The sequence below is a fragment of the Allobosea sp. P4_H5 genome (assembly GCF_056400825.1).
The window spans coordinates 216025-326506 of the sequence record NZ_JBFUKM010000006.1; the positions used below are offsets into that span (position 1 = coordinate 216025).

General features: G+C 65.6%; 114 protein-coding genes (1 of these 114 cut by a window edge). 60 read left to right on the forward strand and 54 right to left on the reverse strand.

Going from position 1 to position 110482, the window contains the following annotated elements; translation table 11 throughout:
• The first annotated feature begins 268 nt into the window (after window positions 1–268).
• From AC1DS0_RS14605 to AC1DS0_RS14615, 3 genes are all read left to right on the forward strand, one after another.
• Window positions 269–1585, forward strand: coding sequence for a flavin monoamine oxidase family protein (locus AC1DS0_RS14605; RefSeq protein ID WP_476815023.1), 1317 nt, complete (start codon window positions 269–271; stop codon window positions 1583–1585).
• Window positions 1586–1688: 103 nt separating this feature from the next.
• A complete protein-coding gene (locus AC1DS0_RS14610; protein WP_476815024.1) occupies window positions 1689–2699 on the forward strand; it encodes a hypothetical protein in 1011 nt (336 codons plus the stop codon).
• A 10-nt stretch (window positions 2700–2709) separates the two neighbouring features.
• The gene (locus tag AC1DS0_RS14615) at window positions 2710–3207 is read left to right on the forward strand and encodes a DUF805 domain-containing protein (protein ID WP_476815025.1); all 498 of its coding nucleotides are present in this window, start codon (window positions 2710–2712) and stop codon (window positions 3205–3207) included.
• Here the strand turns inward: AC1DS0_RS14615 and AC1DS0_RS14620 are convergent.
• Window positions 3131–4057, reverse strand: coding sequence for a bifunctional helix-turn-helix transcriptional regulator/GNAT family N-acetyltransferase (locus AC1DS0_RS14620; protein ID WP_476815026.1), 927 nt, complete (start codon window positions 4055–4057; stop codon window positions 3131–3133). The two genes, AC1DS0_RS14615 and AC1DS0_RS14620, sit on opposite strands and share 77 nt — an antisense overlap.
• Window positions 4058–4205: 148 nt before the next feature.
• Here AC1DS0_RS14620 and murI point away from each other — a divergent pair, with 148 nt between their 5' ends.
• From murI to rpsD, 5 genes are all read left to right on the forward strand, one after another.
• On the forward strand, window positions 4206–5069 hold the full coding sequence (gene murI / locus AC1DS0_RS14625; protein WP_476815174.1) for a glutamate racemase: 864 nt from the start codon (window positions 4206–4208) through the stop codon (window positions 5067–5069).
• 67 nt (window positions 5070–5136) lie between these two features.
• Window positions 5137–5358, forward strand: coding sequence for a hypothetical protein (locus AC1DS0_RS14630; RefSeq protein WP_476815027.1), 222 nt, complete (start codon window positions 5137–5139; stop codon window positions 5356–5358).
• Window positions 5359–5533: 175 nt separating this feature from the next.
• Window positions 5534–6523: an alpha/beta hydrolase gene (locus tag AC1DS0_RS14635; RefSeq protein WP_476815028.1), complete on the forward strand. Its 990-nt coding sequence runs from the start codon at window positions 5534–5536 to the stop codon at window positions 6521–6523.
• A 16-nt stretch (window positions 6524–6539) separates the two neighbouring features.
• Window positions 6540–7205, forward strand: coding sequence for an antibiotic biosynthesis monooxygenase family protein (locus AC1DS0_RS14640; RefSeq protein ID WP_476815029.1), 666 nt, complete (start codon window positions 6540–6542; stop codon window positions 7203–7205).
• A 208-nt stretch (window positions 7206–7413) separates the two neighbouring features.
• Entirely contained in the window at window positions 7414–8031 is a 618-nt protein-coding gene (rpsD, locus tag AC1DS0_RS14645) for a 30S ribosomal protein S4 (protein ID WP_152012763.1), read from the forward strand.
• 72 nt (window positions 8032–8103) lie between these two features.
• On the opposite strand, the gene AC1DS0_RS14650 is transcribed toward rpsD, so the two are convergent.
• The 3 genes from AC1DS0_RS14650 to AC1DS0_RS14660 all read right to left on the reverse strand — a co-directional run bounded on the left by AC1DS0_RS14650 (window position 8104) and on the right by AC1DS0_RS14660 (window position 10365).
• Window positions 8104–9015, reverse strand: a complete 912-nt coding sequence (locus AC1DS0_RS14650; protein WP_476815030.1) for a heparin lyase I family protein — start codon at window positions 9013–9015, stop codon at window positions 8104–8106.
• A 195-nt stretch (window positions 9016–9210) separates the two neighbouring features.
• Window positions 9211–9528, reverse strand: coding sequence for a hypothetical protein (locus AC1DS0_RS14655; protein WP_476815031.1), 318 nt, complete (start codon window positions 9526–9528; stop codon window positions 9211–9213).
• Window positions 9529–9648: 120 nt separating this feature from the next.
• Complete coding sequence (locus AC1DS0_RS14660) at window positions 9649–10365, reverse strand: MgtC/SapB family protein (protein WP_476815032.1); 717 nt, start codon at window positions 10363–10365, stop codon at window positions 9649–9651.
• 283 nt (window positions 10366–10648) lie between these two features.
• Here AC1DS0_RS14660 and AC1DS0_RS14665 point away from each other — a divergent pair, with 283 nt between their 5' ends.
• Complete coding sequence (locus tag AC1DS0_RS14665) at window positions 10649–10894, forward strand: hypothetical protein (protein ID WP_476815033.1); 246 nt, start codon at window positions 10649–10651, stop codon at window positions 10892–10894.
• Between the two features lie 98 nt (window positions 10895–10992).
• On the opposite strand, the gene AC1DS0_RS14670 is transcribed toward AC1DS0_RS14665, so the two are convergent.
• A complete protein-coding gene (locus AC1DS0_RS14670) occupies window positions 10993–11649 on the reverse strand; it encodes a Spy/CpxP family protein refolding chaperone (protein WP_476815034.1) in 657 nt (218 codons plus the stop codon).
• A 239-nt stretch (window positions 11650–11888) separates the two neighbouring features.
• Here AC1DS0_RS14670 and AC1DS0_RS14675 point away from each other — a divergent pair, with 239 nt between their 5' ends.
• Together AC1DS0_RS14675 and AC1DS0_RS14680 are read left to right on the forward strand one after the other, a co-directional pair.
• Complete coding sequence (locus AC1DS0_RS14675; RefSeq protein WP_476815035.1) at window positions 11889–12887, forward strand: P1 family peptidase; 999 nt, start codon at window positions 11889–11891, stop codon at window positions 12885–12887.
• 35 nt (window positions 12888–12922) lie between these two features.
• Window positions 12923–13288, forward strand: a complete 366-nt coding sequence (locus AC1DS0_RS14680; protein WP_476815036.1) for a VOC family protein — start codon at window positions 12923–12925, stop codon at window positions 13286–13288.
• A gap of 57 nt (window positions 13289–13345) precedes the next feature.
• Here the strand turns inward: AC1DS0_RS14680 and AC1DS0_RS14685 are convergent, their stop codons facing one another.
• The gene (locus tag AC1DS0_RS14685; RefSeq protein ID WP_476815037.1) at window positions 13346–13603 is read right to left on the reverse strand and encodes a YjhX family toxin; all 258 of its coding nucleotides are present in this window, start codon (window positions 13601–13603) and stop codon (window positions 13346–13348) included.
• 269 nt (window positions 13604–13872) lie between these two features.
• Between AC1DS0_RS14685 and AC1DS0_RS14690 the strand changes: the two genes are divergently transcribed.
• Window positions 13873–14661 carry an ATP12 family chaperone protein gene (locus AC1DS0_RS14690; protein ID WP_476815038.1) on the forward strand — a complete coding sequence of 263 codons (789 nt, stop codon included), beginning with the start codon at window positions 13873–13875 and terminating at the stop codon, window positions 14659–14661.
• Between the two features lie 5 nt (window positions 14662–14666).
• Entirely contained in the window at window positions 14667–15056 is a 390-nt protein-coding gene (locus AC1DS0_RS14695; protein ID WP_476815039.1) for a DUF1801 domain-containing protein, read from the forward strand.
• On the opposite strand, the gene AC1DS0_RS14700 is transcribed toward AC1DS0_RS14695, so the two are convergent.
• From AC1DS0_RS14700 to AC1DS0_RS14715, 4 genes are read right to left on the reverse strand one after another with little or no spacing between them, the layout of a single operon-like run.
• Window positions 15057–15662, reverse strand: a complete 606-nt coding sequence (locus tag AC1DS0_RS14700; protein ID WP_476815040.1) for an ATP-dependent Clp protease proteolytic subunit — start codon at window positions 15660–15662, stop codon at window positions 15057–15059.
• 50 nt (window positions 15663–15712) lie between these two features.
• Complete coding sequence (locus tag AC1DS0_RS14705; RefSeq protein WP_476815041.1) at window positions 15713–16054, reverse strand: SRPBCC family protein; 342 nt, start codon at window positions 16052–16054, stop codon at window positions 15713–15715.
• Window positions 16051–16362 (reverse strand): ArsR/SmtB family transcription factor, encoded by a 312-nt coding sequence (locus tag AC1DS0_RS14710; RefSeq protein WP_476815042.1) that lies wholly within the window; start codon window positions 16360–16362, stop codon window positions 16051–16053. The genes AC1DS0_RS14705 and AC1DS0_RS14710 overlap by 4 nt, the downstream gene beginning before the upstream one ends.
• Before the next feature lie 56 nt (window positions 16363–16418).
• Window positions 16419–17015, reverse strand: coding sequence for a LysE family translocator (locus tag AC1DS0_RS14715; protein WP_476815043.1), 597 nt, complete (start codon window positions 17013–17015; stop codon window positions 16419–16421).
• 97 nt (window positions 17016–17112) lie between these two features.
• Between AC1DS0_RS14715 and AC1DS0_RS14720 the strand changes: the two genes are divergently transcribed.
• Window positions 17113–18492: an aminotransferase-like domain-containing protein gene (locus AC1DS0_RS14720; RefSeq protein ID WP_476815044.1), complete on the forward strand. Its 1380-nt coding sequence runs from the start codon at window positions 17113–17115 to the stop codon at window positions 18490–18492.
• Window positions 18493–18611: 119 nt separating this feature from the next.
• Window positions 18612–20141 (forward strand): acyl-CoA carboxylase subunit beta, encoded by a 1530-nt coding sequence (locus AC1DS0_RS14725; RefSeq protein WP_476815045.1) that lies wholly within the window; start codon window positions 18612–18614, stop codon window positions 20139–20141.
• Window positions 20142–20202: 61 nt separating this feature from the next.
• Here AC1DS0_RS14725 and AC1DS0_RS14730 read toward each other — a convergent pair whose 3' ends face one another.
• From AC1DS0_RS14730 to AC1DS0_RS14740, 3 genes are all read right to left on the reverse strand, one after another.
• Window positions 20203–20610, reverse strand: a complete 408-nt coding sequence (locus AC1DS0_RS14730) for a PIN domain-containing protein (RefSeq protein WP_476815046.1) — start codon at window positions 20608–20610, stop codon at window positions 20203–20205.
• A gap of 3 nt (window positions 20611–20613) precedes the next feature.
• Window positions 20614–20871 carry a type II toxin-antitoxin system Phd/YefM family antitoxin gene (locus tag AC1DS0_RS14735; RefSeq protein WP_476815047.1) on the reverse strand — a complete coding sequence of 86 codons (258 nt, stop codon included), beginning with the start codon at window positions 20869–20871 and terminating at the stop codon, window positions 20614–20616.
• Between the two features lie 66 nt (window positions 20872–20937).
• Window positions 20938–21834 (reverse strand): LysR family transcriptional regulator, encoded by an 897-nt coding sequence (locus AC1DS0_RS14740; protein WP_476815048.1) that lies wholly within the window; start codon window positions 21832–21834, stop codon window positions 20938–20940.
• A gap of 103 nt (window positions 21835–21937) precedes the next feature.
• Here AC1DS0_RS14740 and AC1DS0_RS14745 point away from each other — a divergent pair, with 103 nt between their 5' ends.
• Window positions 21938–22927: a zinc-dependent alcohol dehydrogenase family protein gene (locus AC1DS0_RS14745; RefSeq protein WP_476815049.1), complete on the forward strand. Its 990-nt coding sequence runs from the start codon at window positions 21938–21940 to the stop codon at window positions 22925–22927.
• 7 nt (window positions 22928–22934) lie between these two features.
• On the opposite strand, the gene fabF is transcribed toward AC1DS0_RS14745, so the two are convergent.
• The 10 genes from fabF to AC1DS0_RS14795 all read right to left on the reverse strand — a co-directional run bounded on the left by fabF (window position 22935) and on the right by AC1DS0_RS14795 (window position 32531).
• Window positions 22935–24200, reverse strand: coding sequence for a beta-ketoacyl-ACP synthase II (gene fabF / locus AC1DS0_RS14750; RefSeq protein WP_476815050.1), 1266 nt, complete (start codon window positions 24198–24200; stop codon window positions 22935–22937).
• 14 nt (window positions 24201–24214) lie between these two features.
• Window positions 24215–24715: a winged helix-turn-helix transcriptional regulator gene (locus AC1DS0_RS14755; RefSeq protein WP_476815051.1), complete on the reverse strand. Its 501-nt coding sequence runs from the start codon at window positions 24713–24715 to the stop codon at window positions 24215–24217.
• Window positions 24716–24776: 61 nt separating this feature from the next.
• The gene (locus tag AC1DS0_RS14760) at window positions 24777–26576 is read right to left on the reverse strand and encodes an SPFH domain-containing protein (protein ID WP_476815052.1); all 1800 of its coding nucleotides are present in this window, start codon (window positions 26574–26576) and stop codon (window positions 24777–24779) included.
• A 113-nt stretch (window positions 26577–26689) separates the two neighbouring features.
• The gene (locus tag AC1DS0_RS14765) at window positions 26690–27832 is read right to left on the reverse strand and encodes an ABC transporter permease (RefSeq protein WP_476815053.1); all 1143 of its coding nucleotides are present in this window, start codon (window positions 27830–27832) and stop codon (window positions 26690–26692) included.
• A complete protein-coding gene (locus AC1DS0_RS14770; protein WP_476815054.1) occupies window positions 27829–28761 on the reverse strand; it encodes an ABC transporter ATP-binding protein in 933 nt (310 codons plus the stop codon). Before AC1DS0_RS14770 ends, AC1DS0_RS14765 begins: the two co-directional genes overlap by 4 nt.
• On the reverse strand, window positions 28758–29714 hold the full coding sequence (locus AC1DS0_RS14775; RefSeq protein WP_476815055.1) for an HlyD family secretion protein: 957 nt from the start codon (window positions 29712–29714) through the stop codon (window positions 28758–28760). The genes AC1DS0_RS14770 and AC1DS0_RS14775 overlap by 4 nt, the downstream gene beginning before the upstream one ends.
• The gene (locus tag AC1DS0_RS14780) at window positions 29711–30382 is read right to left on the reverse strand and encodes a CerR family C-terminal domain-containing protein (RefSeq protein ID WP_476815056.1); all 672 of its coding nucleotides are present in this window, start codon (window positions 30380–30382) and stop codon (window positions 29711–29713) included. The genes AC1DS0_RS14775 and AC1DS0_RS14780 overlap by 4 nt, the downstream gene beginning before the upstream one ends.
• Window positions 30383–30617: 235 nt before the next feature.
• Window positions 30618–31025, reverse strand: coding sequence for a VOC family protein (locus AC1DS0_RS14785; RefSeq protein WP_476815057.1), 408 nt, complete (start codon window positions 31023–31025; stop codon window positions 30618–30620).
• A gap of 139 nt (window positions 31026–31164) precedes the next feature.
• Entirely contained in the window at window positions 31165–31764 is a 600-nt protein-coding gene (locus tag AC1DS0_RS14790; RefSeq protein WP_476815058.1) for a Crp/Fnr family transcriptional regulator, read from the reverse strand.
• 59 nt (window positions 31765–31823) lie between these two features.
• Complete coding sequence (locus AC1DS0_RS14795; RefSeq protein ID WP_476815059.1) at window positions 31824–32531, reverse strand: GntR family transcriptional regulator; 708 nt, start codon at window positions 32529–32531, stop codon at window positions 31824–31826.
• Between the two features lie 170 nt (window positions 32532–32701).
• Between AC1DS0_RS14795 and AC1DS0_RS14800 the strand changes: the two genes are divergently transcribed.
• The 5 genes from AC1DS0_RS14800 to dksA all read left to right on the forward strand — a co-directional run bounded on the left by AC1DS0_RS14800 (window position 32702) and on the right by dksA (window position 37073).
• Window positions 32702–33676 carry a tripartite tricarboxylate transporter substrate-binding protein gene (locus tag AC1DS0_RS14800; protein ID WP_476815060.1) on the forward strand — a complete coding sequence of 325 codons (975 nt, stop codon included), beginning with the start codon at window positions 32702–32704 and terminating at the stop codon, window positions 33674–33676.
• A gap of 69 nt (window positions 33677–33745) precedes the next feature.
• Entirely contained in the window at window positions 33746–34822 is a 1077-nt protein-coding gene (locus tag AC1DS0_RS14805) for a tartrate dehydrogenase (RefSeq protein WP_476815061.1), read from the forward strand.
• 97 nt (window positions 34823–34919) lie between these two features.
• Window positions 34920–36293 (forward strand): MBOAT family O-acyltransferase, encoded by a 1374-nt coding sequence (locus AC1DS0_RS14810; protein WP_476815062.1) that lies wholly within the window; start codon window positions 34920–34922, stop codon window positions 36291–36293.
• A 73-nt stretch (window positions 36294–36366) separates the two neighbouring features.
• Window positions 36367–36507: a hypothetical protein gene (locus AC1DS0_RS14815; RefSeq protein WP_476815063.1), complete on the forward strand. Its 141-nt coding sequence runs from the start codon at window positions 36367–36369 to the stop codon at window positions 36505–36507.
• Between the two features lie 143 nt (window positions 36508–36650).
• Window positions 36651–37073, forward strand: a complete 423-nt coding sequence (dksA, locus tag AC1DS0_RS14820; RefSeq protein ID WP_476815064.1) for an RNA polymerase-binding protein DksA — start codon at window positions 36651–36653, stop codon at window positions 37071–37073.
• A gap of 100 nt (window positions 37074–37173) precedes the next feature.
• On the opposite strand, the gene AC1DS0_RS14825 is transcribed toward dksA, so the two are convergent.
• The 5 genes from AC1DS0_RS14825 to AC1DS0_RS14845 form a co-directional block, all read right to left on the reverse strand.
• Complete coding sequence (locus AC1DS0_RS14825; RefSeq protein ID WP_476815065.1) at window positions 37174–37935, reverse strand: HpcH/HpaI aldolase family protein; 762 nt, start codon at window positions 37933–37935, stop codon at window positions 37174–37176.
• A gap of 11 nt (window positions 37936–37946) precedes the next feature.
• Complete coding sequence (gene hpaH / locus AC1DS0_RS14830) at window positions 37947–38729, reverse strand: 2-oxo-hept-4-ene-1,7-dioate hydratase (protein WP_476815066.1); 783 nt, start codon at window positions 38727–38729, stop codon at window positions 37947–37949.
• Window positions 38730–38821: 92 nt separating this feature from the next.
• The gene (locus AC1DS0_RS14835; RefSeq protein WP_476815067.1) at window positions 38822–40327 is read right to left on the reverse strand and encodes a 2-hydroxymuconic semialdehyde dehydrogenase; all 1506 of its coding nucleotides are present in this window, start codon (window positions 40325–40327) and stop codon (window positions 38822–38824) included.
• A 27-nt stretch (window positions 40328–40354) separates the two neighbouring features.
• Window positions 40355–41095 (reverse strand): SDR family NAD(P)-dependent oxidoreductase, encoded by a 741-nt coding sequence (locus AC1DS0_RS14840; RefSeq protein ID WP_476815068.1) that lies wholly within the window; start codon window positions 41093–41095, stop codon window positions 40355–40357.
• The gene (locus AC1DS0_RS14845) at window positions 41092–41808 is read right to left on the reverse strand and encodes a GntR family transcriptional regulator (protein WP_476815069.1); all 717 of its coding nucleotides are present in this window, start codon (window positions 41806–41808) and stop codon (window positions 41092–41094) included. Before AC1DS0_RS14845 ends, AC1DS0_RS14840 begins: the two co-directional genes overlap by 4 nt.
• 255 nt (window positions 41809–42063) lie before the next feature.
• On the opposite strand from AC1DS0_RS14845, the gene AC1DS0_RS14850 reads away from it, so the two are divergent.
• Genes AC1DS0_RS14850 through AC1DS0_RS14885 form a run of 8 tightly spaced genes read left to right on the forward strand, consistent with a single transcriptional unit; the run spans window position 42064 to window position 49121 of the window.
• Window positions 42064–43266, forward strand: coding sequence for an ABC transporter substrate-binding protein (locus AC1DS0_RS14850; RefSeq protein WP_476815070.1), 1203 nt, complete (start codon window positions 42064–42066; stop codon window positions 43264–43266).
• 21 nt (window positions 43267–43287) lie between these two features.
• Entirely contained in the window at window positions 43288–44157 is an 870-nt protein-coding gene (locus AC1DS0_RS14855) for a branched-chain amino acid ABC transporter permease (RefSeq protein WP_476815071.1), read from the forward strand.
• Complete coding sequence (locus tag AC1DS0_RS14860; RefSeq protein ID WP_476815072.1) at window positions 44154–45173, forward strand: branched-chain amino acid ABC transporter permease; 1020 nt, start codon at window positions 44154–44156, stop codon at window positions 45171–45173. Before AC1DS0_RS14855 ends, AC1DS0_RS14860 begins: the two co-directional genes overlap by 4 nt.
• Entirely contained in the window at window positions 45170–45940 is a 771-nt protein-coding gene (locus AC1DS0_RS14865; RefSeq protein WP_476815073.1) for an ABC transporter ATP-binding protein, read from the forward strand. Before AC1DS0_RS14860 ends, AC1DS0_RS14865 begins: the two co-directional genes overlap by 4 nt.
• Window positions 45940–46686 (forward strand): ABC transporter ATP-binding protein, encoded by a 747-nt coding sequence (locus tag AC1DS0_RS14870; protein WP_476815074.1) that lies wholly within the window; start codon window positions 45940–45942, stop codon window positions 46684–46686. Before AC1DS0_RS14865 ends, AC1DS0_RS14870 begins: the two co-directional genes overlap by 1 nt.
• The gene (locus AC1DS0_RS14875) at window positions 46683–47540 is read left to right on the forward strand and encodes a VOC family protein (RefSeq protein WP_476815075.1); all 858 of its coding nucleotides are present in this window, start codon (window positions 46683–46685) and stop codon (window positions 47538–47540) included. The genes AC1DS0_RS14870 and AC1DS0_RS14875 overlap by 4 nt, the downstream gene beginning before the upstream one ends.
• Before the next feature lie 40 nt (window positions 47541–47580).
• Window positions 47581–48438, forward strand: a complete 858-nt coding sequence (locus tag AC1DS0_RS14880; protein ID WP_476815076.1) for a VOC family protein — start codon at window positions 47581–47583, stop codon at window positions 48436–48438.
• A complete protein-coding gene (locus AC1DS0_RS14885) occupies window positions 48435–49121 on the forward strand; it encodes a class II aldolase/adducin family protein (RefSeq protein ID WP_476815077.1) in 687 nt (228 codons plus the stop codon). The genes AC1DS0_RS14880 and AC1DS0_RS14885 overlap by 4 nt, the downstream gene beginning before the upstream one ends.
• A gap of 260 nt (window positions 49122–49381) precedes the next feature.
• Here AC1DS0_RS14885 and flgH read toward each other — a convergent pair whose 3' ends face one another.
• The 4 genes from flgH to flgF are packed head-to-tail and all read right to left on the reverse strand — an operon-like array spanning window position 49382 to window position 52751.
• Complete coding sequence (gene flgH, locus AC1DS0_RS14890; protein WP_476815078.1) at window positions 49382–50122, reverse strand: flagellar basal body L-ring protein FlgH; 741 nt, start codon at window positions 50120–50122, stop codon at window positions 49382–49384.
• Between the two features lie 30 nt (window positions 50123–50152).
• Window positions 50153–51184 carry a flagellar basal body P-ring formation chaperone FlgA gene (flgA, locus tag AC1DS0_RS14895; protein ID WP_476815079.1) on the reverse strand — a complete coding sequence of 344 codons (1032 nt, stop codon included), beginning with the start codon at window positions 51182–51184 and terminating at the stop codon, window positions 50153–50155.
• A 15-nt stretch (window positions 51185–51199) separates the two neighbouring features.
• A complete protein-coding gene (gene flgG, locus AC1DS0_RS14900) occupies window positions 51200–51988 on the reverse strand; it encodes a flagellar basal-body rod protein FlgG (RefSeq protein ID WP_152012811.1) in 789 nt (262 codons plus the stop codon).
• 19 nt (window positions 51989–52007) lie between these two features.
• Window positions 52008–52751: a flagellar basal-body rod protein FlgF gene (flgF, locus tag AC1DS0_RS14905; protein WP_476815080.1), complete on the reverse strand. Its 744-nt coding sequence runs from the start codon at window positions 52749–52751 to the stop codon at window positions 52008–52010.
• A gap of 289 nt (window positions 52752–53040) precedes the next feature.
• Between flgF and fliL the strand changes: the two genes are divergently transcribed.
• The 4 genes from fliL to AC1DS0_RS14925 are packed head-to-tail and all read left to right on the forward strand — an operon-like array spanning window position 53041 to window position 55973.
• On the forward strand, window positions 53041–53556 hold the full coding sequence (fliL, locus tag AC1DS0_RS14910) for a flagellar basal body-associated protein FliL (protein ID WP_476815081.1): 516 nt from the start codon (window positions 53041–53043) through the stop codon (window positions 53554–53556).
• A gap of 30 nt (window positions 53557–53586) precedes the next feature.
• Window positions 53587–54717 (forward strand): flagellar motor switch protein FliM, encoded by a 1131-nt coding sequence (fliM, locus tag AC1DS0_RS14915; protein WP_476815082.1) that lies wholly within the window; start codon window positions 53587–53589, stop codon window positions 54715–54717.
• Window positions 54718–54732: 15 nt separating this feature from the next.
• Window positions 54733–55179 (forward strand): DUF6468 domain-containing protein, encoded by a 447-nt coding sequence (locus AC1DS0_RS14920; RefSeq protein WP_476815083.1) that lies wholly within the window; start codon window positions 54733–54735, stop codon window positions 55177–55179.
• Window positions 55176–55973, forward strand: coding sequence for a MotE family protein (locus AC1DS0_RS14925; RefSeq protein WP_476815084.1), 798 nt, complete (start codon window positions 55176–55178; stop codon window positions 55971–55973). Before AC1DS0_RS14920 ends, AC1DS0_RS14925 begins: the two co-directional genes overlap by 4 nt.
• A 9-nt stretch (window positions 55974–55982) precedes the next feature.
• Here the strand turns inward: AC1DS0_RS14925 and AC1DS0_RS14930 are convergent, their stop codons facing one another.
• Window positions 55983–56948 carry a Bug family tripartite tricarboxylate transporter substrate binding protein gene (locus AC1DS0_RS14930; protein WP_476815085.1) on the reverse strand — a complete coding sequence of 322 codons (966 nt, stop codon included), beginning with the start codon at window positions 56946–56948 and terminating at the stop codon, window positions 55983–55985.
• Between the two features lie 59 nt (window positions 56949–57007).
• Window positions 57008–57769, reverse strand: a complete 762-nt coding sequence (cnbZ, locus tag AC1DS0_RS14935; protein ID WP_476815086.1) for a 2-amino-5-chloromuconate deaminase CnbZ — start codon at window positions 57767–57769, stop codon at window positions 57008–57010.
• Window positions 57770–57910: 141 nt separating this feature from the next.
• Here cnbZ and AC1DS0_RS14940 point away from each other — a divergent pair, with 141 nt between their 5' ends.
• Complete coding sequence (locus AC1DS0_RS14940; protein WP_476815087.1) at window positions 57911–58819, forward strand: LysR family transcriptional regulator; 909 nt, start codon at window positions 57911–57913, stop codon at window positions 58817–58819.
• Window positions 58820–58941: 122 nt separating this feature from the next.
• Window positions 58942–62340, forward strand: a complete 3399-nt coding sequence (locus AC1DS0_RS14945; RefSeq protein ID WP_476815088.1) for a hypothetical protein — start codon at window positions 58942–58944, stop codon at window positions 62338–62340.
• 9 nt (window positions 62341–62349) lie between these two features.
• On the opposite strand, the gene fliP is transcribed toward AC1DS0_RS14945, so the two are convergent.
• Both fliP and AC1DS0_RS14955 read right to left on the reverse strand, forming a co-directional pair.
• Entirely contained in the window at window positions 62350–63108 is a 759-nt protein-coding gene (gene fliP, locus AC1DS0_RS14950; RefSeq protein ID WP_476815089.1) for a flagellar type III secretion system pore protein FliP, read from the reverse strand.
• Between the two features lie 118 nt (window positions 63109–63226).
• Window positions 63227–64600 (reverse strand): hypothetical protein, encoded by a 1374-nt coding sequence (locus tag AC1DS0_RS14955; protein ID WP_476815090.1) that lies wholly within the window; start codon window positions 64598–64600, stop codon window positions 63227–63229.
• A 219-nt stretch (window positions 64601–64819) separates the two neighbouring features.
• On the opposite strand from AC1DS0_RS14955, the gene flgB reads away from it, so the two are divergent.
• The 7 genes from flgB to cckA all read left to right on the forward strand — a co-directional run bounded on the left by flgB (window position 64820) and on the right by cckA (window position 70852).
• Window positions 64820–65206 (forward strand): flagellar basal body rod protein FlgB, encoded by a 387-nt coding sequence (gene flgB, locus AC1DS0_RS14960; protein ID WP_091840864.1) that lies wholly within the window; start codon window positions 64820–64822, stop codon window positions 65204–65206.
• An 11-nt stretch (window positions 65207–65217) separates the two neighbouring features.
• Entirely contained in the window at window positions 65218–65628 is a 411-nt protein-coding gene (gene flgC, locus AC1DS0_RS14965) for a flagellar basal body rod protein FlgC (protein WP_091840862.1), read from the forward strand.
• 79 nt (window positions 65629–65707) lie between these two features.
• On the forward strand, window positions 65708–66040 hold the full coding sequence (gene fliE, locus AC1DS0_RS14970) for a flagellar hook-basal body complex protein FliE (protein WP_152012823.1): 333 nt from the start codon (window positions 65708–65710) through the stop codon (window positions 66038–66040).
• Window positions 66041–66080: 40 nt separating this feature from the next.
• Window positions 66081–66347 carry a flagellar biosynthesis protein FliQ gene (gene fliQ, locus AC1DS0_RS14975; RefSeq protein ID WP_091840857.1) on the forward strand — a complete coding sequence of 89 codons (267 nt, stop codon included), beginning with the start codon at window positions 66081–66083 and terminating at the stop codon, window positions 66345–66347.
• A gap of 77 nt (window positions 66348–66424) precedes the next feature.
• Window positions 66425–67183, forward strand: a complete 759-nt coding sequence (gene fliR / locus AC1DS0_RS14980; RefSeq protein WP_476815091.1) for a flagellar biosynthetic protein FliR — start codon at window positions 66425–66427, stop codon at window positions 67181–67183.
• A 12-nt stretch (window positions 67184–67195) separates the two neighbouring features.
• Window positions 67196–68263, forward strand: a complete 1068-nt coding sequence (gene flhB, locus AC1DS0_RS14985; protein ID WP_476815092.1) for a flagellar biosynthesis protein FlhB — start codon at window positions 67196–67198, stop codon at window positions 68261–68263.
• Window positions 68264–68347: 84 nt separating this feature from the next.
• Entirely contained in the window at window positions 68348–70852 is a 2505-nt protein-coding gene (gene cckA, locus AC1DS0_RS14990; protein ID WP_476815093.1) for a cell cycle histidine kinase CckA, read from the forward strand.
• Window positions 70853–71045: 193 nt separating this feature from the next.
• Here the strand turns inward: cckA and AC1DS0_RS14995 are convergent, their stop codons facing one another.
• Window positions 71046–71783: a methyltransferase domain-containing protein gene (locus AC1DS0_RS14995; RefSeq protein WP_152012827.1), complete on the reverse strand. Its 738-nt coding sequence runs from the start codon at window positions 71781–71783 to the stop codon at window positions 71046–71048.
• Window positions 71784–72024: 241 nt separating this feature from the next.
• Between AC1DS0_RS14995 and AC1DS0_RS15000 the strand changes: the two genes are divergently transcribed.
• The 3 genes from AC1DS0_RS15000 to AC1DS0_RS15010 all read left to right on the forward strand — a co-directional run bounded on the left by AC1DS0_RS15000 (window position 72025) and on the right by AC1DS0_RS15010 (window position 76905).
• A complete protein-coding gene (locus tag AC1DS0_RS15000; protein WP_476815094.1) occupies window positions 72025–73170 on the forward strand; it encodes an efflux RND transporter periplasmic adaptor subunit in 1146 nt (381 codons plus the stop codon).
• A gap of 9 nt (window positions 73171–73179) precedes the next feature.
• Window positions 73180–76302, forward strand: a complete 3123-nt coding sequence (locus AC1DS0_RS15005; RefSeq protein WP_476815095.1) for an efflux RND transporter permease subunit — start codon at window positions 73180–73182, stop codon at window positions 76300–76302.
• Window positions 76303–76431: 129 nt separating this feature from the next.
• Window positions 76432–76905, forward strand: coding sequence for an ester cyclase (locus AC1DS0_RS15010; protein ID WP_476815096.1), 474 nt, complete (start codon window positions 76432–76434; stop codon window positions 76903–76905).
• Window positions 76906–76915: 10 nt separating this feature from the next.
• Here the strand turns inward: AC1DS0_RS15010 and AC1DS0_RS15015 are convergent, their stop codons facing one another.
• Window positions 76916–77335 (reverse strand): DUF1330 domain-containing protein, encoded by a 420-nt coding sequence (locus AC1DS0_RS15015; RefSeq protein ID WP_476815097.1) that lies wholly within the window; start codon window positions 77333–77335, stop codon window positions 76916–76918.
• Window positions 77336–77345: 10 nt separating this feature from the next.
• Window positions 77346–78167 carry a crotonase/enoyl-CoA hydratase family protein gene (locus AC1DS0_RS15020; RefSeq protein ID WP_476815098.1) on the reverse strand — a complete coding sequence of 274 codons (822 nt, stop codon included), beginning with the start codon at window positions 78165–78167 and terminating at the stop codon, window positions 77346–77348.
• 85 nt (window positions 78168–78252) lie between these two features.
• Between AC1DS0_RS15020 and AC1DS0_RS15025 the strand changes: the two genes are divergently transcribed.
• Together AC1DS0_RS15025 and AC1DS0_RS15030 are read left to right on the forward strand one after the other, a co-directional pair.
• The gene (locus tag AC1DS0_RS15025; RefSeq protein WP_476815099.1) at window positions 78253–78837 is read left to right on the forward strand and encodes a TetR/AcrR family transcriptional regulator; all 585 of its coding nucleotides are present in this window, start codon (window positions 78253–78255) and stop codon (window positions 78835–78837) included.
• A 32-nt stretch (window positions 78838–78869) separates the two neighbouring features.
• Window positions 78870–79334 carry a hypothetical protein gene (locus AC1DS0_RS15030; RefSeq protein ID WP_476815100.1) on the forward strand — a complete coding sequence of 155 codons (465 nt, stop codon included), beginning with the start codon at window positions 78870–78872 and terminating at the stop codon, window positions 79332–79334.
• A gap of 5 nt (window positions 79335–79339) precedes the next feature.
• Here AC1DS0_RS15030 and AC1DS0_RS15035 read toward each other — a convergent pair whose 3' ends face one another.
• Window positions 79340–79858, reverse strand: coding sequence for a hypothetical protein (locus AC1DS0_RS15035; RefSeq protein ID WP_476815101.1), 519 nt, complete (start codon window positions 79856–79858; stop codon window positions 79340–79342).
• Between the two features lie 198 nt (window positions 79859–80056).
• On the opposite strand from AC1DS0_RS15035, the gene AC1DS0_RS15040 reads away from it, so the two are divergent.
• Window positions 80057–81706, forward strand: a complete 1650-nt coding sequence (locus tag AC1DS0_RS15040; RefSeq protein ID WP_476815102.1) for a VPA1262 family N-terminal domain-containing protein — start codon at window positions 80057–80059, stop codon at window positions 81704–81706.
• 43 nt (window positions 81707–81749) lie between these two features.
• Complete coding sequence (locus AC1DS0_RS15045) at window positions 81750–83750, forward strand: hypothetical protein (RefSeq protein WP_476815103.1); 2001 nt, start codon at window positions 81750–81752, stop codon at window positions 83748–83750.
• A 91-nt stretch (window positions 83751–83841) separates the two neighbouring features.
• On the opposite strand, the gene AC1DS0_RS15050 is transcribed toward AC1DS0_RS15045, so the two are convergent.
• The 5 genes from AC1DS0_RS15050 to AC1DS0_RS15070 form a co-directional block, all read right to left on the reverse strand.
• On the reverse strand, window positions 83842–84114 hold the full coding sequence (locus AC1DS0_RS15050) for a helix-turn-helix domain-containing protein (protein ID WP_476815104.1): 273 nt from the start codon (window positions 84112–84114) through the stop codon (window positions 83842–83844).
• Window positions 84115–85121: 1007 nt separating this feature from the next.
• Window positions 85122–88244: a helix-turn-helix domain-containing protein gene (locus AC1DS0_RS15055; RefSeq protein ID WP_476815105.1), complete on the reverse strand. Its 3123-nt coding sequence runs from the start codon at window positions 88242–88244 to the stop codon at window positions 85122–85124.
• On the reverse strand, window positions 88241–88627 hold the full coding sequence (locus AC1DS0_RS15060) for a hypothetical protein (RefSeq protein ID WP_476815106.1): 387 nt from the start codon (window positions 88625–88627) through the stop codon (window positions 88241–88243). The genes AC1DS0_RS15055 and AC1DS0_RS15060 overlap by 4 nt, the downstream gene beginning before the upstream one ends.
• Window positions 88628–88638: 11 nt before the next feature.
• Entirely contained in the window at window positions 88639–89214 is a 576-nt protein-coding gene (locus AC1DS0_RS15065; RefSeq protein ID WP_476815107.1) for a hypothetical protein, read from the reverse strand.
• A 113-nt stretch (window positions 89215–89327) separates the two neighbouring features.
• Window positions 89328–90074: a hypothetical protein gene (locus tag AC1DS0_RS15070; RefSeq protein ID WP_476815108.1), complete on the reverse strand. Its 747-nt coding sequence runs from the start codon at window positions 90072–90074 to the stop codon at window positions 89328–89330.
• Between the two features lie 88 nt (window positions 90075–90162).
• Between AC1DS0_RS15070 and cas1 the strand changes: the two genes are divergently transcribed.
• Window positions 90163–91227, forward strand: a complete 1065-nt coding sequence (gene cas1 / locus AC1DS0_RS15075; protein WP_476815109.1) for a CRISPR-associated endonuclease Cas1 — start codon at window positions 90163–90165, stop codon at window positions 91225–91227.
• A gap of 184 nt (window positions 91228–91411) precedes the next feature.
• On the opposite strand, the gene AC1DS0_RS15080 is transcribed toward cas1, so the two are convergent.
• From AC1DS0_RS15080 to AC1DS0_RS15095, 4 genes are read right to left on the reverse strand one after another with little or no spacing between them, the layout of a single operon-like run.
• Window positions 91412–91621 (reverse strand): KTSC domain-containing protein, encoded by a 210-nt coding sequence (locus tag AC1DS0_RS15080; RefSeq protein ID WP_476815110.1) that lies wholly within the window; start codon window positions 91619–91621, stop codon window positions 91412–91414.
• Window positions 91621–93534, reverse strand: a complete 1914-nt coding sequence (locus AC1DS0_RS15085) for an ATP-binding protein (protein WP_476815111.1) — start codon at window positions 93532–93534, stop codon at window positions 91621–91623. Before AC1DS0_RS15085 ends, AC1DS0_RS15080 begins: the two co-directional genes overlap by 1 nt.
• The gene (locus AC1DS0_RS15090) at window positions 93531–94754 is read right to left on the reverse strand and encodes an SIR2 family protein (RefSeq protein WP_476815112.1); all 1224 of its coding nucleotides are present in this window, start codon (window positions 94752–94754) and stop codon (window positions 93531–93533) included. Before AC1DS0_RS15090 ends, AC1DS0_RS15085 begins: the two co-directional genes overlap by 4 nt.
• Before the next feature lie 8 nt (window positions 94755–94762).
• Window positions 94763–96037, reverse strand: a complete 1275-nt coding sequence (locus AC1DS0_RS15095; protein ID WP_476815113.1) for a DUF2130 domain-containing protein — start codon at window positions 96035–96037, stop codon at window positions 94763–94765.
• A gap of 308 nt (window positions 96038–96345) precedes the next feature.
• Here AC1DS0_RS15095 and recA point away from each other — a divergent pair, with 308 nt between their 5' ends.
• The 4 genes from recA (at window position 96346) to AC1DS0_RS15115 (ending at window position 102063) form a co-directional block, all read left to right on the forward strand.
• On the forward strand, window positions 96346–97431 hold the full coding sequence (recA, locus tag AC1DS0_RS15100; RefSeq protein WP_280179022.1) for a recombinase RecA: 1086 nt from the start codon (window positions 96346–96348) through the stop codon (window positions 97429–97431).
• 186 nt (window positions 97432–97617) lie between these two features.
• Window positions 97618–100269, forward strand: a complete 2652-nt coding sequence (gene alaS, locus AC1DS0_RS15105; protein WP_476815114.1) for an alanine--tRNA ligase — start codon at window positions 97618–97620, stop codon at window positions 100267–100269.
• A 1-nt stretch (window position 100270) separates the two neighbouring features.
• Window positions 100271–101434, forward strand: a complete 1164-nt coding sequence (locus AC1DS0_RS15110) for a cyclic nucleotide-gated ion channel (protein WP_476815115.1) — start codon at window positions 100271–100273, stop codon at window positions 101432–101434.
• Between the two features lie 53 nt (window positions 101435–101487).
• Window positions 101488–102063, forward strand: a complete 576-nt coding sequence (locus AC1DS0_RS15115) for a hypothetical protein (RefSeq protein WP_476815116.1) — start codon at window positions 101488–101490, stop codon at window positions 102061–102063.
• Between the two features lie 3 nt (window positions 102064–102066).
• On the opposite strand, the gene AC1DS0_RS15120 is transcribed toward AC1DS0_RS15115, so the two are convergent.
• Together AC1DS0_RS15120 and AC1DS0_RS15125 are read right to left on the reverse strand one after the other, a co-directional pair.
• Complete coding sequence (locus tag AC1DS0_RS15120; protein ID WP_476815117.1) at window positions 102067–102528, reverse strand: GFA family protein; 462 nt, start codon at window positions 102526–102528, stop codon at window positions 102067–102069.
• A gap of 105 nt (window positions 102529–102633) precedes the next feature.
• On the reverse strand, window positions 102634–103290 hold the full coding sequence (locus tag AC1DS0_RS15125) for an O-methyltransferase (protein ID WP_476815118.1): 657 nt from the start codon (window positions 103288–103290) through the stop codon (window positions 102634–102636).
• 94 nt (window positions 103291–103384) lie between these two features.
• Between AC1DS0_RS15125 and AC1DS0_RS15130 the strand changes: the two genes are divergently transcribed.
• On the forward strand, window positions 103385–104023 hold the full coding sequence (locus tag AC1DS0_RS15130) for a TetR/AcrR family transcriptional regulator (RefSeq protein WP_476815119.1): 639 nt from the start codon (window positions 103385–103387) through the stop codon (window positions 104021–104023).
• 146 nt (window positions 104024–104169) lie between these two features.
• Here AC1DS0_RS15130 and AC1DS0_RS15135 read toward each other — a convergent pair whose 3' ends face one another.
• On the reverse strand, window positions 104170–105384 hold the full coding sequence (locus AC1DS0_RS15135) for an NADP-dependent isocitrate dehydrogenase (protein ID WP_476815120.1): 1215 nt from the start codon (window positions 105382–105384) through the stop codon (window positions 104170–104172).
• A gap of 217 nt (window positions 105385–105601) precedes the next feature.
• Here AC1DS0_RS15135 and AC1DS0_RS15140 point away from each other — a divergent pair, with 217 nt between their 5' ends.
• Both AC1DS0_RS15140 and AC1DS0_RS15145 read left to right on the forward strand, forming a co-directional pair.
• Entirely contained in the window at window positions 105602–106321 is a 720-nt protein-coding gene (locus AC1DS0_RS15140; RefSeq protein ID WP_476815121.1) for an SDR family NAD(P)-dependent oxidoreductase, read from the forward strand.
• Window positions 106322–106408: 87 nt separating this feature from the next.
• Window positions 106409–106954 (forward strand): 2,4'-dihydroxyacetophenone dioxygenase family protein, encoded by a 546-nt coding sequence (locus tag AC1DS0_RS15145; RefSeq protein ID WP_137882296.1) that lies wholly within the window; start codon window positions 106409–106411, stop codon window positions 106952–106954.
• A 22-nt stretch (window positions 106955–106976) separates the two neighbouring features.
• Here AC1DS0_RS15145 and AC1DS0_RS15150 read toward each other — a convergent pair whose 3' ends face one another.
• Complete coding sequence (locus AC1DS0_RS15150; protein WP_476815122.1) at window positions 106977–107888, reverse strand: hypothetical protein; 912 nt, start codon at window positions 107886–107888, stop codon at window positions 106977–106979.
• A 90-nt stretch (window positions 107889–107978) separates the two neighbouring features.
• Window positions 107979–108386: a flagellar assembly protein FliX gene (locus AC1DS0_RS15155; protein WP_476815123.1), complete on the reverse strand. Its 408-nt coding sequence runs from the start codon at window positions 108384–108386 to the stop codon at window positions 107979–107981.
• A gap of 454 nt (window positions 108387–108840) precedes the next feature.
• Here AC1DS0_RS15155 and AC1DS0_RS15160 point away from each other — a divergent pair, with 454 nt between their 5' ends.
• The 3 genes in view from AC1DS0_RS15160 to AC1DS0_RS15170 are tightly spaced (each overlapping or abutting the next) and all read left to right on the forward strand, a layout consistent with a single transcriptional unit that may run on beyond the window.
• Entirely contained in the window at window positions 108841–109893 is a 1053-nt protein-coding gene (locus AC1DS0_RS15160) for a flagellar basal body P-ring protein FlgI (protein WP_476815175.1), read from the forward strand.
• Entirely contained in the window at window positions 109893–110264 is a 372-nt protein-coding gene (locus AC1DS0_RS15165; protein ID WP_476815124.1) for a rod-binding protein, read from the forward strand. The genes AC1DS0_RS15160 and AC1DS0_RS15165 overlap by 1 nt, the downstream gene beginning before the upstream one ends.
• A protein-coding gene (locus tag AC1DS0_RS15170) for a hypothetical protein (RefSeq protein WP_476815125.1) crosses the window boundary here: on the forward strand, window positions 110257–110482 show its start. The gene runs 263 nt beyond the window's last position; 226 of the gene's 489 nt are visible here — the first part of the coding sequence; its start codon is at window positions 110257–110259; its stop codon lies off the right edge, out of view. The genes AC1DS0_RS15165 and AC1DS0_RS15170 overlap by 8 nt, the downstream gene beginning before the upstream one ends.

The window sequence follows — 110482 nt, forward strand, 5'->3', positions numbered from 1 at the left end:
TTTGCGCCTTATTTTCATCATCAGCGGTTATTAAAACTCAATTTAACTGTCAATAGACTCACGATTGCGTGATAGATTACTTACTTATTGGAATTCTAAGCTGAGTTTATCATTCGTCTAAACTGAAAGACGGGCAACGGCCGAGACGGACATGCGATCGGCCTCGCAAAGCTGTGATGGCCCTGCTCCCGCCACACGCGTGCTCGTGTATTGCAGCGCGAAAAGCGGCTGGCATCATCAGCCCGCCGCAGACATAGGGCCTTTCTTCATGCTCGACCGCCGGACATTGCTGACAGGCGCTGGTGCGCTGGCGATGAGCGCCGCCAGCGGCCACTCGCCCGCCCGCGCCGCCGAGCCGGACGCGGTGGTGATCGGCGCCGGAGCGGCCGGCATCGCCGCGGCGAGGCAGCTCCAGGCCGCCGGGCGCTCCGTGGTCGTGCTCGAAGCCCGCGACCGCCTCGGCGGCCGGACCTTCACCGATTCGTCGCTCGGCCCGGCCTATGACGCCGGCGCGATGTTCATCCATTGGGCCGAGCGCAATCCCTGGACCGAGATCGCCCGCGAGCTCGGCGTGCAGACCCCGAACGAGAGCCGGGGCGGCGGCTTCCAGCTCTTCCAAAGCGGCAAGCCCATGCCCGCCGGCGACCGTGCCCGCCGCCGCGGCGCCTTCGGTGAGATCGACCGGCGGCTCGACAATGCCGACCTGGACGATCGCGACCTCTCGGTCGCCGAAGTGCTGGGCGATCTCAGCCCCGATCTCGCACCGGTCGCGGCCTCCGGCATGCTGCTCTCGATCGGCGAGGAATCGGCACGCATCTCGGCCCGCGACTATCAGCGGCTCTGGGCCGGCGAGGACTATGTCGTGCCGAGCGGCTACGGCAATCTCGTCACCCGCTACGCTGAAGGCTTGGACATCCGCCTCAGCCAACCGGTCACCGCGATCGACTGGAGCGGCCCGCGCGTCGCCATCACCACCGCCGCGGGAACGCTCAAAGCTCGGGCTTGCATCGTCACCGTGCCGGTCGGCGTGCTGAAATCGGGCGCGATCCGCTTCACGCCCCAGCTTCCCGCCCGCACCCGCGACGCGCTCGCCGGCATCGGTATGGGCGCGCTCACCAAGATCGCCCTCAAGGTCGCAGGCGATCGTTTCGGCATCGCGCCAGGCACGACCTATTTCGAGGCCGGCTCAGCGGAGCGGCTGATCAGCTTCGATCTCTTTCCCGACGATCGCGACTTGGTCATCGGCTATTGCGGCGGCGATTTCGCGCGCGACCTCTCGAGCGCAGGTCCCGCTGCCGCCCGCGAGCAGATCGTCGACCTGCTCGCCGCAATGGTCGGGACCGAATTCCGCAAGGCGGCCGGCCCAGTCTCCTTCCCGGCCTGGTGGACCGACCCGTTCTCTCACGGCTCCTATTCCGTCTGCCGGCCGGGCCATGCCGATGCGCGCGAGATCCTGGCCGAGCCGATCGGCGGCAAGCTCTGGCTCGCCGGCGAGGCGACTGCCGGCGGCGGCGCCATGACTGCGGGCGGCGCGACCCTGGCCGGCCGCACGGCTGCCGCGGCGGCGGCTCACCTCAAGGTCTGAGACCACCGGGCTGCCGAGACCGGCCCAGGCGCACGCAAGGCTTGCCCAACCCGGCAGGTCTTTGCCACCATGGCCGAGCTGGGGATCGATGCGGAGCCTGATGATGCGCCTGTCGCTCGTTCTCGCCAGTGTCTTGCTGGCCTCGCCTGTACTGGCTGCCGGGCCTTATGCAAAATTCTCGGTCGGCAACTGGGCCGGCGGCGCCTTCACCAACAACCAGACCGGCGACTTCTCGCATTGCGCCGTCTCGGCGAGCTACAAGAGCGGCGTCACCATGCACGCCTCGCTCAACAGCAGCTATGGCTGGAACCTCGGCTTCTCCAACCGGGCCTGGGGGTTGAAGCCCGGCACCGACGTGCCGATGGAGATGGCCTTCGACCGCAACGACATCGTCCGCATCAACGCCAAGGCGGTGCAGCCGCAGCTCGTCGTGGTGACCATGCCGGCGAACTCCAACATCGTCCGCGCCTTCCGCGGCGCCGAGTTCCTCGAAGCCAACATGCTGGGCGCGCGCTACACCTTCCGCCTGACTGCGACCGCCGAGATCATGCCGGCGCTCCTCGACTGCGTGAAGGCCAACGCCTACCTGAAGGTCGCGCCCGGCACACCGGCGCCCGCGCAGGGCGGCGGCACCACGACCGCCGCGGCAACCGACCCGGCAATCCAGCTCGAGGCGGTGACGCTCGCGACCAATTTCCTGCTCAAGGCGCAATTGCCCGAGCCGAAGGTGCTGAGCGGCGCGGAGACGCCGTCCGGCATCGGCGGCAACGGCGCCGGCTGGCAGGCCAAGGGCGCGACCGGCCTGGTGCGCGTCCTGACCAATCCGAACCAGAAGGATGTCGACGTCGCCGCTGCGGTCTCCGCCGCCGATGCGCGCGGCTGCCAGGGCAGATTCGCGTCGGGCCGCACCGCCGACAGCGTCGAAGGGACCAGCGTGCTGCGCGGCTTCTCGTCCTGCGAGAATGGCGGCGATGCCCGCTATTCCGAGTTCTATGTGCTGCCGCGCAAGCAGGGCGGCTTTGTGATGTTCTCGGTCGTGACCACGGGAGACGGCACGCTGCACCAGCAGCGCCGCGCCGACTTCCAGCGGGCGGCGCTGACCTCGGTGCAGTGACGGCGAACGGATGCTCTCCGGCTTCTCCCGCCTGTGGCGGCTCGACGGCAGGCTCGGGCGGGGCGCATTCGCGGGCTATCTGCTGCTGGCCTGCGCGCTGCTGCTCGTCGTCGCCGTCATCGCCGAGCGGATGCTCGGCCTGACCTGGGCGGAGGACGCCGACCCACGCCTCTTCGTCGAGCCCATCCCCAACGCCGCCATCCAGATCCTACTCTATTGGACGCTGCTGGCGCTCGCGGTCCAGCGCATCCGCGACACCGGCTTTCCGGTCCTGCCTGTCATCGCCGTGATGGCTGCGATCGAGCTGCTCGAATATGCCGTGCTGCCTGTGCTGATGCAGGCACGCCTGCCGGCGCCGCTCGAGACGATGACGCCGCTCGGCGGCGCACTCTCGTTCGCCTCGCTGCTGCTCTTGCTCGCTTGGCCGAGCGCTAGAGATCCCGCTCCCAGTTCTGCCCGACCAGATCCTTCCCGAAGGAATGGTGCTGCTCCTCAGCCACCAGCCTGAAGCCCTCGGCGATGTAGATGGCGCGGGCGGCGTGCAGGATGTCGTTGGTCCACAGGACCATGCGGCGATAGCCGGCAGCGCGGGCGAAAGTAATAGCCTCCTGCACCAGCCGCTTGCCGAGCCCGAGCCCCTGCGCCCGCGCCTCGACCAGCACGAGCCGCAGCTTCGCCACCTCGTCGCTCTCATGCACCACGAAAGCCGAGCCCGCCGGCTCGCCATCGAGTTCGGCGATGAAGCAGCGCTCCTGGCCCGGTTTGAACTCGCGCAGGAATTTCGCCGCGATCTCGGCGACCAGCGCCTCGAAGCTGATGTCCCAGCCATAGACCTCGGAATAGAGCGTGGCGTGCGCCGAGATCACCCAACCGATATCGCCGGGACGATGCTCCCGGATCGCAACCGCCGGCGGCGGGCTGGCGGCGCCCGACAGCAGCCTCTGCGCCCGCTCCAGCGCGGAGACGAGGCTCGCCTGTTCGCCCGTGCTCAGGCCGGACAGGATCGTGTCGGCCTGCCGGCGCGAGGCCTCGTCGAGCGGCGCGAAGGCATCGCGCCCTGCGGCCGTCAGCTTCAGCTCATAGGCGCGCCCATCACCATCCGCCCTCGCCCGCTCCAGCCAGCCCAGTTCGGTGAAGCGCTTCAGCAGTCGCGAGAGATAGGCCGGGTCGAGCCCGAGCTCGCGCGCCAGTTCTCCAGCCCGCCAGCCATCGCGCTGCGCCAACTCATAGAGCACGCGCCCTTCCGTCAGCCCGAAGCCGGAGCCGTGCAGATCGCCGCCCAGCGCTCCGATGAAGCGGGTGTGGAAACGGCCGAAACGGCGGATCGCCGCGATGGCAGGCGTGTCGACGGCAGGCATGGCTGACCTCTTCATCTCGCGATGAGAAATGCCATTTAATGGACAGAGTCAACTAAATTATCGAGCCGCCCGAAATGGAGTGTTCACCGGTCCTTAACTCGCCAGGCGTCCAATCGAGAGCTTACCGGACGCGACGGGTATGAGTGCGATGCGGGTCGATCTTCTGGCCGGAGCCGGCTATGCCGCGCCGGTGCTCTGCTTGCGAACCCCGACCATCCTCGTCTTCGATTCCGGTCTCGGCGGCCTCACCGTGCTGCGCGAGGTCATGCGTCAGCGCCCGGATGCCGACATCGTCTACGCCGCCGACGATGCCGCCTTCCCCTATGGCCGCCTCGACGAGCCGGCGCTGGTCGATCGCGTGCTCGCGGTGATGGAGCACCTGGTCGATCGTTTCCATCCCGATCTCGTCGTCATCGCCTGCAACACCGCCTCGACCCTGGTGCTGCCTGCACTGAGGGCCCGCTTCGCCATCCCCTTCATCGGCACCGTCCCGGCAGTGAAGTCCGCGGCGGAGCGGACGCGCAGCGGGCTGATCTCGGTGCTCGCCACGCCCGGCACCGTCGCCCGCGACTACACGCATGATTTGATCGAGCGCTATGCCGCCGGCTGCGCGGTCACCTTGGTCGGCGCCCGCAACCTCGCCGCCCTGGCGGAAGCAGCGCTGAAGGGCGAGCCCGTCGACGATGCCGCGATCGCCGCCGAGATCGCGCCCTGCTTCGTCGCGCGCGACGGCCGGCGCACCGATGTGGTGACGCTGGCCTGCACGCATTACCCGCTTTTGCTGCCGCGCCTGCAGCGTCTTGCGCCCTGGCCGGTCGAGTGGATCGACCCCGCCCCTGCGATCGCGCGGCGCACGGTGCAATTGCTCGGACCGGCACAGCCGCGCTCGGAGGCTGCTTCGACGGTCGCCGTCTTCACCAACGGTACCAGCCTCTCCGGCCCGGCCCATATCGCGCTCGCCGGCTTCGGCCTGGCGCGGATCGAGACCGAGCCGCTGCCGCTCGCGCTCTGACCACAATTTGGAACTGTTCTGATCTGGAGGCGTTATCGACGCAACCGTCTCCATGAGGGAGGACAGGATGAGAAAGCTGATCTTCGCCATCGCCCTGGCCTGCGGCGCGCTGCTGCTCGGCCCCGGCCTGACAGGTGATGCCCAAGCCAAACCGAAAGGCTGGCATGGGCACAAGGGCCATCATTACGGCCACAGCTATGGCCCGCGCCGCCACCATGGCTGGAATCGCGGCCGGCATCTCGGCTGGTACAAGCATCCGCATCATCGCCGCGCCTATTGGCGCTACTAGAAGCCGCGCAACACGGCCGGCTGTCGCAAACCCTACGGCGATGACCGAAGCGATCGCGCAGAACAGCGCGGCGCTGCTCGGGTTACTCTCTGACGATCACCAGGAGCCGCAAGCCTAGCCGAAGACGGCTTTCCGTCTTCGGCGCCTGTGCGCGCTCGCATCGCCGGAGGCTGCCTTGAATACGGACGACATCGCCCCGCTCGACCCGCGGGAAGAGCACTTTCTGATTCCTGGCCCGCTCGACGGGCTGCCGCTGTTCCTGCGCCATCTGCCGGCAGCGGCGACGACGTTCTCGCCGCGCCGTGCGGTGCTCTATATCCATGGCGCCACGTTCCCGTCGGCGCTCTCGATCGCCCATCGCTTCGACGGTCGCTCCTGGCGCGACCCGCTCTGCGAGGCCGGTTTCGACGTCTGGGGCCTGGACTTCTATGGCTACGGCCATTCCGGGCGCTATCCGGCGATGAAGGAAGCCGCGACGGCCAATCCGCCGCTCGGCACGACCGAGGACGCCATCAGGCAAATCGAGGCGGCTGCGCGCTTCATCCTTGGCCGCTCCGGTCTCAACCGGCTGTCGCTGATCGCCCATTCCTGGGGCTCGATGCCGGCCGGCCACTTCGCCGGCACGCATCCTGACCTGGTCAATCGCCTCGTCCTGTTCGGGCCGATCGCGCAACGCGAGCCTTCAGGCAACGCAGCGCCCGCCGGCTTGCCAGCCTGGCGGCTGATCACGCTCGACGATCAGTGGCGACGCTTCATCGAGGACGTTCCGACCGGTGCCGAGCCGGTTCTGTCGCGCCGGCATTTCGAAGACTGGGGCGAGCGCTATCTCGATAGCGATCCGCAAGCGCGCTCGCACGAACCCGCCGGCGTCAGGACGCCTGCTGGCCCGACCGCCGATATCGGCAAGGCCTGGCAGGGTGCGCTGCCTTACGATCCGGCCGCGGTCCGCGCGCCCATCGCGATCATCCGCGGCGAATGGGACAGCCTGACCGCCGATGCCGATGCGCGCTGGCTGTTCGACGCCTTCACCGCCTCGCCGTTGAAGCGCGACATCAAGCTCAGCCGCGGCACGCATCTGATGCATCTGGAGACGATGCGCCTTGCCCTCTGGCAGGAGAGCATCGCCTTCCTCACCGGCGCCGACGCGGTCGCCCTTGCGGCCTGAACCAACGGAGAAACCGATGTTTTCCGTGATCTTCGAAGTCCACCCTCACGCCGACCGCAAGGACGAGTACCTCGCCTTGGCCAAGCATCTGAAGCCGATCCTCGAAGGCATCGACGGCTTCATCGATAATGAGCGCTTCGAGAGCCTGATGCGGCCGGGCTGGGTGCTGTCGCATTCGTCATGGCGCGACGAGAAATCGCTGGTCCGCTGGCGCGCGCAGGGCGAGCATCACGCCGTACAGCGAAAAGGACGCGACGAGGTGTTCGAGGATTATCACCTGCGCATCGGCGAGGTGATCCACGACAGCGTTCCTCAGGAACAGTCGTCGGAGGGCCAGCGCCTCGACGAGACCGAGACCGGTGCCGCCAAGGTCGCCAGCTTCACCGAGATCACGCCGGAGGACGGCATCGATCTCCGCGAGCGACCGGACAAATTCCTCGCTGAGATCGGCCTGACCGGCTCGCCCGGCCTGGTCGAGCACGATCTCTTCGCCAGCATCTACACCCCCGGCAAGCTCGCTCTGCTCGCCTCCTGGCGCGATGCCGAGGCGGCCGGGGCCTTCGCGCCGAAGCCGGTCGCAGGCGTGGCAGCGCTGCGGCACCGGACGGTGCGGATCATCCGCGACTATGGCCGCTTCGACAGGCGCGAGGCGCCACAATATTACCCGCCGGTGCAGCGCTGAGCGGTCCCAGGCAGCAGAAATCCGCGCTTCGGGTTTGACAAATCACGCCGGCAGTGCTTGTAAGCCGGCGTCGCGCGGCTCCTCACGGGGCCGCGTGGCTTTTTCCGCACCCGTGATCCGCTCGTCTTCTCGAGCCGGATCTGTCGCCCCGGAGACGGGGAGGAGGAGGGCGCGGTCCTCAACTCGCGAACCATAGAGGACACGCGACATGTCGAAGCGCCATGAGGCGAAGTACAAGATTGACCGCCGTCTCGGTCAGAACATCTGGGGCCGTCCGAAGTCCCCGGTCAACCGCCGCGAATACGGCCCCGGCCAGCACGGCCAGCGCCGCAAGGGCAAGCCGTCCGACTTCGGCACCCAGCTGCGCGCCAAGCAGAAGCTGAAGGGCTATTACGGCTCGATCTCCGAGAAGCAGTTCCGCCGCTACTACGCCGAGGCGATCCGCCTGAAGGGCGATTCGGGCGAGAACCTGGTCGGCCTGCTCGAGCGCCGTCTCGACGCGGTGATCTACCGCGCCAAGTTCGTCCCGACCGTCTTCGCCGCCCGCCAGTTCATCAATCACGGCCACATCACCGTGAACGGCAAGCGCGTCAACATCGCTTCGTACCAGGTCAAGCCGGGCGACGTGATCGCGATCAAGGAGAGCTCGCGCCAGCTCGCCATCGTCATCGAGTCGGCCGCTCTCGCCGAGCGCGACGTGCCTGACTACATCGACGCCGACCACACCAAGTCGACCGCCACCTACACCCGCACCCCGACGCTGACGGACGTGCCCTACGCGGTGCAGATGGAGCCGAACCTGGTCATCGAGTTCTACTCGCGCTGATCACGGCCTGCGGGGTGGTCTCCACTCCGCTTCCGGTCCGTTTCAGGAGAGGGCTTCCCGCCCTCTCCTTTTTTATTGCCCGGCGCCGGCGAGCTTGTCCCAGGCCGGATGACCGGCCGGGTCCTGCGTCCAGAAGGCGATGTCGTCGAACAGGATCGTCTGGCTGACCTCGGGCAGCGCGTCGCGATAGATGCCGAAGCGCGGCTGCGTGTCGATGAAGGGCTTGCCGTCCTTCACCGTGCCATAGCGCGGATAGCCGAGCACGCCGCGAAACTCCGGGCAGGCGCGCCCGTCGAGCCAGAGCCTGAGCCGGCTCTCGCCGGCCTGCTGGCTCGGCCGGATCATGACGTTGACGCGGTGCCAGCGATCCGGCTCGATGTGCCAGTCGCCGCAGAACTGCGCCTGACCGACGCTGTCGCCGCAGCTCTCGGTCCCGGCCGTCTTGGCCCGGAAGACCGGCTTGCCGTTGTCGGAATCGACCTCGATCTTGAACAGCGGGTTGCCGGCGTCGCAGATCTCCTCGCCGCCCCTGCCCTTCTCATAGCGCAGGTCGATGTTCTGCTTGATCTGCTGGATCACCGTGCGGTTGCGCCGCGGCGCCCATGGGCTCTCGACCCGGAAGCGGAAGCTGTACCAGCTCGTCGCGTCGAAGCGGATCAGCTCCGCCGTCATCTGGACCTCCGACCGCTCGGTCGGCGTCGAGCCGGGATTGGGGTCGTAGGCGTCGCCGGGTTTAACCGTGATCGCGAGCGCGGGCCTCTCCTGCCCGGCGCGTTCGCCGTCGACGCAGCGGATGCGATCGGCCCGCACCGCCTTGTCGAGCTGGCCCGAGACCTTCCAGTCCTTGGGATTGAGGCAGCCGGCGGTAAAGCTCGTCTGGAAGGCGGGGGCCGGCACCTCGGCAAGACCGGCGCCCGGAGCGAAAACCAGGCCGAAGAGAAACGCCGCAGCGACGAGACTGCGGTCCTGCGCGATAGGCTTCATCCAGTCTCCCCCTAGCCTGGGGAGACCTTATCGCTGTTCGCACGCCGATCAATCACCGGACATCGAGACATTCGGCGTGGCGAGAAGCGCATTGGACTGGATAGCGCGCGCAAAGGTCAGGGCGGCGAGCGCTCCAGCGTCGAGAACCGCATCGTCAAACGCTGACAACGGTCCTCGATCGCCTTGAAGGCAGCGTCAGTTGCAGACGCGAACCGGACGGTAGCCGGCGAAATCGCCCCAGTCGTCATAGACCGCCTGGCGCTCGCGCCAGCAGCGCCGGCGCACCACGACCGGCTCGTCGTCATCGACATAGACCGGAGCCGGTGCGGCATAGGCCCGGCTGCCGGCGCCGGCGGCAAGGGCGCCGCCGAGGATCGCGCCGGCGGCGAGCCCGCCGAAGATCGCCGCCTTGCGGCCATCGCGCGCTTCGGCCACCGTCGGGGCCGCGACCAGAGTGGTGGCTGCCATGCAGCCCGCGATCAAGAGACCGCAGATCGATTTCGTGTCACGCATGCAAGCGTCTCCGTCCTAGAAAGGTGCGCCCCGCTTCACCCAAGAATAGGTCACGAATACGGCGGCCACCTTTACAAAGCCTTCACCAACCCATTGCCTGCTTCGGCGCGGCCATGACGCTCAATCGCTCGTACTGCTCTCCCAGGTCGCGTGCGTGACGCCAGGCAGGTGCTCGATCCGTTCGACGACGGCGTCGAGCTCCTTGCGCTCGACCGCCGTGCTGATCAGCGTCGCGACGATCTCGATCGCCTCCTCGCCGCGCTCCACGGTCTTGACGTCGCCGACCGGATAGCTCGCCTGCTCGAGCAGCTCGACCATCGTCTCGCGCACCGAGGGCAGTGCCTCCGGATTGGTGGTGACGACGACCTCATAGGTCGCCTCCGAGGCCTTCTCGTTGATCGGGATGCGGTTGATCGCGTTGACCAGCGGCCGCAGCAAGGTGTTGCCGGCGATGACGAAGACCGTGACCAGCGCCCCCTCCGCCACCATGTCGGCGCCGGTGCAGGCGCCGACCGCGGCCGCGCACCAGAGCGTCGCCGCCGTATTGAGGCCGCGGACGTTCATTCCCTCCTTCATGATCACGCCGGCGCCCAGGAAGCCGATGCCGGAGACGACATAGGAGATGACCCGGACGGCCTCGCCCGAGCCGGCGAGCCGCATCGCGAGATCGACGAAGGCTGCCGCGCCGACCGCGACCAGCACGGTGGTGCGCAGGCCCGCCGTGCGCTGGCGATATTGCCGCTCGGCCCCGATCAGCACGCCGAGCACGAAGGCCGCGAGCAGGCTGACGACCGAGTCGAGGAAGGGGTAGAGATCGAAGGTCTGGATGAAGCGCATGCGCCTGCTTCCCGGTGACGGCGGCGCGCTTCCGACCGTCGCGACCTCGCCGCCTATAGCGGGCGGGATGTGACGGTTCAATGAAGGGAAGCCGATCTGGCCGGCAGGCGTGGTCCCTTGCGCCTCGGGCATTGATTCAACCTCTCAGCCGAGCGTAGCAACGCTCTGGCCCGATTCGCGAAATCGGCCCGCCGGATCGACGCTCCGCGCACTCTGCCTGCGCGATGACGTTGTGTCGCGACTCAGGCTAGCATCTTTGTCCCGCCACAGGGATCATCCCACCATGAAGACCCTCATCCTCGCTGCCCTCGCCGTCGGCCTGTCGAGCGCCGCCTTCGCCCAGAGCCCGAGCTGCAGTTCTCAGGCCGCAGAGAAGAAGCTCGCCGGCGCGGCCAAGACCAGCTTCGTCACCAAATGCGAGAAGGACGCCGGCGCGGCCTGCGACAAGCAGGCAGCCGACAAGAAGCTGGCGGGCGCCGCCAAGACCAGCTTCACCACGAAATGCGTCAAGGACGCGGTCGGAACCTGAGAAACGCGAGCGGTCGCCGCCCTCATCTCGAGGGGCCGAGCAACCGAAAAAGGGCGGCCCAGCCGGACCGCCCTCTATCTCTTCCAGAATCTTGAAAATCAGCCGCGATCGTCGTCGTCATGGCCGCGGTCGCGCCAGCGGCGCGGGCCACGGTCGTCGTCGCGATCACGGTCGCCGTCGCGGCTGTGCCAGCTACGCCCGCGCATTTCATGCATGCGCTCACGCCCCTCCGACATGGCCTGGCGCACAGCCCGGCGCGCCACGGTCTTCTGCTCATCCGAGAGCGTCGACCAGAGCGGGCGCACCGTATCCGCCATCTCCTTGCTGCGGGCCGCGCGCTCGCCCTGGCGGTTCGCCATCATGTCGAGGCGCTCCATGATGTCGGCGTCGCGGAAGGTCTCGCGCTGATCGCGCATCTTGGCGAAGCTCTCGCGGCGCTGCTCGGCATTGCGCTTGATCAGCGCCTCCAACTTCTCGAAGGCGGACACCTGCTCGGGCTTGAGCTTGAGGTCGGTGCGCAGCTGGGCGAGACGCTCATTCATCCGGGCGGTCGCCTGCTCGGCACGGCGCTGGCGCCATTCCTCACGCCGATCGGTACGGTCGCCGCGATCCGCGCGGTCGCCGCGCGTCTCGCTCTGCTGCTGCCCTGGTGGATTGCTGCCCGGAGCGGGCGGGATCGGCTGCGGCTGCGCGATCGCCAGGGTCGCAGCGACAGCCGCAGCGCTGGAGGCGACGATGAGGGCGATACGTTTCATGCGAGGTCTCCGATTGTGGTCTTTACAACAACGGGGCGCTTTGCGGGTCTCGAAGCCGGGTCGCGATCTCGCCACGATGCCTCGGACGGCCTGACCCGGCCATGGCGCGCGCATGACAAGATCGTAATGTCGGCACGACGCACCGGCGAGCGGTAAGTTCCATGGGTCGCCGTGCTACGCCGAATCGGCGCAGCATGCCGGCAGTGATCAACGCGCCGAATCCGCAACGAGCTTCAGCCATGCGCAATCTCATCACCGATGTTCGTGGCGTTCTCGTGGGCAATGCCGAGGATTCCGTTGCCGCGACCGGCGTGACGGTCGCCCTGTTCGAGCGGCCGAGCATCGCCTCCGTCGCCGTCCTCGGCGGCGCGCCGGGCACGCGCGACACCGCCCTGCTCGAGCCGGGCATGACGGTCGAGCATGTCGACGGCATCGTCCTCTCCGGCGGCTCCGCCTGGGGATTGTCGGCCGCCGACGGCGTGATGGCTCGGCTGGCGGAAGAAGGACGAGGCTTCCCGGTCGGCAGCTATCGCGTGCCGATCGTGCCGCAGGCGATCCTGTTCGACCTCGCCAATGGCGGCGACAAGCCCTTCGCCCGCGGCGAAGGCGAGGCGCCCTATCGCCAGCTCGGCCGGCTCGCCGCCATGCAGGCCGGCAAGGAGTTCGCGCTCGGAACCGCCGGCTCCGGCTTCGGCGCGACGACGAAGACGCTGAAGGGCGGCCTCGGCTCGGCCAGCGCAATCGCCGCGACCGGCCAGGTCGTCGGCGCGCTGGTCGCCGTCAACGCCGTCGGCTCGGCGACGATCGGCGACGGCCCGCATTTCTGGGCCGCGCCTTATGAGCAAGGCGCCGAATTCGGCGGCCGCGGCTGGCCGGCAGCGATCGCGCCCGATGATCTGACCTTGCGCTTCAAGGGCGGGCCCGGCGCCAACACCACCATCGCCCTGGTCGCAACCGATGCGGTCCTGACCAAGGCGCAGGCCAAGCGCATGGCGCTTTGCGCCCATGACGGGCTGGCGCGGGCGCTGCGGCCCGTCCACGCCCCGCTCGACGGCGACGTCGTCTTCGCCGCCGCGACCGGCCATAGCGGCGCTCCGTCCGACGCCTATGCCCTCACCGAACTCTGCGCCACCGCCGCCGACGTGCTGGCGCGCGCCGTGGCTCGAGCAGTATATTGTGCCACCGCCCTGCCCTTTGCGAACGCCAAGCCGGCCTGGCGCGACAGGTTCGGCGCATAGGCAGCGATACAGCCGCTCAGCGAGGGAGCGAAGCAATGGCTACCGTCCGTTATTTCGTGGTCGACGTCGACGAGGCGGCAAGGTTCTACGTCGATAGGCTCGGCTTCACCCTGAAGCAGCAATTCGGGCCGGCCATGGCGATCCTCGAGCGCGGCGACCTGACACTCTGGCTCGCGGGCCCCGGCGCCTCGGCATCGCGGGCGATGCCGAGCGGAGGCAAGCCTATCCCCGGCGGCTGGAACCGCTTCGTCATCGAGGTCGAGAATCTGCCTGAGCTCGTCGAGACGCTGCGCCGCAAGAGCGTGCCCTTCCGCAACGAGATCGTGGTCGGGCCGGGCGGCAAGCAGATCCTCTGCGAGGATCCGTCGGGCAATGTGGTCGAGCTGTTCGAACCGGCCTGAGAACCCGCACTTTCCCTAGCCCGGGAAACGGGAGGGCTTTCGCCCTCCCGCCTGTGATCACCGGTTGTCGGCCTGCGAACGGACGGCGAGCCGTCCCTGTTGCGAGATCCGATAAGGGCCGCCCTGGCGCGACTCGATCAACCGTTTCCGCCGGAGCCCGGCGAAGATGGCGAGCGTGCAATCGCTCAGGACGTAGCCTTCATGGGTGAAGCAGTCGATGTGATGGATGCGGCCGTCCTCGCCGCGAAGATGGCGGATCTGTCCGCCACGGGCCAGCACGTGCAGCACGCGCTGCTCGCCCCGCGAAATGTTCATGTTGGTAGAGCCTGTGCATGGAACCATGACAAGCGCCTTGGCGAAAGCCGACCTTATGGTCTGGATCTTTCACCCGGCGCTGGATCAGGTCTCGCCGAAGCGAAACCTCACCGGGTTCCCACAGTCTCCAACATAAAACCCTCTTGCAGATCGCGCGGACGCCTCGCGTCCGGGGAGGAGGCGTTTAAGCAAGCGCCTGCCCCGCGTCAATGCAGCGTCGTCGTTGAAGCCGGTTTCGCGCCCACCCCCGGATGCGCTATGACGCCGGCATGTCGACCGATGACTTCCTCGCCCGCTTCGGCGCCGCCGGCCAACGCCAGCCCGATCCCGTCGCTGCCGCCCAGCAGGCGATGCGCAACCCGCTGCCCAAGCGCTTCTACGAGAAGGCGGACGTGCTGGAGCGCGACGGCCTGCTCCATGTCGCTCTCGACGGCCGCACCGCCCGCACCCCGGCGCGCAAGCCGCTCGCCGTTGCGTCGCGCACCGTCGCCGAGACGCTGGCAGCAGAATGGGAGGCTCAGACCGGGGAGATCGACCCGGCCCGCATGCCGCTGACCCGGCTGGTCAATTCGGCGCTCGACGGCGTTGCCGACCAGCATGAGGCTGTGCGCGCCGAGATCGTCCGCTATGCCGGCAGCGATGCGCTCTGCTACCGCGCCGGCGAGCCCGAAGCGCTGGTCGAGCGGCAGGACCAGGTCTGGAATCCGCTGATCGCAGCGCTCGAAGAGCAGATTGGGGGCCGCTTCGTCATGGCCCAGGGTGTCATCTTCGCCCAGCAGCCGCAAACGGTGCTCGACGCTGTGGCCAAACGCGTCGCGATGATCCCCGCCCCGGTCGCGCTCGCCGGCGCCCACAACGTCATGACCCTGACCGGCTCGACCATCCTGATGCTGGCGCTGGCCGAGGGTCTGATCGACGCCGAGGCGGCCTGGGCCGCCGCCCATCTCGACGAGGACTACCAGATCGAGATCTGGGGGCAGGACGAGGAAGCAGCTGAGCGCCGCGCCATCCGGCGCAAGGAATACGACGCCGCCGTGCTGCTGCTGACGAAAGGCTAGAGGCGATGATCCCGGGCGCGCCCAAGGCCGACAACCCGGAAGACTACGTAGCCCAGCTCGATGGCTGGCGGCTGGCGACGGTCGAGGCCCTGCGCGCCGCGGTGAAAGCGGCTGCCCCGCTCGACGAGCGGATCAAGTGGACGCATCTGGTCTATTTCTCGAACGGGCCGGTGTTGCTGATCCGGGCCGAGGCGGCGCGTGTGCTCTTCGGATTCTGGCGCGGCAAGCGCCTGCGCCATATCGAGCCGCGGCTGAAGCCGGGCGGCAAGTTCGAGCTCGCCACCATGGTTCTGCGCGAGGGCGATGCGGTCGATGCCGCCGTCGCGACCCAGCTGGCACGCGCCGCGGTCGCGCTCAACCGCGAGATCGGCGACCCCAGCAAGGCGAGCGCCTGATCAGTCCGCCGCAGGCGCCTCGGTCAGCACCCGGTCGATCAGCCCCCATTCCTTGCCTTCCTCAGCGGTCATGAAGCGGTCGCGGTCGAGCGTGCGCTCGACCTCCTCCTCGCTGCGCCCGCAATGCTCGGCGTAGAGCCGGATCATCCGGCGCTTGGTCTTCTGGATCTCCTCGGCATGGATCAGGATGTCCGAGGCCTGCCCCTGCGCGCCGCCGAGCGGCTGGTGGACATGGAGGCTGGCATTGGGCAGCGCCGCGCGCTCGCCCGGCTCGCCCGCCATCAGGAGGAAGGAGCCCATCGAGCGGGCCGTTCCCATGCAGAGCGTATGCACCGGCGAGCGGATGTATTGCATCGTGTCGTAGATCGCGAGGCCGCTGGTGACCACGCCGCCCGGCGAGTTGATGTAGAAATGCACCGGCCGCTTCGGGTTCTCGGCCTCCAGGAACAGCAATTGCGCGCAGACCAGCGCGGCGCTGCCATCGTTGACCTCGCCGTTCAGGAAGACGATCCGCTCGCGCAGCAGGCGCGAATAGATGTCGAAGGACCGTTCCCCGCGCGTCGACTGTTCGACGACCATAGGGACGAGCTGCATCGTGCCGTGCATCGACGACCTCCTCAGGTTCGGATTGGTGATGGACTGGCTTGCGAGCCGCGTCAGGCAGCGCGCAGCATCAGCGGCTGGTTGTTGTTCGCAGGCGCTGGCGGCTGGCTCAGCCTCGCATCGGTCAGGCTATGGATGATCCGCAGCTCGGTTCCGCCCTCGTTCGGCGCGAGCTGGAAGGTCACGACGCTTTCGAGAAAGGGCGGCTCCTCCTCTCTCAGCCGGTAGCGCACCTCCTCGCCCGGCACGACGGAGAGCGCCTCGACCTCGGCAGGCAGCCAGCGCTCGCGGAAGGCCGGAATGCTGAGCGCCCGCCAGACCTTCTCGGCCGGGGCATCGAGCTGATATGCGAACACCAGCTGCTTCGTCCGATCCTGGGTGTCGCTCTCGCTCATTGGTCCATGTCCCGCAGCAGATCCTTGAGAACATCGATGCGCGCCGGCCAGTAGGCTCGGTATTTCGCCAGCCATTGCGCGATCAGGGCAAGCCCGTCCGGGTCGACCTCGTAATTGACGAAGCGACCCTGCCGTTCCTCGCGCACCAGCCCGGCGGTACGCAGCACGGCCAGGTGCTGCGACATCGCCGGCTGGCTGATCGCCATACCCTCGCGCAATGCGCTGGCGTTCATGCCGCCGGCCGCGAGCTTCTCGAAGATCGTACGGCGGGTCGGGTCGGCCAGCGCCTTGAAGATGTCCTGCTCCATTTCAGACACATAAGCATACACTTATTTAATTCGCAAGCGGCCGGCGAAAGCGTGTGTCAGCTCACCAGAATGGGATAGAGCGAAGCGGCAAGCAGCAGCGCCATCACAATGTTGAACACACGCTGCCGCGCCGGGTCGGCCAGCAGGCCGCGCAACAGCGTGCCGCCAACGGCCCAGACGGCGATGCAGGGCCCGTTGACCAGGGCGTAGACGACCACGACGATCGCGAGATTGAGAAAATAGCCCTCCGTTGGCGTGTAGGCCGCGACGGCTCCGACCGCCATGATCCAGGCCTTCGGGTTGACCCATTGGAACGCCGCAGCCGCCGGAAAGCTGAGCGGCGCCGCCGCCTCTGCTCCGGCCTCCATTGGGGCCGAACGCGCGATCTTCCAGGCGAGATAGAGAAGATAGGCGCTGCCGGCATAGCGCAGGACGTCATGCAGGACAGGGATCGCGCTGAACAGGCCCCCTAACCCGAGGCCGACCGCAAGGACGAGTCCGGAGAAGCCGAGATTGATCCCCAGCAGCAGCGGCAGGCTGGCGCGGAAGCCGTGATTGGCGCCAGAGGCCAGTAGCAGCGTGTTGTTCGGCCCGGGCGTGATCGAGGTCACGAAGGCATAGCCGACGAAGGCAAGGAGGAGTTGCGGCGTCATGTCCGGTCCAGGATTGGGAAACGTCGCGTCGGTGATTGTGCATGTGACACTTCTTGCATAGACTAAAAAGTGTCCCGTGACGCAATTTCGAGGTGACATGCTCCTTGCTTCGCCCTGGCAGCCCCGCCTCGTGGACGGCAGCGGCTCGGCCAGTGAGCGGCTGGTCGAAGCCCTCGCTCGCGATATCGCCGACGGCTCGCTGCCATCGGGCGCGCGCCTGCCGGCCCACCGTCCCCTCGCCTGGCAGCTCGATATCGGCATCGGCACGGTGACCAAGGCCTATGCCCAGCTCGAACGCCGCGGCCTCGTGCGCAGCGTCCGCGGCCGCGGCATGTTCGTCGCCGGCTTACCCCAAGCGGCCAGTCGCACGATCGATCTCAGCATCAATGTGCCGCCGCAGCAGCTGAGCGACCGCCTGCTCGCCGCCAGCCTGTCCGACCTCGCAAGACGGCTCGACGCCGACAGCTTCGGCGCCTATGCCGCACCAGCCGGCCGGCTCGAACATCGCGCGCTGCTGGCCCGCTGGCTCGCGCCGACAGGCCTTGCCGCTGCCCCCGAGCGGCTGTTGATCTGCAACGGCGCCCAGCATGCGCTCGCGATCGCATTCGCGATCACCTGCGCCCCGGACACCGAGCTCCTGACCGAGGCGCTGAGCTATCCCGGAGCGATCGCCCTCGCCCGCCGGCGCGGCTTGCGCCTGACCGGCCTCGCCATCGACGAAGAGGGCCTCGTCCCGCAGGCGCTCGACAAGGCCTTGCATGAGGCGAACACGGCCGGGCGGCGCGCCGTGCTCTACACCACGCCGACCCTGCATAATCCGACGACGGCAACGATGAGCGAAGCGCGGCGCCAGGAAATCGCGAAGGTCTGCCGCGCCCATGATGTGCTCATTATCGAGGACGATATCCATGCTGCTTTGGCCGAACCGGGCACGACGGCGATCGCAGCGATCGCGCCCGAACGGACGCTGCATGTCTCCGGCCTGTCGAAGGTCCTGAGCCCGGGCCTGCGCATCGGCTCGCTGCTCGTCCCCGAGCCCTGGCTGGAGCCTGCCCTCGCCGAGCTCGCGGCCACCTGCACCATGGCATCCCCGCTCTCCTGCCTGATCATGGAGCGATGGCTCAGCGAGGACACCGTCGCTTCGGTTGCGCGCTCGATCCGCGAGGAGGCCGGCCGCCGCGTCGCCATGGCGCGTGCGCTCCTCCCGCCGGGGATCGCCATGAGCTCGGGCAATGGCTTCCATGTCTGGCTGCCGATGGCGCCGGAGCGGGCCAAGGCGCTGCCGGCTCGCGCCGCCGCCTCGGGCATCCTCCTGCCGGCTCCCCAGATTTTCCTGGCCGATGCGCAGGCACCGTCATGGGGCGTGCGGCTCAGTCTCGGCGGCCCGAAGCTCGACAGGCTGCAGGATGCACTCGCAGGCCTGCGTGCCTTGCTTCTCGACAGCGGCAGTGGCTTGCAGGCTCCGGCCATGCCGTGACCGGCACCGCGGTGCACAAAACTCCAGCCGCATGCTGCGAAGGCCGCAATGGACTTCGCCCGCAGCGCCGCTTAAGCGGGAAACAAGACCTTTAAAGACCGCGCCCCGGGAGGCTCTTCATGAAGGACATTCTCGAACAGCTCGAAGACCGGCGCGCGGGCGCTCGTCTGGGCGGCGGCGAAAAGCGCATCGCGGCGCAACACAAGCGCGGCAAGCTCACTGCCCGCGAGCGCATCGAGCTCCTGCTCGACAAGGACTCCTTCGAGGAGTTCGACATGTTCGTGCAGCATCGCGCCGTCGATTTCGGCATGGACAAGGCCGAGAAGATCCCCGGCGACGGCGTCGTCACCGGCTGGGGCACGGTCAATGGCCGCACCGTCTTCGTCTTCTCCAAGGATTTCACCGTCTTCGGCGGCTCGCTCTCCGAGACCCACGCCCAGAAGATCATCAAGATCCAGGACATGGCGCTGAAGATGCGCGCCCCGATCGTCGGCCTGTTCGACGCCGGCGGCGCCCGCATCCAGGAGGGCGTCGCGGCGCTCGGCGGCTATGGCGAGGTCTTCAAGCGCAACGTTCAAGCTTCGGGGGTCATCCCCCAAATATCTGTGATCATGGGCCCCTGCGCCGGCGGCGACGTCTATTCGCCGGCGATGACCGATTTCATCTTCATGGTCCGTGACACCAGCTACATGTTCGTCACCGGCCCCGAGGTGGTGAAGACCGTCACCAATGAGACCGTGACCTCCGAAGAGCTCGGCGGCGCCAAGGTCCACACCTCCAAATCCTCGGTCGCCGACGGCTCGTTCGAGAACGATGTCGAGGCGCTGCTGCAGGTCCGCCGCCTGATCGATTTCCTGCCGGCCAACAATACTGTCGGCGTGCCGGAATGGCCGAGCTTTGACGTGCCCGATCGCGTCGACATGAGCCTCGACACGCTGGTCCCCGACAATCCGAACAAGCCCTACGACATCAAGGAATTGATCCTGAAGGTCGTCGACGAGGGCGATTTCTTCGAGATCCAGCAGGCTTATGCCGGCAATATCGTCACCGGCTTTGCCCGCATCGAGGGCCGCACCGTCGGCATCGTCGCCAACCAGCCGATGGTGCTGGCCGGCGTGCTCGACTCAGACGCCAGCCGCAAGGGCGCCCGCTTCGTGCGCTACTGCGACGCCTTCGAGATCCCGATCGTCACCCTGGTCGACGTTCCCGGCTTCCTGCCCGGCACGGCGCAGGAATATGGCGGCCTGATCAAGCATGGCGCCAAGCTGCTCTTCGCCTATTCGGAATGCACCGTGCCGCTGGTCACGATCATCACGCGCAAGGCCTATGGCGGCGCCTATGACGTGATGGCGTCGAAGCATATCGGCGCCGACGTCAACTATGCCTGGCCGACGGCGCAGATCGCGGTGATGGGCGCCAAGGGCGCGGTCGAGATCATCTTCCGCGGCGGCGACGCCGAGACCATCGCGCGCCAGACCAAGGAATACGAGGACCGCTTCATGTCCCCCTTCGTCGCGGCCGAGCGCGGCTATATCGACGAAGTCGTCATGCCGCATTCGACCCGCCGCCGGGTCGCCCGCGCGCTCGCCATGCTACGGACCAAGAGCGTCGAGCGTCCCTGGCGCAAGCACGACAACATCCCGCTCTGAGCGGGGCCTAGACGCCGGGGCGGCCTCACATCAGCCCCGGCCGCATCAATCTGTTCACCGCTCAAGCGGCTGAAAACGGGTTGAGGAGAGGAACATTCAATCCCTCGAAATCGCGGATGTTGCGCGTGACCACCGTCAAGCCGTGAACAGAGGCAGTAGCTGCGATCATCGCGTCTTCAATGATCTCACCCGACTTTCGGTGCATCAGCTTGGCCCAAGCGCGAAAGGCGTCGGCATTCATGCCGAGGATATTGTAGGTCTGCGCGACCTGCTCCAGCCAAGCCTCGATCTCCGCCGCCTTGGCGACGTCCTGCTCGCGCGTCATCTCGATACCGGCCTGTATCTCTCCGATGGTGACCGCGGAGAGATGTAGATCGGAATCGGCCACGCCCTCCAGCCAAGCCAATACGGCGCCATGTGGCCGCGGCCGCCGCAATTCAGAGACGATATTCGTATCGAGAAGATACATGCCTCACACGATCTCCCCCGGCTCACGCCGGCGGAGTTTGCCGCGCTGGGGCAAATCCAGATCGACGCGAGCCTCATTTGCGAGCAGCAATTCCTTCAATGTGGGCTTCGCGCTGCGCTGAAGCCGCTCCCAATCCTTTAGCGGGACCAGAATAGCCGTGTCGGCACCGCGCTTGCTGACGATCTGGGGACCCTCTTTGAGACAGGTCTCGAGCAACTCACTGAAGCGCGCCTTAGCATCCTGTACCGGCCAGCTTTTCATTCGGCCCTCCAAGGTTGAATTCGCCTAGTCAGATAACTAGTCTTTTTGTTGGAGTGTGCAAGCGCCTCACATCAGCCCCGGCAGCTCCGCTGCCAGTGCGTCGATCGCGACGCGCACCTTCGGCGGCAGATGCGGCGTCTGCAGCCAGAGCGCGTGGACGTCATAGGGCAGCCGCCCCTCGCCCGGCAGCAATTCGACGAGCGCGCCGGCCTTCAGGCGTTCGCGCACCAGCCAGGACGGCAGCCATGCGAGGCCCATGCCGAGCACGGCCGCATCCGCGATCGCCTCGAGATTGTCGAACCGCAAACGGTGCCGCAGCATGACCTCCGTCGGCGGTCCCTCCTCGCGCGGGAACAGCCAGGGACGCACGCCGCCGGAGCGGCGATAGATCAGCGCGGCATGATCGACGAGATCGGCGAGCTCCGCCGGTGCTCCATGGGCTGCGAGATAGGACGGCGCGGCGCAGACGATCATGCGCTGACGGGCGACCCGGCGCGTCACGAGATTGGCCGCATCGTGCAATTCACCGGTGCGGATGGCGAGGTCGTGCCCACCTTCGGCCAGATCGACGAAGCCGTCGCCGAAGGCAAGGTCAAGCTCCAGTCGCGGGTGTCGGCGCGCGAGATCGAGCAGGATCGGCATGACGCAGCACCGGCCGAACAGCACCGGCAGCGCCACCCGCAGCTTGCCACGCGGCTCGCCGAATTGGTCGGCAGCAAGCGCATCGGCCGCCTCGGCCTCGGCGAGAACCGTCCGGCAGCGCTCATAATAGGCGCGGCCGAACTCGGTCAGGCTCTGCCTGCGCGTCGTGCGATTGAGCAGGCGAACGCCGAGCCGCTCCTCGAGGAAGCGGACATGCTTGCCGACCATCGGCGCGGATAGGCCTAGCGCCGCGGCAGCCGCGGCGAAGGAGCCGAGATCGACCGCCCTGACGAACACGGCCATGCTGGTGAGACGATCCATCATCCGAAATCACCAGTTCTGATTATCGATCATGGAGCGCAATTTATCGCAGGATAGCGCGCTGCCATAGCTCATTCATTCGCTCTGTTTTGGAGTCATGAGCATGGCCCGCACGATCCGCTTTCATCGCCATGGCAGCCCCGAGGTCCTGACCATCGAGGACATCGACGTTCCACCGCCCGGTCCCGGCGAGGTCCGGATCCGGACCAGGGCGCTCGGCCTCAACCGGGCCGAGGCGCTGTTCCGGTCTGGCACCTATATCGAGCAGGCGCGCTTTCCGTCCGGCATCGGCTTCGAAGCCGCCGGCCTGATCGAGAGCGTGGGGGAAGGCGTCGAAGGCTTCTCGCCGGGCGATGCCGTCAGCCTGGTGCCACCGCGTTCGATGGTGAGCTCGCCAGTGCATGGCGAGCTCGTCACCGTCCCCGCCAACTTGGTGGTGAAGCATCCGCCGGCGCTGGGCTGGGAGGCGGCCGCGGCCAGCTGGATGCAATACCTCACGGCGTATGGCGCGCTGATCGATATCGCTCGGCTCAAGCACGGCGAGCATGTGGTGATCACCGCTGCGTCGAGCAGCGTCGGCCTCGCCGCGATCCAGATCGCCAACCGGATCAGCGCGATCCCGATCGCGGTGACGCGGACTTCGCGCAAGGCGCAGGCGCTGCGCGAAGCCGGCGCCGCCCATGTCATCGCCTCGGCCGAAGAAGATCTCGAAGCCGGGCTGAAGGAGATCGCCGGTGAGGACGGTGTCAGGGTGGTGTTCGACGCGGTCGGCGGCCCGGCCTTCCTGCCGCTGACCGCAGCGATGGCACGCGGCGGCATGCTGATCGAGTATGGCGGCCTCAGCCCAGAGACGACGCCCTTCCCGCTCTTCAACGTGCTGAGCAAGAGCCTGACGCTGCGCGGCTATCTCGTCCATGAGATCAACGGCGATCCCGCGCGCCTCGCCGCAGCCAAGGCCTTTATCCTCGACGGGTTGAGCGACGGCTCACTGAAGCCAATCATCGCGCGCAGCTTCCCGTTCAAGCAGATCGTCGAAGCGCATCGCTACCTCGAATCGAACGAGCAGTTCGGCAAGGTCGTGGTGACGCTCTAAGGGTCGCTCAGGCCCAGCGCCTGAACACCACGCTGGCATTGACGCCGCCGAAGCCGAAGCCGTTCGAGATGGCGTGCTCAATCGGAAGTGGCCGCGCCGCCTTCGCCACCAAATCGAGCCCGGCGGCGTCCTCGTCCGGGTTCTCGAGGTTGAGCGTCGGCGGTGCGATCTGGTCGCGCAAGGCGAGGATGGTGAAGACCGCCTCCAGCCCGCCGGCCGCGCCGAGCAGATGGCCGGTCGCCGACTTCGTCGCACTGATCGCGATGCCGCCCTCACTGCCGAATACGGCCTTGATCGCGGCGAGCTCGCCGCGATCGCCGACCGGCGTCGAGGTCGAATGGGCGTTGAGATGGCCGACATCGCCGGGCTCCAGGCCCGCCTGCTTCAGCGCCGTCTCCATCGCCCGGCGCGCGCCGGAGCCATCCTCGGGACCGGAGGTGATGTGATAGGCATCGGCGCTGGTGCCGTAACCGGTGAGTTCGGCAAGGATCGTCGCGCCGCGCGCCTGCGCATGCTCCAGCGCCTCGATCACCAGGATCCCGGCGCCCTCGCCCATGACGAAGCCGTCGCGGTCGCGGTCGAAGGGGCGCGAGGCCTTCTCCGGCTCGTCGTTGAAGCCGGTCGACAGCGCCCGCGCCGCAGCGAAGCCGCCGAGCGCGACGAGATCGACGCAAGCCTCGCTGCCGCCGCAGAGGGCGATGTCGACTTCGCCGGCCCGGATCATGCGGGCCGCATCGCCGATCGCCTGCACGCCGGCGGCACAAGCGGTCACCGGCGCGCCGATCGGCCCCTTGAAACCATGGTCGATCGAGACATGGCCGGCGGCGAGATTGACCAGGAAGGACGGCACGGTGAAGGGCGAGAGCCGGCGCACGCCGCGCTGGTCGGTGGTCCGCACCGCCTCGGCGATCGCCGGAAAGCCGCCAATGCCCGAGGCGATCACCGTCGCGGTGCGCTCGCGCTGCGCCTCGCTCTGCGGCTGCCAGCCGGCCTGGGCCAGCGCCTCCTTGGCCGCAACCAGCGCAAACTGGATGAACCGGTCCATCTTGCGCTGGTCCTTCGGCGCGATCGCGACGTCGGGATCGAAGCCACCCTCATTGTCCTCGGCCTTCCCTGGCACGAGGCCGGCAACCTTGGCCGGCAGGGTCTCGGCGACCGCATCGGGCAGGCGGCGCAGGCCCGAGCGGCCGGCGAGCAGGCGCTGCCAGGCGAGCTCGCTGCCGCAGCCCAGAGGCGAGACGACGCCCAGTCCGGTGACGACGATACGGCGCATGAAAGGCTCCTGGTTCATCTGGCTTGTGTGGCGGCCTGACGCGCCGCGAGGCGTTCGCGCAGATCGTTGCTGGCGCGGGGCCCGGCGATGACGGTGGCGCTGTCTGCGGTGACTGGCTGTAAGGTCGCGGCATCGACGACGATCGGTGTGATCGGCCGCCCGGTCCCCCGCTCGGCCAGCAGCAGCGATGCGCCCTCGGGCGCAAGATGCCGGTTGGCGAAGCCGATCAGCGCCACGACCACCGGGAAGACGTCCCGGCCCTTCTCGGTCAGGACGTATTCGTAGCGCTTCGGCCGCTCGCTATAGAGCCGTCGCTCGAACAGCCCGCTCTCAGTCAGATGCTTCAGCCGGCGCGTCAGCATGTTCGGGGCGATGCCGAGGCTGCGCTCGAACTCGTCGAAACGAGTCAGCCCCTGCAGCGCATCGCGCAGGATCAGGATGCTCCACCACTCGCCGACGGTCTCGACCGCAAGAGCGCAGGGGCATTCGGCGAGCGGAGCGAGCTTGGGCTGCATGGCCCGGGCTCGCTAGCCCAGTCACTATCATTTTGCAAGCTACAATCGGCAGCGACTTGGCTCAGCGTGCGCCGCTGGCATTCCTTGCAGGCGCCCCCGCACCGGTCAGAGCCCCCGACAACAGGGCCGCAGCGCCAGCGAGCCCGTCGCCCCCGCCCGTGACGATCGTGTTCGGCACGAGACGACCAACGAGGTTCACCAACTCCGGCTTCTTCTCCAGCGTCGCCAAGACCTTCTCCAGCGCCTGCAGATAGGCGACGCGGTCCTGGCCGAGGACATTGGCCTGGGCGTTCTGGCCCTTGGCGAGTTCCTCGAGATAGCCGCGCTCGGCCTGGCCGAGGAGTTGGCGCTCCTTCTGGCGCTGCTCGGCAACCTGGACGCCAATTTGCGCAGCAACGAATTCGCGTTGCTGGTCGGCGCGGGCGCGGGCCGCCTCGGTGTCGAGGCGGACTTTCTGAGCCTCGGTCTCGCGGGAGTAGGCACGCGAAAGCTGCTCGGCGAGCTGCTCGCGCAGACGCGAGACCAACAGCTCCGGCGGAATCGACGGCTCGCCCATGCGCACTTCCTTGATCTCGATGCCGGCCTTGCGCCCTTCGATCCGGATCTGCTGCTCGATCGTGCTTTCGAGCGCGTCGCGATTATCGATCAGGTCGAGCACGCGGGTCGGCCTGGTCTGGAATTGCCCCGGCGCGAGCTCACCAGAGGCATTGCGGACCGGCACCCGGATCGAGGACCCCGCGACATTGCGGACGATCGATCGGATCGTCGGCGTCAGGATGCGATCCTCGATCTGCTCGAGACCACCGACGCCACCGACCACGACCGGCGCGTTCTCCGGCGGCACCTGGACGACGACGCGTAGCTCGACCGGGATGTCCCAGCCTTCGATCTTGACGAAGATGGCCTGGTCGGCTGCCTCCTTCGGCGTCGGCTGCTCGACGAAACGCTCGACCTGCCGGATGCGGCCCTGATCGTCCACTGTGAGGTCGATAATGCGCTTGCGGAAGCCGCCGCGATATTCCCAGGTCTGCACGCGGGTATCGACCTGCGTCATCTCATAGGCTTGGTGGTTGAGGTAATAGGCGCCCGGCAGCAAAACGGTCCGCCAGATGCCGACGCAGCCCGAGGGCACGACCGGCACGACGATCGCGTCAGATGTGTCGGCGGTCTGAACCTTCTCCTCACGGCAGGCGACGCCGGGCGCGGCGACGTTCGACTTGATCACCCCGACGAAGCCGGCCGGCACGATGCTGGCGATGGTGCGGTTGTTGATCTCGACATCGAAGAGATAGCGGTTGAGCCGGTAGACGCCGGGCTTCAACACCGTCTCCTGCGCGCCACGCAGGCCACCGGAGGTCAGGAAGGTACGCGCGTCGAGCATACCGGCGACCTTGTCGTCGGGAATTGCTGGCGCCATGAACACGCCTGACGGCAGGGCGACGCCATCCTTGGCGACGAGCCGGCCATAGCTGCCGTTTGGCACCGTCACGAGTTCGAGCTGCTCGACCTGGTTGAGCACGTTGACGAAGGGGATGAAGTGGAAGCCCGGCCCAAGCACGTCGGCCTGCGGCCCCTTCTGCCCGTCGATCGCGATGATCTTGCCGGTCGGCAGATCCGAGCCGCCATAGATGCGCCGGAGATGGCCGGTCTCGTTCGGGCCGACCACGACGTAGGAGGTCGAGGCGAACAGGAAGACCGCGATCAGCACGGAGATGATTGCGGCCATGTTGAAGCTGGTTCCGCGCTTCAGCGCGGCGCCTTCCCGCTCGGCGATGACGGTGTTCGGGTCGCCGCGGCGGGCGAGCAGAGCGAAGACCACTGCAAGCAATACGGCCAGAAGCGTGAGGATCAGGATCAGCATGGACGCGATCGACTTCCTAGCGACGGGATCGGCAAGGGATCGCCACCTTGACGCATAGTCAAGTGGATTCGCGTACTTAGCCGGCGCCCCCAGAGACGCCGGATCCGGTGCGGTTAATCCAGCGTGCTCCTGAACCGCATCAGCGCGATGCCGGCATAGAGCGGCACGAAGACGGAGAGATAAAATACCTCCGTGCCGATATCGTTGAGACCGGCGCCCTTCAGCATGATCGCGCGGACGACCCGCAGGAAATGCGTCAGCGGGAAGATCTCGCCGAGCCACTGCGCCCAGAGCGGCATGCCGGCATAGGGAAACATGAAGCCCGAGAGCAGCAGCGAGGGCAGGAAGAAGAAGAAGGTCAGCTGCATTGCCTGGAGCTGCGTGCGCGCCATGGTCGAGATCGTGTAGCCGAGCAGCACCAGCGCCAGCACGAAGATGGTGACGCAGGTCAGCAGCAGGCCGAGGCTACCGAGGAAGGGCACGCCGAAGAGTAGCTTGGCGGCGGACAGCACCACCGCGACCTGGACACTGCCGACGGCGAGATAGGGCAGCACCTTGCCGAGCATGATCTCGCCCGGCGTCGCCGGCATGGCGAGCAGGTTCTCCATGGTGCCGCGCTCGATCTCACGGGTCAGCGCCATCGCCGTCATCATCACCATAGTCATCTGCAGGATGACGCCGAGCAGCCCTGGCACGATGTTGTACTGGGTGATCCCCTCCGGATTGTAGCGCCGGTGCACCACGAAGGAGAGCGCGCTCTCGCTTTGCTCGCGCTTCACCTCCTCGGTGCCGAGCGCCCGCGTCAGCGCCCGGCTGGCGATGGTCTGCAGCGCGCCGACCGCGTTGCTGGAGGCCGCCGGGTCGGTCGCATCGGCCTCGACCAGGATGCGCGGCTCGTCGCCGCGTTCGACGCGCATGCCGAAATCGCTGGGGATGGTGACGAGGAAGGAGATCGCGCCGCGCGCCATCAGGCTCTCGGCCTCGGCGGCGCTCTCAGGACGCTTGCCGAAGCGGTAATAGCCGGAGACCTCGAGCGCCGCGACGACCGAGCGGGTGTAGCGATCCTGCCCCAGCGCCAGAACCGCCGCCGGCAAGCCTTTGGGATCGTTGTTGATCGCGTAGCCGAACAGCAGCAGCTGGACGATCGGCACCACCAGCATCATCGCGAAAGTGATGCGGTCGCGCCGCATCTGCACGAACTCCTTGGCCAGTACCGCGCCGAGCCGGCCGGGCGAGAACAGGGCAAGCCCGCTCATGCCGCTCTCCCTTCGGCTTGCGCCTTCGCCATGAACTGGATGAAGACGTCCTCCAGGCTGGTGGCATCCGGCTCGACGCTGATGCCGGGGCGATCCTTCAGATGCGCCAGCGCCCGTTCGAGCTTGGCCTTGTCGGTGCCGACGACGTGCAATGTCGTCCCGAAGGGCGCGACCTGTTCGACGCCATCGGCCTTCGCGAGCTCGGCGATCTCGGCCGGCTTCAGCGCGCCATGAACGACAAAGGTCGAGAGCCCCGAACCCTTCACGACCTCGTCGACCGTGCCGGTCGCCAGCATCCGGCCATAGGCGATGTAGCCGATGCGGTGGCAGCGCTCGGCCTCGTCCATGTAATGGGTCGAGACCAACACGGTCAGCCCGTCGCCGGCAAGCCGGTGGATTTCATCCCAGAACTCGCGCCGCGCCTTCGGATCGACGCCGGCGGTCGGCTCGTCGAGTAGCAGCAGCTTCGGCTGGTGCATGATACAGGCGGCGAGCGCGAGGCGCTGCTTCCAGCCGCCCGAGAGCGTGCCGGCGAGCTGGTCCTTGCGCGAGGTCAGGCCGAGATTGTCGAGCGTCCGCGCGACCGCCTCATCCACCGGCTTCAGCGCATAGAGCCGGGCGACGAAGGTCAGGTTCTCCTCGATCGTCAGGTCCTCGTAGAACGAGAACTTCTGCGTCATGTAGCCGACCTGGAGCTTGATCTGCGCACTCTGGGTGCGGACATCGAGCCCCAGCACAGTGCCCTCGCCGGCATCGGGCGTGAGCAGCCCGCAGATCAGCCGGATCGTCGTGGTCTTGCCGGAGCCGTTCGGCCCGAGAAAGCCGACGATCTCGCCTTCCCTGACCGCGAGGTCGACATTGTCGACCACGGTGCGCTTGCCGAAGCGCTTGGTCAGGCCGCGCACGTCGATGACGTTGCGCTCGCTCACCGCCGCCCCCGCAGCATGACGTCGACAATCTGGCCGGGCTGGAGCCGCGTCGCCGACCCGCCCTCGGGCCTGGCCTCGACGAGATAGACCAGCTTCTGCCGGGTCTCGGCCGAATAGATCACCGGCGGGGTGAATTCCGGCTCCTGCGAGACATAGGAGACGGTGGCTGCCATCCCCTGCAGACAGCCCGAGCAGCGCACATCCAGCCGCGTGCCGACGGTGGTGCCCGACAGCAGCGCCTCCGGCACGTAGAGCATCAGCTTGACCGCGCCATCGGGCAGGACGGTAAGCGCCGGCGCCGACGGGCCTGCGAGCTCGCCGGGATGGCGGATCAGGTCGGTGACGATGCCGGCGGCCGGTGCTGTCAGCTTGCGCTGGCCGAGCCGCCACTTGGCCTGGTCGAGCGCGGCCTGCGCCTGCGCCACCTGATTGCGCGCCGCCTTGATCTCCTCCTCGCGCGCCGCCAGCCGGGCGACGTTCAAATTGGCGACGGTCTCGCGCACCCTTGACGTGGCGACATCGCGTGCCGTCTGGGCCTGGTCGAGATCGGCCTGGGTCGACACTCCCCGGCGGAAGAGGTCCTGCCGGCGTTCCAGCGCCCGCTCCGACTCGCGCTCCTGCGCCTTGGCCGAGGCGGCGACCGCCTCGATCACCGCGATCTCCTCGGGGCGCTTGCCGCTGAGCAGGTTGGCGAGCTGCGCCTGCGCCTGCACCAGCCGCGCCTCGCTCTCGGCGACGGCGTTGCGGGCATCGTCCGCCTGCAATTCGGCGAGCAGCGCGCCGGGCGCGACGCGCTCGCCGCGCCGGACCGCGACGCTCTCGATCCGGGCCGTGTCGATCGGCCCGAGCCGGACATACTCGCCCTCGACATAGCCGACGACGCGGGTCGTCGCGGGAGCGCAGATTCCGAGCGACGCAGCGATGGCGAAGGAACAGATGAAATCGAGGATCATGATGCCTCTCCCCTGCAGGCGAGGATGCTGGCGCGAACCGAGCGCCTGACGGTTTGCGCGATGGCGCGCGCCTCCTCCCGGCCGATCCCGTCCCAGCCCAGACGCCGGGTGACGGCCGGGCGCGCAATGCGGAAATAGAAGACCTGGCCGATCGCGGCGAAGACGGCGAGCTTCGTCGCCGGCGCCTCCGGCGCCATGCCTGTCGCCGCCGCCCAGACCTGGCAGACCCTGCGATGCACCGGTTCGAACAGCCCGCCATAGATCGCCTCGAAGGCCGGGCTCGGCGTCAGCATCTCGCGCACGACGAAGCGGGCGACGACCTCGCTCTCCGGCACCGTCGTCAGAAAGGCGACGACCCGGTCGATCAGCGCGAGCAGCTGGTCGGTGGCAACGTCGCGATCCGCCGCATCGATCGTGATCGAGACCGCCGGCGCGCCGCCCACCAGCACGGCCTGCATCCGGGCGATGATCGCCTCGGCGCAAGCCTGCCGCAGCCCGTCCTTGCCACCGAAATGATAGGCGATGCCGGCGCTGTTGACCTTCGCCGCCTGGGCGATCTCGCGCGTCGAGGTCGCATCGAAGCCATTGCGGCCGAACAGATCGAGCCCGGCACGGATCAGCGCCTGCCGCGTGCCCTCGGCGTCCTTGAGGATGGATGTATGTGCCATGGCGGAAGCATAGCGTCGCCTTGCGATTCAATCAATCGATTGATTGAATCGCAAAACCAGCCATCAAAACGCCTCGTCATCGTTTCGCAGAGCAGCGTCCGGCACGGCAACGCGCAACTTGGCACCATGATGCACTTAGCTAGCGTCGCGTTGAAAAAGGCCCGGCGGTTTCCCGCCGGGCTGTTGCGGCCGGTTTGGCCATTGGAAGGCCATTGCAAAGAGCCCAGCCGACGCTTCAGCCTGTCGGAATCGCCGCAGGATCCATCCACACCGCTTCCCAGACATGGCCGTCGGGGTCGGCCAGGCTCCGGTTGAACAGGAAGCCGAGATCCTGTTGCGAATTGACGTCGGCGGTGCCGCCATGGCTCGCCGCCGCCTCGTTCATCCGGTCGACCGCTTCGCGGCTGTCGCAGGAGATCGCCAGCATGACTTCGCTCATGCTCGCCGGCGGGATCGGGCGGCTGGTGAAGCCCTGCCACTTGGCATGGGTCAGCAGCATCACATGGATCGCCTCGCTCCAGACCATGCAGGCCGAGTTGTCGTCGCTGAACTGGGCGTTGTTGATGAACCCGAGCGCCTCGTAGAAGGCCTTGGCGCGCGCCAGGTCCGCCACTGGCAGGTTCACGAAAATCATCCTGGCCATCTTGCATCTCCCGCAATCGTGGCGGGGCGTGCCCCGCTCTGTCCGACAAGCACCGTGATGACCACCATCGCGGCTGCTTGATGGTGAGTGTTAGGGGTGATGCGGCGTCGGCGAATTGATGTTTGGTAAGAAAAACGCCTCAGCCGCGATCCATCCGGCCATAGGCGATGGCACGCCTCAGGCGGCTGAGGCTTTCCGGGGTGATGCCAAGCCAGGCTGCGATGTGGTGCTGCTTCAGCCGCTTGTGCAGCTCCGGTTCGCGGCGGATGAAGTCGCGGTAGCGCTTCATGGCGTCATCATGCCGGAAGGAGATCTCGTCCGGCTCCTTGTCGATGATCCAGTGGCGTTCCATGTAGCGGATGTAGAAGGCGGCGATGTCGGGGAAAGTGGCGGTGAGCGTCCTGAAGGCCGCGAAGTCGTATTCGAGGACGGTACTGTCCTCGATCGCGGTGATGGTGAACAGGCTCGGCTCGCCCAGCAACGTGGCGCTGACCGAGGCGGCGATGCGGTTCTCCGGAAAGAAGTATTTGACGATCAGGTCGCCATCCGGGCCGACATAGTGCTGGTAGAACAGCCCCTCGACGACGAAGGCATAGCTCGTCGGAACGTCCCCTGCCCGGATGAAGATGTCGTCCCTGCGATAGTGCCTGGGTCGCAGAAGCGGGGTCCAGGCGCGCTCGGCCGCCTCCGACAGATCGGCATAGGTCCGGATTTTCGCGAAGAAGGCGTCCGTCGTCATTCATCGCCCCCGCAAGAACCCCCAAGCGTCCGGCATCGTTCGAAGCGGATACCGGCAGCTCAAAGTTGCCGCAGGCCGATATGCTCGATCAAGGGAACGATCTCGTCGCGCGCCGCAACGCGGTGCGCCCGGGCGCAGCGATGCGCCTCCCCGGCTTCGCCGGCCCACATGGCAGCGATGATCGCGCGATGCGCCTGCGCCGAGCCAACCGGTTTCGCCCGCAGCTTCAGTGTCAGCATGCGCGCCCGATGTGCCTGATCGGTCACAGTCTGGGCGATGCGGCGCAGGCGGCCATTGCCGCAGCGCTCGACCAATACACGATGGAACAGTTCGTCGGCCTCGGCCCAGCCCGGCAGGTCGTCGCGCGCCAGCGCCTCGTCCATCGCGGCGGTCGCCGCCTCCAGTTCCTCTGCGGCTGCCGCGCGATCTGCGTCGGGCAAGGCCGCCAGCAGCTCCGCCGCCATCGACTCGACCGCGATCACGACCTCGTAGATCTCGCGGATGTCCTGTGGCGCCAGCGGGCAGATCAGCACCCCGCGCTTGGAGAGGACGCGGACCAGCCCGTCCTCCTGCAAGCGGATAATCGCCTCATGCACCGGCGTGCGGCTCATGCCGAGCCGGACGGCGATCTCCTGCTCAGAGCCCTGATAGCCCGGCGGGAAATCGGTGTTGCGGATCGCCTGCTTCAGCGCCGCATAGGCCTCGTCGACCAGCGAGCCGCGCCTGGCCCCAACTTCGACGATCTCGGGACGCGCAAGCTCGACCATGGTTCCTCCGCGGCCGATTGAGCACATTTGATTATTTCCATGCAAGCAAGAATGGAAGCTTGACAGCGCCTATCCCTGCGATGACGATCAACCATGCAAACTTCCATGGAAGATAAATGGGAGAGCAGATCGAAGCGCTATCGAACAGCGCTCGCACAGGGAGAGAACCGATGAAGCGAATGCTGCTTACGCTGGCGCTCGGGCTGGCGGCGACGTCTCCGGCGATGGCACAGGCGCCCTACCCGACCCGCGCGATCACCTTGGTCGTGCCGTTCGCGGCGGGCGGCACCACCGACATCGTGGCCCGGCTGATGGCCGACCATATGGGCCGCACGCTCGGCCAGTCGGTCGTCGTCGAGAACGTCGCCGGGGCCGGTGGCACCACAGGCGCGACCCGCGTCGCCAAGGCGACGCCCGATGGCTACACGCTGCTGATGGGCAATCTCGGCACGCAGGCGGCGAGCGTCGGGCTCTATCCCAGGCTCGCCTATGATCCCCGCACCGATTTCGAGCCGGTGATGAACTCAGCCTCGACGCCGATGCTGGTGGTCGCCAAGAAGGACCTGCCGGTCAAGGATTTCCGCGAGTTCGTCGCCTATCTCAAGGCCAATGCCGAGAAGCTGAACTACGGCTCGGGCGGCGTCGGCTCGACCTCGCATTTGACCTGCCTCTTCCTCGACTCGCTGCTCGGCACCAAGCCGCAGCACGTCCCCTTCCGCGGCTCCGGCCCGGCGCTGAACGCGCTGCTCGGCGGTCAGGTCGATTATGTCTGCGACCAGACCGTCGCGATCGTCCCGAGTGTGCAGGCCAAGGAGGGCAACGGCCTCGTCGTCGCGGTCAAGAACCGGCTGTCGGTCATTCCCGATGTCCCGACCTCGGCCGAGCAGGGCCTGCCGCAGTTCCAGGCCACCGGCTGGAACGCGATGTTCGCGCCCAAGGGCACGCCGAAGGAGATCGTCGACAAGCTGAACGCCGCAGCCCGCGCCGCGCTCAAGGACGAGCCGACGCGCAAGCGCTTCCTCGATCTCGGCGCCGAATTGCCCGACGAAGCCGGTCAGACTCCGGCGGCGCTCGGCGAGCTCGTCCGCAGCGAGATCGACAAATGGGTGCCGGTCATCCGCAATGCCGGCGTGACGGCGCAATAATCAACACGGCGGCGCCCGGCCCTCCCGGGCGCAATCTCTTCGCAGCAGCAGAAAGCATCGGACAAGAGCATGCGCACGCACAGGATCGCCGCGATCGGCGGAGACGGTATCGGCCCCGAGGTCATCGCCGCCGGGCTCCAGGCCCTGGATGTCTGCGCCGAGCGCGATGGCGGCTTCCGCCTCGATATCGAAGCCTTTGATTGGGGCTCCGACTATTACCGCAGGCACGGCGTGATGATGCCGTCCGACGGGGCGGATCAGCTGCGCGCCTTCGACGCGATCTATTTCGGGGCCGTCGGCGCGCCGGACATTCCCGACCATCTCACGCTCTGGGGCCTCAGGCTCGCCATCTGCCAGCCGCTCGACCAGTACGCCAATGTCCGCCCGACCCGCATCCTGCCCGGCATCGTCAGCCCGCTGCGCCATGTCTCCGGCCCCGAGCTCGACTGGGTGATCGTGCGTGAGAACTCCGAGGGCGAGTATTCCGGCGTCGGCGGGCGCGTCCACAAGGGCCTGCCCGAGGAGGTCGCGACCGACGTCGCCATGTTCACCCGCGCCGGCGTTACCCGGATCATGCGTTATGCCTTCGTGGTCGCCAGTTCGCGGCCACGCAAGCTGCTGACCGTCGTCACCAAGTCGAACGCCCAGCGCCACGGCATGGTGATGTGGGACGAGATCGCGGCCGAGGTGGCGCGCGAATTCCCGGATGTCACCTGGGACAAGATGCTGGTCGACGCCATGACCATGCGCATGACGCTGAAGCCGGAGACGCTCGACACTATTGTCGCGACCAATCTCCACGCCGACATCCTCTCCGATCTCGCCGCTGCGCTGGCCGGCTCGCTCGGCATCGCGCCGACCGCCAATCTCAACCCGGAGCGCAAGACGCCGTCGATGTTCGAGCCGATCCACGGCTCGGCCTTCGACATCACCGGCAAGGGCATCGCCAATCCCGTCGCGACCTTCTGGACCGGGGCGATGATGCTGGAGCATCTCGGCGAGAAGGCCGCGGCCGCCCGCCTGATGCGCGCGGTCGAGCGCGTCACCGCCGACCCTGCCTTGCACACGCCCGATCTCGGCGGCGCCGCGACGACGGCACAGGTGACGGAGGCCGTCTGCGAAGCGCTCAGGGGCGACAACATCTGAGCGACGGGGTGCTGGCGAGAGTGGCGTGCGACGTCCTGACCATGACAGGGCGGCGATAATCGTCTAAGGCGGCGCTCTCCCGCCCCTCGCCCGCTCGATGCTGTTCAACTCCTTCGCCTTCCTGCTCGGCTTCCTGCCGCTCGCCCTCGCCCTGCACTGGCTGGTCGAGCGCTTCGCGCCGACCTGGCGGCTGCCGCTGCTGGCGGTGCTCTCCTTCGCCTTCTATGGCTGGTGGGACTGGCGCTTCGTGCCGCTGCTCGGCTTCTCGATCCTGCTCAACTGGCTGATCGCCGAAACCTTCCAGAAGACCAGGGCCGGCGGCCTGATCACGCTCGCCATCGCGATCAACCTCGCGATCCTGGCGCTGTTCAAATACTTCAACTTCTTTGCCGATCTCGCTGCAATGATTCCGGGATTGCCGACGGCGAAGCTCGAGCTCGCGCTGCCGCTCGGCATCTCCTTCTTCACCTTCCACCATGTGATGTACCTGACCGATCTGCGCCGCGGCGAAGCCCCGCGCTACGATCTCGTCCGCTACGCGCTCTACATCGCCTTCTTCCCGCAGGTGCTGGCGGGGCCGCTGGTGCGCTGGCGCGAGATCATGCACCAGTTCGACGAGCGGCCTTACCTCAGGTCCGATGCGACCGAGCGCATCGCCCGCGGCATCATGCTGCTGACGATCGGCCTGGCGAAGAAGGTGCTGATCGGCGACCCGCTCTCCGACTATGCCAACCCGGTCTTCGCCGCGGCTGCCGCCGGCGAAGTGGTGAGCATGGCGCAGGCCTGGCAGGGGACGCTGGCCTTCACCTTCCAGATCTATTTCGACTTCTCCGGCTATACCGACATGGCGCTGGGCCTGGCCCTGCTCTTCGGCATCGTGCTGCCGCAGAACTTCGATGCGCCCTACCGTGCGACGAGCCTGCAGGATTTCTGGCGGCGCTGGCACATGACGCTCTCGCGCTTCCTGCGCGACTATCTCTACATCCCGCTCGGCGGCTCGCGGCATGGCCTGCCGCTGCAGCTCTGGGCGCTGTTCGCCACCATGGCGCTCGGCGGCCTCTGGCACGGCGCTGGCCTCAACTTCGTCGCCTGGGGCGTGGCGCATGGCATTGTGCTCGCCATCGGCGTGCTCTGGCGGCGCGCCGGCCTGCCGATGCCGAAGCTGCTCGGCTGGGCGCTGACCTTCCTGTTCGTCGCCTTCTGCTGGGTGCTGTTCCGCGCCACCTCCTTCGATGCGGCGCTGGCGATCTACAAGGGGCTCCTCGGGCTTTCGCCCATCGGCTCCGGCTTCAAATGGCGTGCCTTCCTGCCCGCGATCGCGGTCGCGATGATCGGGCCGACTGCCTGGGCAGCGGTGCACAAGGCGACGCCGGCGCGCTGGCTCGCCGTCCTCACCGCCATCCTCTTCGTGCTGGTCCTGTTCAAGATCGGCGACGACGCCAACTACGAGTTCATCTACTTCCAGTTCTGACGCGCCCCGGCAGTGGTGGCTGCCGCCCTCATGCGTCCGGCAGCCGCATTGCGAAGCTGGTCGCGAGCCGGCCATGCAACGTCCCTGGCGACCGGCACGCGCCCGCCCGGAGAATCGAGAGCCGGGCAACGATCTCGGCCAGACCCGGCGATCGCGGCAGGCCGCGACACCGCCCGGCACCGGCATCACCGCTTCGATCGCCGGATTGCGCTGATTTTCCAGCGCTTTGCCAGCCTGTTCACGGCTGCGCGAAAGCGATTGTTCCCAGTGTGACCAATCGCTATAAGGGCGCCAAATCGGCGGCCTCGACACGGCAAAGCCGGCGAGGCCTTCGAGCGCTCATGCAGAAGGCCTGCCATGTCGAAGCAGATTAGTCTTGCCCCTGACTACAAGCCCTCCGAGAGCGAGCCGTTCATGAACGAGCGGCAGCGGGAGTATTTCCGCAGCAAGTTGCTCGCCTGGAAGGAAGAGATCCTCAAGGAGGCCAAGGAGACCCTGGTCACCTTGCAGAGCGAAAGCGAGAATCACCCGGACATCGCCGATCGCGCCTCCTCGGAAACTGATCGTGCCATCGAGCTGCGTGCCCGCGATCGCCAGCGCAAGCTGATCTCGAAGATCGACGCCGCCCTCTCCCGCATCGAGGACGGCTCCTACGGCTTTTGCGAGGAGACCGGCGAGCCGATCTCGCTGAAGCGCCTGGAAGCCCGCCCGATCGCGACGCTTTCGCTCGAGGCGCAGGAGCGCCACGAACGCAATGAGCGGGTGTTCCGGGACGATTGAGGCGCGCTGCGCAACGCTCATGAAAAGAGGCCCCGCAGGCGACTGCGGGGCCTCTTTGCGTAGAAGGCTGAATGGCCGGTCAGGCCGGTGGGGCGCTGCCCTATCGGAACGTCTTCGCCAGCGCGTCAGCGTGTTTGGTCAGCAGGCCGAGATCCGAGCCGACCGCGACGAAGCGATAGCCCCATTCGATATAGCGGCGCGCATCGGCCTCGGACGGCGTCAGGATGCCGGCCGGCTTGCCGAGGGCCGTCAACCGCTCGACCGCATCCTTGATCGCGGCCTGCACCTCAGGATGGCCGGGATTGCCGATATGGCCGAGCGAGGCCGAGAGATCGGCCGGGCCGATGAAGACGCCATCGACGCCGTCGACCGAGGCGATCGCCTCGAGCTGCGCCAGCGCCTCGCCGGTTTCGACCTGGACGAGGACGCAGATCTCGGCATCAGCGCGCTTGAGATAGTCGGGCACGCGGCCATAGCGGCTGCCGCGCCCGCTCACGGTGATGCCGCGAATGCCGGCCGGCGGATAGCGGCAGGCGGCGACGGCCTTGGCGGCCTCCTCGGCATTCTGGACGAAGGGCACCAGTACGGCCTGCGTGCCGATGTCGAGCAGGCGCTTCAGCAGCACCGGGTCGTTCCAGGCCGGACGCACGATCGGGGTCGCGGTGCCGGCCTGCAGCGCCTGGAGCTGGGCGAGCACGGCCGGCGGCTCGTTCGGCGAGTGCTCGGTATCGACCAGGATCCAGTCGAAGCCGCTATGGCCGATGAGCTCGGCGACGATCGGGCTGCACAGGCTGCTCCACAGCCCGATCTGCAGCTCGCCGCGGGCGAGCGCGGCCTTGAAGGCGTTGCGAGGCAGATCCATCGAGAACTCCTTCAGACGAACTGCACGGAGACGCTACCGAGCGGCCCGAAATCGGCGTGCAGCGTATCGCCCTTAGCCGCCCAGACCGGCCGTGTGAAGGAGCCTGACAGCATCAGGTCGCCCGGTTGCAGGGTGATGTCGAACGGAGCGAGCTTGTTGGCGAGCCAGGCGATCGCCATCGCCGGATGGCCGAGCACGCCGGCGGCGAGGCCGGTCTCCTCGATCTCCGAGTTGCGGTAGAAGATCGCGCCGACCCAGCGCAGGTCGACATCCTGCGGCCGCACCGGCCGGCCGCCGAGGACGATGCCGGCGGCAGCACCGTTATCCGCCACCGTGTCGAAGATCTTGCGCGGCTCGGTCACGCGCGCATCGATGATCTCGATCGAAGGCACGACATATTCGGTCGCCCGGAGCACATCGATCAGCCCGATGCCCGGGCCCTTCAGTGGCTCTTTCAGGATGAAGGTCAGCTCCGGCTCGACGCGCGGCACGCAGAAATTCTCGAACTTCACCTTGGCGCCGTCGTTCAGGAGGAGATCGTCGAAGAGATAGCCATAGTCGGGCTCGTCGATCTTCGAGGAGGCCTGCATCGCCTTCGAGGTCAGGCCGATCTTGTGGCCGATGATGCGGGCGCCAGCCTTGACCCGCTCCTGCGCCACCGCCGAGGAGATCGCATAGGAATCGGCGATCTCGATCTCCGGGAACATCTGCGAGGGCCGCTCGCCCTGCTTCTTGGTGCGATGGCTCTCGAGCAAAGAGCGCACCACCTGTGTGCGCTGGGCTTCGGTCAGCATGGACGTTTCCTATGATTTGCGGCGCTGAGCGCACTTGTGGAGACGGCGGTCGTTTGCGACCGCCGGATTTCAAAGGGGCAGGCGAAGAGGTCTCAGAGCTTGACGCAGACGTTGCGCAGCTCGGTGTAGAACTCCATCGAGTGCACGCCGCCCTCGCGGCCGATGCCTGATTGCTTCGAGCCGCCGAAGGGCGTGCGCAAATCGCGCAGGAACCAGGAGTTCACCCAGGTGATGCCGACCTCGACCTGAGCCGCGACGCGATGGGCGCGCGTCAGGTTCTGCGTCCAGATCGAGGTGGCGAGGCCATAGGGGCTGTCGTTCGCGAGCGCGATGACGGCGTCTTCCTCGTCGAAGGGCACGATGTTGCAGCAGGGCCCGAAGATCTCCTCGCGCATCACCGCCGAATCCTCGGAAAGACCGGTCCAGATCGTCGGCTCGACGAAGGAGCCGGCGGAATGTGGCGCCGGAAGCTCGGGCACGCCGCCGCCTGTGACGATCTGCGCACCCTCGGCCTTCGCCTTGGCGTAATAGGACAGCACCTTGTCGCGATGGACCTGGCTGATCAGCGGGCCGAGCGTAGTCGAGGCCTCGAACGGGTTGCCGGGCCTCAGCTTCTCGGCAGCCTGCTTCAGCCGCTGCGTGAACTGATCGAAGATAGGCCGCTCGACATAGACGCGCTCGGTGCCCAGGCAGACCTGGCCGCAATTGGCGAAGACGGCGCGAGTCACGCCCTCGATCGCCTTGTCCATGTCGCAATCGGCGAAGACCAGCGAGGCGTTCTTGCCGCCGAGCTCTAGCGAAACCGGACGGACGCCCCTGGACGCCGCCCGCATGATTGCCTCGCCTGTCCGGGTCTCGCCGGTGAAGGTGATGCCGTCGACATCAGGGTGGCTGGTCAGGTATTCGCCGGCGCTGTCCTCGCCGAAGCCGTGCACGACATTGTAGACGCCGGGTGGCACGCCGGCCTCGTTCATGATCTCGCCGAGCATGGTCGCCGTGGTCGGCGTCTCCTCGGAGGGCTTGACCACGACGGTGTTGCCGCAGGCCAGCGCCGGGGCGACCTTCCAGGTCATCAGCAGCAGCGGCAGGTTCCACGGGCAGACCACGGCGATGACGCCGCGCGGCCCGCGGATCGCATAGTTCAGCGCCCCTGCCCCGTCCGGCGTCGCCATGCGGAAGGTCTCGGTCGAGAGCGTCAGCGCCTGGTCGGCGAAGACGTTGAAGTTCGCGGCGCCGCGCGGAATGTCGATATGCGAGGCGAGGCTCTTCGGCTTGCCGGTGTCGAGCACCTCGGCCGCGAGGAAATCGTCGAAGCGGGCCATGATCCCGTCGGCGACCTTGCGCAGGATCGCTGAGCGCTGCTGCTCGCTCATCCTGCCCCACGGCCCCCTGAGGGCGCGCTTGGCCGCCTTGACCGCATCGTCGATGGCAGCCGAGTCGGCTTCCGGTACGAGGTTGATCAGCTCGCCCGTCGCCGGATGGCGGTTCTCGAAGCTGCTGCGGCCGGCCGGCACGAAGCGCCCGTCGATGAAATGCGACAGGCGGGCGGTCTCGGCGCTGGCGGCAGCGCCCTGGTAGCGCGGAACGGCGCTGTTCATCATCTCACTCCCGATCTGGTTATGTCGTCATGGGCGCATCATCGCGCCGCCATTCACGTCGAGGATGGCGCCGGAGACGAAGCTCGCCGCCGGTGAGCAGAGGAAGGCGATCGGCCAGGCGATCTCCTCCGGCCGGGCAGCCCGGCCGAGCGGATGCTTCGCCAGCGTCGCCGAGAGGTCGTGGACGCCGACCATCGCCGTGTCGGTGATCCCCGGTGCGACGCCGTTGACCAGCACGCCCTGCCCGCCAAAGCGCGCCGCGAGCCAGCGCACCAACGTGTGCAGACCGCCCTTGGAAGCCGCGTAATGCGGACCGACGCCCGGGAAGGAACCGCCGGTCGCGGCGACAATCGAGCCGACGAGGACGACCCGCCCTCCCCCACGCGCCGCCATGGCAGGCACGAGCTCGCGCGCGAGGCGCATCGGCGCCATCAGGTTGAGCGACAGCGTGGTCTCGGCGACCTCTTCCCAGCCATCCGCGTCCCAGTCGAGCGGGCGGTAGATGCCGGCGCCGAGGACGGCGGCATCGATCAGCCCGGCTTTTTCGGACAGGCGCCGCGGCGCCTCGTAGTCGAGCAGGTCGATGACGATCTCGCGGGCCGCGCTTGCCTTCTCGCCGAGCCCGGCGATGGTCGCGGCGCAGGAGACACGGTCGGTGAGGATGAGCTTGGCGCCGAGACCCGCCAGAACCTGCGCGGTAACCGCGCCAATGCCGCCGGCCGCGCCAGTGACCAGAATAGTCCGGCCGCTCAGATCAAAACCGCTCACGCCTTGCCTCCGAAAATCTGGTCGTCGCCCCGCGCCAGCGCGGCCATCGCCTTGCGCACCTCTTCGGCCGTGCGCGACAGGTGCAGTTCGGTCATCCGGCAGGCCCGCAGCGCATTGCGCTGCATGGTCGCGTCGTAGATGGCGCGGTGCTCGTCATGGACGTTGCGCCAGCCGCGCGAGACGTTGAGCGAGACGCGGCGATAGCGCTCGGACTGCTGGTAGAGCAGGTCGCGCAGCTTGATCAGCATCGGCGAGCCGGCGGCCGAGACGAGCGCGGCATGGAAGGCGCGGTTGCGCGCCTCCCAGATCTCGATCTGCCCCGGCGGCAGCGCCTCGCTGGTATGCGGTAGATGCTCCTCGACCGCAGCCAGCGCCTCGAACGCCGCCGTGACTTCGCGCTCCCACGCCGCATCGCCATTGCGGATCGCGGCGTTGAGCGCCTCGGTCTCGATCAGGGCACGGACGCGCGAGACGTCGTCGAGCTCGTCGAGCGAAAGCGGCGCCACCCAGAAGCCGCGCTGCCCTTCCGAGACCACGAGCAGGTCACCCATCAGGCGGGCGAGCGCCTCGCGCAGCGGCGACATGCCGACTTCATAGTCCTGCGCCAGGCCTTCGAGCTTCAGCTTGCTGCCGGCCGCTAGGCGGCCATTGACGATGTCGCCGCGCAATTGGCGGTAGGTCCGGTCGGCCAGAGTCTTGTCGGAAGAGGACATTCCGAAGCACGCAGCTCCTGTTGTCGATAGCCCTCTCTAGCATCAAATTTCGAAATTACAATCCTGACGGCACTGATCGTGGCCGACCAAAATCCCTTTAATTCCTATAATTCAAGGAATTCTCTATAAGAGGCCGCGTGAAGGCGAATTCTGTATGTCGAAAAAATATCGAAATAATATTGACAGGCCAAAGCCGTTCTGATCGGATGCCGGCCAATCGAGTGGCACAAAGATCGCCCCGTTGGAGGACGTCCCATGACCGAGCGCTTTCCGCTGTCCCGCCGCAGCTTCCTCGCGACTGCAGGCGCCACCGCCCTCTCCGGCGCGATCAGCGCGCCTGCTTTGGCGCAGAACGCCAGCAAGCCCCTGAAGATCGGCATGGTGACCTCGCTGTCGGGGCCGTTCACGGCGCTCGGCGAAAGCATGCGCGCCGGCATGCAGATGTTCCTGGCCGAGAATGGCGGCAAGCTCGCCGGCCGCGCTGTCGAGCTGATCGTCGAGGACGATCAGGCCAAGCCCGACGAGGGCGTGCGCAAGTTCCGCAAGCTCCTCGGGCAGGACAATGTCGACATCGTCTCCGGCGTGATCTCCTCGGCCGTGGCGCTCGCCGTCCGCGACGTGGTGACGGAAGCCAAGGCGCTGACCTTCATCTCGGCCGGCTCGGCCAACGATCTCGCCCGCAAGGCGGCGAGCCCCTTCGTCTTCCGCCCGACCAAGACCAACTGGATGCTCGGCCATACTGCCGGCCAGTGGGCTTTCGAAAAGCTCGGCAAGTCCGGCTGCCTGACCATCGCCGCCGACTACGCCGCGGGGCGCGAATCCGTCGGCGACTTCGTCGCGAGCTACCAGCAGCAGGGCGGCAAGGTCGGCAAGCAGCTCTGGGCCCCGCTCGGCACCACCGATTTCGGGCCGTTGCTGACGACGATTGCCGCCGAGAAGCCGGAGTTCATCTTCTCCTTCTTCGCCGGCTCCGACGCCGTCCGCTTCCTGCGCCAGATGCGAGAGTACCGCCTGCACGGCAAGGTCAAGCTGATCGGCAGCGGCGCGCTGTTCGACCAGGAGGACGTGGTCTCGGCCGTCAAGGACGCGGCGCTGGGCGGACTCAATACCTGCAACCAGTCGCCGACGGCGCCGAGCTCGGCTGCCTTCACCAAGGCCTATCAAGCGGCCCGCAACGCCATGCCCGGCGAGATGGGCACGGCCGGCTATGTCACCGGCCAGGTGATCAAGGCCGCAATCGAGCGCGTCCAGGGCGATCTCTCCAACAAGGAGAAGGTCAAGGAAGCGCTGCTCGCCAAGGAGGTCGAGACCGTGTTCGGGCCGATGCCGTTCGATCCCCGCAACAACCAGGCGATCCTCGACATCTACGTCAACGAGATCAAGGAAGGCGCCGGCGGCCCGGTCAACCAGGTGATCCACACCTACAAGGCCGTGCGCGATCCGGGCCCGGTGGCCTAAGGTCTACGAAGGAGCTTTTCCGTGGGCTTCTACGCCGTCCAGAGCCTGAACGCGCTGTCGTTCTCGATGCTCCTGCTGCTGACCGGGCTCGGCCTGTCGGTGGTGCTCAACCTGATGAATTTCGTCAACCTGACCCACGGCTCCTTCTTCCTGCTCGGCGCCTATGTCGGCGTCTACTGGCTGGCCTCAGGCGCGCCCTGGTGGCTCGCCTTCCCGGTCGCATTTCTGGCGGCCGGCCTTGCCGGCTTCCTGCTGGAGCGTTTCCCGTTCCGGCAGTTCTATGCCCGCACCCATCTGATGCAGGTGCTGCTGACCTATGGCCTCTCGGTGATCTTCGCCGACCTGATGCGCTGGGGTTTTGGCGCGCAGATCCTCTCGGCGGAAATCCCGGAGGCGCTGCGCGGCGTCGTCTTCATCATGGACATGCCGTTCCCGATCTACCGGCTCTTCATCATCGGCTTTGGCGCGGTGCTCGCCTTCGCGCTCTGGTTCGTGATCGACCGCACCATCTGGGGCGCGGTGGTCAGGGCCTGCGTCACCGATCGTGGCTTCGTCGAGACGCTCGGCCTCGACACCCGCCGGATCTTCACGGCTGTGCTGGTGATCTCGGCCGGTCTCGGCGGCATTTCCGGCGCGCTCGGCGCCGGCATCCTCTCGGCCTATCCCGGCCTCGACGAGGAGGTGCTGATCCTGGCGCTGATCGTCGTCGTCGCCGGCGGGCTCGGCACCTTCCGCGGCACGGTCCTGAGCGCGCTGCTGCTCGGCTTCGCCATGACCTTCTCCAAGGTCTGGGTGCCGGAATTCTCCAATGTCGTCGCCCTCGCCGTCATGGCTGCGCTCCTGGTCGCGCTGCCGGAAGGCCTGGTCGCCCGGAAGGTGAGGCAGGTATGAGCTCGATCGCCGAGGGGACCGGCCGCGTGAAGGCGTCCCCCGCCAGTGAGCGGCGCAGCCTGCCGATAACCGCGAAGCTCGCGCTGCTCGCCCTCGCGGCGGCCATCCCCCTGCTGTTCGCGGGCGACTATCAGCTGCGCTTCCTCGCCGAGATCCTGATCATCGGAACCGCCGTGCTCAGCCTCGATTTGCTGGTCGGCTTCGGCGGGCTGGTTTCGCTCGGCCATGCCGTCTTCTTCGGCGGCGCGGCCTATGCCGCCGCGATCGCCGCGCAGACGCTCGGCGCCGACATCGCCGTGATGCTCGCGGTCGGCATCGCCACCGGCATGGCGTCGGCGCTGCTGATGGGCGTCGTGGTGATGCGCACCATCGCGCTGTTCTTCCTGATCCTCAGCCTGATCGTCGGCCAGATCGTCTGGGAAGTGGTGTTCCACTGGCGCGAGGTCACCGGCGGCGCCGACGGTCTGCGCGGCTTCCCGGTGTTGACGCTGCATACCGGCTTCGCCACGATCCCGCTCAACAACGGCGTCGCGCTCTATCTAGCCGCGCTCATGCTGGCGCTCGCCGCCTATCTCGCCGCCCGCTCCTTCGTCGATGCGCCGATCGGCCGGGCCCTGCTCGGCACCCGCGAGCGCCAGCTCAGGATGAGCGCGCTCGGTTATTCGATCCCGCGCATCCGCCTGATGGCGCTGCTCGCCTCCGGCGCCATCGCTGGCGCGGCCGGGGCGCTCTATCCCTTCGTCAACCAGTATGTCGGCCCCAACGCCGTGCATTGGACGATGTCGGCGATGATGATCATCATGCTGGTGATCGGCGGCGTCGGCTCGCTCTATGGCGCCTTCATCGGCTCGGCGATCTATCTGGGCATCCAGACCTATGTCTCGTCCTATACCGATCGCTGGCAGCTGGTCGTCGGCCTCGTCTTCGTGCTGACCGTGATGATCATGCCGAAGGGCGTCGTCGCCGGGCTGAAGGCCGCCTTCGGGCGGCGCAAGGATGCGGAGGGCCGCTCATGAGCGCGAACGCCGTCCCTGCCCTCGCGATCGAGGGCGTCGCCAAGTCGTTCGGCGGGCTGAAGGTTCTGAGCGACGTCTCGGTCACGCTCGGCCAGGGGGAATGCCTCGGCCTGATCGGCCCGAACGGCGCCGGCAAGACGACCCTGTTCAACATCGTCACCGGCTTCCTCATCCCTGATCAGGGCCGCGTCGCCTTCGCCGGCGAGGACATCACCAGGGCAAAGCCTGATGTGCGCGTCCGCGCTGGGCTGGTGCGCACCTTCCAGAAGAGCATGGCCTTCCCGGAACTCAGCGTCCGCGAGAATCTTGCTCTGGCAGCACGCTCGCGGGCTGGCGAAGGCTATGGCTGGTTCGCCAGCCGCAAGGCAGTCACGGCAGCGGACGAAGCCGCCGATGAATTGCTGACACGCGCCCAATTGCGCGATCGGGCCGAACTGCCGGTCGCAGGCCTGTCCTATGGCGAGCAGCGCATCGTCGACGTGCTGGTCTCCCTGGCGATGCGCCCGCGCGTGCTCCTGCTCGACGAGCCGACCGCCGGCCTCTCGCGGGCGGAAGGCGAGCACCTGATCGAGGTCGTGCGCACGCTTGGCGAGGACCTCTCGACCATCCTGATCGCGCATGACCTCGATATCGTCTTCGGCGTCTGCGACCGCGTCGCCGTGCTCGATCTCGGCCGATTAATCGCCTGCGACACGCCCGACGCGATCAAGGCGCATGAGGGCGCGCAGGCCGCCTATCTCGGCGCTTCGCTCGGGGAGGCCGCGTGATGTCTGTTCGGCTGCAGCAACAAACGTCCGCCGCCACCTATCTCGAGGTCGCCGGGCTCGATGCCGGCTATGACGGCGTACGCGTCCTGCACGGTGTCGACTTCTCGCTGGCGCAGGGCGAGGCCGTGGCCCTGCTTGGCCGCAACGGCGCCGGCAAGAGCACGCTCTGCTCGGCCCTGTTCGGGCTGGAGCCGCAGGTCACCGGCCGCATCGCGATCAAGGGCCAGGAGGTCGCCGGCTGGCCAGGGCATCGCATCGCCCGGCTCGGCGTCGCGCTCGTGCCGCAAGGGCGCGGCGTCTACGCCAACCTCACCGTCGACGAGAACCTGACCATGGCGGCGCTCTGGTCGCTCAAGCAGCCGAACCGGCGCTGGGTCAAGGAGCGCATCTACGAGGACTTCCCGCGCCTTGCCGAGCGCCGCTCCTTCTCCAGCGGCGCGCTCAGCGGCGGCGAGCGGCAATTGCTGGCGATCGCGCGCGCTCTGCTGACCCAGGCCGACCTGATCGTGCTCGACGAGCCGAGCGAGGGCCTCTCGCCTCGCGCCATCGAAGAGGTCATCATCGGCACAGTCGGGCGTCTGCGCGGCGAAGGCTATACCTTGCTGATCGCCGAGCAGAACCTCGCCATGGCGCTGAACCTCGCCGAACGGGCGCTGGTCCTCGACCATGGCCGCGTCGTCTTCGACGGGCCGTCCGACAGCTTGATGGCCGACAAGGACCTTCAGAAAGAGCATCTCGGGCTATGAGCGACGCGATCACCATCGAGCAATTGCGCTATGTCCGGCTCGGCACCGCCGACCTGAAGGGCGCTGCCGATTTCGCCTCCCGCATCCTCGGCCTCCAGCTCGTCGACCGCACCGACACGGCCGCTTATTTCCGCTCCGACTATCGCGACCACACGCTGGTCTATGTCGACGGCCTCGATGCCGGCCAGGCGATCGGCTTCGAGGTGCGCGATCCCGATGCGCTGGCCCATGCCGAGACGGTGCTGCAGGGCGCCGGGTTCACGGTTGCGCGCGGCGATGCCGAGGCCTGTGCGGCCCGCAAGGTCCGGCAGTTCGTCTCGTTCGGGATGGCCGGCGGCTACGACATCGAGCTGGTCGTCAGGCCACTGGAATCCGGCTGGCGCTATCACGGCCCGCGCGATGCCGGCATCACCGGGCTGGAGGCTATCGCGCTGCGCGGTGCGCCCGACGCTTCCGACCAGCAGGTCTGGACCAAGCTGCTCGGCGGCAAGGTCAGCGACTGGGTCGGCGAGGCCGCCTATATCCGCTTCGACGAGGCGCATCACCGCATCGCCGTGCACCCCTCGCAGGAGAAGGGCATTCTCGCCATCGAGTTCGGCGTCGAGGACGTCGACCTCGTCATGCAGAACGCCTACCATCTGCGCGGTGCCCAGGCCCGTATCGTCGATGGCCCTGGCCGGCGCACCGCCTCGCAGCAGCTCTTCCTGAGCGTCGCCGGTCCCGACGGCGTCAACTTCTCCTATGTCGCCGAGGGCGAGCGGCTCGCCTCCCCTCGCCGCGCACGGCAGTTCCCGCGCAAGCGCGAATCCTTCTGCGCCTGGGGCAGCGACACTCAACTTCCAGAATACCAGTGAAGCGTCTTCGCCGGCGCCGCGCCGGCAGGAGGGAGCGACCATGATCAAGCTAGCCGATGTCTCCTATGTCCGGCTCGGGACCCGTGATCTCGAGGGCGCGACCCATTTCGCCACCGAATATCTCGGCCTCGACGTCGCCGAGCGCGCCAAAGGCTCGGTCTATTTCAAGTCGGACGAGCGTGAGCACACCCTCTGCTATTTCGAGGGCGATCCGGGCGACCAGGTCGTGTGCTTCGAGGTCGAGGAACAGTCCCATCTCGATGAGGCCGCAGCGCAGCTCGAAGCGCTCGGCCACCCGGTCCGGCGCGGCACTGCCTCCGAGGCGGCGCTACGCAAGGTCCACGATTTCATCGCCTTCCGCGATCCGACGGGCAATCCCATCGAGCTCGCTTGGCGGCCGGGCTATAGCGGGCGGCGCTATCACGGCGCACGCGATGCCGGCATCACCGGTTTCAGCCATGTCGGGATCTGCTCCAGCGATCTTGCCCGCGACGAGGCCTTCTGGACCAAGGTCACCAATGCGCAGGTCAGCGACCGGATCGGCGATGCGCCGTTGCTGCGCATCGACGAGGTCCACCACACCATCGCGCTGTTCCCCTCGCCCAAGCCGGGCATCCAGCACATCAACCATCAGGTCGAGACCGGCGACGACATCATGCGCTCGCACCAGTTCCTGAAGGACCGGCAGGTGCGCATGGTCTTCGGCCCCGGCCGGCACCCGACCTCCTCGGCCAAGTTCCTCTATTTCGAGGGGCCAGACGGCATGGTCTTCGAATATTCGAGCGGCGTGCGCGAGATCGCCGACGAGCTGCTCTGGCGCGAACGGCAGTACATGTTCGAGCCGAAGGGCTTCTGCAAATGGGGCGCCAAGCCCAACATCGCCGAATTCAACAAGTGAGCCCGTCATCGCCGCGGCCTAGCGTCGCTCAGGAAGATCTGGTCCGGCAGGCCGGGCGCGCGCTGGCGCGCCATGGTCTCGTCCATGCCTATGGCCATTGCAGCATGCGTCTCGACGAGGGCCATTTCCTGGTCTCGCCGGCCAAGCCGCTCGGATTGGTCGGGGACAAGGATGTCTGCAGCGTCGTCCCGCTCGACGGGCCACTACCGGACGGCGTGCTCGGCGAAGTCCGCATCCATCGCGAGATCTATCGCAGGCGGCCGGAGGTTGGCGGCGTCGTGCGCTCGATGCCGCAGCGGGTGATGACGCTCGGCACGGCGCGGATCACGCCAAAACCACGGCACGGTTTCGGCAGCTATTTCGCCCCGCAGCCGCCGCTCTGGGACGATCCGCAATTGCTGCGCAACGACGAGCAAGCCGCCGCCCTCGCGGAGCAGCTGGGCGCGGCCCGCGCCATCGTCATGCGCGGCAACGGCGCGGTCACCGCCGGCGCGAGCCTGGAAGAGGCCGTGGTGCTGACCTGGTATCTCGAGGACGCGGCGCGCATCGAGTTCGAGGTGCGAGCGGCAGGGATCGCCGAGGCCGGAGTCGTCCTTGGCGAGGCGGAGGTCGTCCAGCGCGCGACCTGGTCCGGCGCCATCCTCGACCGGATGTGGGCCTATCTGACGACGCCGCAGCGCTGAGCACCGGCAGCACCCATCCCAATCTTGGAAAGCAAAGCCCCGCGCGGGAGGGCGCGGGGCTTCTGGCCGCCAGCCTTGTATAGCTTGGGGAGCGTGGCGGGCGGCCGGGAGGAAAGGCGGCTCGGGAGAGACCGCCGGCCCGGCGCGAAGGCTTGGAACGTGGGGAGCGTTGCCGTCGCGCCGGAAGCTTGGGGATCGGGATTTATCTTTCAGGCATGTCCTGTCTCGGAAAACCGGTTTCCACTTTTCCGGGACATGCCTCAGAACGGCAACAGGATATCCATCACCTGCTGGCCGTAGCGCGGCTGCTGCACATCGGTGATCTGGCCGCGGCCGCCATAGGCGATGCGGGCTTGGGCGATCTTGGCCGAGTCGATCGTGTTGTCGGATTCGATGTCCTCCGGACGGATCACGCCGGCGACGATCAGTTCGCGCACCTCGAAATTGACCCTGATCTCCTGCTTGCCCTCGATGACGAGATTGCCGTTCGGCAGCGTCTGGGTGACGACGGCGGCGACATTGGTGGCGAGCTGTTCAGCCCGGCGCACCGAGCCGGTGCCCTCGCTCGACGAATCCGAGTCGAACTTCAGCAGGGAGCCCGGCTTGGCGTTCTTCGCCCATTTGGTCTCGGCACCAAAGGCATTCTCGGCGCCGAAATCCTCGCCGTTCTTGCGGCTGCGCTTGGTGGTGTTGTCGAGCTGGGCCCGATCGGTGACCTTGACCTTGACGGTGACGAGGTCGCCGACGAGCCGGGCACGCTGGTCCTTGAAAAAGGCGCGCGAGCCGGTGCGCCAGAGCGAGTTCGGCGCGTAGGAGGCATGCTCCACCGCCGGCATTGGCATCTGCACCGGCTTGTAGCCCTGCGCTGCGGTCGGGTCCTCGATCGCCGACAGCGCCGGCGCCTGGCCGACATTGGCGAGCCGGTCGACGGTGCCGCAGGCGCCCAGCATCAGGCTGAGGCCAAGCGCGGCAGGGAGGGCAAGAGGGCTGGTCGAGGTCATGGCTACGGTCCGCAACTTGAGCAATGGGAGTCAGCGAGCGGCAGCGATCTGGCCGCCGCCATGCGGGCTGACATTGACGCGCCCGGGACCGGTGACGGTTCCCTGCAGCACGCGCTTCGACTGGATGTTGGTGACCGCGATGCTGTCGCCGACCGCGCCGGCTTCGCTGGCGCGGCCGCGCATGCTGATCGCAATGCCGCGTGCCTCGTAGAGGATGGTGACGATGTCGCCGCGCCCGACGACCTCCTCGCGCTGGACGTCGCCGCTGCGCAGCACCGAGCCGGCCATCAGGGTCCGCTTGGCGACCTTGCCGATCGCCGCCTTCATTTCGCCGAGCACGTCGTTGAACTGCGCATCGCGCGGCCGGCGCTCGACCGTAACGTCGCTGGACTTGAGGGTCTCGCCGCGGGCGATGGTACGCAGCGGCACCACCACCTCGGCGGTCTCCACCAGCTGGCCGGAGACGCGCACCGGCTTCAGCCTGGTCGCGGCGCTTCCCGGCATGGTCAGCCGACCGGTGACGCGGCGCGTGCGCGCATCGTAGTTCAGGTCGAGCGCCGCAAGGTCTCCGGTCAATTCCGGTTCGACCACGACGGAAGGCGCGCCCCCGTCGAGCAGCAGCGCGAAGGCGCGCCCATCGAAGCCGAAACGCTCGAGCAGGGCCGATTTCACCGCGGCTTCGACATCGAGCCCGGTGATCCGGCGCGCCGCCCGGCTCACCACCACCTGGGCGACGCCCTGGCTGTCAAGATCCTGGGCATCGCGCAGGATGCCGTGCTTCACCGCCGCGTCGACGATGCGGGCGACCTGGATGGTGCCGGTGTCGCCGAGCGCAGGTGCCCGGAAGGCCGGCAACGCCGCATCCTGCGGCGACAGTCCGGCGATCAGGTCGCCGAAGCCGACGATATCGCGCGACAGCGTGAGATCGGCCTTCAGCTTGAGCTTGGCGGCTGCAGCGGGCGCCGCCGAGGGTGCACGCTCCTCGGCCGGAGCCGGAGCCTGGGCAAGCGCCATGGCGGGAAACGCCGTCAGGGTCGCGAAGATGAAAGCGGAGCGGATCATCTGGCTCATCCTCCGTCAGCGCATGATTTGGGTGGTGGACTGCATCATCTGGTCGGCGGCCGAGATCACCTTCGAGTTCATCTCGTAGGCGCGCTGGGCCGCGATCAGCGAGGAGAGCTCGGTGACCGCCTGGACGTTGCCTTCTTCCAGGTAGTTCTGCTGCAGCGTGCCGAAGCCTTCCTCGCCGCCGAGCCCGTCGATCGCCGGGCCGGAGCCGGCCGTCTCGACGAACAGGTTGTCGCCGATCGATTCGAGGCCGACCTTGTTGATGAAACGCGAGAGCTGGATCTGGCCGAGCTGCTGCGGCGCGGTCTGGCCGGGCAGGTTCACCTCGACCGTGCCCTGCGCATTGATCGAGACGCTGGTCGCGTTGTTCGGGACGGTGATGCCCGGCTGGACGAGGTAGCCGTCGCGGGTGACCAGCCGGCCCTGGCTGTCGAGATCGAACGAACCGTCGCGCGAATAGGCGGTGCGCCCGTCCGGCATCTGGATGCGGAAGAAGCCCTCGCCGCGGATGGCGACGTCGTATTCCTTCTCCGTCGGGGACAGGTTGCCCTGGCTCATCACCCGCCCGGTCGAGGCGGTCTTGACGCCGGAGCCGACGAAGGTGCCGGCCGGAACTTGCGTGTTCTGGTCCGAGGTCTGCGTGCCGGCGCGGCGGAAGTGCTCGTAGAGCAGGTCCTGGAAATGGATGCGCTGGCGCTTGTAGCCGGTGGTGCGGACGTTCGCGATGTTGTTGGAGATGACCTGGACGTTGAGTTCCTGGGCCATCATGCCGGTGGCGGCGGTGTAGAGTGCGCGCATGGATCTGGCTCCTTCCGCGTCAGGCTTGCTGATCGGCCAGGCGGGAAATCGCCTTGGCGCGTAGTTCGTCGGTCTTGCCCATCATCGCCGAGAGCGTCTGGTAGGCGCGCTGGACCTCGACCAGCCGGGTCATCTCGACCACGGCCTTGACGTTCGAGCGCTCGATCGCTCCGGTCTCGAGCCGCGCCTGCGGCCCGGCGGGCTGGGCGGCGGCGGTCGAGGAGAACAGGTTGGCGCCGTCGCTGGCGAGGGCGCGGGGATTGTCGAAGCGCACGATCCTGAGCTTGCCGCGCTGGCCCTGGTCGGAGGAGACCGTGCCGTCGGTGGCGATGCGGGCATTGCTCTCGGTCGAGCCGAACACGATCGGCCCGCCATCGCCCATGACCGGCTGGCCGGCCTGGGTCACGAGCTGGCCGCGGCCGTTGATCTCGAGCGAGCCGGCGCGGGTGTAGCGCTCGCCTTGCGCGGTCTGGACGACGAGGTAGTTGTCGCCCTGCAGGGCGACGTCGAGCGGGTTGCCGGTGCGCTCGATCATGCCGCCGGACAGGTCGATCGGCGTGCCCTTGTCGACGACATAGGACAGCCGCCGATCCATGGTCGGGAAGGTGTCGGCCCGCGCCGTCGGCGAGATATACTCGGCAAAGCGGGCGGAACGGGCCTTGAAGCCGTTCGTGCCGACATTGGCGACGTTGTTAGCGATGACGTCGAGCTCACGCGCCAGAGCCATCTGGCGCGACAGGCTGACGAGAAGCGCGTTTTCCACGGCTCCTGCTCCCGATCTGTCCCGTGGCCGCCCCGACGCTCCCCAGCGCGGTGGCCACGGCAGACAGGTGGCAAGCCACGTGCCAACATGGTTAATTCCGGCAAATTATTGATATCATTGGAGATAGATTGGAAGGCGGCCTTCACCAACACTGGACGGAAACCGCCCGCGCGGCAGAAACGACCCGGCAAGAATTGCCGTCCTTAACGGGCCGTTAACCGTAATCGAGTGAAGGTTAACGCCAGAGAGACGGGCCGGGGCGGCGCCCGTTCTGGGCGGGCGGACCGAGATGGCGAAGAAGGCGAACAAGGACGACGAAGCCGCCGAGGGCGGCGCCGAACAGGCGCCGAAGTCCGGCAAGAAGAAGCTCGTCATGATCGGTGGCGCCGTGGCGCTCGTTGCCGTGCTCGGTGGCGGCGGCTGGTTCTTCTTCCTCAAGAAGAAGCCCGTCGAAGAGGTGAGCGCCGAGCAGGCTGCCGCAGCCGCCAAGAAGCTGATCACCTTTGTCGAGATGAAGGACATGATGATCGGCATCACCGCCGGCCCGCAGCAGGACCGCCAGCCGATCGTCAAGATCAAGGTCGCGCTCGAGATCGCCGATCCCAAGACCGCCGACCAGGTCAAGCCGCTGCTGCCGCGCGTCGAGGACGCTTTCCAGGTCTTCATGCGCGAATTGCGCCCCTCCGACCTCGACGGCTCGGCCGGCATGTACCGCCTGAAGGAAGAGCTGTTGCGCCGGGTCAACGTCACCGTCTACCCGGCCAAGGTCGACGCCGTCCTCTTCAAGGAATTGCTGCTGCAATAGCGGCAGCCCGATCGCGCAAAGCAGACCGCCATGGCCAACGACGATCTCGAAGCCCAGGACAAGGACAAGGTTCCGCTGACGCCGGAGGGCATGGCGGCCGAGTGGGCCACCATGTCCGACATCGTCGAGGACGACGGTAGCGAGGCAGAGGCCAATATCGATCGCCTGATGAATCAGGAAGAGATCGATACCATGCTCGGCTTCTCCATCGGAGATGACGGCAAGGGCGGCCGCAACGGCATCCAGGCGATCGTCGACTCGGGCTCGGTCACCTATGAACGCCTGCCGATGCTCGAGATCATCTTCGAGCGTCTGGTCCGCCTGCTCTCCACCAGCCTGCGCAACCTGTTCAGCGACAATGTCGAGGTGACGCTGGAAAGTATCCGCTCGGTGCGCTTCGGCGACTATATGAACTCGATTTCGCTGCCGGCGATGCTTGCCGTCTTCAAAGCCGAGGAATGGGACAATTTCGGCCTCATTACCATCGAGTCCGCCCTCACCTATTCGGTGCTCGACACCATGCTCGGCGGCAAGCGCGGCCAGGCGGCGGCGCGCGTCGACGGGCGCCCCTTCACCTCGATCGAGATGAGCCTGCTGCGCCGCGTCATCGGCGTCGTGCTCGGTGATGCCGAGGCCGCCTTCCGGCCGCTCTCGCCGGTGAATTTCAAGGTCGACCGGATCGAGTCCAATCCGCGCTTCGTCTCGATCTCGCGCCCGGCCAATGCCGCGATCCGCGTCGAGCTGCGCTTCGACATGGAAGGGCGCGGCGGCTCGCTCCATCTGCTCCTGCCCTACGCCACCATCGAGCCGATCCGTGAGCTGCTCCTCGAGAGCTTCATGGGTGAGAAGCTCGGGCGCGACCCGATCTGGGAGAACCACCTCGCCACCGAGGTCTGGCAGGCGGACGTCGCCGTGAAGTGCGTCCTCCACGAATGCACCATGCCGCTGAAGCGGGTGATGAAGCTCGAGATCGGCGACACGCTGATGTTCGATGCCCGCCCCGATTCGGTCGCGTCGCTGCGCTGCGGCGAGTTCATCGTCAGCGAAGGCCGGATCGGCCGCGTCGACGACAAGATCGCCGTCCAGGTCGTCAGCCCGCTGCGCCGCTCGAAGACGACCATGGCCGCCTTCGACACCAGCCATCTCAGTCCGACGTCCTGACCAGGAAGACTGCCCATGACCATCACCCTGATCGCCGATGCCCTGGTCGCCTGCCTGCTGGTCGCCACCATCGTCACCTGCTTCGTGCTCTCCAAGCGCATCGAGCGGCTGAAGGCCGATGAGAGCGCGATGCGCCAGACCATCGGCGCCCTGATCTCCGCCACCGACACGGCCGAGCGCGCCATCGCCGGCCTGAAGTTGACGCTGGGCGATTGCGATCGAACCCTCGCCGAGCGGCTGCAGACCGCCGAGCGCTATGCCGCCGACCTTGCCCAGCAGATCGAGGCCGGCCAGACCGTGATGGAGCGCATCGGCCAGATCGTCAGCGCCGCGACCATGGTCGCGCCCGCGCCGGAGCCCGTCGCGGAGAAGCCTGCCCTCTCCCGCATGGCCAGCACCGCCGACGCCGCCGCCGCGATCCGCGCCCGCGCCGCCCGCAGGCTCGAAGGCCAGGCTGCGTGATCCAGACGCCCCGCCTCATCCCGGCCGTCATCCTTGGCGCCATGGGCCTCCTGGCGCTGAAGCTGCTCGCCTGGTCGGGGGAGCCTTATCCGGGCAAAGTGCCCGCCAGCGCCCCGGTGTTCACCGCGAAGCCGGAGAAGGAGGTCTGGGGCCTCGCCAAGATCATCGCCAAGGCTCACCAGCCCGACGTCTTCATGGATCCCGAGACGACCGGCACTATCGACCCGCCGAAACCGAAGGCCTCGCCCGAGGAACAGGCCAAGCGCGACACCAATCCGAACAACAAGGCCGGGCTGATGAACGGCACTGTCCAGCCGGTCTCGCCGGCGGAGAGGGCCCTCCTCGAACGCCTCGGTCAGCGTCGCGACGAAATCGATGCGCGCATGCGCGAGCTCGACATGCGCGAGAAGTTGCTCGATTCGGCCGAGAAGAAGCTCGGCGGCCGCGTCGATGACCTCAAGGCGCTGGAAGAGAAGGTCGAAGGCCCGCGCAAGCAGGAGAGCGAGGCCAATCAGGCGGTCAAGAACCTGGTGATCATGTACGAGACGATGAAGCCGAAGGACGCCGCCCGCGTCTTCGACCGGCTGGCGCTCGACATCCTGGTTCCGGTCGTCCAGCAGATGAGCCCGCGCAAGATGTCGGACGTGCTCGCCGCCATGTCGCCCGAGGCGGCCGAGCGCCTCACGGTCGCTCTCTCAGTGCGCGGTCGCCCCGCAGTCGCCACCGAGCGCGCCCCGGCCTCGACGCCGGCCGGCAACGAGCTGCCTGCGATCGAGCCCGCGCCGAAGCGCTGACCCCGCCGGTCACTGCTGGACGGTGATGCCGCTCTCCTTGATGATCGTCGCATAGGTCGCAACGTACCGGTCGATCACCTTTTCGAACTCGGCGCCCGGCCGTGCCAGCACCGTGAAGCTCAGGCCCTGCAGGCGCTCGCGCACATCCGGGCGCGCCAGGGCCGTGAGCCAGGCGCGCTCCAGCGCCTCGCGGGCAGCCGCCGGCGTATCGCGGCGGACCATGATGCCGAACCAGCTGTCCGACAGCAGGCCCGGCAGGCCGAGCTCGGCGAAGGTCGGGACACCCGGTAATTCCCGCACCCGCTGCTCGGAAGTGACCGCGAGCGCGATGAGCTTGCCCTCCGCGATCGGCTGCACGACATCGGGCAGGTTGCTGAGCGCGAAATCGATCCGGCCGGCGTAGAGGTCGACGAAGAGCTGCGATGTCCCGTTATAGGGCGCATGCACGGCCTTGCCGCCGACGAGACGCAGGAAATGCTCGGCGCCCAGATGCGGCGAGGTGCCGATCCCCGGCGAGCCATAGGTCATAGACCCCCCACCTTCGCGCAAGTGCTTCACGAAGCCGGCCCAGTCCGCCTTCAGCGCCGGCGCGACCGTCAGCACATGCGGCACCACCGTCGCCTGCACCACCGGGACGAAGGCGCGCTGCCAATCCGCGGTTCGTGTCCGCAGCGTGATGTTCGCCGCAAAGCTGTTGGCGATCATCAGCATGGTGTGCCCGTCCGGCGGAGATTTCAGCGTCTCGGCGCCGGCGATGACGGTCGCCGCTCCCGCGATGTTCTCGACCACGACGCTCTGGCCGAGCGTGTCCTTGAGGCTCTCCTGCGCCAGCCGCGCCACCGGGTCCATCGAGGTCCCCGCGGTGAACGGCAGGATGAGACGCACCGGCCGTTCCGGCTTCCAGACAGACTGTGCCTTTGCCAGCGTCGGCAGGGTCAATCCCGCCAGGAGAAGCGCACGTCGATCGAGCAACATCGGGATCTTCTCCACTTGACCGTTCGATTTCTGGCAACGCATCACATCGCCGACAGTGATCAGGCAGACGCCTCGATCACGATTTCCCGCGGCAGGCCACGCACATCCATCTCGTAGTCGAGCACCGCCACCGGCGGCCGCGAGAAGTGCCAGGTCACGGCGCGGCCCAGGCTGGTGATCGGCAGGAGGACATCCGCCAGCAGCGGATGGATGTCGCGGATCGTGTAGATGTTCGCGACCGTAGCATCCCGCCAGTCGTGGCCGAGCCCGGCGAGGCGATGTTCCATCTCGCCCATCACCCATTCAGCCTTGGCGCGCACGCCCTCGGCCGAGGCGTCACCCGGGCGGATCGTGCCATGCGCGTAGCTCGCGCCGCCTTCGGGCGCCTCGCCGCTGCCAGCCACCACGAAGCTCACCCGCGCCGAGGCATCCGGAACGGTATAGCTGAAGGCGTGCAGCGAGACGGCCTCCGGCTTGCCGAGCTCGGGGCAGATATTGGTGCGGGCGACGGGATTCACCTGCCCCTGCAGGATGCCCCATTGATCGAGCCGGGAGGCATAGAGCCGGTTGAAGGCATCGAAGCCGCCTTCCGAGAAGGGCTCAGGCGAGCGCAGCTCGCAGGCGCAGAGCGCCGTCAGCGGCCGACCGATCCGCTTCAGATGCGCCTCGATCAGCGCAAGGCCCTTGTCCAGCGCAAGCGGGCTCGCCAATTGCGCACGCTCGATCCGGAAGCCGGGCTCCGCCGCGACCCCGCCGGAATACTGGTAGACGGCCGGAATGAACCTGTAGCTGCCGTCCTGGCTGGTGCGGGTGGAGTACATCGGGTCGGTTCCTCGCCTGGTTTTCCTAGTCGTAGAGCGTGGGCCTGCGGCTCAGCCAGCGCGGTTTCGCGGAGAGTTCGTTGCCGATCCGGCAACACTCGCCTACGGTCCAGGCCCTCGCATCGACCGCGGCCCGCTGCCATGTCGCTCACCCGCTATCGCTATTTCGCGCTCGTCGCCGATCACGGTTCAGTCCGCGAGGCGGCCGATACGCTGCGCGTCGCGCCCTCGGCGATCAGCCGCCAGATCGCCAGCCTCGAGGAGGAGTACGGCACCGCCCTGTTCGAGCGCCGGGCCCGCGGCATGCGGCTGACCACGGCGGGAGCGGCCGTGCTGGAGACGGCCCGCATCATCCTCGACAGCGTCCAGACCGCGCGCGCCGCCATCGACGAGCTCCAGGGCATGAAGCGCGGGCATGTCCGCGTCTGGACGGTCGAGGGCGCGATGGACGATTTCGTCTATCCCGCGCTTGCCGAGTTCTCGGCCGCCCACCCGTCGGTGAGCTTCGACATCATGGTGGCGAGTTCCGATCAGCTGGTGCAGCGCCTGCTCGACGACGAGGCCGAGGTGATCGTGGCGTTCAACCCGATCCTGCATCGCAGCGTGCTCTCGCTCGCCGAGATCGCCGACGCCCTGGTCCTCGCCGCCCATCCCGACGATGCCATCGCGGCGCGGCACTCGGTCAGGATCGCCGAGATCGGCGAGATGCGCCTTGCCCTGCCCGACCGGACCTTCGGTCTGCGCCGTCTCGTCGACGACATGGTCGCGGCGAGCGGCGTCGCGCTCAAGCCGGCGCTGGTCACCAATTCGATCCAGTCGCTGCGCTCCTTCGCGCGAGCCGGCCTCGGCGTCAGCGTCCTGACGCGCTGCGCGACGCGGCGGGACGTCATCGAAGGACGCCTGGTCGCCGTCCCGCTCCAGGGCCGCAATCTGCGCAAGGCCTGCCTCAAGATCTGCGTGCGCAACGGCCGAGCCCTGTCGCCGGCAGCACGAGCCCTGTCGCGGCATCTGGCGCGCAGCGCGCGGACCTATTCGATCGGCCATGCCTAGAAAGTGGCGCCCTCTCGAGCCACGGGACCTTTAACCCCCCGTTATCCTTGACGGGCTAGCCTCCGCGCAGGTTGGAGCAGCCTGTCGCCGCTCTTCCTATCGCGTCGGGTTGAGTAGCGGTCGTGCGTATCCTGCGGTCCCTGAGCTTCGGCATCGGCCTGGCGGCACTGAGCCTCGCTGCCGGCTTTGCTGCGCCGGCAACGGCTGCCACCGCGACCTTGCGGGGCGAAGCCATGCGCGCCGGCTTCGGCCGCATCGCCTTCACCTTCGACGAGCCGGTGACGACGCGGGTACGCGTCGCCAACGGCGTCGTCATGATCGGCTTCAGCCAGCCGGTGAAGCTCGATCCGAGCCGGCTCGCCGCCGAGCTGCCGGCCTATGTCTCCGTGATCAGGATCGACCCCGACGGGCGCGGCCTGCGCCTGGCGCTCGCCCGCCCCTATCGCGCCAATCTGCTCGAAGCCGGCGACAAGGCCTTCGTCGACCTGCTGCCCGAGAACTGGACCGGTCAGTTGCCGGGTCTGCCGCCCGAGGTCCTGGCCGAGCTCACCCAGCGCCTGCGCCTCGCCGAGGCGCGCGCCCGGGATATCGCCCGAGCATCGGCTCCGGCCCCGAAACCGCTGGGGTTCCGTACCGCCCGCCTGCCGACGCTCGACCGGCTGATGTTCTCGGCGCCGCCCGAAGCTTTGCTCACCCCCGGCCTGGATGACGGCAAGCTGACGCTGAGTTTCGACCAGCCGCTTGCGGTGACGCCATCGCAGATCCGCAGCCTGCTCCCGGCAGACTTCACGCTGGAGCAGGCGACGATCGCGGACGACCGCACGCAGCTCGTCTTCAGCGTGCCGAAGGACCGCCAGCTCCGCAGCTTCCGCGACGAAGCCGGCTGGACCGTCGACCTGGCGCATCTCGGCGCCGCGATCCCGCTGTCGCTCGCCGATCTGCAGGCCCCCTCGCCTGGCGCACCCAAGCCGGCTGACGCCAAGGCACCCGAACAGAAGACTGCAGCGGCGCCGCCATCTCCCGCCCCGAAGACCGAGGCACTGCCCGCCCAGCCCAAGCCGGCGACCGCCGTCGCCCCGGACGCGCCGCCCCGCGATGTCGAGATCGCCTCCGCTGTCGACGGCGATGGCGGGCGCATCGATTTCCGCTTCTCGCGGCCGACAGGCGCCGCCGCCTTTACCGAACCGGGCCGGGTCACGCTCGTCTTCGACACGCGCGACACGCTCGATCCCGACAAACTCAAAGGCGTGTTGCCGGCGCTGATCGAAGGCGTCACCGTCACGCGCGAGGCCAAGGTCACCCTCGTCAGGCTGAAGACGCGCCGCCAGCAGCTGGTCCGGCTCTCCGACGACAACACGCAATGGTCGCTGAGCTTCGGCGACAAGGCCGGCAAGCCAGCTGTCGCGCTCACGCCCCGCCGCGACGCCGACGAGCGCGGCCAGACCATCGTCGCCGTCCCGGTGCCGGGCCTGACCGGGGTGCACTGGCTGGAGAACAGCGAAGGCGGCCCGAACCTCGCGGTCGCAACCGCGCTCGGCCCGACGCGCGCGGTCTCCAAGCCCTATCGCTTCCTCGAATTCGGCCTGCCGCAAAGCGCCCATGGCGTCGTCGTCAGCGCCGTCGCCGACGATCTTGCCGTACGCGCCGACACCGAAGAGGTCCGGATCGGCCGGCAGAATGGCCTGATCGTCAGCCTCGACGCCGAGAAGCCACGCGAGGCGGACAAGACCGCCCAGGCTCCCGCCCGGCCGCTGCTCGACGGCGAGGCCTGGTCCGCTCTGCACACCAACGACATCCGCGACCGCGCCGCGGCCTTGCTGCGCGAGGTCGCCGCCGCCTCGCGTGGCCGAAAATCCGAGACCCGGCTGGCGCTCGCCCGTTTCCTCGCCGCCAACGGCATGATGCCGGAAGCGGCCGGGCCGCTGAATGCGCTGCTCGCAGACGACGCCGCGATGCGCGGCAATCGCGACGCGCTCTTCCTGCGCGGCGTGATCGCTACCGGCATGCAACGCAGCTCCGAGGCGCTTAAGGCCTTCGATGCCGCGCCGATCCGCGACGAGGCCGAGACCGGGCTCTGGCGCGCCCTCTCCGAGCAGCGGCTAGGCCGCAATGCCCTGGCGCTCGCCGGTTTTCGCCGGGCTGAAGGCCTCCTCGACCGTTATCCCACCGACCTCCAGGCCGAATTCCGGTCGGCCATGGCGCGCGCCGCGCTAACCATGGGCGAGGCGACGGTGGCGGAAAAACAGATCGGCCGGCTCGCCGAGATGCCCGAGGAGCTGATCAATCCCGAGGAGCTGGCGCTGCTGCGCGCCCGGCTCGACGACGTCAGCGGCCGGCCGGAAGCGGCGATCAACGGCTACAAGCCGCTCTTCGAGGCGAAGACCCGGCCGGTCGCGGCCGAGGCGCAATTGCGCGCCGTGAAGCTCGCCCGCGCCGAGAAGCGTGCGGATTTCTCGGCCGACGAAGCCATCGCCCGACTTGAGACCGTCTCGGCGATCTGGCGCGGCGGCGAGGTCGAGATCGAAGCCCTGGCCGAGCTCGGCCGCCTCTATGCCGAGCAGCAGCGCTGGCGCGACGCCTTCCAGACGGCGCGGCGCGCCAACGAGGTCTTCCCGGAAGACCCAGCGACGCGGCTGCTGCATGACGAAACCGCCCAGCGCTTCGAGGCGTTGTTCAGCGATCCCAATCTGGAGAAGCTGCCGCGGCTCGAAGCCCTGGCGCTGTTCTACGACTTCAAGGACTACCTGCCGATCGGCCGGCGTGGCGACGAGATCACCCGTCTTCTCGCCGACCGGCTGGTCGAGCTCGACCTGCTCGACCAAGCCAGCGAGATCCTGCAATACCAGATGGACCGCCGCTTGACCGGCGCCGCGCGCTCCACCGTGGCGACGCGGCTCGCCATGATCCGGCTGATGAACGGCAAGCCGGCGGAGGCGCTGCAGGCGATCGTCTCGACTCGGCTCGCCGAATTGCCGGCCGACGTGAAGCGCGCCCGCCTGCTGCTGGAAGCCAAGGCGCTCTCCGATCTCTCGCGCACCGACCAGGCGCTCGACCTGCTCGAAGGCGAGAACGGCCCCGAGGTCGAACGGCTCAACACCGACATCCTCTGGAACGGCCGGCGCTGGCGCGAGGCCGGCGAGGCGCTCGAACGCATCCTAGGCGAGAGCTGGCGCGGCCAGGCGCCGCTCGCCGACGGCGAGCGCGCCGACGTGATGCGCGCCGCGGTCGGCTATGTCATGTCGGACGAGGCGCTCTCGCTCGACCGGCTACGCACCAAGTTCGCCGCCAAGATGGCGCAAGGCGCCGATGCCCGCCTGTTCGGCTTCGTCACCGGCGCGAGCCGGGCCAGCGCCGCCGACATCCGCGAAGCGGCGCGGGCCGCTGCCGGCTCCGATACCATGAGCGAGTTCCTCAAGGAATACCGCAAGCGCTACCCGGCCTATTCCAGCACCGTGCGCGAACGGCGCAAGCCTGCCGAGACCGACGCCGCCAATGCCGGGCCGAAGCCGGGCCAGGGCTGAGCGGATGCTTCAGCTGCCGTAACTCTTGACCAGCGAGCCGGCGACCAGCCCCCAGCCGTCGACCAGCACGAAGAAGATCAGCTTGAACGGCAGCGCCACCGTCACCGGCGGCAGCATCATCATGCCGACCGACATCAGGATCGACGCGACCACGAGGTCGATGATCAGGAAGGGCACGAACAGCAGGAAGCCGATCTCGAAGGCGCGCCTGAGCTCGGAGATCATGAAGGCGGGCACCAGCACTTGGATCTGGATGTCCTGCGGCCGCTCCGGCTTCGGCTCGCGCGACATCTCCATGAACAGCGCCAGGTCCTTCTCGCGCACATGCTTCAGCATGAACTCGCGGAACGGCACGATGCCACGCTCGAACGCCTCCTGCGGCTGCATCTGCCCGGCGATCAGCGGCGCCCCGGCGACGCGATAGGCCTCCTTCAGGGTCGGCGCCATCACGAAGCCGGTCAGGAACAGCGAGAGCCCGATGATCACCGCATTGGGCGGCGCGGTCTGGGTGCCGAGCGCCGAACGCAGCAGCGACAGCACCACCGCGATGCGGGTGAACGAGGTCACCATGATCAGGATCGACGGCGCCAGCGACAGCACCGTGATCGCGGCGATCAATTGCAGCGCCCGCTCGGTGACGCCGCCCTGGCCGAGATCGAGCGAAAGCGTCTGGGCCTGAGCGACGGCGGCGATCCCGAGTACGCCGAGCGTGGCGGCGAAACCCGCCAGCCAGCGCAGTCTCCGTCCCGTGAGTATCTGCCTGCCCATCATCCGTCCCTGCCCGAATCAAGGCGCGGGCTCGCGGGAACGCTAGAGCAAGGCTCGGGGGCGGGCGAAGAGGGTTTCGGCGGCTATCCCCCGGCGCCTTCGCACCGGGGGAACAGGTTCAGCCCTTCGGCTTGGGATCGCGCCCGAGCAGGCGGGCGAATTCGGCTTCGATCGCATCGACCGAGAACGGGTCGTCCTCGGAAGCCTTGGCGGCCGGCTTCGGCTCGTCCGCAGGCTTGGCCTCGGCCGGCTTCGTGTCGGCGGGCTTGGTGTCGGCTGGCTTGGTGTCGGCTGGCTTGGCTTCCGCCGGCTTGGCTTCCGTCGACTTGGACTCCGCAGGCTTCACCTCGGCCGGCTTGCCTTCGGCAGGCTTTTGCTCGTTCGGCTTGGACTCGCTCTTGGCCGGCACTTCGGCCTTGGCGGCATTCTCGACCGCGTCGAGCATGTCGTCGAAGACGGGCGTGAACTTGGCGGGCTTGTCCGGCTCCGAGACCGATACCGGCAGCGCCTGCTCCTTCGCCGGCTCGGGCTTTTTCTCGTCCAGCTTCACCGGTGCGGGAGCCGGTGGCTTCGGCGGCGCGAAGACCGGCGGGGCGACCAGCGGCGCCTCGGCTGCGGCCGGACGTGCGGGCCCCGGCTTCAGCCCCAGCGCCATTTCGAGCTCGGCTTCCATGTCGAGTGCCGGGCGCGCGGGCTCGGGAGTCGGGGCCGGAGGCTTGATGGGGACCTGCGGTACCGGAGGAGCCAGCGGCGCGGCGGGCTTGGACGCCGGCGCCGCTTCGGGCTCAGGTCGCGGACCGGCCGAGCCGGGTCGCACCGCGGAGAACGGACGCTTCAGCGCCTCTTCGAGCTGGCGGGCCATGTCGCCGAGCTCGCTGGCGCTGGCGGCAGGAGCGGGATCGCGCGCCAAGGTCGCGCTGATTCCGGCAGCACCCGCAGCGACGGCCGGAGGAATCGAGGTCGGCGCCTGGGCCGGCCGCGGCGGCTGAGGTTGAATCGGAGGCTGGACGACTGCGCGCGGCGGAGCCGGGGGCGGCGGCGAGACCGGCCGCGGCGGCGGCACGGGATCGACCGGCACCGGCAGAGGCGGCGTCGGGCGGGTGTCTTCGACGGGCTGCGGGCGCGATTCGGGCTCGAATGCCAGCGGTCGTTCTGCCAGGCCTTCGCTCGGCAGGGGCGCCGCGACGCGTCCGCCGCTGCGCACGATGTTGGTCTCGACCACCACGTCGGAGGCGCCGCCGATCATCACGAGGTGCTCGACATTGTCGCGCCGCACCAGGATCAGCTGGCGCTGTCGGTCGAGATCGTAGACGTCGACCACGCCGAGGCGCGGCTGGCGGGTGCGGCCTCCGCCCTGCCCCTTGAACTTCAGCCGACCACCGCTCATGCGCCGTAGGAAGAAGCCGAGCAGCGCAACCAGGAGCAGCACCACCGCGAAGGCGATGATCCAACGCAAGCCGGAGGAAAGTTCGAAGCCAAACAGAGTCTGCAAGGTCTGCCTCATGAAGCGACGCGACAGCCGCTGACCGCTCTTTGTAAGGGCGCTCAGGCGGATAGACGGGGTTGGCTATATCATAAGCCCCGCCAATTCGGGAAACATGGTTAGCGGATGGTTAACCCCATCGCGCAGATCCCTGTGAATTAACCCGATATTAACCATGCACCCGGCAATAATTTCCCACTTCGGCAGGAGCCGACGGGAGATTGCGGCATGGCGAACAACGGCCTTGGCCTGATGGGGGCGCTGAAGACGCGGATGCACTGGCACCAGGCGCGCCAGAAGCTGCTCGCCGAGAACGTCTCCAATGCCGATACGCCGCGCTTCAAGCCGCATGACCTGCGTGCCCCGTCCCCGGCCGGCAATGGCGGCGTGACGCTCGCGCAGACCTCGCCACAGCATCTGGGCCTTTCCGGCCAGAACGGCGGCTTCGACCCGCGCGATCCCAAACGCTTCGAGACCACGCCGAGCGGCAACAGCGTCAATCTCGAGGACGAGATGATGAAGGTCGCGCAAAACCAGTCCGACTATCAGCTCGCCGCCTCGCTCTACAGCAAGAGCCTCGGGCTGATGAAGATCGCGATCGGCAAAGGCCGGTAAGGAGCCGCGTCATGGATCTGCTCAAGAGTCTCGCCGTCGCCGCTTCCGGCCTGAAGGGCCAGGCCGGCCGCATGCGCGTCATCGCCGAGAATCTCGCCAACGCCGATTCGTCGCCGGAACGCGCCGGCACCGACCCCTATCGGCGCAAGATCGTGACCTTCCAGGGCAAGCTTGACCGCGAGCTCGAAGCCCAGGTCGTCGAGCTCGGCCGCGTCAGCCGCGACCGCAGCGACTTCCGCAGCAAATACGATCCCGGTCACCCGGCGGCCGACGCCAGCGGCCAGGTCAAGCTGCCCAACGTCAACTCGCTGATCGAGACGATGGACATGCGCGAGGCCCAGCGCAGCTACGAGGCCAACCTCAACGTCATCTCGTCCACGCGCCGGATGATCCAGCGCACCATCGACATCCTGCGCGCCTGACGCGTCAGCGCGCTTTCCGTTCGGCTGACTTCAGCCGAACGACAAGAATTCGCGCCAATCAATCAGCGGAGCCAAACCGATGACCACCTCGAGCTTTGCCGCCGGCGCCTATGCCTCGATGCAGGGAGTGGGCACGAGCGCCCTGTTGAAGAAGCCGGCCTCGGTCGGCGGCCTCGACGGCGCCGGAGCCGGCCTGCCCGATTTCTCCTCGCTGGTCAGCAAGGCGCTCGAATCGACCGCACAGAGCGCCCGCCAGGCCGATATCCAGACCGGCAAGGTTGCCGCCGGCCGCTCCGACGTCGTCGATGTCGTCACCGCAGTGGCCGAGAGCGAGGCTGCGATCGAGACGCTGGTGGCCGTGCGCGACCGCGTCATCGCCGCCTATGAGGAAATCATGCGGATGCCGGTCTGACGCCGCCACCCCGCCGAACACGAAAACGGAACGCAAGCTGATGACCTCCGGAGCCATCCTCGACGTCGCCCGCGACGGCATCGTCGTCTTCCTCAAGGCCGGCGCGCCGCTGATGCTGATCGCGCTCGTGGTCGGCCTCGTCGTCTCGCTCATCCAGGCGCTGACCCAGATCCAGGAGCAGACCCTGGTCTACGTACCCAAGATCATCGCGGTCTTCGCCGCCTTGCTGCTGTTTTTGCCGTTCATGGGCGACGCTCTGGCGGGTTATATGGGCAGAGTTGCCGTCCGAATCGCCACGGGCGAATGAATCCAGCGCCAGCCAGCGCCTCCCTGCTGCGGAGTCCGGTCGGCGCGCCTTGCTGGCGCAGGAGCCGGGTCCGCCCGATGCAGATCGCCATCCTGCCCGAGATCAGCGCGCTGTTCGTGCTGGTCTTCGCGCGCGTCGGCACTCTCGTCATGCTGATGCCGGGCATCGGCGAGCGCCTCATCCTCTCGCGCGGCCGGCTCGCCCTCGCCTTCTTCGTCGCGCTCGTGATCCTGCCGATGGCGCGCGGCACGATCACGATCCCCCAGACCCCGGTGGCGCTGGGCGGGCTCCTGATCAGCGAGATCCTGGTCGGGCTCGTCATCGGCGCCAGCGCGCGCCTGCTAATGGGAGCACTCCAGACCGCAGGTTTCATCATCGCCCAGACGCTCGGCCTCGGCTTTGCCGTCACCGTCGATCCGACCGGCGGCCTGCAGAACCCCTCGCTCGCCAATTTCCTGTCGATGCTCGGGATCACGCTGATCCTGGCCACGGACCTGCACCATCTGGCGCTCGCCGCCATCCATGAGAGCTATCGCCTGCTGCCGCCCGGCGGCTTCCCCGAGATCGGCGACGTAATGACGCTCGCGGTCAAGGCGATGGCGCAGGGCTTTTCGATCGCAGTGCAGATTTCCGCGCCGTTCATCGTCTTCGGCCTGCTGTTCAATCTCGGCCTCGGCGTGCTGGCGCGGCTGATGCCGCAGCTCCAGGTCTTCTTCCTTGCTGTCCCCGCCTCGATCCTTGGCGGCATGCTGGTGCTGCTGGCCTCGGTCGGGGTGATGATGGGCGTCTTCCTCGACGATCTCGGCGCCTTCCTGCGCCAGTTCATCGGCCTGTAAGGACACAGAGCGATGGCGGGAGACGTCGAGAACGAAGATCGCACAGAAGAACCGACCCAGCGAAAGCTCGACGAAGCCGTCGAGAAGGGCGACGTCGCGAGGTCTCAGGAGATCGGCACCTTCTTCGTGCTCTGCGGCTTCACCCTGGCGCTGCTGGTCGCTGCCGGCAGCTCCGCCCGCGACGCCGCGCTCTCGCTGCGCTCTTTCCTGATGAACGCCCATCAGGTCTCGGACGATGCGGGCGCGCTCTTCCACGTCACCAGCAAGGGCGTGATGACGGGCTTTGCCATCATGGCCCTGCCGCTCGGCTTCATCCTCATCGCCGCCTTCGTCGGCGCCCTGATCCAGCACAAGCCGCTCTGGACCACCGAGCCGATGATGCCGAAATTCGATCGGATCTCGCCGATGGCCGGTGCCAAGCGCATCTTCGGCAAGGAGGCTTGGGTCAATTTCGCCAAGGGCCTCGCCAAGATCCTGGTGGTCGGCGTCGGCGTCTGGATCGTGCTCTGGGGCGAGCGCGACCGTCTGCAGGGCTTCGCCCAGATGGACGTGCACGCGCTGCTGCCCGCCGTGCTCGTGCTGACGATCAAGCTGATGGCCGGCGTGCTCGCGATCTTCGCCGTCATCGCCATCGGCGACTTCGGCTACCAGCGCTTCACCTGGTACCAGCGCCAGCGCATGACCAAGCAGGAGCTGAAGGACGAATACAAGAACACCGAAGGCAATCCGGAGGTGAAGGCCAAGCTCCGGCAGTTGCGTGCCCAGCGCGCGCGCTCCCGCATGATGGCGCAGGTCCCCAAGGCGACGGTGATCATCACCAACCCGACCCACTACGCCATCGCCCTGCAATACGAGAACGGTCAGGGCGCACCGCTCTGCCTCGCCAAGGGCGTCGACGCGATCGCACTCAAGATCCGCGAGGTCGCCGGCGAGCACCGCATCCCCATCGTAGAAAACCCGCCTCTGGCTCGCGCGCTATACGCCACAGTCGACGTCGACGATGAAATTCCTGTCGAACACTACCAGGCGGTGGCCGAAGTGATCGGATACGTCTTGCGCCTGAAGCGTCGGCGCGCCTAACTCGCTGGCCGGGCACATCTCTCTACGCTATGCCCGGCGCCGACCCATCACCGACGGGCGACTGAAGGAAACGGACCCGCTGCAATGAGCGCAAGCACGGCACCGAGCGCGATCGACCGCTCCGACCGGCCCGGCCATGTCGGCATCATTCTTTTGGTCGCGGGCCTCCTGGTCGGCGCCGCGATCGCGCTCGGCTTCATCGCCAACGAATGGGCGCAGCCGCTGATCCTCGGCCTGCTTGCCTTGCTCTCGGTCGTCGGGGTGTTCTGCCTGTTCGCCTTCGCGATCGGGCTGGTCCAGTTCGCCGGGCGCTCGGCCCGCAACGACCTGACCAAGGCGATCGTCGATGGCGCCGAGGACGGCGTCATCGTCACCGAAGGTGAGAACCGCATCGTCTACGCCAACGAGGCCTATCTCGCCTTCGCCGGCGCGCGCAACGCCAGCGAGATCGCCCCGGTCGAGCGCCTGTTCAAGGGCCGCGCCGAGGTCTCCGAGGCGATCTACCGCCTCGCCACCGCCGCCCGCGCCGGCCGCCGCCTCTCCGAGGAGATCCGGCTCGAACCGGCGCTGAACGAGCGCGGCGCCGTCGGCTGGTATCGGGTGCGCGTCACGCCGATCACCCGCGCCGGCCGCCCGGCCTGCAAATGGAGCGTCGCCGACGTCACGCCCGAGCGCGAGCGCCAGGAAAACGCCTTCCAGGAATTGCAGCACGCGATCGATTATCTCGACCACGCGCCGGCGGGCTTCCTGTCGATCGACGCCGACAGCGAAGTGCCTTACCTCAACGCCACGCTGGCCGGCTGGCTCGACTATGATCTCGCCCGCTTCGGCTCCGGCGGCCTGCAGCTCGACGACATCGCCTCGCCCAACGCCGCAGCATTGATCCAGGCCATTCGCGGCCAGCCCGGCGATGTCCGCATCGAGGTGCTCGATGTCGACCTGCGCCGCCGCAACGGCCAGTCACTCCCGGTCCGGCTGCACCACCAGGTCGCCTTCGGCCAGGACGGGCGCGCCGGCGCCTCGCGCACCCTCGTGCTCAATCGCGCCGCCGGCGAAGCGGGGGCCGACCGCCACACCGATGCCGAAGCGCGCTTCGCCCGCTTCTTCCATGCGACGCCGATGGCGATCGCGACCGTCGACCGCCACGGCGCGATCCTGCGCTCGAACGCGTCCTTCGCCCGCCTGATGCAAGGCCAGAACCAGCCAGCGACCATCCAGGAGCTGGTCAATGGCAACGGCGCCTTCGCTCAGGCCTTCGACGCCGCGCTCGCGGGCAAGGGCGAGATCGCCCCGCTCGACGTGGCGCTCGCCGGCGAGGACGGCCGCTCGGCAAGGCTCTACCTATCGCCGGTTCCCGCCAGCGAGGACGCCGATGGCGAGCGCGCCATCGTCTATGCGCTGGAGACCACGGCCGAGCGCAAGCTCAAGGACAATATGGACCAGGCCGGCAAGATGCAGGCGGTCGGCCAGCTCGCCGGCGGCATCGCGCACGACTTCAACAACGTGCTGCAGGTCATCATCAACGCCTCGGAATTCCTGCTCGCCAGCCACAAGCCGACCGACCCGTCCTTCCCGGACATCATGCAGATCAAGCAGAACGCCTATCGGGCGGCCTCCCTGGTCCGGCAATTGCTCGCCTTCTCGCGCCGCCAGACCTTGCGCCCGCAGGTTCTGGCGCTCGGCGACGTGCTCTCCGACCTCTCGCTGATGCTGAAGCGCGTCGTCGCCGACAAGATTTCGCTCGACGTCCGCCAGGGCCGCGATCTCTGGCCGGTCAAGGCCGATCTCGGCCAGCTCGAGCAGGTCGTGGTCAACCTCGCCGTCAACGCGCGCGACGCCATGCCCAATGGCGGCAAGCTCCAGGTCCGCACCCGCAACGTGGCGGCGGCCGAGATCGGCGAGCTCGGCTACGACGCCCTCCCCGCGACTGATTACGTGCTGCTCGAGGTGGAGGATAGCGGCACCGGCATCTCGCCGGAGCATCTGGAGAAGATCTTCGAGCCGTTCTTCACCACCAAGGATGTCGGCAAGGGCACAGGCCTCGGCCTGTCCATGGTCTACGGCATCGTCAAGCAGACCGGCGGCTTCGTCTTCTGCGATTCCGTCGTCGGACGCGGCACCAATTTCCGCATCTTCCTGCCGCGTTACATCCCGACCGAAGAGGACATCGCCGCCGAGGCCGCAGCCAGGGAAGCCCCGAAGAAGGCCGCTGCCGATCATACGGGCGCCGGCATCATCCTCCTGGTCGAGGACGAGGATGCGGTGCGCGCGCTCAACGCACGCATGCTGGTCTCTCGCGGCTACACCGTCCACGAGGCTGCCTCGGGCGTCGAGGCGCTCGACCAGTTCCAGAAGCATGAGGGCAAGATCGACCTCGTCATCTCCGACGTGGTCATGCCCGAGATGGACGGCCCGACCCTGCTCGGCGAACTGCGCAAGCGCAGCCCGACGACCAAGGTCGTCTTCGTCTCCGGCTATGCCGAGGAGGCCTTCCGCAAGAACCTGCCGGAAGGGGAGGATTTCCACTTCCTGCCCAAGCCCTTCACGATGAAACAGCTCGTCGAGACGGTGAAGGCGGCGATGAGCTGAGCGGCTGATTTCGCGCAGAACCACGCCGTCTTTCCGGGACTTCGCGTAGCGAAGGGCCCGGAACCCAGAACCGATACCGGTTTTGATGATCGCGCTGCGGCCGGTCCGCTTCTTTGGGAACGGCATCGGTTCTCGATTCCGGGCTCAGGCCTTCGGCCTGCCCCGGAATGACGGCCAGCCTAATCGGAAAGCTCTACGCCTTCTGCGCCCGGATCAGCATATGCGGGCGGAAGCGCGGGAACAGGTATTCGAAGCTCCGGAACGGGAGCTTCTTCAGGCTCTCCGACGGGCTCTGCCAGAGCATCTCGACCTCGACCAGCTTCAGGCCGGCCTCCCGGAGGCAAGCCTCCAGCTCCGGCCGCGTATACTCGCGCCGATGGACGTACTCGTGCTCGAAATCGACCTCGGCGAAGAGATCCTTCGGCAAGGCGACGATCGAGCGGTTGAAGATCAGCTTCAGGATGTTCCGTAGCCGCGCAAAATTGTCGGTGGTGATGAAGATCTGGCCGTTCTCCGACAGCGCCGAGCGCAGCTTGCGCAGGATCCTGGTCGGATCGATGCGCAGATGCTCGATATTGTCGAACCAGAACACCGCGTCGACGCCGTCGAGCGGCGAGACCCAGTCCGGCGCCGAGATGTCGCCGGCAAACATTCCGGCGAAATTGCCGTAGAGATCGTTCTCGATCGCCAGGGTTTCGGCAAAATCGACGACGAAGACCGAAGCATCCAGATGTTTCTGGACAATTTCCTCGACGAAAGCGCCACCGGCCCCCAGGGACAGGACACGAGGACTGCGCCCCAGCGCGCTCAACGCCATGTTCGCCGAGCGAAACTGCCGATAGAAGCTGCTTTCGAAATAGGACTTCATATGGAACTTGCGCTTTTCCAGATCGATCGACGACCTGAAATCATTCGGCGACAGCGCATTCATGCAGCGCAACCTTCCCAAGCACTCACCAGCAGGCAGATAGCGCAGACAGATTAAATAATTGCCCCCGGGATCGTAGAATTGGCGCCTATCCGATCAAGGAATTCTGCGTCGTCACCGGGCACCCGGCCTCACGGCTCGCCGCGCCCTTCGCCAGCATTACGAAGAGTTCATGCTGCGGACAGGCCCCCCATGGCGGGAGGCGATAAAGTCATGCGTGGACAGCGCCGCGCCGGGACTCTCGATGAAACGTTATGTGATCATAGTTCTTCTGGTGGCCATTGCGGTCTTTGCCGCCTGGCGCGTGATCAGGCCGCAGGACGGCCCTGAGCAGGCCCATGCCGAGCGCCGCGCCGGCCCCATGGCCAGCCCGGTCACGACCGTGCTCGCCGGCCACGCTGATATTCCGGTGACACGCCGCTCGATCGGCTTCGCTGAGCCCGTCGCCATCGTCGCGGTCAAGTCGCGCCTCGACGGCGTTATCGCCGACATGCACGTCAAGGAAGGCCAGGAGGTCAGGCAGGGCGACCTGCTCTTCACCCTCGACGATCGCGAGCTCAAGGCGCAGGTCGCCCGCGACGAGGCCAATGTCGAGCGCGACAAAGCGACGGTGGCGCAAAAGCGCGCCGATCTCACCCGCCAGAAGAGCCTGGTCGACAAGGGCGCCGGCACCCAGCAGGCGCTCGACCAGGCGACCGCCGACGAAGCCGTCGCCAACGCCGCCGTCAAGGCGGACGAGGCGACCCTCGCGCTCGACCGGGTCCGGTTAGGGTACACCACGATCACCGCCCCGATCTCGGGCCGGCTTGGCGCCATCACCGCGACGCCGGGCAATGCGGTGCGCGCCAACGACGCGAGCAGCAACCTAGTGACGGTGACCGAGCTAGCCCCGATCCGCGTCACCTTCACCTTGCCCGAGCGCGACCTGACCTTGCTGCAGACGGCGGCCAAGGCGCAGGTGCCGGCCAAGGTCACCGCCTTCGCTTCCGGCACACGCGAGGAGCTCGCCACCGGCGACCTCTCGTTCATCGATTCAGCGGTCGACATCCCCTCCGGCACGGTGAGCGTCAAGGCGCTGTTCACGAACGAGCCGCACCGGCTCTGGCCGGGGCAATATGTCGACGTCGTCGTCCAGCTCGGCATGCTGCCCGCCTCGGTCACGGTGCCGTCGGTTGCGCTGCAGGAGGGGCAGAAGGGCCCCTTCGTCTACGTCACCAAACCCGACGACACGGTCGAGGCGAGGCCGGTCAAGGTCGCCTCCAATGAGAACGGCGTCGTCGCGATCGCCTCAGGGCTCTCGCAGGACGAGAAGGTCGTCACCGAAGGCCAGTCGCGGCTGGCGCCGGGCGCCAGGATCAGGCTCGCCGCCCCGCAAACCGCCAAGCCGTGAGGGCGCGCCATGTCGGTCTCTGCGTTCTGCATCCGTCACCCTGTCGCGACAATCCTGATGTCGTGCGCGCTCATCCTCGGCGGCCTCTTCTCCTGGCGCTCCCTTCCGGTCGCGGCGCTGCCACGCGCCGAGTTCCCCGTCGTCAACGTCTCCGCGCAATTGCCCGGTGCCTCGCCCGAGATCATGGCGACCTCGGTCGCGACGCCATTGATCAAGCAGTTCGCCACCATCGCCGGCATCGATTCGATCGCGACCACCAACGCGCTTGGCAACACCTCGATCGCGATCCAGTTCGCGCTCGACCGTGACATCGACGCCGCCGCGGCCGACGTCCAGGCGGCGATCGCCCGCACCCAGCGCCAGCTCCCGGTCGACATGACGACGCCGCCGAGCTACCGCAAGTTCAACCCGGCCGACGCCCCGATCCTGCTGCTGGCGCTGAAGAGCGAGGTCACCCCGCTCTCCAAGATCGACGCCTTCGTCCAGCAGGTGCTCTCGCCGACGCTGTCCACCGTCGAGGGCGTGGCGCAGGTCCAGATCTTCGGCAGCCAGAAATATGCGGTCCGCATCCAGGTCGACCCGACCGCGCTGGCCGCACGCGGCATCGGCATCAACGAATTGCAGGCGGCGATCACCGCCGCCAACGTCAACACCCCGGTCGGCACCATGCAGTCCGGCCCGCAGCAATTGACGCTGGAGGCGCAGACCCAGCTCGCCGATGCCGGCCATTTCGCCGATATCATCATCGCCACCCGCGACGGCCGCCCGGTCCGGCTCGGCGATGTCGCCAAGGTGATCGACTCGGTCGAGAACCTGCAGCTCGCCAGCTGGTATGACGGCTCTCGTGCGCTCGTCGTCGCGGTCTTCCGCCAGCCCGACGCCAACACGGTCGAGGTCGTCGACCGGGTCAAGACCGCGATCGGCCAGATGCAGTCGCTACTGCCGCCCGCGACCACGCTCGGCCTGCTCAACGATCGCTCCGCCTCGATCCGCCAGGCGGTCGAGGACGTGCAGTTCACCCTCGGGCTGACGATCGTGCTGGTCGTCGCGGTGATCTTCCTGTTCCTGCGCCGCTTCACCGCGACGCTGATCCCGGCGGTGGCGGTGCCGATCTCGCTGATCGCGACGCTGGGCGCGATGTACCTGCTCGATTTCTCGATCGACAACATCTCGCTGCTCGGCCTGACGCTGGCCGTCGGCCTCGTCGTCGACGATGCGATCGTGATGCTGGAGAACATCGTCCGGCATATGGAGGAGGACGGGCTCTCCGCCTTCGACGCGGCGCTCAAGGGCTCGAGCGAGATCGGCTTCACCATCATCTCGATCTCGCTCTCGCTGGTCGCGGTCTTCATCCCGGTGCTGCTGATGGGCGGCGTGATCGGGCGCGTCTTCAACGAGTTCGCGGTGGTCGTCACCGTCGCCATCCTGGCCTCGGCCTTCGTCTCGCTGACGCTGACGCCGATGATGTGCGCCCGGCTCGGCGCGAGTGCAGCAGTTCATGCGGAATCTGGAAAGAAAGACCGGCTCGCCTTCCTCGAACGCGGCTTCGACGCCGTGCTCGGGGCCTATCGCGCCGGGCTCGACCTCAGTCTGAAATACCGCCGCACCGTGCTGATGATCTTTCTCGCCAGCGTCGCTGCCAGCGCCTGGCTGGTGGTGACCATTCCCAAGGGCTTCTTCCCGCAGGAGGATATCGGCCAGCTCCAGGTCGCGACCGAAGCGCGCCAGGACATCTCCTTCGACGCCATGTCGGGCCTGCAGCAGAAGGTCGAGGAGGTCTTCCGGGCCTCGCCCTATGTCGCCCATGTTGCCTCGACCATCGGCTCCGGCGGCCAGTCGAGCAGCCTCAATGCCGGCCGCCTCTTTGTCGAGTTGAAACCCAAGGACCAGCGCCCGCCGTTGCAGCAGATGCTTGGCGAGCTGCGCCGCCAGCTCGCCGCCATCCCCGGCATCGCGACCTATATGTCGCCGGTCCAGAACCTCAACATCGGTGCACGCTCCTCGAAGAGCCAATACCAGTTCGTGATGCAGTCGATCGACCAGGCCGCGCTTTCCGACTGGTCAAGCAAGATGCTGGACGCGCTGCAGCACGACTCGCTCTTCGTCGACGTCACCACGGACCTGCAGAACAAAGCCCTGCTCGCCAACCTCGTCGTCGACCGGGCCAAGGCGCAGTCGCTCGGCATCAGCGCCGACGTGCTGCGCTCCAGCCTCTATTCCGGCTTCGGCGTGCGCCAGATCTCGACGATCTACACCACCAGCGACAGCTACCAGGTTATCATCGAGTTCAATCCCGACATCCAATGGTCGAACGACCGGCTCGACCAGGTCCGCTTCCGCTCCTCCTCCGGCGCGCTCGTTCCGCTCGGGACCTTCGCCCGGATCGAGCGCAAGGCCGGCCCGCTCACCGTCAACCAGCTCGGCCAGCTCCCTGCCGTCACCCTCTCCTTCAACCTGCCGGCCGGCCGCGCGCTCGGCGAAGCCGTGCAGCGCATCGACGCGATCAAGGCCGAACTCGGCCTGCCCACTCAGATCGGCACCAGCTTCGCCGGCGTCGCCAAGACCTTCGAGCAATCGCTCGGCAATCAAGGCCTGCTGATCGCCGGCGCGGTGCTGACGATCTACATCGTGCTCGGCATCCTCTATGAGAGCTTCATCCACCCGCTGACGATCCTGACCGGCCTGCCGGCGGCGGCGCTCGGCGCGCTCCTGACGCTCAAGCTCTTCGGCCTCGACCTCTCGGTCATCGCCGTGATCGGGCTCCTGATGCTGATCGGCATCGTCAAGAAGAACGCGATCATGATGATCGACGTCGCGCTCGAACTGCAGCGCGCCGGCGAGCCGCCGCACACCGCCATCCGCGAAGCGTGCCTGCGCCGCTTCCGGCCGATCATCATGACGACGCTGGCGGCGATCCTCGGCGCCCTGCCGATCGCGATCGGCGCCGGCGCCAGCGCGGAACTGCGCCAGCCGCTCGGCCTCGCCGTGGTCGGCGGGCTGATCGTCTCGCAGGTGCTGACGCTGTTCATCACCCCGGTGATCTTCCTCTTCATGGAAGGGCTGTCGCGGAGGCTGGGCCGCAAGGAGCCGACTGCGCCCGCCCCTGCGGAAACGCCTCACATGGCGGGTTGATCAGCCCTGTCCGGCATGGGCAGTTTGCCACCGGCGCTTTGCGAGATTCGCTGTCGCCTCCGGTGCATCTTCGTCCAAGCTTGATCGGGCGGGCTTTCGATGGCCCGCGCGAGAGGGGAGAAGACGAGCATGACGCAGATGCCGAAGGGGCGCGAGGCGCCACCGGACGAACCCGCCCTCGATTTCGCCGGCGTCGTGCTCTCGCCGCAGAAGGAGATCGTCAGGGTCTTCTACAAGGAGATGTGGGACCACGCCGACAAGTCGCTGATCCCGCGGATCTTCCACGAGGACTTCACCTTTCGCGGCTCGCTCGGCCCGGTCCTGCGCGGCCATCGCGAATTCGCTGGCTATGTCGACTGGGTCACCGGCGCGCTCGGCGCGTACACCTCGGACATCCTGGCAATGGTCGAGGAAGGCAACCGCGTCTTCGGGCGCTTGCGCTTCCACGGCTTCCACCGCCGCGAGATGTTCGGAGTGCCGCCGAGCGGCCGCCATGTCTGGTGGCATGGCGCACCGGCCTTCACCTTCGAGGACGGGCTGGTGCGCGACCTCTTCGTGCTCGGCGACATCCACGGCCTGATCGCGCGCCTGAAGCAGGACTGAACGACCCTGCCTATCCGGCGAAGGTCACGCCCGCCTCCAGCGCCGCCAGCCGGATCAGGCGACAATCCTTCACCGCCGCCTGCCGATGCATCATCGCCTCGCGATAGATCGGATCGCGGAACATCGCCGCGAAGGCCTCGACGCTCGGATATTCGGCGATGAAGCAGATGTCCCAGCGCTCGCCCCTTGGGCCGATCAGCATCTGCTCGAAGCCACCGCGCCAGATGATCCGCCCGCCGAGCCGAGTCAGCACCGGTGCGCTGATCCGGCCATAGGCCGCGAACGCCTCGCGGCCGCCGCCATGCGGTCCGTCCGGATACTGCGCCTCGGTATTGAGCCGGATCAGGTTCAGCATCTGCACCGGCCCCGGACGGTCATCGGCACGGAAGGCGGCGAAGGCCTCGCGGCTGAAGCTCGAATGGTCGCTCATGCCCGCTCCCTCACCCGGCCTTGGCGACCTGCGACCAGTCGCCGGAATAGACCGGCTGGCGCCGCGCCATCCAGGCGTCGAGCCCCTCGCGCAGATCGGCCGTCGGCACGATGCGGGCGAACTGCTCGCTCTCGATCAGCAGCCCTTCGGCGATGCTGGCGTTGATGCCGCGCGTCACCGCCGTGAGGATGCTCGCCGCAGCCAGGGACGAATGCCTGAGGATGCGCTGCGCCAGCGCCTGCGCCGCCGGCAGCAGCTCCTCATGCGGCACCACCGCGTTGATCAGCCCCATATCGAGCGCCCGCTGCGGCGTGAACGGATCGCCGGTCAGGAGCAGCTCCATGGCGCGCTTGCGGCCGGCGAGGCGCGGCAGGCGCTGTGTCCCGCCGAAGGTCGGCGGCATGCCGAGATTGATCTCCGGCTTGGCGAACATCGCCCGCTCGCTGGCGATGGCGAGCGGCACCGCCTCGGTGACCTCGCAGCCGCCGCCATAGGCGAGCCCGTTCACCGCCGCGATCACCGGCTTGCCGAAGGCCTCCAGCCGCGCCGTCAGCTTCTGCCCGCGGCGGACGAAATCGCGAACCGCCTGCTCCGGGCCGGCCGCGACGCTCCGCGAGAACTCGTGGATGTCGCCGCCGGCCGAGAAGGCGCGCTCGCCTGCGCCGGTCAGGATCACGGCGCGGATGGACGGGTCGATCTCGATCGCATCGAGCAGTTCGAGCAGGCGGTCGATCAGCCCGTAGCTCAGCGCATTCAGCTTCTCGGGCCGGTTCAGCGTCAGCGTCGCGATCGCCTCGCGCTGTTGAATCAGGATGGGATCATTATCGGGCATGGCCTTGGCCTTCTTCCGGTTTCGACCGGTCGAAGCTGCGCCTCAGGCTTGACGATGTATACTACCTGTACGGTATACATAAGGCATGGCCGAACCCGACAAGCCGACGCGCACCCGCATCATCGAGGCCGCCAGCAAGCTCTTCTATGGCGAGGGCATCCGCGCCGTCAGCGTCGATGCCGTCGCCGAGAAGGCCGGCGTCACCAAGCGCACGCTCTACTATCATTTCGAGAGCAAGGACGAGCTCGTCGCCGCCTATCTCGAGGCGCGCGACCAGCCCAATCTCAAGCTGATGGCCGGCTGGTTCGACAAGGCCGAGGGCTCCCTGCCGCAGAAGATCGAGGCGATCTTCCAGAATCTCGCGCGCTCGGCCCGCCATCCGCGCTGGAAGGGCTGCGGCTTCCTGCGCACCGCCGCCGAGCTCGCCAACCTGCCCGGCCATCCCGCCATCAAGATCGGCGCGCGCCATAAGGCCGGCTTCGAGCGCTGGCTCGCCGGCGCATGCGACGAGCATGGCGCCGCCGCGCCCGAGGAGCTCGCCCGCCAGGTCGTGCTGCTGATGGACGGCGCCTTCTCGGTCATGCTCGTCCATCGCGACCCGGCCTATGTCGAGGCCGCCGGCCGCGCCGCCGCCTCGCTCGCTTCAACGGCGCAAAACCAGACGGTTTGATCGGCGCCTGACTGCCCTCTATCGTGCGGCGCATGACGCAAAGGCCGGTCCTCGCCTACACGCTGTTGCTGATCGTGCAGACGGCCTGCGCGCTGGTCATCCTCTTCCACATCCACGTCGCCTTCCGCGTCCTGGTCGCGCATATCGGCGAGCAGCAGACGCTACCGACCGAAATCCTGGCTCAGATCTGCGTGGCGGCGTTACTGGGCCAGCTTTGTTACTGGAGCCGCCTGTACGGACTACCGGTGCCGAAAGGCTTCCGCAGCCTGGCTCTGGGGCATGCCCTGGCCTTCGCCGCCCGCCTCGGCGCGATCGTCGGCGGCGCGCTCGCTTCCATCTATTTCCTGCGGCATCTGCCGGAGCTGACGAGGCTCAGCGACAGCTTCACTCTGATCTGGCGCTCCGGACTGCTCCTCGCCATCGTGTTCGCGCTCTATTGCTACACGCTGGAACTGGAACGGCTCGCTGCCGCCTGGCAGGCCGATCCGGAGGATTGAGTGCGTCAGGCGCGCAGGCTGGCGAGCCAGCCCCTGAGCCCCCGCAAGCGCTCCCGCACCACCTGCACGAGTTCGACCGCCCGCCGCCAGGCAGCGCTGGCCTTGATCCGCCCGATCACCGCCTGCCGGATCGCATCGATCCAGCCCATGATCCGCGCGAACCAGGAGATGGTCAGGAGCTGCGCCCGCCCGGCATGGTAGACGCGCTCGACCAGGAGGAAGCCGGCGAGATGACCGATCGCCGTCGTGACGATGCCGGCCGTGAGCGCCCCGCGCGCCAGGAACACCAGGCCGAGCAGCTTCAGCGGCTCGACGATGGCGAAGGGGATCGCCAGCGCGACCAACGCGCCATAGGGCGGCAGCCGCCCGATCGCCTCCTCGCACCGCGCCACCAGCCTGAGTGAGGCGAACCAGGCGATCAGCGGCCGATAGAGCGGCCGCAACACCTCGTCGAGCAGGATGACGAGCCCGACGACGAGGTCCAGCGGGATCAGGAGGAGCTTGATCAGGGTCTTGCGCATCACGTCTTATACCCTGAGAGCCGATCGCGATCACCCTGTCGGAGCACAACCGGCGCACGCCGAAATAAGAACAAAAAGGGGTATAGTGATACCATCACTATTGAGCCGATCTTGACCAAAACATAAGAAGCACAGAGAGTTGTAACTGCGCCTTCGCGCAAATGTCGAACGCATCCCGCTTCGGTTTTTGGTGGAACGACCATGGATGATACTGGAAGTGCTTCGAGCACCGCGATCATCACTCCAAATCTTCGTAGCTCTACCGCGTGGGTTTGGGCATCATGGTTACAAATCACAGCAAGCGAGCCATTGTTCGTCTACGGCTTCTGTGCTCCATCGCAGCGAGCAAAAAAGTCCTATGCTGAAGAAGCAATCACCATAGCCCCTGCAACAGACGCCGCACCTTTCGTCCTAACGATCCTGCATGCGGTGATCGATGCACATGAAGCCGACCACCTGGTTCAGAACATGGCTAAAGGCGCCACCAACCTTTCTTCGATATTCGGTCGGTCTGCACCAATGATCACACCCAAGTTGGTACGTCGAACGCTTGAAAATGTTCTTGGGCATCATGGAGCTACCGTCGACGCATATATGACCTTGCCTGCTCTAAACAAACTCTGCCGCGCGCCGGATACACTGAAGGCAATTCTATCTGCCCTTGAGGAGCGCCTCGGGCTGCCATTCACTAAAGGATATGCCAGTCATCTCGGCAATTTCGAGTGCTTCGACCTTGCCGATTGGCTAGAGCGAAAAAGGCCATTTGTGGTCGAAGCGCCAAATCCAAAAAAACTCGGGAAGCCGGAGCCCATCCACGCTCTCGCCGTTACACGGTCAAAGGCCTTCGCGCGCGAATCTCATATCCTCCATGTGGAGTGCTTTTCCGGGCGCGACACCATCTTGGACCGGATCATTTTCCTTCCCGAGAACGAACAGCTCTCGCCCTTAATCGTTGCGCCTGGCGAGATTGATGGCTTTTCAGTTCGTTTGTTCACCGCTGACGGTACGACGCTGCTGCACAGGGAAACGACGCACTTTCTTCACGAAGTCAATCTTGTCGCAAGCATGGCAGGGCGCGGCATTGTGCTCGATGACAAGCTCACTGTTCAGGCGCATGGTGTGAGTGAGGCGCTGGGAAGAAAAGCCGCTACCGTTCAAGCACAATCTTCCTTGCGTTCTCTGGTGAATGTGAACGGCCATGACCATCGTTGGCGGGCGCATGCAGATCGACTTCACCAGTTCGTCGCTGAGTATTTCGCGCCGCAAAGCGCTGATCGCTGGTTCGCTCGATCGGTTGCATCTCAGTTGGACGTCATCGAGCACATCAACACGCTGTTGCATGGCGGTAAGACAAAATCTGCCATACTTGTAGATCCCTTCTTCGGCGCGGATGCATTGCTCCGTCTCGCTATGCGTCTATCAAGCACTGACATCGAGCTGACGATCATCACCAGCTTGCAAGACCGAGCACCTGATAGCGGCGACTTTATTCCGGAAGGTAGAGCTCCCCAGGCCGTGCTAGAGGGCTTTCTGAGGCAATTTCATATGCTCATAAACCCTAAGATCAAGGTCATAAACCTTGCACGCCCCAATGGCAACCAAGTCTTTCATGATCGCTATCTAGCTCTCTACAACCATGACCAAACGACAAAAATCTATATGCTATCAAACAGCATCAATAAGATGGCCGGAAACTACCCTTTCTGCATGACAGTCCTAGCGGAAGGCATCACACGTGGCGTTCAGGATTACATCGAGGCGCTCAGCCGTGGGCAGGATATCAGTTTCCCGACGCAACCGGTCGTTACCTTTGCATGGCCGGAACCAGCGCGAGAGCTATCGCAACGTTAGCGACGCACCGGGCGTCGTTGCCGCACTGCGGTGGCTGCTTCGCATGGATGATTCCTCGACACCCGATGCCATTATTCGACGTGCGCGATTGCGAGGGTTGATCACCGGCAACCCGGACCGATATTGGCAAGTCGGAGATGGCGCTGTCGCGCATGCTCTCACACGGCATGGGCTTCGCTGGCCGGCGCAACCTCAGAGCCTTGCCGCGATCATGCTCGGCCTCGGCGAGCTCGATGCCCGCTGCCATGCCAAGCTGTGGCCAATTGTACTGCCTCAGCTAGCGAAACTGACCGTCGGACGGGAAAAAGCCATCCTCGCCGAGGCGTTCGCACAGACGCTCGCAACTGCACGTTCCGTCTCCCTCGGAGACCATAGCGCTGCACAATTACTGTCGGCGAATAGTCTGTCGTGGAACCTGCTGCAGGATGCTCAGGCTCTAGTGGCGCATCCGTGGGAGGTCGCATCAACGCCCCGCTACGGATTGCAGAGCGTCGTACGTTGGGCGCTTCATCGCAAACCGAGAGCCGTCGCAGACATTCAAAAAAAGCATCGCAATCACCCATTGACGGCAAGTCTCGTCCGCGCCGTGGTCCGTCATCTTCAGAGTGGAGAACCGGAGCGCGTGCAGGCGGTCGCCCGAACCGAAATTCCATTGCTGATAGCTCTCGCCGCCGCTCGAATTGCCGATGAACCACCCGCCGACCCCACCGCAAATGCGAGCCGCTTTGCTGAAGGGCGGCAATTACTTGTCGATAGCGGAGTCGATGAAGTTGATGCCACCTGCTTGATGACACTGCACTTTAAGGAGGCTGTTCATCAGCGCTTCCGATTAACGCATGCTATCCGCGATATGTCTCAGCAACTGCGGTGGCTAGGAGCACAGACGCCGCCACTATCGCCATTTGATGCTCATAACTCGTCTCACCTTCCCGCCCAGCTTGCCGAACGACGCCAGCAAGCCAAACAGCACGAAAAAGCGTTCGATCGCATACTCGATGATATGGCTCGGTTTTGGCCGCCGCAGGGGCTAGGAATTGATCATCTCGCGCTCGTTGCCCCGACCTTCGTCGACTTTGAAGAGCTTCGCTACCGGCTTGCAATGAGTCTGTCGGCGCAGCCCGCCCGCGCGCAGCTTCTTCAGCTCAATCTCGATGCATGGATGTCGGAGGTTGGCCTGACAATGCCGCCCAGCGAAGCGTTCGACCAAGACTATCATCCACAGGCCGACGATCTCTTCGATCAGACATTATGGGCGGCAAGGTCATTCATCGCCCTACATCCCGATCCAAAGGGAGGCATAGGGCGGCGGACGGGGCTCCTTCTCAAGGGTTTAAAGGATGCAGCGAGCTCATTGCTGGACGAACCCTATATGGCTGACCGCCAGCCTGCACGCTGGCGATCTGCATTGCTGCGTTCGACAGCCCTGGCGATCTTCGCACTGATGATCGTCAACGAGATTCCAACCGAACGGCGCCCCGAAACAATTATGCTTGCTGGCTTTGCCCTCGACCATGCGCGAGAAGTGCTTACGCAAGGTGAGGTGATTGGTGCACGGCTGGAATTATCTGATCTTCTCGCCAGGCTTGCCCTTTGGCGCATCGCACAGGACCCATCCCTTGCCTCCCGATTTTCCGATTGGGCCGATACTGAGGGCCTGCCGATAATGGTTCGAGCGATGGCCGCTTGGTCATCCCCCTCTCACATTGAAGCAAATGTCGAATGTGCGTGCCGCCTCTTTTTCGAGGCGGGACAGCCTCCCCTCTCGCGTCGCGGAAACAACCGGGCATTCGACCAGCTTATGTCGTTGCTCGACATTGCCGTTGCAACAACGGCGCAGGGAAACGACCGATTGCGGGAAGGTCTGTTAGTCGACGCTTGGTCGAAGGTCATCGAAGAATGGCCTGACGAGCGAGTACAATGGCACAATGCAGCCGATTGGCTTCTCAAGGCGGTAAAAAAAGAGGGAGTTGAGCGAGACAGCCTTCTCGGCAATCCGTCCTTCCAAAATTCGCGCTGCCGCCAAGAAATCGAAAGTAGAACCTGACGACATGGTCTTGAGCGAGTATTCTAGCGGCTCAAATTTTCATAATGGCGATTATTCGAATGGCCGGGGCAATTGCTTGGGCGGCACTCCTTTAGGCGTCGGCACTCCGGAGACGCACCCCTTCGCCTTTTTCATTCCGCGCAATGAATTCGATGCCGGCCTTTGACAGCGCAACTTCGACCGCCTGAACGGTGCTGACGCGAGAATCGACCACCTCTTTTTCAAGGCGAGCCACTGCGTTCAGCGATACGATCGCCTTGTCCGCCAATTGCTGCTGAGACCACCCTAGAAGGGCGCGGGCGGCTCGAATCTGTCGTGCGCTGATCACGTCGATCAGAAACCGCACCCGCTGAACAATCGCCACAAATAGGGTTATTTTACACCTCTTGAGGTTATATTTAATCGAAGCCGTGCTACGTATGCCGATGGGGGGATATTGCTATGAGCGAGCTGACAGTAGGGCAGAGATCGATACAAGGGGCAGGTTTTCACGAACCGCCTCACTCACGGCGACGGAGCGGAACCAGGGGGCTTGTCGCTTCCATTTTCGGATGCCTGTTCGGCCTGATTGGCGTCTTCATATTGGCAATCATCTTCGTTCCGTTGGCGATCCTGTGCTCGGCAATAGGTTTGGTACGAGCGTCTCGAATTTGGATCGCGGGCGTCGCTCTGCTCGGGCTCCTGCTCGCGGCTGCCGGCGTCGTTACCTCGCCAACGCTTCTACTCGTCGCTGGCGTTCTATCCTTGCTACCTGCGAACCCAGGCCCAGCATCGCTACCGAGCACGGCGCAGTTGGCGCAGAGACAGACTGACAAGGTCACAAGTCTACCGCCTTCAAACGCCGACCGGACCACCGCGCAAACGAGTATGCCGAATGGCGCCCAGGTGGACCGGGTAGCGTCAACCGGTCGCCGCTTCGTGCCCCTCGCCTCGGAGCCAGGACTGCACTGGTCTCAGGCGAATTCGACCGCCGAGTGGTTTGAAATCACTCAGCCGATGGTCGGCTGTAGTGAGGTTCAGGACAGCCCGGAGCTCCAACAAACCGCGAAGCGGGCCATCCTCGCGTGGAGGACACGCACGTCCCTTCCGCCCAATTGTCAGGTGTTCCAGCCCGGAAAGCGCCTCCTGCTCGATACCCAACAGACCGAAGCGGAGCGGCAGCAATTGCTCAAGCTATGGGAGATGAATTGCCGAACCGGCTGCGTTCCGTTCGCAAGCCCCGTCTATATGCCACCTTGGAGAATCGTCGGCCCCTATCTCCGCCCGAGTGCACCACCGCCGGGATGGGAATAGCCTGCAATAGAGACCGGGCATCGTGCGAACGACAAAGCGGCAGCCTGCCGCCGCTTCTTGCAAAATAAGCTGTTGAATTTATTGAGAAAAATATATTCGCAATTGCTCCCTCAATAACTTGCTGACGCTTCTTCGTGCGGCAATTGATTTTGAGAGGTTGGACGGATCGCAATTCAGCCTCCGGGCGAACTCGGCCAGACCAATTGCGCCCATTTCGTTCTTCGCCAATTCCCGCAGCTTGTTGACCTCGGCCAATTCAGCCTCGCGGTTGCGCAATCCAGCTATTGCCTTGGCAATGGTATTTGGCTGAATGCTCTCGCCACGCTCGATCCTGCGCACCGTCGTGCGCGAGAGGCCAGAGGCCTCCGCTATTTGCCGATCGCTCGCCATTGCTTGCTCCAGCAGTGCGGCAAGCATCGCCTGCATTTCCGGGCCGATCCCGTATTCGACACTCAGTTCATCATCGACGCCCAGGGCTGATTTTTCCTCCCACTTGTTGGCCTCTTTTCCAATGCAATGAATACCCACGGCTTTGATGCGCCGTCGCTGGGTAGCTCCCTGGTCGAAGACGTCGCCGTTGTCGAATTTCAGCTCGGGGCTGAGATGATATGAGCGCAATGCCTCCGCGTACGATTGGAGCATTTGTCGGCCAATTGGCCGTCCCGTCTCGCGATCAAAGCAATGCTTGGCGGCCTGCACCGCCTCGCGAGAATAAGGCGCAATTGGCCTAATTGGTCCGCCACCTCCGCCAGGGGCAGCGGCGTCATACTGCGCCGACCGCAATATTAGTGGTTTGGCTTGAAGCGCGCACATGAAACCAAATGGCTTCACCTGCTCTTCGTACGGCCGTGTCGCATTGAAATGCGCGAACCATCGCAACAGATCCGGCGTCGTCGCCGCATAGCGGGAAATTGCCGGACTCTTCAGCTTCGGATGATAATCGAGCGGCACGACTGCCGGCTTGTCGGTGTATGCCGCCTTCACGATCTGGAACCAAAGATCGTATTGCCAGCGGCGGATGCCAATTTCGGTCAATGGCACTGATGGCGCCGGAATTGCCCTCGGCGCATTGCGTTCATCATACGGGTCCAGCAAATGCCCAAGACCGTGGGCTGAGGCTTTCCGGATGACGGGCGCGCCCTCATTGTCCAAATTGAACAGGACATACCGCTTTGCCGAGATCGCTAGGCAATAGAGCGGCGCGATCTCCCTGCTCCCAATATGGAAATTGACATTCTCGATCTTGAGCAATGCCCCCTTCTGTTCATAGGGATTGAGCGGCAAGAACCAATCGCAGACGGCGCTTGCTCGGCTGAGGAATTCCGCTTCGGGCATTGCCAGGGGCTTTGCGATAGCCATGCTGTCGGTATCGCAGAATGCCCAATCCAGACCGGAACCCAGAATGACGCGCTCGGCGAGCGCCAGCATAAGGCGGGCAGCTCCCGTGATCAGGGTTCCCAACAATGGATGGAAATAGGTGCCGGGCTTCTCCGCTATTGCCGTCCCAATCGGGAACGACTGCTCGCCGCCGAAATAACATTCGCGGCGCAGCTTCCTGTCGAGGTTCTCGACATTGACCTCAATGAAGATGCCGTAGCTGGTCGAGTTGGCGAGAATCTTGAGCGCATATTGCTCGGCGTCGAGCCGATCGCGCTCTGATCCATCTGCGGCGTCCATTCGTGCCTTTGTCTGCGACCGGTAGTCTATCAATTGCCGATATGCGTCGCCTGAGTACGGATCGATTGAAGGGCCATCCTTCCCGGCTATGCGAATGGTCTTTAATTCAGACTGCGGTTCATCCGGCTCCAACGTGATCGCGCAGACAACCTGCGGGGCTTTGCCAGAGAGGAATTTTGATGCCAGGCAATCGGCCAGCGTGAACCAAAGCTGCCCGTTGTAGCTGAGGTGATTGAGCCCGATTGTGGTCGACTTGCCCGAAGCGCCGCTCGCCGACGGCGGTTCATAACGAGCCCGCACGGGAAGCACGTCGCCGTCCGGCTTGATCCGCACAATGGTCGTCAAGCGGCGCCAGTTTTCAGGACGCTGCAAATCCTGCGGTGTGACGCTCTCAAGCCAGGCCGCAGTTTCGGCAGTGCTGTCCCGTTGGCGCAGGCCATTCCCGATGACGAACTGCCAAAGCCGCATCAATGTGCAGACTGTCGGGTACATGGAAAGGAAGTCGCAATACAGCACTCGCGTCGGGGCACGCCGAATGTGCACCTCAGCGCGACCACCGAAATACGTGCTCAGGATTGCCCCAGTGATCTCATCGGGAAAATCCGGCTGAACAGATCGCCACGGCCGAACGCCCATTTCCTTGAGATAGGCCTTGCCAAGTCCAGCCTCGCTGAGAATCTGACTCAGCTGCGTCGTTTCCAGATCATGTTCGTCAAAGCGCGCTTTCAACGCGACGAAGGCCTCCCATGTGACCTGCACGTCCTGCATCGCGTAGCGGAGATAGTCCCTTGAGAGCGCCTGGCCGTGCTGATTGGTGTCGAGCTTTCGAGCAGCGAGCCCTAGGAATTCTGCGAGCGAGCCCAGCGTGAACGAGCGACTGGTCAATGCGGCCGCGATCGTCTTCAAGTCGATGAATGAGCCCCGACGAACGGTCCGCTCCCCAGCTTTTCGCATTCGCCGATTGTCGAAGCTGCGCTTCACGCCCGCGAACTGAATGAAGGCTGCTCGGCTCGACAGGTGTTTGACCTGAACGCGAGGCTTCCATCGGTCTGCGGACAATTGGAAGCTATACCCGCCCTTCATTGAGCCTCGAGCAAGCCCGTGACCAATCGCGAGGCGCGATAAATCGAATGGCAGGTTGAATCCGACGAACGCAGCCCTCAGCTCGAATGCCTTTCGATAGAATACGTCATCGACGAACGAAGCCGTGGTCATGCATTCGAGGCTGTTTTCCGCTGCGAATGCGCGAATGAGGTTCTGATCGGCCTCCGAGAGAGCATCGGGATCGTAGAACATGCCGGCGGTGTGGATCTTCGCCCCCTCGCGCAGCTGAAACCCTCCGAACCGAAGGCGTTGTGCGTGATCAGTCGTGGTTTCCGTATCGAAGACGAGCGTGAACTTGGATGGCCCGACTTGCCGCTTTCGTCCTTTCTCTGCGCTCCCGACCGCGACTGCGGGGACGTAGGCTCGCAAATAGATATCAAGGGGCTGCGGTGTGGGCTGGGTGCGACCTTTTCCGCTCATGACCGTGCATCCCGATCGACGGCCGTGCCAGCGGTAGCGAGTTCGATGAGCGTGCGGCCAAATTGATCGAGGCGCTCGACAATCAGTCGGAACAACTCAGCCACCCCCAACAGATAGCGCCCGATGACTTCCAACACGTGGGGAGACTTCGACTGCGGCTGCGGATGATCTTTCTGAGCGTCCGAGAGTTTACGATGGCAATTGCGGCACATGATGACGACGTCATCGTGCATGGCTCGGCCCGCGATGTGATGCTCTTCCAGGCAGTGCGCGTAGTTTTCGCCGCAGTGGATGCACTGGGGCGCGTTTGTTCCGAGCCGTTCATGAGCGCGCTCTAACCTTATCGCGCGGTTGAGCGCGATCTTCTTTTCATCCCGATTCATTTTTCCGATCCTTAGGAGACGAGCCGGTAAACCATCTCAAAGGCCTCGGGCTCGCTGCTTGCGAGCCGATGGATGGTGTTCGGCCGGGTTTCGAGGAAATGGGTTCGGCGTGCGGTATCTTTCACCGACAAGCCCTTGAACGGCGCGAGCAGCCCCGCGTCATTCGTGTTCAAAAATGCCTTCACCGCTGCTTCGTGGCGTCCAATGAGCGAAGCTTGCTCAAAGCCAAGAACGGTGACGACGGTTGGCCCCACAGTGGTCAGCGCCGTCATTTCTCGCGGACGTCGATCGTCGAAGACCCACTGGCCGCCTTGGCGTTCGGCTAACCCGTTGTCGCGCAGGAATCTGCGAAACCGCTCGGCTGAGACGCCTACCTCACGGGCCGCGCGGGATTGGCTCTGGGTGCGGCGAAGCTCCTTCAGCGCCGCTTCAAGCCGGGCCAGCGAAGCAGCTCTCGGCGGCGGGGCGCGGATGGGAGTTTCGCCAGCTCTGGCGTGGCCCCTACCTTGAGCGCGCGTGAAGCCGCGCATCAACGCCCGATTTATCCTACGTTGATATTCCGCCCTGTGATCGCGATGAAGTGCCATGCGCCGTTCCCAATCGAGTCGGCAAACGCCTCTCGTGGGATCAAAAAGGGCTGAGCATCGGCCTGAGTCTAAATTTCTTTAAATCTTTACATATTGATTTAAGAATAGGCGTATTAATCCCTTTGGCCAAATTTACGGTAGAGAGCACGTTGGATTACCGGCACAGAGAAACCATCCTCATTTCTAGCACGGCCAGTTTTTATCGCAGTTTCGATAATCAAAGTACGTGCAAGGCCTCTTGACTTCGAATTCAACTGCGCGCCAGAATCTTGAAGTTCTTCAATAATATTATCAATCAATTGAATCTTGCTTGGCCGGCCGGGGCGGTTTTTTGGCTCAATTTTTATTAACATTGCAAGCGGTTCCATAACCCGCTCTTCAATGAGAGGTTTCGTCACAGTGACCAATTCAAAACGCTGACCGCCTGCCTCAACGGCGTTTTCATGCCAAAGAATCGCACGGAAATCCGAGAACACGACAGCCGGGATCGACTCGACGGACGTTGAGACATTGGGCTTTGTCCGGTAACCGGAAGCCACCAATTTGCCATCAGACAACTTCTTGGCGAGTTGCCGCTGCATTTCCCAAATTGGTTCCTGCCTCAACCGCAAATGATCGAGGCTGGCCCCCACAGTTTGGAATATCCCTTTAATCGTCTCGACGGCGTCCTGTGAGACGTTGCTTTCAGGCAAAACCAACGCCTGCTGGCTGGCCGCGTTTCGGCGATCGATGAGCGATCTCGGAGCGAAAAACTCCCAAGCATCAGATAGCCGAATTGCGAGCGGCTTTTTGGATTTTTTGGCCACAGGCGTTAGCGTTCCTGGCGCAGAATTTGAGGGGACGGCGATATCATAGATCAAAATATCTCTTTGAAATAATTGGCCTATGGATAGAATCGGGTCCCGATGAACTTAATTTTCGCATGACGTGTTAGGGCTGAGAATAACAATGGCTCATGCGGGGCGGCTCACGTCCGATGACGGCGCGGCTTGGTCTTGGCGTTCTGCACTTTGGCAAACCCGATCCGCTCAGATCAAGCCAAGTCAGAAAGCTAAACGTCGCATCGAACCGCTCGTTCTGTGCGGTCACGGCGTAGCGTTGAAAATTGAAGGCGGCTCGCTCCTCGTCCGCAACGGTTTCACGCACCATCCGCAGGAGCGCGAGGAATTCCGCTTTTTCAAGGGAAGTCTGGATATCCCGCCGCAAATCATCGTGTTGGATGGCAGCGGCAATATCACATTCGACGTGCTGAACTGGCTTGCCGAACAGAATGTGACCCTGACTCGGCTTACCTGGCAGGGTGAAATCGCAACTGTTGCCGCGTCCAACGGCTACGCGGCTAATCCGCATCGCGTAAATTGGCAGCGGGAAACCCGCGCCGATCACACGGCGCGCATGTCTTGGTGTATTGACCTGATATCGCGCAAAATCGAAGGCTGCATCCTGACGCTGGAAAAGGCTGTCCCGCGCTCGTCACGATGGAACGCCGCGATGGAGCGGGCCTATGCCGATTTGTCAGCATTGGAACTGACACCGCCCCAAGACATTGTCGGTTTGCGCATCATCGAGGCCAACAGCGCCGCTGCGTACTTCCGTGCGTGGCGTGACATCCCGATCAAATGGCGCGGCCTTACGCGAAACCCGATTCCGGACGACTGGAAATCCGTTGGCGCAAGAACGTCAGATTTTGCGTTGGCCGGGAACCGCAATGCTTCCCACCCCGTGAACGCGATGTTGAACTACGCGTATACCGTAGTGGAGAGCCAACAGCGCCTAAAGGCGATTGCTGAAGGATATGATCCGACGATCGGAATCATGCACGAGAGCCGGCCGGGCGCATCGGCGTTTGTGTATGACACTATGGAGCCCGAGCGCGCCAAAGTGGATCGATCGCTACTGGATTTTATCCGCAGCCATACGTTCGATCCGGCGGATTTCGTACTACGTCGGGACGGTGTGGTAAGGTTGAATCCACGATTGGCGGGAGCAGTTGTAGCAATTGTGTATCGATAGCTCATTCGCGTATTCCGAAAGCCAAACTAAGAATAGCCAGACCAAAGCCGCAAGAAAGAATTGAGGTAGGTTATCTGAACGATTTTAGAACATCCAACGCTGCACACGACTGTCCTCAGCTGGTTGGAGTAGCCAACTCGCCCAGTCGCCCGTGGCTAGCAACGTCGGAGCCAGCTAATTATGATCATACTCGCGCGTACCGATAAACGCCCTTCACGTGACTATTGAGGTATTGTCCTATAGATCCAGCTTGTATTATTTCATCAAAAACTCGCCTAGGAACATCAAAATACTGGTACAGACTTCCGTTGTTGAACAAAACCTCCAGAATTTGGCGATTTTCATCATAGCCAATTTCAGCTACGTTTGATGAAGTCACCGGCACTCGTTTCATTACGCATCCCCCCCGTCGTCATCTTGATCTGCGATGCCATCTGGCACATAAGCCCTGATCGATCGTGCGTTTTGTCGGCGCCATAATTCGACCGCTTCAGCATAGTCAGCAGGCGGACGTACCTGATTCCAACCGCCTGGACCATCAAACCCGTCCTGCTCATTCCCCGGAACTACAACCTTAGGATCTGTGCTATCTGGACGCCGCCCCGATCCCGGTCGATCAATTAGGGTCCTTATGGGAAGATTCACGGCTTCACCCACAATTATTGCTTCCCCCGTGCGAAGAACAGGAAGCATAGAAAACAATCCATCAAGATTGTCGCTAGCCGCTCCCTTGACGTGGCTCCTATCAGTAGAGTTACTAAGACGGAGAGCAAAAATAGTTCCGCACTGAGAAAGTATTGTTGGGTCTATCTCAGCAGGCCTTTGGCTGACCAGCATCATCCCAATGCCATACTTTCTTCCTTCCTTCGCAATCTTTTTTACTGCAACGGATGCAACTTGCTTCGGATCGAGATATGAGTGCGCTTCCTCCAAGACAATTAGCAAAGGCCTCTCGCGCCCTCCTTCAGGAATGTTTCTGGACCAGAAAAGAGCATCATAGATGATGCGTAAGACCGAGCCGACTAATTCAGATTGAATTGTTGGCGGGATTCCCGATAAATCCAGTATAGTCACGGGCTTTTCGTCGCCTAACCACCCTGCAAGCAATGTATCTAGATCCTGCTGAACAGCCCCCGTCTCACTCGGCGAAAAGGGGCCCGGTCGAAGAAGGAAATCGAACCGAGCATCTCGTATCTTAGAGCCGAGGGCATCAATCTGCCGTCCGAGGCCCAAATTGGACTGGCTGTGGCGTATCTTTTCAGGATCATCTCTATTGTCCTTGGGCGGCAGAAAGCGTGGTGGAATTCCCCCAAGCGCATTGCCCGCTTGAACAGGTACTCCATCAGCACCAAGCTCAAGTGCCCAAGTATCTCGTGACTGCGGTTGACCGGCCCTCGCGAAATGCGTTGCACGCATTTCGCAGTGCAAATCAAACCACAGTTTGTGCAGAGAAAATGGCACCGGAGAATCGACGCTGAGCGTATCCGCGTTGATGCCCGCTTTAGGGTGCTGAGTGATAGCTTGGAGCTTCAATCTGTTGATCCAATCAATCAGCGCCCCTCGGTCACCAGGATTGTCAATAGACCCAACGGTAATCGGAAGCAATTCATCCAATGTTAACGCCCAATAAGGTATGTATAGCGGCTTTTCCCCTTTTGATAAATCTGGAGTAATACGAAAAATTGAAGCCCTATCAGAAAGCGCGGAGCCGTATTCTCCATGAATATCGATCACTACTATGCGGGCAGACGGATAGCGCGAAATGTCCGACAACGCAGTGAGAATTCCGGCGACTGTGGTCGACTTACCGGACCCCGTCGTTCCGACTACAGCGCTATGTCGCGTGATCAATCTGTCGATTTCAACAAGAGCGGGAATAGACAGCGCACTGGCAAGCCGGCCTACCTGAACAAATCGCCGATCGTTTGGCCGCCCATATATGGCGCGAAGATCGAATTCCGTTACGAGATGGGCTGCATCGCCAATTGTTGGGAACTGTGAAATACCTCGATCAAAACCCGCCCCAGGATGGCCCTCGCCGACCAGCTGAACGGTCATCCAGCGATTGCCGTGCTGCTCAAACTCTGCCAACCGCTCGGGAACGGCGCTAGCGCCTACCTGGGAAATCACTCCATACAAATTGGCAAATCCGAGCGGTATTCTTACAAAGCCGCCGACTTGACCGACCCTGTAGCTCTGTCCCTCGATAAAGCTCAGGCCGGAAACAGTTTCCTGGGCCAATTTTATTCTGATTGTGGAACCGCTGACATCTTCCACCGTGCCAAGCAGGGTCGGATCCGCGCTCATTCGGCCGCCGCCTGCCTGCTTGTCGCTTCGATGAACTTATTCAAAAATGCGCCTAGGTGGTTAAAATCACCAAGCTTCAACTTGCAGACCTTGGGAATCTCCGCATCCGCGCCATCCTCGTGGGGAGGCAACTCAAAACTCCCTTCTAGGGCCCCGAGATTCGACGATGGCCGGATCATCCACGGCGCGTCCTGCTTTCGAATAACGGCTCTATCATAGGTAAATAAAGATAGATTTGGCGTTTCCTTCGCTAGTTTAGCTGCGCCGGGATATTTTGTCATGCAGCCATACTGGAACGCAAAACATGCCGCAGATGGATTCGAATCAAGGCATTCTACCAAGGCTCCATTAATGTGATCGTCTCCAAATGAATAACCGGACATTATCAATGCAACTGGGCGATTCTTGCCGCGGATAAAATTACGAAATCGGTCAATCATTACATAATACGGCATACGCCGGCTTTCGTCATACTTAAGATGCGAAGGGTGTATAAGTAACTCATCTCCATCTTCTGCCTCAGTTCGTATTATATGCTTTTCCTGAGATTTATAGCGCCAGTTAATTGAGCCGTGAATCTTCCAAAGTCTCGACCAGCGTAGAGGAATCTCATTCTCTTCTATAGCTTTGAGATCGAAAAATGGGCGCGATGAGCCAATAAAACCATCAAAGAATGGAACTCTGTGTTTCTCAAGCGCACGTTCAATAAGAAGGTCGTAGTTTGTAGTAAAAATCTCCGTATGAGGATACTTACGAAAGCTTATAAATCTAGCCAGCGCGTGATATGGCGTCTCATGATCAGGGAGTTCTTTATTTACAGCCGAGCGAACAGCTCGACAGATTTCCTTGTCCAGTTTATCTAAGGATTCAGACTGAAGGTTTCGTACGCCTACCTTTCCAGCAACGTCCTTGAAAGTTCTGAGGCGATTCAGCATTGTCTCAATCGTCGGACTCGTTACTTCGTCCTCCTTAAACGTCAACAGCAGTTGCTCGAATGCCGATTTAAGTTCCGCATTGGCAATAAGTTGCGTGCTTATCTCTTTCGTTAGGCCAGCTATATCTTGGATTAGAGAAACAGCAGGCTGTCCATCGGTACCAGGCACGCGCACAGCGCAAGCGCACCCCGCTCCGAGAAAAAAACCAACAGCCAGCTTATCAGCAGCTAATATCTGCCTAAGTTGGTTTATTATTTGGACAGGATCATGAAATTCTATGGCCATATTTTCATTCAATCAATTTGTGATTTTGACGATTCGATTGCCATAACGTCAAGATTCTCAATCTCTTGAAACGCCCGTCCAGCGATACCCTGTAAGTCACCATACATGCCAACGGTAGATTCAACCACGCCGCGAATTTGCTCTTCACGCTTTGCCCACAGGCGAGTCATAGTCTTGCGCTCGCGCTCCAGATCAGCTTGCATGTCGCCAAATTTTTCCACGATGGCCTCGATGCGATGCCGGAACCTGGGGCCGGTTAGATACTGGTAAACGAGTTCCATCTTGGTCTGCTGCCCTTCCTGCGCTTGTCGGCTGCTGGCAACCTGTAGAAGTGTCTGACGAAGAGCGAGCGCCACAGGGACCATGTTACGTGGCTGCGTTACCCACACGCCGTCGACCTGATCGAATGTATCAACGCCCTTGGGAAGAACAGTCGAAATCAACAGGGCAAACTCAGCCTTTGCTGCGCGCTGATCCTCCCGAAGCTTAACAAGCCAACCATCACTCCAATTCTTCGTGCGTTTCGTTTCCCAAAGAATTGTACCACAGACTTGGCCTCCGGGACTGACGACGCGTTGGAGAACATCACCGCCAAATTCGCCTTTGGGAACGGGCTCGATCAAGTCGCCGGGAAACTTACTACGCAAGATTCCCTCCAGTTCAAGTTCAAACGCTTCGCCCTGCAGTTGCTGGGACCCTTGCTCGGCACGTCGGCGTAGCTCCTCGATCTGACGCTGCATCGAGGCGATTTGCTCTTCCTTTTCGGTTACCTTCAGCTTCAGGCTATCCTCAGCCTCCAGTTTGGCCTTCTCGCGAACGGAGGCCAGAGACTCTCCGACTTTTCGTTCGATTGTTAGATCTATTTCACGGCGTGCATCATCCAACTCGCGCTGCTTTCGCATAAGGTCAGCCTGAGCCTTCTGGGCCTCCGCCAGCTTCTCGTCGTGTTCCGCCAGAACACGGCGAAGTTCTGCTAGTTCTGCTGTCCGTGCCTGAAGATCAGAACCAATGGCCTCGCGCGCCCTCCGACTTTCCTCGGCAACCACCTGCGCGCGCAATGCGCTGACCTTCTCGGCAACCTGAGCATCGATCCCAGCCCTAGCCTGCTCAAGCTCTTTTTGACGGCCCAAAAGCCCGGCTTCTCGCTCCCCGATTTCACGCTCCTTGTCCGCGATGCGCTTTTCGTACTGCTTGCGGGTCGCCTCGATGAGCGGCGCGGCAAGCTGCTCGGTCAAGCGGAACTCAGTCCGGCAGCTGGGGCAAGTAACCGTAGGCTCGGTCATGAGTTCCCGACATTCACTCATTGCACAGCCCGCACAGGGCCCTGATATCGCCTGTACCGTCAAGGACACGATCTTCGATGGAGCGCCTTGGCGCCCTAAAGACAGCTCGGTCGCGCAAATCCGATATGTGCGGGTCTCGAACGCATAACCTTTTTTGAATGGTCAAAAGTGGTCCAGCTCAGCTGCTATCGCTATACCCCAAATAAGAACAAAAAAAGAACTTGCGAGAGAGAACAAACCATGACCATAGTCATCCCCATGGCGCGGATTGAGATGTGGTCGCGCCCCTGCCATAAGGAGCGCACGTCGTGAATCAGGCGAATCTCAGGCTCGTGGAAGGCTCTTCGATGGACAAGGCCAAGGCGCTCGATGCGGCGCTCTCGCAGATCGAACGGGCTTTCGGCAAGGGCTCGATCATGCGCCTGGGCAAGAACCAGCAGGCGATCGAGATCGAGACGGTCTCGACCGGCTCGCTCGGCCTCGACATCGCGCTCGGCGTCGGCGGCCTGCCCCGTGGCCGCGTCATCGAGATCTACGGACCTGAATCCTCCGGCAAGACCACGCTCGCGCTGCACACCATCGCCGAAGCGCAGAAGAAGGGCGGCGTCTGCGCCTTCGTCGACGCCGAGCACGCGCTCGATCCGGTCTATGCCCGCAAGCTCGGCGTCAATCTCGACGACCTGCTGATCTCGCAGCCCGACACCGGCGAGCAGGCGCTCGAGATCACCGACACGCTGGTCCGCTCCGGCGCGATCGACGTGCTGGTCATCGACTCCGTCGCGGCGCTGACGCCGCGCGCCGAGATCGAGGGCGAGATGGGCGACAACCAGCCCGGTCTCCAGGCCCGCCTGATGAGCCAGGCCTTGCGCAAGCTCACCGCCTCGATCTCGCGCTCGAACTGCATGGTCATCTTCATCAACCAGATCCGCATGAAGATCGGCGTGATGTACGGCAGCCCCGAGACCACCACCGGCGGCAATGCGCTCAAGTTCTACGCCTCGGTCCGCCTCGACATCCGCCGTGTCTCGACGCTGAAGGAGCGCGACGAGGCGACCGGCAACCAGGTTCGCGTCAAGGTCGTCAAGAACAAGGTGGCGCCGCCCTTCAAGCAGGTCGAGTTCGACATCATGTTCGGCGAGGGCATCTCGAAGGCCGGCGAGCTGGTCGATCTCGGCGTCAAGGCCGGCATCGTCGAGAAATCAGGCGCCTGGTTCTCCTTCGACAGCCAGCGCCTCGGCCAGGGCCGTGAGAACGCCAAGACCTTCCTAAAGGCCAATCCCGACGTCGCTGCCAAGATCGAGACGACCATCCGCCAGAATTCCGGCCTGGTCGCCGAGCGCATCCTCGAGAATGCCGACCCGACCGCCGAGGATCTCGACGAGGGCGAGGCCTGAGCCTTCAAACGACGGCATAAAGTGATTAAGTCGACGGGCGGCCTCCGGGTCGCCCGTTTCCGTTTTGCGGTCAGCGGCTTGCGGCGCCCTTGCGCATCTTCACCGCTTTCTGGACAGGCGTAAGCGCGCTGACTAGAACCACTGCGCCGGGCCTGCCGGCCCCACTAGAACAGAGCCAAGATTGCGATGAGCGGCGTCAACGAGATCAGGTCGACCTTCCTCGATTACTTCAAGAAGAACGGTCACGAGGTGGTGCCGTCGAGCCCGCTCGTGCCGCGCAACGACCCGACCTTGATGTTCGCCAATTCGGGCATGGTGCAGTTCAAGAACGTCTTCACCGGCCAGGAGAAGCGCCCCTACGCACGCGCCACCACGGCGCAGAAATGCGTGCGCGCCGGCGGCAAGCACAACGACCTCGACAACGTCGGCTACACCGCCCGCCACCACACCTTCTTCGAGATGCTGGGGAACTTCTCCTTCGGCGACTATTTCAAGGAACAGGCGATCACCCATGCCTGGACCCTGGTCACCCGTGAATTCGGCCTGCCCAGGGACAAGCTGACCGTCACGGTCTACTCGGAGGACGACGAGGCGCACACGCTCTGGAAGAAGATCGCCGGCCTGCCGGATTCGCGCATCATCCGGATCGCGACCTCCGACAATTTCTGGCGCATGGGCGATGTCGGCCCCTGCGGCCCCTGCTCCGAGATCTTCTACGACCATGGCGACCACATCCCCGGCGGCCCTCCGGGCTCGCCCGACGAGGATGGCGACCGCTTCATCGAGATCTGGAACCTCGTGTTCATGCAGTATGAAGAGGCTGCGGGTGGCATCAGGACCAATCTGCCCCGCCCCTCGATCGACACCGGCATGGGCCTCGAGCGCGTCGCCGCCGTGCTCCAGGGCACGCATGACAACTATGCGATCGACCTGTTCGCGACGCTGATCCGCACGATCGCCGATCTCACCAACGTCCCCTCGGACGGGCCGATGAGCGCGAGCCACCGCGTCATCGCCGACCATCTGCGCTGCTCCGCCTTCCTGATCGCCGACGGCGTGCTGCCCTCGAACGAGGGCCGCGGCTATGTGCTGCGCCGGATCATGCGCCGTGGCATGCGCCATGCGCAGTTGCTCGGCGCCAAGGACCCGTTGATGCACCGCCTCGTGCCGGCGCTGGTGCGCGAGATGGGCCAGGCCTATCCCGAGCTGATCCGGGCCGAGGCGCTGATCAGCGAAACGCTGAAGCTGGAGGAAACCCGCTTCCGCACCACGCTGGCGCGCGGCCTCTCCATCCTCGACCAGGAGACGCAGGTACTGGGTTCAGGCGACAAGCTGAAGGGCGACGTCGCCTTCACCCTCTACGACACCTATGGCTTCCCGCTCGACCTGACCCAGGACGCACTGCGCGCCCGCGGCGTCGGCGTCGACATCGAGGGCTTCGATGCGGCGATGGCACAGCAGAAGGCCAAGGCGCGCGCCGCCTGGGCCGGCACCGGCGAGGCCGCGACCGAGACGCTCTGGTTCCCGCTGCGCGAGCGCGTCGGCGCGACCGAGTTCCTCGGTTACGACACCGAGAGCGCCGAGGGCGTCGTCACCGCTCTGGTCAAGGACAATGCCGAGGTCGCGACGCTGAAGGAAGGCGAGAGCGGCACCGTCATCCTCAACCAGACGCCGTTCTATGGCGAATCCGGCGGCCAGGTTGGCGATACCGGCACGCTGGTCGGTAACGGCTTCAAGGCTGAGGTGACCGACGTTCAGAAGAAGCTCGGCGACGTCTTCGCCCATCAGGTCAAGGTCGTCTCAGGTACGATCGAGCTCGGCAAGCCGGCCGAACTGACGGTCGACCATGGCCGGCGCGGCGGCATCCGCGCCAACCATTCGGCCACCCATCTGCTGCACGAGGCGCTGCGCCGCGTGCTCGGCGACCATGTCGCGCAGAAGGGCTCGCAGGTCGCACCCGAGCGCCTGCGCTTCGACTTCAGCCATCCCAAGCCGATCTCGCGCGAGGAATTGGCCAGGGTCGAGGAGATGGCGAACCGGCTGGTGCTGCAGAACGAGCCGATCACCACCAAGCTGATGTCGGTCGACGATGCGATCGCCTCGGGCGCGCGCGCGCTGTTCGGCGAGAAATACGGCGACGAGGTCCGCGTGGTGTCGATGGGCACCGATCGTGATGCCGAGATGCCAAAGGCCTTCTCGGTCGAGCTCTGCGGCGGCACCCATGCCAGCCGCACCGGCGATATCGGTCTCGTCACCGTCCTGTCCGAGGCCGGCGTCGCGGCCGGCGTGCGCCGGCTCGAGGCGCTCACCGGCGAGGCCGCCCGCCGCCATCTGCGTGAGGAGAGCGTCGCGCTCGACGAGATGGCCGGACTGCTGAAGGCACCGATCGCCGAGTTGCCGGCGCGTGTCGCAACCCTGGTCGAGGAGCGCCGCAAGCTCGAGCGCGAGCTCAGCGAAGCCCGCAAGAAGCTCGCCATGGGCGGTGGCGGCGAAGCCAGCGATCCGATCCGCGAGGTCGCCGGCGCTAGGCTCCTGGCCCGCGCCGTCACCGGCGTCGAGATGAAGGATCTGAAGAGCCTGGCCGACGAGGCCAAGGCTCGCGTCGGCTCGGGCGTCGTCGCCATCGTCGGCGTCGCCGAGGATGGCAAGGCCGGTGTCGTCGTCGGCGTCACGCCCGATCTGACCGAGCGCTTCGACGCGGTCGCGCTGGTGCGCGCGGCCTCCGAGCGCCTCGGCGGCAAGGGCGGCGGCGGCCGCCGCGACATGGCCCAGGCCGGCGGACCGGACGGCACGCAGGCTGAGGCCGCGCTCGAAGCCGTCGCCGCAGCGATGGGCTGACATGGCCATGCCCGCCGCCCCGCAGCCTGGCATGAGCTGGCGGCGGCGGGCGCATCTGATCATCGACCATGGCGCCGGCGACGATCTCTCGGCCAGGCTCGTCCATGGCGCGCTGGTGGCGCTGATCGTCGTCAACATCACGGCGCTGGTGCTGGAATCGGTGCCGCGGCTCGCCGTTGCTCATGACCGGCTGTTCCATAGGATCGAGCTGGTCTCGACCGTGCTGTTCACGCTCGAATATGCGGTCCGGCTCTGGGTCGCGCCCGAGCATGCGCGCTATCGCGGCATGAGCGATTGGGCCGCACGGCGCGCCTATGCGCTGTCGCCGCCGGCGCTGCTCGATTTCCTCGCCACCGTGCCGCTCTACGCCGCCCTGCTCGGCTACAGCGATCTCAAGATCCTGCTGCTCTTCCGGCTACTGCGCTTCTTCAAGCTCGGGCGCTATTCGCCCGGCATGGCCTCCCTCGGCACGGCGCTGCATGCCGAACGCAAGGCGCTCGCCGCCTGCGTCGTCATCCTGATCGGCGTGATGCTGCTCGCGGCGACCGCGATGCATTTCGTCGAGCACGATGTCCAGCCCGACAAGTTCGGCACCATCCCCGATGCGATGTGGTGGGCGATCGTGACGCTGACCACGGTCGGCTATGGCGACGCGTTTCCGATCAGCCCGCTCGGCAAGGTCGTGGCGTCGCTGACCGCGGTGATGGGTCTCGTCATGCTGGCGCTGCCGGTCGGCATCATCGCCACCGCCTTCGCCCAGGAGATCCACCGGCGCGAATTCGTCGTCACCTGGAGCATGCTGGCGCGCGTGCCGCTGTTCAGTGGCCTCAACGCTGCCGAGATCGCCGAGATCATGCATGCGCTGCGCGCCCAGACCGTGCGCGGCGGCGGCGTCGTGCTGCGCCCGCACGAGCCGGCCCACTCGCTCTATTTCGTCGCCAGCGGCGAGGTCGAGCTCGTCGCGCCCGATGGCAGCCGCCGGCTCGACGAAGGCTGCTATTTCGGCGAGCTCTGTCTGACCGAACTCGCGGCTGCCGAGGGCGGCATCGCAGCGCGTGCCACGGTCGCGACCAAGCTGCTCGTCCTTGATCCTGCCGACTTTCGCCTGCTCATGCTGCGCCACCCGGAACTCGCCGCCCATCTCCATCGACTTGCTGCAGTATGATACTCACCCGCCGCACGATCCTCGCCCTGCTCCTCTGTGCAGGCAGCCCTGCCATGGCACAGCAGCCGCGGCCGCAGCAGCGCCCGCCGCAAGGCCCGAGCCTGTCGGCGCCGCGCACGCTGATGGCCGGCGCCATGGCGACCGTCTTCGTCAGCCGCGCCCCGGCCAATGCCCGCCTCGCCATCAGCCGGCCGGGCGATCCGCCAGACGCGGCGATCGTCGCCTCTCCGCTCGGTCAGGTCCCGGCGCTGTCGCTGCCGGCGCCGGGCGAGGTCGGCAGCTTCGAATGGCGCCTGCTCGGTGAGAGCGACGGCAAGCCGGTCATCCTGCTGCGCCAGCCGCTGGTGACGACAGAACCGACTGCGACGCTCGCCGCCCCCGCCCGCGTCGCGCGCGGCAATCCCCTGCCCGTGCGCGGCATCGGCCCCAATGGTGACCGCGACCGCGTCGTGCTGGTCAAGCCGGAGGCGCCGCCGGAGGCGCAGGGGCCGAATTTCTTCCCGGCCGAGAATGTCGAGAGCACGCTGGAGGCGCCGGCCGAGCCCGGGATCTATGAGCTGCGCTATGTGATGGACGCGCCCCTCACCGGCCCGCGCGTGCTGGCACGGCGCGAGGTCATGGTCGAGTAGCGCTCAATCATGATCGGGATGCTGACGCGAGCGATATCCTTGCAGCTCATCCGCCGGGATATCGTCCTCGGTGCGCGTGCCCTCCAGGCGGCACAGCGCGTCGAACCAGGGCGCCCTGCCCTCGATGCCATAGGCATGGGTCGGGGAAAAGGCGATGGCATCGTCGAGACTGCCGACCGCGAGCGAGAGCGAGCCCGCGCCGGGATAGCTGAAGCTCAGCGGCGTGCCGCAATCGCGGCAGAAGCCGCGCTCGGCGACCTCCGACGAGCGGAAGACCGAAGGCGTCCCGCGCGTCCAGACCACGTCGGCGATGCGGGACGAGGCGAAGGCGCCGAAATAATTGCCGACAGCCTTCTGGCACATCCGGCAGAAGCAGACCGAGACCTTGTGCGGCGGCTTCAGCAGCCGGTAGCGCACCGCGCCGCACTGGCAGCCGCCGGTGAGAATGGGCGTCGTCACGGTCATGTCGGCTCCCGCCTCCTCGCAGGGTTTCCACACAACTCGATGCCGTGAGGCAGCAGGCCGCCGAAACCCGATACGAGACGCTTATATCGCCTGTCGTCGCGCAGATCAGCCGATGCGCATCGACAATTCGACATCCTCGGCGAAGGGGATGGACAGGTAGCCACTGCCGGGCGCACGCACCCGCTCGAGATAATCCGGGGAGTCGTCGGCATTGTCCGCGACGACGAACGAACCCAGGCGCAGGCTGCCCTCCAGCAGGCTCAGGATGTCGGGGTAGAGCGATTTGGCACCGTCGAGCAGCAGCAGGTCGACCTGTTCGGGCAGATCGGTCGCGAGCGTCTTCAAGGCATCCCCTTCCCTGATCTCGACGAGGTCGGCGAGGCCGCCTGCAGTCAGGTGCTTGCGGGCCTGCGCCACCTTCGAGGGCTCGAATTCGGTGGTGATCAGGCGTCCCCCACCATTGTCGCGCAGGGCAGCGGCAAGATGCAGGGTCGAGATGCCGAAGGAGGTGCCGAACTCGACGATCGTCCGGGCCCGGCTGCTGCGCGCCAGCATGTAGAGCAGCTGGCCCGCCTCCCGCGAGACCGGAAGCCAGAGGTCCTTCAGGCGGCCGTAGAGGTCGAGATATTCGGTCTTGCTGCGCACAAGGCGGTCACGCTCCGCAGGAGAGAGGCCCATGAGCGCTGGGCTGGGGGCGGCGCTCGCCCGTTCGAACAGCTGGTCGAGAAGAGGCGCGAGCGGGGCAGTCGTCAGGGTCGTCACAGGGGTGCTCCGGTCTAGAGTGGTTGGTTCTTGTTCCGGCGCAAAAAATACGAATAATTCGTCGCGTTTCCTATTCGCATTGGCGGAGCGCGACATGGCCGACCAGCCAACCTCCCGGATTTCCTCACGAAAAACGCCGAAGCAGGCGCGCTCGGCGGAGCTGGTCGCGGCCATTCTGGAAGCCGCTGTTCAGGTTCTGGCAAAGGAAGGCGCTCAGCGCTTCACCGCGGCGCGCGTGGCCGAGAAGGCCGGCGTCAGTGTCGGCTCACTGTATCAGTATTTCCCGAACAAGGCGGCCATCCTGTTCCGGCTGCAGAGCGATGAATGGCGACAGACCAACGCCATGCTGGCCGATATCCTCGGCGATGCCAGCAAGCCGCCGCTCGCCCGTTTGCGAGCGCTGGTCCATGCCTTCATCCGGTCCGAATGCGACGAGGCTGCGGTGCGCATCGCGCTCAACGATGCAGCTCCGCTCTATCGCGACGCCCCTGAGGCGCGGGAGGCGCGCGCGGCCGGCAACCGGCTTTTCGAGAGGTTCATGGCGGCGGCGCTGCCAGCGGCTTCGACCGGTGAACGCGCCCTGGCTAAAAGCCTCATCACCATGACGCTGAGCGCCGTCGGCAAGGAGTTCTCGGAAACAGCGAGGAGCGATGCCGAAATCCAGGCCTATGCCGACGCCCTCGCCGACATGTTCTGCGCCTATCTGCGCCATCTGGAGCAGCCCCATCGCTGAAGCTCGGGCGGCATACGCCAGATCTCGCCGGACCGGCTCCTGAAGGCGCTCGCAGTTGCGCCCGGAAGCGGGCGCCGCTTCCGGGCGCAACAAAAAGCCCGGCCAGAACGGCCGGGCTTCTGTTTTTGCAACCGGGCTAGCGCCGCTTACGCGTTCATCGCCTTGCGCAGGTTGTCGCTGACCTTGTCGAGGAAGCCGGTGGTCGAGAGGAACTTCTGGTCGGGGCCGACCAGCAGCGCCAGGTCCTTGGTCATGTCGCCGGCCTCGACGGTGTCGACCGTGACCTTCTCCAGCAGCTGCGCGAACTTGGCGAGCTCTGCATTGTTGTCGAGCTTGGCGCGGTGCGACAGGCCGCGGGTCCAGGCGAAGATCGAGGCGATCGAGTTGGTCGAGGTCTCCTTGCCCTTCTGGTGCTCGCGGTAGTGGCGGGTCACCGTGCCGTGCGCGGCCTCGGCCTCGACGGTCTTGCCGTCCGGCGTCATCAGCACCGAGGTCATCAGGCCGAGCGAGCCGAAGCCCTGCGCCACCGTGTCCGACTGCACGTCGCCATCGTAGTTCTTGCAGGCCCAGACATAGCCGCCCGACCACTTCATCGCCGACGCCACCATGTCGTCGATCAGACGGTGCTCATAGGTGATGCCGAGCTTGTCGAACTCCGCCTTGAACTCGGCGTCGAAAATCTCCTGGAAGATGTCCTTGAAGCGCCCGTCATAGGTCTTGAGGATGGTGTTCTTGGTCGAGAGATAGACCGGGTACTTGCGCAGCAGGCCGTAGTTCAGCGAGGCCCGGGCGAAATCGCGGATCGAATCGTCGAGATTGTACATCGCCATGGCGACGCCGGCGTCCGGGGCCTTGAAGACCTCCTTCTCGATGACATTGCCGTCCTCGCCGACGAACTTGATCGAGAGCGTGCCCTTGCCGGGGAACTTGAAGTCGGTGGCGCGATACTGGTCGCCATAGGCATGGCGGCCGATGACGATCGGCTGGGTCCAGCCCGGCACCAGGCGCGGCACGTTCTTGCAGATGATCGGCTCGCGGAAGATCACGCCGCCGAGGATGTTGCGGATCGTGCCGTTCGGGCTCTTCCACATCGACTTGAGGTTGAACTCCTTCACGCGCGCCTCGTCGGGCGTGATGGTGGCGCACTTGACTGCGACGCCATGCTTCTTGGTGGCGTTGGCGGCGTCGATCGTGACCTGGTCGTCGGTCGCGTCGCGATTCTGGACCGAGAGGTCGAAATAATCGAGCTCGAGGTCGAGATAGGGGAAGATCAGCTTGTCCTTGATGTGCTGCCAGATGATGCGGGTCATCTCGTCGCCGTCCATGTCGACGACCGGGTTGGCGACCTTGATCTTGCTCATGTGATGCGACCCCTGCTCTGGTCAGTCTGGAACGATTGCAGGCAGCAGCTGAGCGCTACTACCGGCCCGCGCGCTTCCTAGCGGGTTCCGCTGCCAGGGGGAAGCCGGCCTTTTGGGCAACGTGCGGGGGCGTGACCGATGTCCCCCGCACCCCGACGCAGGGCGCCCCGCCCTGCAACGCAGTTGGCAATGCTGCGAACCGATTTAGATTGGAGCCATGACAAGCTCCTCCTCCCCCCTCGCCCTCGTTACCGGCGGCACCCGCGGCATCGGCGCAGGCGCCGCGCTTGCACTTGCCGAGGCCGGCTATCAGGTCCTCGCCACCGGCCTCACCGAGGACGAGGTCGCGGCGACGCCCACCCATGCCGCGATCCGTCATGCCAGGCTCGACGTCACCAGCGATGCGCAGGTCGCCGCGATCATCGCCGGCTGCGAGCGCATCGACGCCCTCGTCAACTGCGCCGGCATGATCCAGCGCGGTGGCAAGGAGTTCGAGATCGAGGCCTTCCGGTTGACGCTCGAGGTCAACCTCACCGGCTCGATGAGGATGTGCCTGGCGGCGAAGGACAAGCTCGCCCAAGCCAAGGGCGCGATCGTCAACACCGCCTCGATGCTGACCTTCCACGGCTCGGCCTACGCGCCGGGCTACGCCGCCTCGAAGGGCGGCGTCGGGCAGTTGACCAAATCGCTCGCCGCCGCCTGGGCGCAGGACGGCATCCGCGTCAACGCGGTCGCGCCCGGCTGGATCGCGACCGAATTGACCAGGCCGCTCGTCGAAGATGCCGCCCGCTCCGCCCCGATCCTGTCGCGCACCCCGATGAATCGCTGGGGCGAGCCGGGCGATGTCGGCGGCGCGGTGCTGTTCCTGCTCTCGGATGCCGCCCGCTTCATCACCGGCACGATCCTGCCGGTCGACGGCGGCTATCTCGCGGTCTGAAATACCTAAGAAACATCAACGATCTGGCCGCGCTTCCTGAATCGGTCGCGAGCCAGCTGAATCAAAAGCTCAACCGGAGGAAATGCGATGAACAAGGTCAGCCCGGTCCCCGTCCAGGTCAGCACCGAGGAGCGCTGGACCCCCTATCGTCATCCGCAGCCGAAGGATTCCCCGCCGGAGCTGATCGTACCGAACGTCATCCCGGAGGATGAGCGCGTCTGGGTGCCGGTCGACGACAATGTCTGGTTCCGCCCGCTTTGCCTCTCGGTGACGCGTGGCTACTGGATGAACCTGCTGCGCGTACGCCGCGCCGGCGTGCTCTCGCGCCACCGCCATCCCCAGCCCGTCCATGGTTATGTGCTGCGGGGAAAGTGGCGCTATCTCGAACATGACTGGACCGCGACCGAGGGCTCCTATGTCTACGAGGCGCCCGGCGAGACCCATACGCTGGTGGTCGATCCCGATGTCGAGGAGATGATCACCATGTTCCAGGTCAACGGCGCGATGATCTATGTCGACCCGGACGGCAAATGCCTTGGCTATGACGATGTCTTCACCCGGCTCGACAAATGCCGGGCGCATTACGCCACCAACGGGCTCGGAGCGGACTACGCCGATCAGTTCATCCGCTGATCGGAAACAACGGCGATCTGCCTCAGCGGTCAACCACCGCTCCGGTCAGGTCGGGATCGCGGAGGAACAGCGCGCCTTTTCCGCTGAAGATGGCCGCTGCCGCCTTGTCGCCAGCGAGTTGCCAGCGCAGCCAGGCGGTTACGTAGGGCAGGAAGGCGCCGATGCCGGTCCGGCAGCCGATGGCGAAGGGCTGGCAGCCCGGTTGGCCCTGGATGTCGTTGTGGTCCGCGCCGGCGACCGCGGCCTTCGCCCGCAGGCGACCGGCCGGAACCTCACTGAAATAGCCGTCGATCATGTCGGGTGACGACAGTGGGTCCTTCTCGCCGGACAGGAACAGGATCGATTGCTTCTCCCGCAGTCCTGTCGGGATCGCCGCGCAATGCTCCCTGTTGCACAGGCGGCGACCGGGCAGGTCGATCAGCACGGTGGTGCTGATCTTCGAAGACGGAGCCGCAGCCGCGTTGAAGGCCCCCGAAGCGCCCTGCGAATGCCCGATCGCAGCGATGCGCCTGCGATCCGCCCGCGCAGCCAGATCGCTCTGGTCCAGCAAGGCGAGCGCATCGAGCAGGGTCTCGCCGGTGCCCGTGCTGGAATCGCGCGTCGCGACCACAATCATCCCCCAAGACGCCAGATGCCGCAGCAGGAAGGCGTATTTCTCCGGCTTTGCCCAGGTGCCGTTGCCCCAGGTCACGACCGGAAAGGTCTCGCCGGCCCGCCTCGCCCGCGGCAGGTAGACCTCAACGGAATTGCCCCTGCTGTCGCAGCACAGCGGCTTGGCGATCGTATCGACTTGATAGGGTCCGGCATTCTCGAAGCGTTCCACCCCGCGGCTCTGCGCACGGGCCTGAACAAGCGTCAGCGCAGCCAAAACCAATGCGAGCCACGCCGCCAGCGCGAGCCGAGCTCCGCCGCGACCGATCCAGACCATATCCATAGGCTGCAGCTCCGACGTGCTGGAACGCCCCGGCAAACGCGGAGATGCATGACTGCGTTTCGGCTTTTTTGAAGGCGCAGCGCGCCAGCGTCAGCACCCGAGCTTCGCCAGCTCGACCGCTGCGCGCAATTCGATATGGGCGAGGACCTCGTCGAGGCGCGGATCGTCGGTCGCCTCACGCCGCGCCGACAGCATCGCCTTCAGCCTCTCGAGTTCGGCCGGCGAGACGCGCCCGGAGAGCAGGGCAGCCTTGAGCCGGTCGAGCCCGTCGAGCAGATCGTGGCCGCGCCGGGCCTGGCGCCGCTTGCGCTCCTGCCCGTCCTCCTCGGCCTGGACCGCGAGCAGTCCGTCGAGCGAGCCGGCATGGCTGACGGCCGCGCCCTGTGCCGTGCCAGCGCTCTCGCGCGCCGGCAGGCGGAAGCTCGAGCCACCGGTCGTGCCGCTGCGACTGGTCGACGTGGTCGAGGAGATCGGACTGCGCTGGTCGATGCGGATCATCACGCTCTCGCAAGGTCGGCCTGAAAAGGCGCTGCACGAACGCTGCCCGACCCACTTCCTTGTGCCGGCAACGTGGTTAACGAGCGGTAAACCACCCGGCAGGATTTGCCGGGGGCGGCAGCTTTGCACCGGCCACCCTTCCCTGAGCAACCAGGCCGCTCATCTCTAAAATCCTGATTAAAAAGCGTTTTCGCTTTCTCTCGAATTGGCACGCTCTTCGCAACGGCGTGGCGACATCAGATTCAACCGGTGCCAAATGCCTCGCCCCCTCCGCCTCCTTCATCTGCTGACGCCGCTTGCAGCCTTGCTGCTGGCCGGCGCCGCGATGGCGGCTGATCTTGTTCCGGCGGCCCCGCCGAGCCGTGGCGGCAATGGCGTCAGCAGCTACGCTCCGACGCGCAACGGCGCGGCCGAGGCCGGCGTCTCGCGCACCGCCTTCGCCGGCAGCGGCGGCATGGGCACCGCACTCTCGCGCATCAAGGACCTCGCCTCGATCGAGGGCGTGCGCAGCAACCAGATCCTCGGCTACGGCATCGTCGTCGGCCTCAACGGCACCGGCGACACACTCAACAACGCGCCGTTCACCAAGCAATCGCTGCAGGCGATGCTGGAGCGCCTCGGCGTCAACACCCGCGGCGCCAGCATGCGCACCGCCAATGTCGCGGCGGTGATGATCACCGCCAATCTGCCGCCTTTCGCCGTCCAGGGCACGCGCCTCGACGTCACCGTCTCGGCGCTGGGCGATGCCAAGTCGCTGCAGGGCGGCACGCTGCTCGCGACCCCGCTGCTCGGCGCCGATGGCGAGGTCTACGCCGTCTCGCAGGGCCCGGTGGCGATCGCCGGCTTCTCGGCCGAGGCGGAGGCCGCCAAGATCACCCGCGGCGTGCCGACCGTCGGGCGCATCGCCAATGGCGGCCTGGTCGAGCGCGAGATCGACTTCGCCCTGAACAAGCTGAAGACGCTGCGCCTGTCGCTGCGCAATCCCGATCTCACCACCGCCCGCCGCATCGCCGCCGCGATCAACGACTTCATCGGCGGCGACTCGGCCGAGCCGACCGACCCGTCGACCGTGGCGCTGCAGATCCCGCCGCGCTTCCAGGGCAACATGATCCGCCTGCTCACCGATATCGAGCAGCTCCGGGTCGAGCCCGATCAGGGTGCCCGCGTCGTCATCGACGAGCGCTCCGGCATCATCGTGATGGGCAAGGATGTCCGCGTCTCCACCGTCGCCGTCGCCCAGGGCAACCTGACGGTGACGATCTCGGAGGAGCCGCAGGTCAGCCAGCCCAACGAGTTCGGTAACGGCCGGACCGTCGTCGTCCCGCGCAGCAACGTCAAGGTCGACACCGAGGGCAACAACAAGCTCGCCCTCGTCAAGGAGAGCGTCACCTTGCGCGAGCTGGTCGACGGGCTGAACGCGCTCGGCATCGGCCCGCGCGACCTGCTCTCCATCCTGCAAGCCATCAAGGCAGCCGGCGCGCTGCAAGCCGACATCGAGGTGATGTAATGAGTGCCCTCCTCGCCGCTCCTGCCGCCAAGCTCGCCATCGGCGCCGCCACCAAGCTGGCAGGCGGCATCGCCGACGCGCTCAGCTCCACGCAGAACACCAAGGCGAAGAAGACCGCCGACGATTTCGAGACCGTCTTTCTCGAGAACTTCACCCAGACCATGATGAGCTCGAGCGGGACCGAAGGCCCGCTCGGCGAGAACGGCACCGGCGGCGACGTCTGGCGTTCGATGCTGACGCAGGAATACGCCAAGCAGATGCAGAAGTCCGGCGGCGTCGGCCTCTCTGACCAGATCATGCGCGACCTGATCCAGGTCCAGGCTTCGGCCGGCAAATCGGCCAGCACCCCGGCGGGAGCCGGCAATGGTTGAGCGGATGCGCGTCGTCGACGAACGCCCGCGCGTCTCGAACGCCGGCGAGGCAGAACGCCTGATCGAGGCCGTGATGGAGACGCTGAGCGCGCTCTCCCATGTCGTCGGCGAGGAGACCGGGCTGGTCAAGGCCGGGCGCCTCAAGGATGCGATGGAGCGCGAGGCGCGCAAGGCCGAGCTCGCCGGCGTCTATATGAAGGGCGTCGAGCAGGTGAAAT

Coding starts and splice junctions, on each gene's coding strand:
- AC1DS0_RS14665 (WP_476815033.1), top strand. CDS start 10,649: ATGAAGACCCTCATCCTCGCTGCCCTCGCCGTCGGCCTGTCGAGCGCC.
- AC1DS0_RS15020 (WP_476815098.1), bottom strand. CDS start 78,167: ATGCCCGATAATGATCCCATCCTGATTCAACAGCGCGAGGCGATCGCG.
- AC1DS0_RS14700 (WP_476815040.1), bottom strand. CDS start 15,662: ATGCACGGCACGATGCAGCTCGTCCCTATGGTCGTCGAACAGTCGACG.
- hpaH (WP_476815066.1), bottom strand. CDS start 38,729: ATGCTGACCGAAGCCCAGCGCACACAGGTGGTGCGCTCTTTGCTCGAG.
- flgA (WP_476815079.1), bottom strand. CDS start 51,184: ATGATCCGCTCCGCTTTCATCTTCGCGACCCTGACGGCGTTTCCCGCC.
- AC1DS0_RS15055 (WP_476815105.1), bottom strand. CDS start 88,244: ATGAGCGGAAAAGGTCGCACCCAGCCCACACCGCAGCCCCTTGATATC.
- AC1DS0_RS14790 (WP_476815058.1), bottom strand. CDS start 31,764: ATGACGACGGACGCCTTCTTCGCGAAAATCCGGACCTATGCCGATCTG.
- AC1DS0_RS14810 (WP_476815062.1), top strand. CDS start 34,920: ATGCTGTTCAACTCCTTCGCCTTCCTGCTCGGCTTCCTGCCGCTCGCC.
- AC1DS0_RS14710 (WP_476815042.1), bottom strand. CDS start 16,362: ATGGAGCAGGACATCTTCAAGGCGCTGGCCGACCCGACCCGCCGTACG.
- cas1 (WP_476815109.1), top strand. CDS start 90,163: ATGGCTCATGCGGGGCGGCTCACGTCCGATGACGGCGCGGCTTGGTCT.
- AC1DS0_RS14650 (WP_476815030.1), bottom strand. CDS start 9,015: ATGAAGCCTATCGCGCAGGACCGCAGTCTCGTCGCTGCGGCGTTTCTC.
- AC1DS0_RS14780 (WP_476815056.1), bottom strand. CDS start 30,382: ATGGCACATACATCCATCCTCAAGGACGCCGAGGGCACGCGGCAGGCG.
- AC1DS0_RS14825 (WP_476815065.1), bottom strand. CDS start 37,935: ATGGATCTGCCTCGCAACGCCTTCAAGGCCGCGCTCGCCCGCGGCGAG.
- AC1DS0_RS14805 (WP_476815061.1), top strand. CDS start 33,746: ATGCGCACGCACAGGATCGCCGCGATCGGCGGAGACGGTATCGGCCCC.
- AC1DS0_RS14920 (WP_476815083.1), top strand. CDS start 54,733: ATGACCATCACCCTGATCGCCGATGCCCTGGTCGCCTGCCTGCTGGTC.
- AC1DS0_RS14760 (WP_476815052.1), bottom strand. CDS start 26,576: ATGCTGATCCTGATCCTCACGCTTCTGGCCGTATTGCTTGCAGTGGTC.
- AC1DS0_RS15150 (WP_476815122.1), bottom strand. CDS start 107,888: ATGGATATGGTCTGGATCGGTCGCGGCGGAGCTCGGCTCGCGCTGGCG.
- AC1DS0_RS14695 (WP_476815039.1), top strand. CDS start 14,667: ATGATCCCGGGCGCGCCCAAGGCCGACAACCCGGAAGACTACGTAGCC.
- AC1DS0_RS14615 (WP_476815025.1), top strand. CDS start 2,710: ATGCTCTCCGGCTTCTCCCGCCTGTGGCGGCTCGACGGCAGGCTCGGG.
- AC1DS0_RS15155 (WP_476815123.1), bottom strand. CDS start 108,386: ATGATCCGCATCGACCAGCGCAGTCCGATCTCCTCGACCACGTCGACC.
- AC1DS0_RS14865 (WP_476815073.1), top strand. CDS start 45,170: ATGAGCGCGAACGCCGTCCCTGCCCTCGCGATCGAGGGCGTCGCCAAG.
- AC1DS0_RS15115 (WP_476815116.1), top strand. CDS start 101,488: ATGGCACAGCAGCCGCGGCCGCAGCAGCGCCCGCCGCAAGGCCCGAGC.
- AC1DS0_RS15110 (WP_476815115.1), top strand. CDS start 100,271: ATGGCCATGCCCGCCGCCCCGCAGCCTGGCATGAGCTGGCGGCGGCGG.
- fliE (WP_152012823.1), top strand. CDS start 65,708: ATGACCACCTCGAGCTTTGCCGCCGGCGCCTATGCCTCGATGCAGGGA.
- cckA (WP_476815093.1), top strand. CDS start 68,348: ATGAGCGCAAGCACGGCACCGAGCGCGATCGACCGCTCCGACCGGCCC.
- AC1DS0_RS14660 (WP_476815032.1), bottom strand. CDS start 10,365: ATGCGCTTCATCCAGACCTTCGATCTCTACCCCTTCCTCGACTCGGTC.
- fliP (WP_476815089.1), bottom strand. CDS start 63,108: ATGGGCAGGCAGATACTCACGGGACGGAGACTGCGCTGGCTGGCGGGT.
- dksA (WP_476815064.1), top strand. CDS start 36,651: ATGTCGAAGCAGATTAGTCTTGCCCCTGACTACAAGCCCTCCGAGAGC.
- AC1DS0_RS14875 (WP_476815075.1), top strand. CDS start 46,683: ATGAGCGACGCGATCACCATCGAGCAATTGCGCTATGTCCGGCTCGGC.
- fliL (WP_476815081.1), top strand. CDS start 53,041: ATGGCGAAGAAGGCGAACAAGGACGACGAAGCCGCCGAGGGCGGCGCC.
- flgG (WP_152012811.1), bottom strand. CDS start 51,988: ATGCGCGCACTCTACACCGCCGCCACCGGCATGATGGCCCAGGAACTC.
- AC1DS0_RS14605 (WP_476815023.1), top strand. CDS start 269: ATGCTCGACCGCCGGACATTGCTGACAGGCGCTGGTGCGCTGGCGATG.
- AC1DS0_RS14860 (WP_476815072.1), top strand. CDS start 44,154: ATGAGCTCGATCGCCGAGGGGACCGGCCGCGTGAAGGCGTCCCCCGCC.
- AC1DS0_RS14640 (WP_476815029.1), top strand. CDS start 6,540: ATGTTTTCCGTGATCTTCGAAGTCCACCCTCACGCCGACCGCAAGGAC.
- AC1DS0_RS15065 (WP_476815107.1), bottom strand. CDS start 89,214: ATGGCACTTCATCGCGATCACAGGGCGGAATATCAACGTAGGATAAAT.
- AC1DS0_RS15080 (WP_476815110.1), bottom strand. CDS start 91,621: ATGAAACGAGTGCCGGTGACTTCATCAAACGTAGCTGAAATTGGCTAT.
- AC1DS0_RS14880 (WP_476815076.1), top strand. CDS start 47,581: ATGATCAAGCTAGCCGATGTCTCCTATGTCCGGCTCGGGACCCGTGAT.
- AC1DS0_RS14755 (WP_476815051.1), bottom strand. CDS start 24,715: ATGCAGCCCAAGCTCGCTCCGCTCGCCGAATGCCCCTGCGCTCTTGCG.
- AC1DS0_RS15030 (WP_476815100.1), top strand. CDS start 78,870: ATGACGCAAAGGCCGGTCCTCGCCTACACGCTGTTGCTGATCGTGCAG.
- rpsD (WP_152012763.1), top strand. CDS start 7,414: ATGTCGAAGCGCCATGAGGCGAAGTACAAGATTGACCGCCGTCTCGGT.
- AC1DS0_RS14745 (WP_476815049.1), top strand. CDS start 21,938: ATGGCCCGCACGATCCGCTTTCATCGCCATGGCAGCCCCGAGGTCCTG.
- AC1DS0_RS14735 (WP_476815047.1), bottom strand. CDS start 20,871: ATGAAAAGCTGGCCGGTACAGGATGCTAAGGCGCGCTTCAGTGAGTTG.
- AC1DS0_RS15025 (WP_476815099.1), top strand. CDS start 78,253: ATGGCCGAACCCGACAAGCCGACGCGCACCCGCATCATCGAGGCCGCC.
- AC1DS0_RS15135 (WP_476815120.1), bottom strand. CDS start 105,384: ATGAGCAAGATCAAGGTCGCCAACCCGGTCGTCGACATGGACGGCGAC.
- AC1DS0_RS15000 (WP_476815094.1), top strand. CDS start 72,025: ATGAAACGTTATGTGATCATAGTTCTTCTGGTGGCCATTGCGGTCTTT.
- AC1DS0_RS15040 (WP_476815102.1), top strand. CDS start 80,057: ATGGATGATACTGGAAGTGCTTCGAGCACCGCGATCATCACTCCAAAT.
- AC1DS0_RS15005 (WP_476815095.1), top strand. CDS start 73,180: ATGTCGGTCTCTGCGTTCTGCATCCGTCACCCTGTCGCGACAATCCTG.
- AC1DS0_RS14685 (WP_476815037.1), bottom strand. CDS start 13,603: ATGAACATTTCGCGGGGCGAGCAGCGCGTGCTGCACGTGCTGGCCCGT.
- AC1DS0_RS14725 (WP_476815045.1), top strand. CDS start 18,612: ATGAAGGACATTCTCGAACAGCTCGAAGACCGGCGCGCGGGCGCTCGT.
- AC1DS0_RS14835 (WP_476815067.1), bottom strand. CDS start 40,327: ATGAACAGCGCCGTTCCGCGCTACCAGGGCGCTGCCGCCAGCGCCGAG.
- AC1DS0_RS15145 (WP_137882296.1), top strand. CDS start 106,409: ATGAACAAGGTCAGCCCGGTCCCCGTCCAGGTCAGCACCGAGGAGCGC.
- AC1DS0_RS14670 (WP_476815034.1), bottom strand. CDS start 11,649: ATGAAACGTATCGCCCTCATCGTCGCCTCCAGCGCTGCGGCTGTCGCT.
- AC1DS0_RS15015 (WP_476815097.1), bottom strand. CDS start 77,335: ATGAGCGACCATTCGAGCTTCAGCCGCGAGGCCTTCGCCGCCTTCCGT.
- fliM (WP_476815082.1), top strand. CDS start 53,587: ATGGCCAACGACGATCTCGAAGCCCAGGACAAGGACAAGGTTCCGCTG.
- AC1DS0_RS15060 (WP_476815106.1), bottom strand. CDS start 88,627: ATGAATCGGGATGAAAAGAAGATCGCGCTCAACCGCGCGATAAGGTTA.
- AC1DS0_RS14715 (WP_476815043.1), bottom strand. CDS start 17,015: ATGACGCCGCAACTCCTCCTTGCCTTCGTCGGCTATGCCTTCGTGACC.
- AC1DS0_RS15090 (WP_476815112.1), bottom strand. CDS start 94,754: ATGGCCATAGAATTTCATGATCCTGTCCAAATAATAAACCAACTTAGG.
- AC1DS0_RS14765 (WP_476815053.1), bottom strand. CDS start 27,832: ATGAGCGGGCTTGCCCTGTTCTCGCCCGGCCGGCTCGGCGCGGTACTG.
- AC1DS0_RS14620 (WP_476815026.1), bottom strand. CDS start 4,057: ATGCCTGCCGTCGACACGCCTGCCATCGCGGCGATCCGCCGTTTCGGC.
- AC1DS0_RS15130 (WP_476815119.1), top strand. CDS start 103,385: ATGGCCGACCAGCCAACCTCCCGGATTTCCTCACGAAAAACGCCGAAG.
- fabF (WP_476815050.1), bottom strand. CDS start 24,200: ATGCGCCGTATCGTCGTCACCGGACTGGGCGTCGTCTCGCCTCTGGGC.
- AC1DS0_RS14795 (WP_476815059.1), bottom strand. CDS start 32,531: ATGGTCGAGCTTGCGCGTCCCGAGATCGTCGAAGTTGGGGCCAGGCGC.
- AC1DS0_RS14930 (WP_476815085.1), bottom strand. CDS start 56,948: ATGTTGCTCGATCGACGTGCGCTTCTCCTGGCGGGATTGACCCTGCCG.
- AC1DS0_RS14870 (WP_476815074.1), top strand. CDS start 45,940: ATGTCTGTTCGGCTGCAGCAACAAACGTCCGCCGCCACCTATCTCGAG.
- murI (WP_476815174.1), top strand. CDS start 4,206: ATGCGGGTCGATCTTCTGGCCGGAGCCGGCTATGCCGCGCCGGTGCTC.
- AC1DS0_RS14610 (WP_476815024.1), top strand. CDS start 1,689: ATGCGCCTGTCGCTCGTTCTCGCCAGTGTCTTGCTGGCCTCGCCTGTA.
- AC1DS0_RS14730 (WP_476815046.1), bottom strand. CDS start 20,610: ATGTATCTTCTCGATACGAATATCGTCTCTGAATTGCGGCGGCCGCGG.
- AC1DS0_RS14845 (WP_476815069.1), bottom strand. CDS start 41,808: ATGTCCTCTTCCGACAAGACTCTGGCCGACCGGACCTACCGCCAATTG.
- AC1DS0_RS14815 (WP_476815063.1), top strand. CDS start 36,367: ATGCAACGTCCCTGGCGACCGGCACGCGCCCGCCCGGAGAATCGAGAG.
- fliQ (WP_091840857.1), top strand. CDS start 66,081: ATGACCTCCGGAGCCATCCTCGACGTCGCCCGCGACGGCATCGTCGTC.
- flhB (WP_476815092.1), top strand. CDS start 67,196: ATGGCGGGAGACGTCGAGAACGAAGATCGCACAGAAGAACCGACCCAG.
- AC1DS0_RS14995 (WP_152012827.1), bottom strand. CDS start 71,783: ATGAATGCGCTGTCGCCGAATGATTTCAGGTCGTCGATCGATCTGGAA.
- AC1DS0_RS14655 (WP_476815031.1), bottom strand. CDS start 9,528: ATGCGTGACACGAAATCGATCTGCGGTCTCTTGATCGCGGGCTGCATG.
- AC1DS0_RS15160 (WP_476815175.1), top strand. CDS start 108,841: ATGGGCACCGCACTCTCGCGCATCAAGGACCTCGCCTCGATCGAGGGC.
- AC1DS0_RS15010 (WP_476815096.1), top strand. CDS start 76,432: ATGACGCAGATGCCGAAGGGGCGCGAGGCGCCACCGGACGAACCCGCC.
- AC1DS0_RS15045 (WP_476815103.1), top strand. CDS start 81,750: ATGGATGATTCCTCGACACCCGATGCCATTATTCGACGTGCGCGATTG.
- AC1DS0_RS14720 (WP_476815044.1), top strand. CDS start 17,113: ATGCTCCTTGCTTCGCCCTGGCAGCCCCGCCTCGTGGACGGCAGCGGC.
- flgC (WP_091840862.1), top strand. CDS start 65,218: ATGGATCTGCTCAAGAGTCTCGCCGTCGCCGCTTCCGGCCTGAAGGGC.
- flgB (WP_091840864.1), top strand. CDS start 64,820: ATGGCGAACAACGGCCTTGGCCTGATGGGGGCGCTGAAGACGCGGATG.
- AC1DS0_RS14690 (WP_476815038.1), top strand. CDS start 13,873: ATGTCGACCGATGACTTCCTCGCCCGCTTCGGCGCCGCCGGCCAACGC.
- AC1DS0_RS15165 (WP_476815124.1), top strand. CDS start 109,893: ATGAGTGCCCTCCTCGCCGCTCCTGCCGCCAAGCTCGCCATCGGCGCC.
- AC1DS0_RS14705 (WP_476815041.1), bottom strand. CDS start 16,054: ATGAGCGAGAGCGACACCCAGGATCGGACGAAGCAGCTGGTGTTCGCA.
- AC1DS0_RS14740 (WP_476815048.1), bottom strand. CDS start 21,834: ATGGATCGTCTCACCAGCATGGCCGTGTTCGTCAGGGCGGTCGATCTC.
- AC1DS0_RS14775 (WP_476815055.1), bottom strand. CDS start 29,714: ATGATCCTCGATTTCATCTGTTCCTTCGCCATCGCTGCGTCGCTCGGA.
- AC1DS0_RS15085 (WP_476815111.1), bottom strand. CDS start 93,534: ATGAGCGCGGATCCGACCCTGCTTGGCACGGTGGAAGATGTCAGCGGT.
- AC1DS0_RS14680 (WP_476815036.1), top strand. CDS start 12,923: ATGGCTACCGTCCGTTATTTCGTGGTCGACGTCGACGAGGCGGCAAGG.
- fliR (WP_476815091.1), top strand. CDS start 66,425: ATGCAGATCGCCATCCTGCCCGAGATCAGCGCGCTGTTCGTGCTGGTC.
- AC1DS0_RS14800 (WP_476815060.1), top strand. CDS start 32,702: ATGAAGCGAATGCTGCTTACGCTGGCGCTCGGGCTGGCGGCGACGTCT.
- AC1DS0_RS14940 (WP_476815087.1), top strand. CDS start 57,911: ATGTCGCTCACCCGCTATCGCTATTTCGCGCTCGTCGCCGATCACGGT.
- AC1DS0_RS14630 (WP_476815027.1), top strand. CDS start 5,137: ATGAGAAAGCTGATCTTCGCCATCGCCCTGGCCTGCGGCGCGCTGCTG.
- flgH (WP_476815078.1), bottom strand. CDS start 50,122: ATGACCTCGACCAGCCCTCTTGCCCTCCCTGCCGCGCTTGGCCTCAGC.
- alaS (WP_476815114.1), top strand. CDS start 97,618: ATGAGCGGCGTCAACGAGATCAGGTCGACCTTCCTCGATTACTTCAAG.
- AC1DS0_RS15120 (WP_476815117.1), bottom strand. CDS start 102,528: ATGACCGTGACGACGCCCATTCTCACCGGCGGCTGCCAGTGCGGCGCG.
- AC1DS0_RS14850 (WP_476815070.1), top strand. CDS start 42,064: ATGACCGAGCGCTTTCCGCTGTCCCGCCGCAGCTTCCTCGCGACTGCA.
- AC1DS0_RS14785 (WP_476815057.1), bottom strand. CDS start 31,025: ATGGCCAGGATGATTTTCGTGAACCTGCCAGTGGCGGACCTGGCGCGC.
- cnbZ (WP_476815086.1), bottom strand. CDS start 57,769: ATGTACTCCACCCGCACCAGCCAGGACGGCAGCTACAGGTTCATTCCG.
- AC1DS0_RS14675 (WP_476815035.1), top strand. CDS start 11,889: ATGCGCAATCTCATCACCGATGTTCGTGGCGTTCTCGTGGGCAATGCC.
- AC1DS0_RS15140 (WP_476815121.1), top strand. CDS start 105,602: ATGACAAGCTCCTCCTCCCCCCTCGCCCTCGTTACCGGCGGCACCCGC.
- AC1DS0_RS15095 (WP_476815113.1), bottom strand. CDS start 96,037: ATGACCGAGCCTACGGTTACTTGCCCCAGCTGCCGGACTGAGTTCCGC.